This window comes from Ruegeria sp. BC3 (assembly GCF_056539265.1).
Genome location: NZ_JBQFUP010000001.1, coordinates 680,697 through 789,304, shown reverse-complemented (window position 1 = coordinate 789,304; position 108,608 = coordinate 680,697). Strand labels below are relative to the sequence as shown.

At 59.7% G+C, this 108,608-nt stretch carries 118 protein-coding genes and 1 tRNA gene (1 of these 119 only partly in view); 59 read left to right on the top strand and 60 right to left on the bottom strand.

Annotation, left to right across the window (positions count from 1 at the left end; translation table 11 throughout):
- The 4 genes in view from ACR0MV_RS03905 to ACR0MV_RS03890 are tightly spaced (at most 38 nt apart) and all read left to right on the top strand, a layout consistent with a single transcriptional unit that may run on beyond the window.
- Positions 1–2,341: the 3' portion of a bifunctional [glutamine synthetase] adenylyltransferase/[glutamine synthetase]-adenylyl-L-tyrosine phosphorylase gene (locus ACR0MV_RS03905; RefSeq protein WP_480701043.1), read on the top strand. The gene continues 449 nt to the left of window position 1, outside the view; 2,341 of the gene's 2,790 nt are visible here — the last part of the coding sequence; its start codon lies beyond the left edge, outside the window; the stop codon is at positions 2,339–2,341.
- Positions 2,328–2,600, top strand: coding sequence for a hypothetical protein (locus tag ACR0MV_RS03900; protein ID WP_170468483.1), 273 nt, complete (start codon positions 2,328–2,330; stop codon positions 2,598–2,600). The genes ACR0MV_RS03905 and ACR0MV_RS03900 overlap by 14 nt, the downstream gene beginning before the upstream one ends.
- 38 nt (positions 2,601–2,638) lie before the next feature.
- Positions 2,639–3,841, top strand: a complete 1,203-nt coding sequence (locus ACR0MV_RS03895; RefSeq protein ID WP_480701042.1) for an RSP_2647 family RNA methyltransferase — start codon at positions 2,639–2,641, stop codon at positions 3,839–3,841.
- Positions 3,838–4,380: an RSP_2648 family PIN domain-containing protein gene (locus ACR0MV_RS03890; protein WP_480701041.1), complete on the top strand. Its 543-nt coding sequence runs from the start codon at positions 3,838–3,840 to the stop codon at positions 4,378–4,380. Before ACR0MV_RS03895 ends, ACR0MV_RS03890 begins: the two co-directional genes overlap by 4 nt.
- A 107-nt stretch (positions 4,381–4,487) precedes the next feature.
- Here the strand turns inward: ACR0MV_RS03890 and ACR0MV_RS03885 are convergent, their stop codons facing one another.
- Entirely contained in the window at positions 4,488–5,177 is a 690-nt protein-coding gene (locus ACR0MV_RS03885) for a M48 family metallopeptidase (RefSeq protein ID WP_480701040.1), read from the bottom strand.
- A 214-nt stretch (positions 5,178–5,391) separates the two neighbouring features.
- Between ACR0MV_RS03885 and trhA the strand changes: the two genes are divergently transcribed.
- On the top strand, positions 5,392–6,060 hold the full coding sequence (trhA, locus tag ACR0MV_RS03880; RefSeq protein WP_170468475.1) for a PAQR family membrane homeostasis protein TrhA: 669 nt from the start codon (positions 5,392–5,394) through the stop codon (positions 6,058–6,060).
- A 3-nt stretch (positions 6,061–6,063) separates the two neighbouring features.
- On the opposite strand, the gene ACR0MV_RS03875 is transcribed toward trhA, so the two are convergent.
- The 5 genes from ACR0MV_RS03875 to ACR0MV_RS03855 form a co-directional block, all read right to left on the bottom strand.
- Positions 6,064–7,248 (bottom strand): vWA domain-containing protein, encoded by a 1,185-nt coding sequence (locus ACR0MV_RS03875; RefSeq protein ID WP_480701039.1) that lies wholly within the window; start codon positions 7,246–7,248, stop codon positions 6,064–6,066.
- Positions 7,249–7,251: 3 nt separating this feature from the next.
- On the bottom strand, positions 7,252–7,422 hold the full coding sequence (locus tag ACR0MV_RS03870) for a hypothetical protein (RefSeq protein WP_475202600.1): 171 nt from the start codon (positions 7,420–7,422) through the stop codon (positions 7,252–7,254).
- Positions 7,423–7,425: 3 nt separating this feature from the next.
- Positions 7,426–8,796: a DUF2927 domain-containing protein gene (locus ACR0MV_RS03865; RefSeq protein ID WP_480701038.1), complete on the bottom strand. Its 1,371-nt coding sequence runs from the start codon at positions 8,794–8,796 to the stop codon at positions 7,426–7,428.
- Positions 8,793–9,242: an N-acetyltransferase family protein gene (locus tag ACR0MV_RS03860; RefSeq protein ID WP_480701037.1), complete on the bottom strand. Its 450-nt coding sequence runs from the start codon at positions 9,240–9,242 to the stop codon at positions 8,793–8,795. The genes ACR0MV_RS03865 and ACR0MV_RS03860 overlap by 4 nt, the downstream gene beginning before the upstream one ends.
- 115 nt (positions 9,243–9,357) lie before the next feature.
- A complete protein-coding gene (locus ACR0MV_RS03855) occupies positions 9,358–10,203 on the bottom strand; it encodes an AAA family ATPase (RefSeq protein WP_170788747.1) in 846 nt (281 codons plus the stop codon).
- 372 nt (positions 10,204–10,575) lie between these two features.
- On the opposite strand from ACR0MV_RS03855, the gene dksA reads away from it, so the two are divergent.
- Positions 10,576–10,998 (top strand): RNA polymerase-binding protein DksA, encoded by a 423-nt coding sequence (gene dksA / locus ACR0MV_RS03850; RefSeq protein ID WP_170382828.1) that lies wholly within the window; start codon positions 10,576–10,578, stop codon positions 10,996–10,998.
- 70 nt (positions 10,999–11,068) lie between these two features.
- Positions 11,069–12,220, top strand: coding sequence for an FAD-dependent monooxygenase (locus tag ACR0MV_RS03845; RefSeq protein ID WP_480701036.1), 1,152 nt, complete (start codon positions 11,069–11,071; stop codon positions 12,218–12,220).
- A gap of 4 nt (positions 12,221–12,224) precedes the next feature.
- Here the strand turns inward: ACR0MV_RS03845 and xth are convergent, their stop codons facing one another.
- Complete coding sequence (gene xth / locus ACR0MV_RS03840) at positions 12,225–13,004, bottom strand: exodeoxyribonuclease III (protein WP_170468463.1); 780 nt, start codon at positions 13,002–13,004, stop codon at positions 12,225–12,227.
- A gap of 281 nt (positions 13,005–13,285) precedes the next feature.
- The gene (locus tag ACR0MV_RS03835) at positions 13,286–13,609 is read right to left on the bottom strand and encodes a HesB/IscA family protein (RefSeq protein ID WP_170468461.1); all 324 of its coding nucleotides are present in this window, start codon (positions 13,607–13,609) and stop codon (positions 13,286–13,288) included.
- Between the two features lie 76 nt (positions 13,610–13,685).
- Between ACR0MV_RS03835 and ACR0MV_RS03830 the strand changes: the two genes are divergently transcribed.
- Entirely contained in the window at positions 13,686–14,828 is a 1,143-nt protein-coding gene (locus tag ACR0MV_RS03830; protein WP_480701035.1) for a deoxyguanosinetriphosphate triphosphohydrolase, read from the top strand.
- Here ACR0MV_RS03830 and ACR0MV_RS03825 read toward each other — a convergent pair whose 3' ends face one another.
- Entirely contained in the window at positions 14,829–15,380 is a 552-nt protein-coding gene (locus tag ACR0MV_RS03825) for a putative pterin-binding protein (protein ID WP_170427788.1), read from the bottom strand.
- A gap of 130 nt (positions 15,381–15,510) precedes the next feature.
- Here ACR0MV_RS03825 and argS point away from each other — a divergent pair, with 130 nt between their 5' ends.
- From argS to ACR0MV_RS03795, 6 genes are all read left to right on the top strand, one after another.
- Positions 15,511–17,256 (top strand): arginine--tRNA ligase, encoded by a 1,746-nt coding sequence (argS, locus tag ACR0MV_RS03820; RefSeq protein ID WP_480701034.1) that lies wholly within the window; start codon positions 15,511–15,513, stop codon positions 17,254–17,256.
- Between the two features lie 88 nt (positions 17,257–17,344).
- On the top strand, positions 17,345–18,409 hold the full coding sequence (locus ACR0MV_RS03815; RefSeq protein WP_480701033.1) for an SPOR domain-containing protein: 1,065 nt from the start codon (positions 17,345–17,347) through the stop codon (positions 18,407–18,409).
- Positions 18,406–19,413 carry a beta-N-acetylhexosaminidase gene (nagZ, locus tag ACR0MV_RS03810; protein ID WP_480701032.1) on the top strand — a complete coding sequence of 336 codons (1,008 nt, stop codon included), beginning with the start codon at positions 18,406–18,408 and terminating at the stop codon, positions 19,411–19,413. Before ACR0MV_RS03815 ends, nagZ begins: the two co-directional genes overlap by 4 nt.
- Positions 19,403–20,197, top strand: a complete 795-nt coding sequence (locus ACR0MV_RS03805; RefSeq protein WP_170427778.1) for a segregation and condensation protein A — start codon at positions 19,403–19,405, stop codon at positions 20,195–20,197. Before nagZ ends, ACR0MV_RS03805 begins: the two co-directional genes overlap by 11 nt.
- The gene (gene scpB / locus ACR0MV_RS03800) at positions 20,190–20,846 is read left to right on the top strand and encodes an SMC-Scp complex subunit ScpB (protein ID WP_480701031.1); all 657 of its coding nucleotides are present in this window, start codon (positions 20,190–20,192) and stop codon (positions 20,844–20,846) included. Before ACR0MV_RS03805 ends, scpB begins: the two co-directional genes overlap by 8 nt.
- A 63-nt stretch (positions 20,847–20,909) precedes the next feature.
- The gene (locus tag ACR0MV_RS03795) at positions 20,910–21,134 is read left to right on the top strand and encodes a hypothetical protein (RefSeq protein ID WP_170427774.1); all 225 of its coding nucleotides are present in this window, start codon (positions 20,910–20,912) and stop codon (positions 21,132–21,134) included.
- Here the strand turns inward: ACR0MV_RS03795 and ACR0MV_RS03790 are convergent.
- The 8 genes from ACR0MV_RS03790 to ACR0MV_RS03755 all read right to left on the bottom strand — a co-directional run bounded on the left by ACR0MV_RS03790 (position 21,131) and on the right by ACR0MV_RS03755 (position 26,529).
- The gene (locus tag ACR0MV_RS03790) at positions 21,131–22,210 is read right to left on the bottom strand and encodes a 2'-deoxycytidine 5'-triphosphate deaminase (RefSeq protein WP_480701030.1); all 1,080 of its coding nucleotides are present in this window, start codon (positions 22,208–22,210) and stop codon (positions 21,131–21,133) included. The genes ACR0MV_RS03795 and ACR0MV_RS03790 overlap by 4 nt on opposite strands.
- A 61-nt stretch (positions 22,211–22,271) precedes the next feature.
- Positions 22,272–22,348 (bottom strand) — tRNA-Pro (locus ACR0MV_RS03785).
- 61 nt (positions 22,349–22,409) lie between these two features.
- Complete coding sequence (locus ACR0MV_RS03780) at positions 22,410–23,057, bottom strand: MerR family transcriptional regulator (RefSeq protein WP_480701029.1); 648 nt, start codon at positions 23,055–23,057, stop codon at positions 22,410–22,412.
- An 18-nt stretch (positions 23,058–23,075) separates the two neighbouring features.
- A complete protein-coding gene (gene ihfA / locus ACR0MV_RS03775; protein WP_008755922.1) occupies positions 23,076–23,378 on the bottom strand; it encodes an integration host factor subunit alpha in 303 nt (100 codons plus the stop codon).
- Between the two features lie 96 nt (positions 23,379–23,474).
- Positions 23,475–24,446, bottom strand: a complete 972-nt coding sequence (locus ACR0MV_RS03770; protein WP_475202621.1) for a beta-ketoacyl-ACP synthase III — start codon at positions 24,444–24,446, stop codon at positions 23,475–23,477.
- 21 nt (positions 24,447–24,467) lie between these two features.
- A complete protein-coding gene (gene plsX / locus ACR0MV_RS03765) occupies positions 24,468–25,556 on the bottom strand; it encodes a phosphate acyltransferase PlsX (protein ID WP_170427763.1) in 1,089 nt (362 codons plus the stop codon).
- A 24-nt stretch (positions 25,557–25,580) separates the two neighbouring features.
- Positions 25,581–25,787, bottom strand: a complete 207-nt coding sequence (gene rpmF / locus ACR0MV_RS03760; RefSeq protein ID WP_008756996.1) for a 50S ribosomal protein L32 — start codon at positions 25,785–25,787, stop codon at positions 25,581–25,583.
- 205 nt (positions 25,788–25,992) lie between these two features.
- Positions 25,993–26,529 carry a YceD family protein gene (locus ACR0MV_RS03755; protein WP_480701028.1) on the bottom strand — a complete coding sequence of 179 codons (537 nt, stop codon included), beginning with the start codon at positions 26,527–26,529 and terminating at the stop codon, positions 25,993–25,995.
- A gap of 84 nt (positions 26,530–26,613) precedes the next feature.
- Here ACR0MV_RS03755 and ACR0MV_RS03750 point away from each other — a divergent pair, with 84 nt between their 5' ends.
- The 3 genes from ACR0MV_RS03750 (at position 26,614) to ACR0MV_RS03740 (ending at position 29,771) form a co-directional block, all read left to right on the top strand.
- Positions 26,614–27,090, top strand: coding sequence for an outer membrane protein assembly factor BamE (locus tag ACR0MV_RS03750; RefSeq protein WP_170468436.1), 477 nt, complete (start codon positions 26,614–26,616; stop codon positions 27,088–27,090).
- A gap of 96 nt (positions 27,091–27,186) precedes the next feature.
- Positions 27,187–27,921: a GNAT family N-acetyltransferase gene (locus tag ACR0MV_RS03745; protein ID WP_480701027.1), complete on the top strand. Its 735-nt coding sequence runs from the start codon at positions 27,187–27,189 to the stop codon at positions 27,919–27,921.
- 41 nt (positions 27,922–27,962) lie between these two features.
- The gene (locus ACR0MV_RS03740) at positions 27,963–29,771 is read left to right on the top strand and encodes an ABC-F family ATP-binding cassette domain-containing protein (protein ID WP_480701026.1); all 1,809 of its coding nucleotides are present in this window, start codon (positions 27,963–27,965) and stop codon (positions 29,769–29,771) included.
- Here ACR0MV_RS03740 and ACR0MV_RS03735 read toward each other — a convergent pair.
- Positions 29,768–30,313, bottom strand: coding sequence for a sugar O-acetyltransferase (locus tag ACR0MV_RS03735; protein WP_480701025.1), 546 nt, complete (start codon positions 30,311–30,313; stop codon positions 29,768–29,770). The two genes, ACR0MV_RS03740 and ACR0MV_RS03735, sit on opposite strands and share 4 nt — an antisense overlap.
- Before the next feature lie 9 nt (positions 30,314–30,322).
- A complete protein-coding gene (locus ACR0MV_RS03730; RefSeq protein ID WP_480701024.1) occupies positions 30,323–31,078 on the bottom strand; it encodes a 3-hydroxyacyl-CoA dehydrogenase in 756 nt (251 codons plus the stop codon).
- A 241-nt stretch (positions 31,079–31,319) separates the two neighbouring features.
- Here ACR0MV_RS03730 and ACR0MV_RS03725 point away from each other — a divergent pair, with 241 nt between their 5' ends.
- Positions 31,320–32,642 (top strand): hypothetical protein, encoded by a 1,323-nt coding sequence (locus tag ACR0MV_RS03725; protein WP_480701023.1) that lies wholly within the window; start codon positions 31,320–31,322, stop codon positions 32,640–32,642.
- 80 nt (positions 32,643–32,722) lie between these two features.
- Here ACR0MV_RS03725 and tyrS read toward each other — a convergent pair whose 3' ends face one another.
- Both tyrS and ACR0MV_RS03715 read right to left on the bottom strand, forming a co-directional pair.
- Entirely contained in the window at positions 32,723–33,976 is a 1,254-nt protein-coding gene (gene tyrS / locus ACR0MV_RS03720) for a tyrosine--tRNA ligase (RefSeq protein ID WP_480701022.1), read from the bottom strand.
- A gap of 89 nt (positions 33,977–34,065) precedes the next feature.
- Positions 34,066–35,331, bottom strand: coding sequence for an MFS transporter (locus ACR0MV_RS03715; RefSeq protein ID WP_480701021.1), 1,266 nt, complete (start codon positions 35,329–35,331; stop codon positions 34,066–34,068).
- Between the two features lie 209 nt (positions 35,332–35,540).
- Here ACR0MV_RS03715 and ACR0MV_RS03710 point away from each other — a divergent pair, with 209 nt between their 5' ends.
- A complete protein-coding gene (locus ACR0MV_RS03710) occupies positions 35,541–36,614 on the top strand; it encodes an anhydro-N-acetylmuramic acid kinase (protein WP_480701240.1) in 1,074 nt (357 codons plus the stop codon).
- Between the two features lie 55 nt (positions 36,615–36,669).
- Here the strand turns inward: ACR0MV_RS03710 and ACR0MV_RS03705 are convergent, their stop codons facing one another.
- From ACR0MV_RS03705 to ACR0MV_RS03695, 3 genes are all read right to left on the bottom strand, one after another.
- A complete protein-coding gene (locus ACR0MV_RS03705) occupies positions 36,670–38,214 on the bottom strand; it encodes an amidohydrolase family protein (RefSeq protein WP_480701020.1) in 1,545 nt (514 codons plus the stop codon).
- Positions 38,215–38,330: 116 nt separating this feature from the next.
- Positions 38,331–39,233, bottom strand: coding sequence for a fatty acid desaturase (locus ACR0MV_RS03700; protein WP_480701019.1), 903 nt, complete (start codon positions 39,231–39,233; stop codon positions 38,331–38,333).
- 3 nt (positions 39,234–39,236) lie between these two features.
- Positions 39,237–39,656, bottom strand: a complete 420-nt coding sequence (locus tag ACR0MV_RS03695) for a cupin domain-containing protein (protein WP_480701018.1) — start codon at positions 39,654–39,656, stop codon at positions 39,237–39,239.
- An 85-nt stretch (positions 39,657–39,741) separates the two neighbouring features.
- Between ACR0MV_RS03695 and ACR0MV_RS03690 the strand changes: the two genes are divergently transcribed.
- On the top strand, positions 39,742–41,160 hold the full coding sequence (locus ACR0MV_RS03690) for a protein adenylyltransferase SelO (protein WP_170425597.1): 1,419 nt from the start codon (positions 39,742–39,744) through the stop codon (positions 41,158–41,160).
- Between the two features lie 4 nt (positions 41,161–41,164).
- On the opposite strand, the gene ACR0MV_RS03685 is transcribed toward ACR0MV_RS03690, so the two are convergent.
- Positions 41,165–42,136 carry a cation efflux transmembrane domain-containing protein gene (locus ACR0MV_RS03685; protein ID WP_480701017.1) on the bottom strand — a complete coding sequence of 324 codons (972 nt, stop codon included), beginning with the start codon at positions 42,134–42,136 and terminating at the stop codon, positions 41,165–41,167.
- 82 nt (positions 42,137–42,218) lie between these two features.
- Positions 42,219–43,106, bottom strand: a complete 888-nt coding sequence (locus tag ACR0MV_RS03680; protein ID WP_480701016.1) for a DMT family transporter — start codon at positions 43,104–43,106, stop codon at positions 42,219–42,221.
- Between the two features lie 210 nt (positions 43,107–43,316).
- On the opposite strand from ACR0MV_RS03680, the gene ACR0MV_RS03675 reads away from it, so the two are divergent.
- The 6 genes from ACR0MV_RS03675 to ACR0MV_RS03650 all read left to right on the top strand — a co-directional run bounded on the left by ACR0MV_RS03675 (position 43,317) and on the right by ACR0MV_RS03650 (position 47,853).
- Positions 43,317–44,021, top strand: coding sequence for an endonuclease/exonuclease/phosphatase family protein (locus ACR0MV_RS03675; protein WP_170424296.1), 705 nt, complete (start codon positions 43,317–43,319; stop codon positions 44,019–44,021).
- Positions 44,022–44,092: 71 nt separating this feature from the next.
- Positions 44,093–44,506, top strand: coding sequence for a Fur family transcriptional regulator (locus ACR0MV_RS03670; RefSeq protein WP_170424298.1), 414 nt, complete (start codon positions 44,093–44,095; stop codon positions 44,504–44,506).
- Between the two features lie 135 nt (positions 44,507–44,641).
- Positions 44,642–45,523, top strand: coding sequence for a DMT family transporter (locus ACR0MV_RS03665; protein ID WP_480701015.1), 882 nt, complete (start codon positions 44,642–44,644; stop codon positions 45,521–45,523).
- 144 nt (positions 45,524–45,667) lie between these two features.
- Positions 45,668–46,945 (top strand): phosphopyruvate hydratase, encoded by a 1,278-nt coding sequence (gene eno, locus ACR0MV_RS03660; protein ID WP_170463307.1) that lies wholly within the window; start codon positions 45,668–45,670, stop codon positions 46,943–46,945.
- 48 nt (positions 46,946–46,993) lie between these two features.
- Positions 46,994–47,506: a GNAT family N-acetyltransferase gene (locus ACR0MV_RS03655; RefSeq protein ID WP_480701014.1), complete on the top strand. Its 513-nt coding sequence runs from the start codon at positions 46,994–46,996 to the stop codon at positions 47,504–47,506.
- 179 nt (positions 47,507–47,685) lie between these two features.
- On the top strand, positions 47,686–47,853 hold the full coding sequence (locus ACR0MV_RS03650; RefSeq protein WP_170424306.1) for a hypothetical protein: 168 nt from the start codon (positions 47,686–47,688) through the stop codon (positions 47,851–47,853).
- Positions 47,854–47,901: 48 nt separating this feature from the next.
- On the opposite strand, the gene ACR0MV_RS03645 is transcribed toward ACR0MV_RS03650, so the two are convergent.
- From ACR0MV_RS03645 to mazG, 3 genes are all read right to left on the bottom strand, one after another.
- Entirely contained in the window at positions 47,902–48,351 is a 450-nt protein-coding gene (locus ACR0MV_RS03645) for a GNAT family N-acetyltransferase (protein WP_480701013.1), read from the bottom strand.
- Positions 48,348–49,289, bottom strand: a complete 942-nt coding sequence (locus ACR0MV_RS03640; protein WP_480701011.1) for a nucleoside hydrolase — start codon at positions 49,287–49,289, stop codon at positions 48,348–48,350. The genes ACR0MV_RS03645 and ACR0MV_RS03640 overlap by 4 nt, the downstream gene beginning before the upstream one ends.
- A gap of 63 nt (positions 49,290–49,352) precedes the next feature.
- On the bottom strand, positions 49,353–50,210 hold the full coding sequence (gene mazG, locus ACR0MV_RS03635; RefSeq protein ID WP_480701237.1) for a nucleoside triphosphate pyrophosphohydrolase: 858 nt from the start codon (positions 50,208–50,210) through the stop codon (positions 49,353–49,355).
- A 66-nt stretch (positions 50,211–50,276) separates the two neighbouring features.
- On the opposite strand from mazG, the gene ACR0MV_RS03630 reads away from it, so the two are divergent.
- The 4 genes from ACR0MV_RS03630 to ACR0MV_RS03615 all read left to right on the top strand — a co-directional run bounded on the left by ACR0MV_RS03630 (position 50,277) and on the right by ACR0MV_RS03615 (position 53,903).
- Positions 50,277–51,440, top strand: a complete 1,164-nt coding sequence (locus ACR0MV_RS03630; RefSeq protein WP_480701010.1) for a M20 aminoacylase family protein — start codon at positions 50,277–50,279, stop codon at positions 51,438–51,440.
- Positions 51,441–51,452: 12 nt separating this feature from the next.
- On the top strand, positions 51,453–52,418 hold the full coding sequence (gene speB / locus ACR0MV_RS03625; protein WP_480701009.1) for an agmatinase: 966 nt from the start codon (positions 51,453–51,455) through the stop codon (positions 52,416–52,418).
- 63 nt (positions 52,419–52,481) lie between these two features.
- Complete coding sequence (speB, locus tag ACR0MV_RS03620) at positions 52,482–53,429, top strand: agmatinase (RefSeq protein ID WP_480701008.1); 948 nt, start codon at positions 52,482–52,484, stop codon at positions 53,427–53,429.
- A 66-nt stretch (positions 53,430–53,495) separates the two neighbouring features.
- The gene (locus ACR0MV_RS03615) at positions 53,496–53,903 is read left to right on the top strand and encodes a DUF1499 domain-containing protein (protein WP_480701007.1); all 408 of its coding nucleotides are present in this window, start codon (positions 53,496–53,498) and stop codon (positions 53,901–53,903) included.
- On the opposite strand, the gene ACR0MV_RS03610 is transcribed toward ACR0MV_RS03615, so the two are convergent.
- Positions 53,844–54,131 (bottom strand): hypothetical protein, encoded by a 288-nt coding sequence (locus ACR0MV_RS03610; RefSeq protein WP_480701006.1) that lies wholly within the window; start codon positions 54,129–54,131, stop codon positions 53,844–53,846. The two genes, ACR0MV_RS03615 and ACR0MV_RS03610, sit on opposite strands and share 60 nt — an antisense overlap.
- 63 nt (positions 54,132–54,194) lie before the next feature.
- Here ACR0MV_RS03610 and prfA point away from each other — a divergent pair, with 63 nt between their 5' ends.
- The 3 genes from prfA to ACR0MV_RS03595 all read left to right on the top strand — a co-directional run bounded on the left by prfA (position 54,195) and on the right by ACR0MV_RS03595 (position 56,914).
- Entirely contained in the window at positions 54,195–55,250 is a 1,056-nt protein-coding gene (prfA, locus tag ACR0MV_RS03605) for a peptide chain release factor 1 (protein ID WP_480701236.1), read from the top strand.
- Entirely contained in the window at positions 55,247–56,092 is an 846-nt protein-coding gene (gene prmC, locus ACR0MV_RS03600) for a peptide chain release factor N(5)-glutamine methyltransferase (RefSeq protein ID WP_480701005.1), read from the top strand. The genes prfA and prmC overlap by 4 nt, the downstream gene beginning before the upstream one ends.
- 240 nt (positions 56,093–56,332) lie before the next feature.
- The gene (locus ACR0MV_RS03595; RefSeq protein WP_170424323.1) at positions 56,333–56,914 is read left to right on the top strand and encodes a DUF4167 domain-containing protein; all 582 of its coding nucleotides are present in this window, start codon (positions 56,333–56,335) and stop codon (positions 56,912–56,914) included.
- A gap of 62 nt (positions 56,915–56,976) precedes the next feature.
- Here the strand turns inward: ACR0MV_RS03595 and rsmA are convergent, their stop codons facing one another.
- The 5 genes from rsmA to lptG form a co-directional block, all read right to left on the bottom strand.
- The gene (gene rsmA, locus ACR0MV_RS03590; protein WP_480701004.1) at positions 56,977–57,819 is read right to left on the bottom strand and encodes a 16S rRNA (adenine(1518)-N(6)/adenine(1519)-N(6))-dimethyltransferase RsmA; all 843 of its coding nucleotides are present in this window, start codon (positions 57,817–57,819) and stop codon (positions 56,977–56,979) included.
- Positions 57,820–57,903: 84 nt separating this feature from the next.
- Positions 57,904–58,869 (bottom strand): 4-hydroxythreonine-4-phosphate dehydrogenase PdxA, encoded by a 966-nt coding sequence (pdxA, locus tag ACR0MV_RS03585; protein ID WP_480701003.1) that lies wholly within the window; start codon positions 58,867–58,869, stop codon positions 57,904–57,906.
- Positions 58,866–60,119: a peptidylprolyl isomerase gene (locus tag ACR0MV_RS03580; protein ID WP_480701002.1), complete on the bottom strand. Its 1,254-nt coding sequence runs from the start codon at positions 60,117–60,119 to the stop codon at positions 58,866–58,868. The genes pdxA and ACR0MV_RS03580 overlap by 4 nt, the downstream gene beginning before the upstream one ends.
- Entirely contained in the window at positions 60,110–62,272 is a 2,163-nt protein-coding gene (locus tag ACR0MV_RS03575) for an LPS-assembly protein LptD (protein ID WP_480701001.1), read from the bottom strand. The genes ACR0MV_RS03580 and ACR0MV_RS03575 overlap by 10 nt, the downstream gene beginning before the upstream one ends.
- Positions 62,272–63,372 carry an LPS export ABC transporter permease LptG gene (gene lptG, locus ACR0MV_RS03570; protein ID WP_480701000.1) on the bottom strand — a complete coding sequence of 367 codons (1,101 nt, stop codon included), beginning with the start codon at positions 63,370–63,372 and terminating at the stop codon, positions 62,272–62,274. Before lptG ends, ACR0MV_RS03575 begins: the two co-directional genes overlap by 1 nt.
- 240 nt (positions 63,373–63,612) lie before the next feature.
- On the opposite strand from lptG, the gene ACR0MV_RS03565 reads away from it, so the two are divergent.
- The 3 genes from ACR0MV_RS03565 to ACR0MV_RS03555 are packed head-to-tail and all read left to right on the top strand — an operon-like array spanning position 63,613 to position 66,626.
- Positions 63,613–65,079, top strand: coding sequence for a leucyl aminopeptidase (locus ACR0MV_RS03565; protein ID WP_480700999.1), 1,467 nt, complete (start codon positions 63,613–63,615; stop codon positions 65,077–65,079).
- A 4-nt stretch (positions 65,080–65,083) separates the two neighbouring features.
- Entirely contained in the window at positions 65,084–65,542 is a 459-nt protein-coding gene (locus ACR0MV_RS03560; protein ID WP_480700998.1) for a DNA polymerase III subunit chi, read from the top strand.
- 37 nt (positions 65,543–65,579) lie between these two features.
- Positions 65,580–66,626 (top strand): aldo/keto reductase, encoded by a 1,047-nt coding sequence (locus tag ACR0MV_RS03555; protein ID WP_480700996.1) that lies wholly within the window; start codon positions 65,580–65,582, stop codon positions 66,624–66,626.
- A gap of 71 nt (positions 66,627–66,697) precedes the next feature.
- On the opposite strand, the gene ACR0MV_RS03550 is transcribed toward ACR0MV_RS03555, so the two are convergent.
- Complete coding sequence (locus ACR0MV_RS03550) at positions 66,698–67,684, bottom strand: GlxA family transcriptional regulator (RefSeq protein ID WP_480700995.1); 987 nt, start codon at positions 67,682–67,684, stop codon at positions 66,698–66,700.
- A 132-nt stretch (positions 67,685–67,816) separates the two neighbouring features.
- On the opposite strand from ACR0MV_RS03550, the gene bcoG reads away from it, so the two are divergent.
- The 3 genes from bcoG to ACR0MV_RS03535 all read left to right on the top strand — a co-directional run bounded on the left by bcoG (position 67,817) and on the right by ACR0MV_RS03535 (position 71,037).
- Positions 67,817–68,734: a 3-dehydrocarnitine:acetyl-CoA trimethylamine transferase BcoG gene (gene bcoG / locus ACR0MV_RS03545; RefSeq protein WP_480700994.1), complete on the top strand. Its 918-nt coding sequence runs from the start codon at positions 67,817–67,819 to the stop codon at positions 68,732–68,734.
- Between the two features lie 81 nt (positions 68,735–68,815).
- Positions 68,816–70,279 (top strand): carnitine 3-dehydrogenase, encoded by a 1,464-nt coding sequence (locus ACR0MV_RS03540; protein ID WP_480700993.1) that lies wholly within the window; start codon positions 68,816–68,818, stop codon positions 70,277–70,279.
- Positions 70,276–71,037, top strand: a complete 762-nt coding sequence (locus ACR0MV_RS03535; protein ID WP_480700992.1) for an SDR family oxidoreductase — start codon at positions 70,276–70,278, stop codon at positions 71,035–71,037. The genes ACR0MV_RS03540 and ACR0MV_RS03535 overlap by 4 nt, the downstream gene beginning before the upstream one ends.
- Here the strand turns inward: ACR0MV_RS03535 and ACR0MV_RS03530 are convergent.
- Complete coding sequence (locus tag ACR0MV_RS03530; RefSeq protein ID WP_170424350.1) at positions 71,034–71,216, bottom strand: hypothetical protein; 183 nt, start codon at positions 71,214–71,216, stop codon at positions 71,034–71,036. The genes ACR0MV_RS03535 and ACR0MV_RS03530 overlap by 4 nt on opposite strands.
- Positions 71,217–71,310: 94 nt before the next feature.
- Entirely contained in the window at positions 71,311–72,174 is an 864-nt protein-coding gene (locus ACR0MV_RS03525; protein WP_480700991.1) for a helix-turn-helix domain-containing protein, read from the bottom strand.
- Positions 72,175–72,281: 107 nt separating this feature from the next.
- Here ACR0MV_RS03525 and ACR0MV_RS03520 point away from each other — a divergent pair, with 107 nt between their 5' ends.
- The 3 genes from ACR0MV_RS03520 to ACR0MV_RS03510 are packed head-to-tail and all read left to right on the top strand — an operon-like array spanning position 72,282 to position 74,286.
- Positions 72,282–72,485, top strand: coding sequence for a DUF2061 domain-containing protein (locus ACR0MV_RS03520; RefSeq protein WP_480700990.1), 204 nt, complete (start codon positions 72,282–72,284; stop codon positions 72,483–72,485).
- The gene (locus ACR0MV_RS03515; RefSeq protein ID WP_480700989.1) at positions 72,478–73,362 is read left to right on the top strand and encodes a fatty acid desaturase; all 885 of its coding nucleotides are present in this window, start codon (positions 72,478–72,480) and stop codon (positions 73,360–73,362) included. Before ACR0MV_RS03520 ends, ACR0MV_RS03515 begins: the two co-directional genes overlap by 8 nt.
- A gap of 21 nt (positions 73,363–73,383) precedes the next feature.
- Positions 73,384–74,286, top strand: coding sequence for an EamA family transporter (locus tag ACR0MV_RS03510; RefSeq protein WP_480700988.1), 903 nt, complete (start codon positions 73,384–73,386; stop codon positions 74,284–74,286).
- Here ACR0MV_RS03510 and ACR0MV_RS03505 read toward each other — a convergent pair.
- From ACR0MV_RS03505 to ACR0MV_RS03495, 3 genes are all read right to left on the bottom strand, one after another.
- Complete coding sequence (locus ACR0MV_RS03505; protein ID WP_480700987.1) at positions 74,283–75,641, bottom strand: DEAD/DEAH box helicase; 1,359 nt, start codon at positions 75,639–75,641, stop codon at positions 74,283–74,285. The two genes, ACR0MV_RS03510 and ACR0MV_RS03505, sit on opposite strands and share 4 nt — an antisense overlap.
- 184 nt (positions 75,642–75,825) lie before the next feature.
- Positions 75,826–76,731 (bottom strand): glycosyltransferase family 2 protein, encoded by a 906-nt coding sequence (locus ACR0MV_RS03500; protein WP_480700986.1) that lies wholly within the window; start codon positions 76,729–76,731, stop codon positions 75,826–75,828.
- Between the two features lie 165 nt (positions 76,732–76,896).
- Entirely contained in the window at positions 76,897–78,504 is a 1,608-nt protein-coding gene (locus ACR0MV_RS03495; protein ID WP_480700985.1) for a peptide chain release factor 3, read from the bottom strand.
- 108 nt (positions 78,505–78,612) lie between these two features.
- Between ACR0MV_RS03495 and ACR0MV_RS03490 the strand changes: the two genes are divergently transcribed.
- The 8 genes from ACR0MV_RS03490 (at position 78,613) to ACR0MV_RS03455 (ending at position 86,039) form a co-directional block, all read left to right on the top strand.
- Positions 78,613–78,975 (top strand): SnoaL-like domain-containing protein, encoded by a 363-nt coding sequence (locus ACR0MV_RS03490; RefSeq protein WP_480700984.1) that lies wholly within the window; start codon positions 78,613–78,615, stop codon positions 78,973–78,975.
- Positions 78,976–79,044: 69 nt separating this feature from the next.
- Positions 79,045–79,824, top strand: a complete 780-nt coding sequence (locus ACR0MV_RS03485; RefSeq protein WP_480700983.1) for an SDR family oxidoreductase — start codon at positions 79,045–79,047, stop codon at positions 79,822–79,824.
- Positions 79,825–79,826: 2 nt separating this feature from the next.
- Positions 79,827–80,939 (top strand): hypothetical protein, encoded by a 1,113-nt coding sequence (locus ACR0MV_RS03480; protein WP_480700982.1) that lies wholly within the window; start codon positions 79,827–79,829, stop codon positions 80,937–80,939.
- Between the two features lie 105 nt (positions 80,940–81,044).
- The gene (locus ACR0MV_RS03475) at positions 81,045–82,091 is read left to right on the top strand and encodes a methyltransferase domain-containing protein (protein WP_480700981.1); all 1,047 of its coding nucleotides are present in this window, start codon (positions 81,045–81,047) and stop codon (positions 82,089–82,091) included.
- A gap of 80 nt (positions 82,092–82,171) precedes the next feature.
- Complete coding sequence (locus ACR0MV_RS03470) at positions 82,172–83,257, top strand: ABC transporter ATP-binding protein (protein ID WP_170463363.1); 1,086 nt, start codon at positions 82,172–82,174, stop codon at positions 83,255–83,257.
- A gap of 120 nt (positions 83,258–83,377) precedes the next feature.
- Entirely contained in the window at positions 83,378–84,160 is a 783-nt protein-coding gene (gene surE / locus ACR0MV_RS03465; RefSeq protein ID WP_170424376.1) for a 5'/3'-nucleotidase SurE, read from the top strand.
- Positions 84,157–84,807 carry a protein-L-isoaspartate(D-aspartate) O-methyltransferase gene (locus tag ACR0MV_RS03460; protein WP_170424378.1) on the top strand — a complete coding sequence of 217 codons (651 nt, stop codon included), beginning with the start codon at positions 84,157–84,159 and terminating at the stop codon, positions 84,805–84,807. Before surE ends, ACR0MV_RS03460 begins: the two co-directional genes overlap by 4 nt.
- A gap of 62 nt (positions 84,808–84,869) precedes the next feature.
- The gene (locus ACR0MV_RS03455) at positions 84,870–86,039 is read left to right on the top strand and encodes a peptidoglycan DD-metalloendopeptidase family protein (protein WP_480700980.1); all 1,170 of its coding nucleotides are present in this window, start codon (positions 84,870–84,872) and stop codon (positions 86,037–86,039) included.
- Positions 86,040–86,050: 11 nt separating this feature from the next.
- Here ACR0MV_RS03455 and ACR0MV_RS03450 read toward each other — a convergent pair whose 3' ends face one another.
- Both ACR0MV_RS03450 and ACR0MV_RS03445 read right to left on the bottom strand, forming a co-directional pair.
- On the bottom strand, positions 86,051–86,722 hold the full coding sequence (locus ACR0MV_RS03450; protein ID WP_480700979.1) for a helix-turn-helix transcriptional regulator: 672 nt from the start codon (positions 86,720–86,722) through the stop codon (positions 86,051–86,053).
- A 15-nt stretch (positions 86,723–86,737) separates the two neighbouring features.
- Positions 86,738–87,046, bottom strand: a complete 309-nt coding sequence (locus tag ACR0MV_RS03445) for a hypothetical protein (RefSeq protein ID WP_170424384.1) — start codon at positions 87,044–87,046, stop codon at positions 86,738–86,740.
- Positions 87,047–87,262: 216 nt separating this feature from the next.
- Here ACR0MV_RS03445 and ACR0MV_RS03440 point away from each other — a divergent pair, with 216 nt between their 5' ends.
- The 4 genes from ACR0MV_RS03440 (at position 87,263) to ACR0MV_RS03425 (ending at position 89,771) form a co-directional block, all read left to right on the top strand.
- Positions 87,263–87,478 carry a twin-arginine translocase TatA/TatE family subunit gene (locus ACR0MV_RS03440; protein WP_170348913.1) on the top strand — a complete coding sequence of 72 codons (216 nt, stop codon included), beginning with the start codon at positions 87,263–87,265 and terminating at the stop codon, positions 87,476–87,478.
- Between the two features lie 6 nt (positions 87,479–87,484).
- A complete protein-coding gene (tatB, locus tag ACR0MV_RS03435; protein WP_480700978.1) occupies positions 87,485–87,943 on the top strand; it encodes a Sec-independent protein translocase protein TatB in 459 nt (152 codons plus the stop codon).
- On the top strand, positions 87,940–88,815 hold the full coding sequence (gene tatC / locus ACR0MV_RS03430; protein ID WP_170424388.1) for a twin-arginine translocase subunit TatC: 876 nt from the start codon (positions 87,940–87,942) through the stop codon (positions 88,813–88,815). The genes tatB and tatC overlap by 4 nt, the downstream gene beginning before the upstream one ends.
- Before the next feature lie 113 nt (positions 88,816–88,928).
- Positions 88,929–89,771: an ATP-binding protein gene (locus ACR0MV_RS03425; RefSeq protein ID WP_170424390.1), complete on the top strand. Its 843-nt coding sequence runs from the start codon at positions 88,929–88,931 to the stop codon at positions 89,769–89,771.
- Positions 89,772–89,831: 60 nt separating this feature from the next.
- On the opposite strand, the gene ACR0MV_RS03420 is transcribed toward ACR0MV_RS03425, so the two are convergent.
- The 3 genes from ACR0MV_RS03420 to purF all read right to left on the bottom strand — a co-directional run bounded on the left by ACR0MV_RS03420 (position 89,832) and on the right by purF (position 92,559).
- Entirely contained in the window at positions 89,832–90,476 is a 645-nt protein-coding gene (locus ACR0MV_RS03420; RefSeq protein WP_480700977.1) for an SDR family NAD(P)-dependent oxidoreductase, read from the bottom strand.
- Between the two features lie 41 nt (positions 90,477–90,517).
- The gene (locus tag ACR0MV_RS03415) at positions 90,518–90,766 is read right to left on the bottom strand and encodes a hypothetical protein (RefSeq protein WP_170424394.1); all 249 of its coding nucleotides are present in this window, start codon (positions 90,764–90,766) and stop codon (positions 90,518–90,520) included.
- 269 nt (positions 90,767–91,035) lie between these two features.
- Positions 91,036–92,559, bottom strand: a complete 1,524-nt coding sequence (purF, locus tag ACR0MV_RS03410) for an amidophosphoribosyltransferase (protein WP_480700976.1) — start codon at positions 92,557–92,559, stop codon at positions 91,036–91,038.
- A 430-nt stretch (positions 92,560–92,989) separates the two neighbouring features.
- Here purF and ACR0MV_RS03405 point away from each other — a divergent pair, with 430 nt between their 5' ends.
- Positions 92,990–93,142 (top strand): hypothetical protein, encoded by a 153-nt coding sequence (locus ACR0MV_RS03405; RefSeq protein ID WP_480700975.1) that lies wholly within the window; start codon positions 92,990–92,992, stop codon positions 93,140–93,142.
- A 50-nt stretch (positions 93,143–93,192) separates the two neighbouring features.
- Here ACR0MV_RS03405 and ACR0MV_RS03400 read toward each other — a convergent pair whose 3' ends face one another.
- The 8 genes from ACR0MV_RS03400 to alr all read right to left on the bottom strand — a co-directional run bounded on the left by ACR0MV_RS03400 (position 93,193) and on the right by alr (position 99,661).
- Complete coding sequence (locus ACR0MV_RS03400; RefSeq protein WP_170424399.1) at positions 93,193–93,792, bottom strand: CvpA family protein; 600 nt, start codon at positions 93,790–93,792, stop codon at positions 93,193–93,195.
- A 40-nt stretch (positions 93,793–93,832) separates the two neighbouring features.
- Positions 93,833–95,194 (bottom strand): DNA repair protein RadA, encoded by a 1,362-nt coding sequence (gene radA, locus ACR0MV_RS03395; protein ID WP_475202742.1) that lies wholly within the window; start codon positions 95,192–95,194, stop codon positions 93,833–93,835.
- A 121-nt stretch (positions 95,195–95,315) separates the two neighbouring features.
- Positions 95,316–96,098 carry a DNA repair protein gene (locus tag ACR0MV_RS03390; protein ID WP_480700974.1) on the bottom strand — a complete coding sequence of 261 codons (783 nt, stop codon included), beginning with the start codon at positions 96,096–96,098 and terminating at the stop codon, positions 95,316–95,318.
- 147 nt (positions 96,099–96,245) lie between these two features.
- Positions 96,246–96,698 (bottom strand): paraquat-inducible protein A, encoded by a 453-nt coding sequence (locus tag ACR0MV_RS03385; protein WP_475202745.1) that lies wholly within the window; start codon positions 96,696–96,698, stop codon positions 96,246–96,248.
- A gap of 20 nt (positions 96,699–96,718) precedes the next feature.
- Entirely contained in the window at positions 96,719–97,081 is a 363-nt protein-coding gene (locus ACR0MV_RS03380; RefSeq protein ID WP_475202748.1) for a hypothetical protein, read from the bottom strand.
- A gap of 23 nt (positions 97,082–97,104) precedes the next feature.
- Positions 97,105–97,851: an ABC transporter ATP-binding protein gene (locus ACR0MV_RS03375; protein WP_480700973.1), complete on the bottom strand. Its 747-nt coding sequence runs from the start codon at positions 97,849–97,851 to the stop codon at positions 97,105–97,107.
- The gene (locus ACR0MV_RS03370; protein ID WP_170424411.1) at positions 97,848–98,630 is read right to left on the bottom strand and encodes an MlaE family ABC transporter permease; all 783 of its coding nucleotides are present in this window, start codon (positions 98,628–98,630) and stop codon (positions 97,848–97,850) included. The genes ACR0MV_RS03375 and ACR0MV_RS03370 overlap by 4 nt, the downstream gene beginning before the upstream one ends.
- On the bottom strand, positions 98,627–99,661 hold the full coding sequence (gene alr, locus ACR0MV_RS03365) for an alanine racemase (RefSeq protein ID WP_480700972.1): 1,035 nt from the start codon (positions 99,659–99,661) through the stop codon (positions 98,627–98,629). Before alr ends, ACR0MV_RS03370 begins: the two co-directional genes overlap by 4 nt.
- Before the next feature lie 10 nt (positions 99,662–99,671).
- Between alr and ACR0MV_RS03360 the strand changes: the two genes are divergently transcribed.
- Positions 99,672–99,818 carry a hypothetical protein gene (locus ACR0MV_RS03360; RefSeq protein WP_170424415.1) on the top strand — a complete coding sequence of 49 codons (147 nt, stop codon included), beginning with the start codon at positions 99,672–99,674 and terminating at the stop codon, positions 99,816–99,818.
- 26 nt (positions 99,819–99,844) lie between these two features.
- Positions 99,845–100,384: a GNAT family N-acetyltransferase gene (locus ACR0MV_RS03355; RefSeq protein WP_170424417.1), complete on the top strand. Its 540-nt coding sequence runs from the start codon at positions 99,845–99,847 to the stop codon at positions 100,382–100,384.
- Between the two features lie 3 nt (positions 100,385–100,387).
- On the opposite strand, the gene ACR0MV_RS03350 is transcribed toward ACR0MV_RS03355, so the two are convergent.
- The 6 genes from ACR0MV_RS03350 to ACR0MV_RS03325 all read right to left on the bottom strand — a co-directional run bounded on the left by ACR0MV_RS03350 (position 100,388) and on the right by ACR0MV_RS03325 (position 106,375).
- Positions 100,388–101,878, bottom strand: coding sequence for a replicative DNA helicase (locus tag ACR0MV_RS03350; RefSeq protein WP_170373871.1), 1,491 nt, complete (start codon positions 101,876–101,878; stop codon positions 100,388–100,390).
- A gap of 236 nt (positions 101,879–102,114) precedes the next feature.
- Positions 102,115–102,795, bottom strand: a complete 681-nt coding sequence (locus tag ACR0MV_RS03345; RefSeq protein WP_480700971.1) for an orotate phosphoribosyltransferase — start codon at positions 102,793–102,795, stop codon at positions 102,115–102,117.
- 142 nt (positions 102,796–102,937) lie between these two features.
- A complete protein-coding gene (locus ACR0MV_RS03340; RefSeq protein WP_480700970.1) occupies positions 102,938–104,119 on the bottom strand; it encodes an ammonium transporter in 1,182 nt (393 codons plus the stop codon).
- A 152-nt stretch (positions 104,120–104,271) separates the two neighbouring features.
- Entirely contained in the window at positions 104,272–104,754 is a 483-nt protein-coding gene (locus ACR0MV_RS03335) for a CinA family protein (protein WP_480700969.1), read from the bottom strand.
- Entirely contained in the window at positions 104,751–105,248 is a 498-nt protein-coding gene (locus ACR0MV_RS03330) for a phosphatidylglycerophosphatase A family protein (protein WP_170424426.1), read from the bottom strand. The genes ACR0MV_RS03335 and ACR0MV_RS03330 overlap by 4 nt, the downstream gene beginning before the upstream one ends.
- A complete protein-coding gene (locus ACR0MV_RS03325) occupies positions 105,245–106,375 on the bottom strand; it encodes a bifunctional 2-C-methyl-D-erythritol 4-phosphate cytidylyltransferase/2-C-methyl-D-erythritol 2,4-cyclodiphosphate synthase (RefSeq protein ID WP_480700968.1) in 1,131 nt (376 codons plus the stop codon). The genes ACR0MV_RS03330 and ACR0MV_RS03325 overlap by 4 nt, the downstream gene beginning before the upstream one ends.
- Positions 106,376–106,560: 185 nt before the next feature.
- Between ACR0MV_RS03325 and dusB the strand changes: the two genes are divergently transcribed.
- Both dusB and ACR0MV_RS03315 read left to right on the top strand, forming a co-directional pair.
- Positions 106,561–107,544: a tRNA dihydrouridine synthase DusB gene (dusB, locus tag ACR0MV_RS03320; RefSeq protein ID WP_480700967.1), complete on the top strand. Its 984-nt coding sequence runs from the start codon at positions 106,561–106,563 to the stop codon at positions 107,542–107,544.
- Complete coding sequence (locus ACR0MV_RS03315; RefSeq protein ID WP_170424432.1) at positions 107,541–108,608, top strand: two-component system sensor histidine kinase NtrB; 1,068 nt, start codon at positions 107,541–107,543, stop codon at positions 108,606–108,608. Before dusB ends, ACR0MV_RS03315 begins: the two co-directional genes overlap by 4 nt.

Below are 108,608 nucleotides of genomic sequence, written 5' to 3'. Positions count from 1 at the left end.
CGAGACGGCCGCCGGGATGATCATCCTGGCCATGGGCAAAATGGGCGCGCATGAGCTGAACTACAGCTCGGATATCGACCTGATTGTCTTGTTCGATGAGACGCGCTTTGATCCGGATGATTTTTACGATGCGCGGCACGGCATGGTGCGGGCGACACGCAATTTCTGCGCCACGCTCAGCGACAAGACGGCGGACGGGTACGTGTTCCGCACCGATCTGCGCTTGCGTCCTGATCCGGCGGTGACGCCTGTGTGCATGGCGGCAGAGGCGGCCGAGCGGTACTATGAAAGCCTGGGCCGCACCTGGGAACGTGCTGCCTATATCAAAGCGCGTCCCTGCGCCGGCGATCTGGCCGCCGGGCAGCGTTTTCTGGATACGTTGCGCCCCTTTGTCTGGCGGCGGCATCTGGATTTCGCGGCCATCCAGGACGCCCACGACATGCGCCTGCGTATTCGCGAGAACAAGGGAACCGGCGGGGCGCTAACCATTCCGGGCCACGACATGAAACTGGGGCAGGGCGGTATTCGTGAGATCGAGTTCTTTACCCAGACCCGTCAATTGATTGCAGGCGGCCGCGACTCCGATCTGCGTGTGCGTGGCACGGTGCCGGGATTGGCGGCGCTGGCGGAAAAGGGGTGGGTGCCGGAGGACGTCGCCGAAAAGCTGACGGATCATTACCGCGCCCATCGCGAGGTCGAGCACCGCATACAGATGGTTCATGACGCCCAGACCCACAAGGTGCCGCAATCGCCAGATGGGATTGAACGCGTCGCCTGCCTGATGGGCATCGACGCGACCCAATTGACCGACGACCTGACCCGCCGCCTGACAGAAGTTCACGAACTGACCGAGGGCTTTTTCGCCCCCGGTGCATCGGCTCCGGCGGGGGTTCCAGCAGTGGAATTCGACCAGAAGGTTATGGCCCGCTGGACGACATACCCCGCTTTGCGCTCGCAGCGTGGCGCGCGGATTTTCGAACGCCTCAAGCCGGAATTGCTGTCGCGCCTTGCCAAAACCGCCCAACCGGATGAGGCGCTGCGCGCGTTGGATGGCTTTCTGTCGGGCTTGCCCGCAGGCGTGCAGCTGTTTTCTTTGTTCGAGGCCAACCCCCATCTGATCGACCTGCTGATCGACATCGTCGGCACGTCTCATGCTCTGGCCGCGCATCTGTCGCGCAATGCCTCGGTTTTCGACGCGGTTATCGGCGGTAGCTTCTTCTCGGATTGGCCGGGGCAAGCCGCATTGCAGGCGGATCTGGATGAGGCGCTGTCGCAGGAAACCGACTACGAAAGCCAGTTGGACCTGGCCCGCCGCTGGTGCAAAGAATGGCATTTCCGCATCGGGGTCCACCACCTGCGCGGCCTGATCAACGGTGAGCAGGCCGGGCAGCAATATGCGGAACTGGCCAGCGCGGTGATTGCCGCCATCCTGCCGCGTGTGTCTGACCAGTTCGCCCTGAAACACGGTCCTGCGCCCGGGCGCGGGGCCACTGTGCTGGGCATGGGGTCACTTGGAGCCGGGCGGATCAACTCGCAATCCGATCTGGATATGATCGTGATCTACGACCCATTGGATCAGGAGATGTCGGACGGACCGCGCCCTCTGGCCACGCGCACTTACTACGCGCGCTTCACGCAGGCGCTGATCACGGCATTGTCCGCACCCATGTCGCAAGGGCGGCTCTACGAGGTCGATATGCGCCTGCGCCCCTCTGGCAATCAGGGGCCCGTAGCAACCAGTTGGGCCAGCTTTACCAACTATCAGCAAAACGAGGCCTGGGTGTGGGAGCATCTTGCCCTGACGCGGGCCCGCGTGGTTGCGGGCGAAGCCAGTCTGGCCGCTGATATTGAGGCATTCCGTGCCGATTTTCTGTCTCAGCCACGGGACCATCACAAAGTGCTGCGCGAAGTTGCTGAGATGCGGGCGCGTCTTGCAGCCGCCAAGTCTCCGGCCGGGATTTGGGACGCCAAGAACGGTGCGGGGCGAATGATGGATATCGAATTGATGGCGGAAACCGGGGCTCTGCTATCTGGTGGTCCGCAGCGCGACGTGCATTCCGGTCTGGCCGGTGCCGTCGCTGCCGGGTTGCTGGACGTCGCGCAGGCACAAACTCTTAAGGAGTGTTATGACCTATGCTGGTCCGTGCAATGCGCCGCGCGCCTGTTGTCCGGGAAGGTTATCGAAGCCGACAAGATCGGCGAGGGTGGATCGGCCTTCCTGTGTCGTGCAACAGGCTTTGAACAGGTCGGACAACTGCAGGGCGCGTTGCAGGAAAGTTACGACACTGCTGCCCAGATCATCGGCAGCGTGATCAAGGGGGAAGACGATGGCGCAGAGTAAAGACCCAAACGATCACAAGGGGTTGATCCGCGAAGCTTACCGGATCGAGGGGATCACTCTGCCCGAGTGCCGCAGTATCTTTCTGGATTGGGCGCTGAGCCTGCCGCCCGAACGGGATCAGGCGCAGGCATTGATTGACTTGCACGCCGCTTATTCTCAGCAAGAGGCAGATCATCCGATGACCCAAGTACTGGCTGAAGGGCTGCAATCCGCCAAAGCACCCAAACGCCGGGGCGGTTGGCGCTCGCGCGATCGCTAGGGCTTTTCCCTCGGGGCGTTCGCGACTATGAGGGCGTCATGACCCAATCTGCCGAACGCCCCCGTATCCGCCTGAAACCCAAAGCCAATGCGCGCGGCCTGCGCCATGGGTTTCCCTGGGTTTATGCCAACGACATCGTCACCGACCGGCGGACCCGCAAAATCCCGGCAGGTGCATTGGCGGTGCTGGAAGACGAGAAACGTGCGCCGATCGCTTTGGTTGCCGTGAACCCTGACTCCAAGATCATGTGCCGCGTGCTGGACCGTGATCTGGACGCGGAACTGGATACGGCTTGGTTCGAAACCCGCCTGCGCCGTGCGCTTGAGATGCGCGAGCGTCTGTTCGACGCGCCATACTACCGCCTGATCCACGCTGAGGCGGACGGCTTTCCGGGCGTCATCATCGACCGGTTCGGTGATGCCTGCGTGATCCAGCCCAACGCCGCCTGGGCCGAGGCATATCTGGACGCCCTAACGGACGCGCTGGTCGCTGTGACCGGCGTTACTACCGTGCTAAAAAACGCCTCAGGCCGGACCCGTGGGCTTGAGGGGCTGGATGACGAGAATGTCACTCTGCGCGGCACAGTACCGGACGCACCGCTGCCGGTGCCGATGAATGGTGCAACCTACATGGCCGACCTGACAGGCGGTCAGAAAACCGGTCTGTTCTACGACCAACGCCCCAACCACGCCTTTGCTGCTCGGCTGGTCCAACCGGACGCGCAGGTGCTGGACGTCTTCAGCCATGTGGGCGGTTTCGGGCTGGCCATGCTGGCGGGCGGTGCAGGGCAAGCGCTGTCGGTCGACGGCTCGGCCGCGGCCTTGGCGCTCGCTGCAGAGGGCGCAAAGGCATCGGGTTTCGCGGACAAGTTCCAAACCCGCCAAGGCGATGCGTTCGACGTTCTGACCCAGCTTGGCGCAGAGGGCGCACAATTCGACGTGGTCATCTGCGACCCGCCAGCCTTTGCGCCCTCAAAACAAGCGCTGGACGCGGGCTTGCGCGCCTATGAACGGATCGCGCGTCTCGCCGCGCCGCTGGTCAAACCGGGCGGCTATTTGGGCCTGTGCTCCTGTTCTCACGCGGCAGATCTAGGTCGATTCCGTGATGCTTCTTCGCGCGGGATAGGGCGCGCCGGACGACAGGCGCAACTGATCCATACCGGGTTTGCCGGGCCGGACCATCCGCAGTTGCCGCAACTGGCAGAAAGCGGATACCTTAAAGCCGTGTTCTACCGGCTGTGAAGGCGGTTCTAGACACATGCGTCATCTACCCCACGGTGATGCGAGAGATGCTGCTGGGCGCTGCCAAGCTGGGCCATTTCACGCCCATTTGGTCCGCGCGCATCCTCGAAGAATGGGCCCGTGCCGCGCGCAAACTATGCCCGGAGGGCGAAGCGCAGGCCCGTGCCGAAATCGCACTGGCACAAGCCAACTGGCCGAAAGCACAGCAGCCAGCAGCCGAAAATCTGGAACAACGCCTCTGGTTGCCGGACAGCGCAGATATCCATGTTCTGGCAACAGCGGTCTCGTCGTCTGCTGATATGATCGTCACAGTAAATGCCAAGGACTTTCCCAAGAACATTCTGGCCGAGGAAGGGCTGGACCGTCGCGACCCCGACAGCCTGCTGCACGGCTTCTGGCAGTCCGACCCCGAAGGTATGGCAGACACCGCAAACCGCGTGTTGGCTGAGGCCAATCGCCTGTCAGGCGATCAATGGACCCTGCGCGCCCTAATGAAAAAAGCCCGCCTCCCAAGGCTCGGCAAAGCCCTCACCACCTGAGTGCTGACCCAACTTCATCTGGCTAAAAATATCTCGGGGAGCCGCCATTGGAAGCGCCATTGGTCCGAGCGCCAATGGCGGCGGGGCTGGCCCCCCGCTGCACAGACCTAACCGTCCGTACCCCAACGCTCCTCAAGCGCCTCAAGCGCCGCAATTCGTTCGTCGGTTTTGGGATGGCTCATCAGCCATGCGGGGACAACGCCAGCGCGCTGCTCGGTCAGGTCTTCAAGCTTGTGAAACAGAGACTTCTGAGGCCCGATCCCGATACCAGCTTTTGTCAACAGCGCCGCTGCGTATTCATCCGCCTCGTACTCATCACCGCGTGACAGACGCGAAGCCAAAAGATGTGTCAGCATATTCGCGATCCACGCGCCGATGAAAGGAATGAAGCGGTTCATCAGCATCATCAATGCTGTCCGCAACGCGTTCTGACCCGAAAAATCGATCATCCTGCGCCGCGCATGCCCCAGCGCCACATGCCCCAATTCGTGGGCGATCACGCTGGCCATTTCCTCGGCCGAGACCTCGCCACTGCGAAACTTGCGATAAAAGCCCCGCGTGATGAAAATCCGCCCATCCGGGGCTGCCAGGCCGTTCACCGGGTCGATCTCATAGATATAGACGGGCACACGATCGATCCCGAGCGCCGCCGCCAAACGGTCGGTCATCCGCTTCAGGGCAGGGTCGGCCAGTTCGGTGGATTTTTCGTCCAACTCCCGATGAGTGCGCCAGACAGAGATCCGGTACATCACGACAGCATAGGCGATTGCCAGCAGAATGGGGGTCAGGCGAAGCATGATCCAAATATGGTTCCGGGCAGGGGGATAGGCAACCGTTTCACAGGCAATTGTCCTGCAAAAGGGTAAGTCGAAAATCGCCGGCAACTGCTCGGATCTTCAATCAGTCGTTCACACAGGAACGACCAGCTGCAACGATCACTATGTCGTCACAGTATGAAACACACAGGTTTCCAACCTTGCCGGGGATGGGGTCGGGCAATAGCTTTGTATTATGTGGTCTTTCGCCGATATCCGTCCGGCCTACAGCCGCGCTGAGCGCATCAGTGATGGTGTGGTGCATGTGATCGGGATTGCCGCTGCCATCGTCGCCGTTCCTTGCCTGATCGCGCTGACGGCCCAACACCGCACAGAGCCGTGGGTGGTTTTGGGAGCCTCGGTTTATGGGTTCACGCTGCTTTTGATGCTGTCCTTTTCGGCTCTGTACAACATGGTGGAGTCCGAGAGGTGGGGATACCTGCTGCAGCGGCTGGACCATTCTGGGATTTACGTAAAGATTGCAGGCACCTATACGCCGTTCATTATGTTATCGGGCGCCCCGGCAACAGGCCTTTTGATCGGGCTTTGGTCTTCCGCAACGCTTGGTTCAGTGCTGAAGATGATCGACCCGCATCGGTTCCGCTGGATAGGTTTGGCACTATACGTATTGATGGGCTGGGCCGCCGTTTGGGCCGGGCATTCGCTGCTGGCTGACCTTTCGCAACCCGTCGTGGTGCTGATGATCACGGGTGGCATCGTCTATACTGCTGGAATTGCGTTCTACCTGTCGGACTGGCTTCCGTTTCACAACACCATCTGGCATGTCTTCGTTTTGACCGGCAGTGTGTTGTTTTTCCTAGCGGTCTCGTTCCGCATTGCCTGGGCGCCAGTCCTGCAAATCTAAGCTTTAGCGCGTCAGTTCGCGCATGCCCTGTTCCAACCCGGCCAGAGTCATCGGGACCATTCGGTCCTCGAAAATCTCGCGGATCATGCTGATGGAATGGGTGTATTCCCAGTATTTCTCAGGCACCGGGTTGATCCACAGGTTCGACGTCCACTGTTCGCGCGCGCGCTGCAGCCAGACTTGTCCGGACTCCTGATTCCAGTGCTCATTCGCTCCGCCGGGATAGCCGATTTCGTAGGGGCTCATCGAGGCATCGCCGACGAAGATACACTTGTAGTCGGGCCCATAGGTGCGCAGCACCTCATGTGTTGGGGTCTGCTGATCCCAGCGGCGGACGTTGTCGCGCCAGACGCCTTCATAAAGGCAGTTGTGGAAATAGTAGTATTCCAGATGCTTGAACTCGGTGCGTGCGGCTGAGAATAGTTCTTCAACGACCTTGATATGCGGGTCCATCGAACCGCCCACATCCAGAAATAGTAGCACTTTGACCGCGTTGTGACGCTCTGGTCGTGTTTTGACATCCAGATAGCCGTGTTCGGCGGTGGCGCGAATGGTGCCGTCCAGATCAAGCTCATCCGCCGCGCCCTCGCGCGCCCAGCGGCGTAGGCGCTTCAAAGCGACCTTGATGTTGCGCGTCCCAAGCTCAACCGTGTCGTCCAAGTTCTTGAATTCGCGCTTGTCCCAGACTTTGACCGCCCGTTGGTGGCGGCTTTCTTTCTGGCCAATCCGAACGCCTTCGGGGTTGTACCCATAGGCCCCGAACGGAGACGTCCCGGCCGTACCGATCCATTTGTTTCCGCCCTGATGGCGACCTTCCTGATCCTTGAGCCGCTCGCGCAGCGTTTCCATCAGTTTTTCAAAGCCGCCCATCGCCTCGATCTCGGCTTTTTCTTCGTCAGACAGGTGTTTCTCGGCCATCTTGGCCAGCCACTCAGCGGGGATGTCCACGGCTTCGAGCACCTGATCGAAACTGATTTCTTCCAAACCTTTGAAACTGGCGGCAAATGCCTGATCGAACTTGTCGATGTTGCGTTCGTCCTTAACCATCGACACGCGGGCGAGGTAGTAGAAGGCTTCGACATCATAGGTGGCCAGGCCCTTTTTCATCCCCTCCAGAAAGGTCAGGTACTCGCGCAGTGAGACAGGAATTCCAGCTTTGCGGAGGTTTTCGAAAAAGGGCAGAAACATCGCTTATACCACCAGTCGAACAAGGATGAGCGACAGAACGAGACCAACAAGCGCAAAGGCGATGCCGTAGCCTGCCGCGTATTGGGCCATATCCGCGCCGCTGCCATTGCGTTTGCGTGCGGTAAGCGCCCCGAGGATTGCGCCCAGAATTGCCATTCCCAATACTACGACCATGCGTTACCCGCCTCTGTTGTTGGTGGTCGGAGCTTCGGCAACTTCCTGCATCAGCGACCGTACCACGACGTCCGAGCCAAAGCCGTATCGCGCCCATGCCAGACTGTCCAGCCTGACGGAACGTGCCTGTTTCGGACGTCCGGCCTGATTTAGCGCTTCGGATTTCAACAGCAACAGCGTCGCCAGTTGCGAGGCATTTTCGGCCCGTGTCATGACCGCAATTGCTCGGTCCAGCTCGGGCAGGATTTCAGGCCCTTTTCCCTGCGCCAGAGCAAAGGCCGCCGTTTGCGTCGTCACATAGGCCTGATGGATGTCCGTACCCGGCGTAGCGCGCAGATACTGCATGGCGATCTGATATTGCTGCAGCGCTTCTTGCGGGTCGTCGAATTGCGCCATACGGCCAAGGATATAGTGCGGATAGGCGCGGCGGTGGTCTGGCCAGCCCTGTTCTTTCCCGATCTGCGCCGCCCGTTGCGCGGCTTTCATTCGGGTGCGTGCGCTGGATCTTGAACCCAGTGATTTCTGGACCGTGTTGATCCATTCGCGCGGCGTGGCCGAGACCTCTTGCGCGGGCAGCGCATCTCCGCGCGGGTTCAACCTGCTGAGAATGGTGGGCAGCGTGGCCTGCACTTGTTCGCGGGTCATGCCGCTGCGCAGTTCCGGTGCATAAGCCGTGCGCAGGATCAGCATGTCGAAGCCGGTGAGAATGGTGTGAATATTGTCGTCGTTGAACACCGAGTCCGGCAAGCGGTAGAGGTCGTTCAGCGGCCCAAGCGCTTGTGCCAGTTCTTCGTGCAGACAGTCGCGCTTTTCCTGTGGGCTGGCATCATAGGGGATGAAAATACCCAGACGTTCGCGACTGCGCAGCGCGGTCCAGCTGCTTTTGCGTTTGCGACGATCCTTTCGGTATTCCTCAAAACTCGAGGCGTTGGGCACCACGAAACAGGCAGCTTGCGGCAGGATGCGCTGGATCTGCTCCTGGCTAACGGCCTGGATCGTGATGTTGGCCTGTTGGTCTGCGGGGATCTGTTTGATGTCGATGCCTGCTTCGCGTTGCAGGCGACCCAAAAGGAGCGTCAGATCGCGCTGCATCGACGGCGTAGGTGTCCCGGTCAAGCGCACGGTGATCGGTGTTTCGAACCGCGTAAAGACGGGCAGGGTGGTCCCGCCCTCAAGCGCGAAGTGCAACGAAATGAAATCCGCCGCGATGTTCTTGTTTGATCGGGCCGGAGCCACGGGGCGCGTGGCCGAGAACGCCTTGGCCGGAGGCAACTGCGCTTCGATCACACGCACGCGGGTCTGCGGCTCGGGCGTCTGAACCGAGGTGCACCCGGCCACTGCCAAGCCAAACAGAAGCGCGGCCCAGCGGATCATGGGCGCTGATACCGGATGAAGGGTGTTTGCTTGCCAATGCGGTCGTACAGCTTACGCGCCGTGTGGTTGGAATCCTGCGTCAGCCAATAGACCGAGGGCGCACCCTGCCGGTCACCCTCGTCGTACACCGCCTGGATCAGAGCCCGACCGACACCTGTGCCGCGCGCTTCGGGCCGGGCGTACAGGTCCTGCAGGTAACAGACGCTTTCTTCTTTCCAGGCATGACGGTGAAACAAGTAGTGAGTCAGCCCCACCAACTGGCCATCCGCCTGGGCCACGAAACACGAGAAATCGTTGGGATCATCCCCCAGCAACCGCGCGAAGGTGTTGTCATAGGTCTGATCGGGCACCGTAGTTTCGTAGAAAGCTAGGTAATCGCGCCACATTTCGGCCCATTGGGCGCGGTCTGAGGGCAGCAGTGCTCGGATCGTGAGGGTGTCAGGCAAACGGTGGCTCCTTAATCGTCGGGTTGGAATGCCCGACAACGCCGGACGGCCCTGCCGCCAATGCTGACACCCGGCACCCCGCAAGGCAAGCAGGGATCACCGAGTGTTCATTATCTCAGCGTTTGCTGCGTGCCATAAAAGCCAGACGCTCGAACAGGTGAACGTCCTGTTCGTTCTTCAGCAGCGCGCCATGCAGTTTGGGCAGGGCGTTTGCACCGTCGCGCTTGAGGTCTTCGGCCGTCAGGTCTTCGGCCAGCAACAGCTTGAGCCAGTCCAGCACTTCCGAGGTCGAGGGCTTTTTCTTCAAGCCCTGCGTTTCTCGGATTTCGTAGAACTGAGTCAGAGCCGTCGTCAACAACGCGTCCTTGATGCCCGGGTGGTGGACCTCGACGATCCGGCGCATGGTCGTCTCGTCCGGGAAACGGATGTAGTGGAAGAAACAGCGCCGCAGGAACGCGTCGGGCAGTTCTTTTTCGTTGTTCGAGGTGATGATGACGATGGGCCGGTTCTTGGCCTTGATGGTCTCGCCGGTTTCGTAGACGTGGAACTCCATCTTATCGAGCTCTTGCAACAGGTCGTTTGGAAACTCGATATCCGCTTTGTCGATCTCGTCGATCAGCAGAACAACTTTTTCGTCAGCATCAAACGCCTGCCAAAGCTTGCCCTTGCGGATATAGTTCGACACGTCGTGCACACGCTCGTCGCCCAGCTGGCTGTCGCGCAAGCGGCTGACGGCGTCATATTCATACAGGCCCTGCTGTGCGCGGGTGGTGGACTTCACGTTCCACTCGATCATCTTCAGCCCAAGCGCGCCCGCAACCTGTTTGGCCAACTCGGTCTTACCGGTTCCGGGTTCGCCCTTGACCAAAAGCGGCCGCTCCAACGTAACGGCAGCGTTTACCGCGATGGTCAGGTCATCGGTTGCAACATACTCGGCTGTACCTTGGAAACGTGCGGTCATGGGCCCCTCATTCAATATCGCGCGGCATCTGTTCTTGGGGTTATAGCGGGGCGAAAAATTTGACAAGGCAGGTCGCTGCGTCGTGTCCGGCAAAATTGATCAGCGACTCCAAGGCCTTTGGTTGATTCGCGGGTAGGAATCGAGTCCTGCACATTCATGATCGCCGTAAAAAAGCCCGTTAAATTCCACAGAAAAACAAGGTTTTCTTGTTGTAAGTCTCATATTTAGACAATTCAGCATGACGCTGCGTGGGGCGACGTTTGCATAGTGACATTCCCCGCGTCGTCGGATAAACGCAGCGCAGAAGGGGATTGCCGCATGTCAGGTGAAGGTAAGGTGACCGGCGTTGCAGGCCACACCGAGGGAGCAAAAATGAAGCAGGAAGTATTTCTGCCCGAGGATTATCGTCCAGCCGAAGACGAACCATTTATGAACGACAAGCAGCTGGAGTATTTTCGTCGCAAGCTGCTGGACTGGAAGAATGAACTTTTGGCGGGCAGCCGCGACACGATCGAAGGGCTGCAAGACAACACCCGTAACATTCCGGACGTCGCAGACCGCGCAAGCGAGGAAACAGATCGCGCGCTGGAACTGCGCACCCGCGACCGGCAGCGCAAGCTGGTCGCCAAGATCGACTCGGCCCTGCGCCGGATCGATGAAGGCGAATACGGGTACTGTGAGATGACGGGTGATCCGATCTCGCTGAAACGTCTGGATGCGCGCCCGATCGCGACCATGACGCTGGAGGCGCAAGAGCGTCACGAGCGCCGCGAGAAGGTCCACCGCGACGATTGATCGCTGAAAAAACACAATTTCTTAAACGCCGGGGCCTTTCGCTCCGGCGTTTTTGCGTTAAGCCGGGGGGATGAAAATCAGCGGTCTGAAATTCGGCGTCGTCGGTGGCGGTATAGGCGGCATTGCGGCGGCATTGGCGCTGCAGCGGCGCGGTGCCCAGGTCACGGTTTTCGAACAGGCCAAGGCGTTGACCGAAGTTGGCGCGGGTTTGCAGATCAGCGCCAACGGTATGGTCGTTCTGCGCGCTCTGAATGTCGTGGGTGAGATGCCCGAGACCGCCGTTGCGTCGGGTGGGACGATGATCCGGGATTACCGCTCTGGGCGTCTGGTCAGTGCTCTTCCGCCGCCTTCTGCAGGGACGACATATTATTATCACCGTGCTGATCTGTTGGATGCGTTGCATCAGGCAGCGTTGCGCGCCGGTGTTGAGTTTCTCCTTGGCGCTCGGGTCGAGCAGGTACGCAAACATCCCTCGGACGCAGAGGTTGCCTTGGACGATGGTACGCTACATCGCTTCGATTGTGCTATTGCCGCTGATGGCGGGCGTAGTGCGATCCGTACTGATCTGAATGGGCCCGAAACTCCCGCCTTCACCCATCAAGTGGCTTGGCGTGCAACCATTCCCTGGAGCGAGCACGACGAAACTGTGCGGGCTGCCCTGACGATGGGACCGGGTCGGCATGTGGTCACTTATCCGCTGCGCGACCAGTCATTGATGAACGTCGTAGCGATCGAAGAACGGTCCGACTGGACCGAGGAAGGTTGGCGCTTGCGCGGAGACCCGGAGGATTTGCGCGAAAGGTTTGCTGATTTCGGTGGCGATGTCCGTGAGATCCTTAAGCAGGTCCAAAAGCCCCATATTTGGGCACTATTTCTGCGTCCCGTTGCGCAAACATGGCAAAACGGTCGGATCGCTTTGCTCGGCGATGCGGCGCACCCAACCTTGCCCTTCATGGCTCAAGGTGCCTGCCTGGCGCTGGAAGATGCTTACGTTTTGGCGCGTGCATTTGACGACCAATCTGGCATTCAGCAAGCGCTGGAGATTTATGAAACGCACCGCCGCTCACGGGCAAGAAAAGTGGTCGCAACTGCCGGGGCAAATGCCCGCAATTTCCACCTGCGTGGCCCGATGCGGTTGGCGGCGCAAGCGGCGCTGATGGCGATTGGTCCGCGATTGTCGCGAAAATACGAGTGGATCTACAGCTACGACGCAACCGCCTGAGCGGTCACAGGTCCAGATCGACCCAGACCGGGACATGGTCTGACGGTTTTTCGTGCCCTCGTATCTCGGCATCGATGCGGCAATCGCGCATCAGATCAGCGGCCTGCGGTGTTAGCAGGAAATGGTCGATGCGAATGCCGTCATTTTTGTTCCAAGCCCCGGCCTGATAATCCCAAAAGGAATAGTGTTCGGGGCCTTGGGTGACGGCTCGAAAAGCTTCGGTAAAGCCAAGGTTCAGGATCTTGCGGAACGCAGCCCGGCTTTCCGGACGAAACAGGGCGTCCTCGCGCCACGCATCGGGGCGCTTGGCGTCTTCGACTTGCGGGATGATGTTGTAATCCCCTGCCATAAGAGCGGGTTCTTCACTGGCCAGCAGATCGCGGGCTCGATCGTATAGACGCTCCATCCATGCCAGCTTGTACTCATATTTCGGGCCGGGCACAGGATTGCCGTTGGGAAGGTACAAGCCGCAAATGCGAAGCGCCCGCTTGCCGATTACGGTGGCTTCGATCCAGCGCGCCTGCTCGTCCTCGTCGTCACCAGGCAGACCGCGGGACACGTCCTCCAACGGAAGCTTCGAAAGGATCGCGACCCCGTTAAAGCTTTTCTGACCATGGGTTTCGACATTGTATCCGCGGTCTTCAAACAGTTCGCGCGGGAAGTTTTCGTCGACCGATTTGATCTCTTGCAGCAGCACAACGTCGGGCTGCGCGTCGTCCAGCCATCGCGGCAGAGCCTCGGCCCGCGCTTTGACACCGTTGATATTGAACGTAGCGATTTTCATGCGCGATCCTCCGAAACCTTGTTGCAACCTATCGCGCAGATCCAGCCCAGCGGCAAGGCGGATAGCCGGGTTGCGAGGCTCTGCCTCGCGCTCCGGGATATTTTTGGCCAGATGAAGAAACGGATCGTTAACCAATGGCAGCGAAAACAGTTGAGCGGTACAGGCGGGGACGCCGATGACCGCGCCAGGTGAAGCTCTCCGGCGTCACGGTCGGAGAGCAGATCCCTGCTTCATCTGGCTGAAAATATCCTGGGGGTGTGGGGGCAAAGCCCCCGCCGGCGCTACATCGAAAACGAGGTACCGCACCCGCAAGAGGAGGTGGCGTTGGGGTTATCGATCACAAACCGCGCACCGATCAGTTCTTGGGTAAAATCGATCACGGCATTTTCAAGAAACGGCAAGGACACCGAGTCGACGATGACTTTTTGGCCTTTGCCTTCCAGCACAAGGTCATCTTCTTTTGGCTCGTCCAGCGCGATTTCGTATTGAAAACCGGAACATCCGCCGCCTTCGACGGCGACGCGTAACGCTTGACCCTGCTTCGCCGCGCCGATCTCGGCCAGGCGTTCAAAGGCGCGTTCTGTGACTGTCGGAGGCAGATTCATGCCGGACTCCAAAGGTTTATTTCCCGATCAGGCTACAATATATGAAAGCTTAGGACAGGCGACAAGGACAAGACCTTTGGAAAGAGCGGGTTTTGCCTCGGACCCCAATCGCGCGAGGGGGCGGTTGGTGCCAGAGGAGGAGAGCAGTTTCAGGTCATGCTTTCAGCGTGATCGGGACAGGATCATTCATGCCAGTGCCTTTCGGCGGCTCAAACACAAGACGCAAGTCTTTGTCGAACATGAGGGCGACAGTTACCGAACGCGTCTGACACACTCTATCGAAGTGGCGCAGGTTGCGCGTACGATTGCGGGGGCTTTGGGTCTGAACCCGGAACTGACCGAGGCCGTCGCTTTGGCTCATGATCTGGGGCACACCCCGTTTGGACATACGGGCGAAGATGCGTTGCACGCGCTGATGCAGCCCTATGGCGGGTTCGATCACAATGCTCAGGCCATTCGGATCGTGACTAAACTAGAGCGCCACTATGCCGAGTTTGATGGTTGCAACCTGACCTGGGAATGCCTGGAAGGTATCGCCAAGCATAACGGCCCTGTTCTGGGGGATCTGCCGTGGGCTTTGGCCGAGTGCAATGAGGGTTTCGATCTCGAACTGCACACACATGCTAGTGCCGAAGCGCAGGTTGCAGCGTTGTCGGATGACATTGCGTACAACAATCACGACCTGTTGGATGGGCTGCGTGCGGGTCTGTTTTCTGATGATGAAATCCGACAATTGCCGATCGTTGACGATTGCTACGCCGACGTGGACCGCAAATACTCGGGGCTGGATTCGTATCGCCGTAGGCACGAGGCACTGCGGCGAGTCTTTGGCGTCATGGTTTCTGACGTGATCGACACTTCGCGCGAATTGATCGCCAAATCGGGTGCGCAAAGCGTCGAGGATATTCGCAATCTGGGCTATCCGGTGGTTCAGTTCTCGGACGGCTTATGGTCTCAACTCAAAGAGATCCGTGCCTTTCTGTTTGCCCGGATGTACCGGGCACCCAGCGTCATGGAGGTGCGTGCGACGGTCAGTGCGGTCGTAGAAGAGCTGTTTCCGATCTATTTGAGTGACCCCAAGCAGATGCCGGCCCATTGGCATAGTGATATTGAAGCTGCTCCGGACGAGACCGCGCTGGCTCGGATCGTGTCCGACTATATCGCGGGAATGACGGACCGGTTTGCCTTGCAGGATCACGCAAGGCTCACCGGTTCCTGACTACTCGATCCCAATATAGGCCAGCGCCCACACCTGCTGTCCGGCCTGTTCCGAGGCTAGGTCTTCGTCATCGGTCGGCGGGAAGACAATCATGGTCGGGCCGTAGCCGCCGATGCCCATTGGCGCCCCGTCCGCATGGGTTGCGACGATGGGCTGATGGGCTGCGATGCTGTCCCAAGTGATTTCGGACTGATAACCGTCCATCGCCATCGGTTTGGCGGTTTTTCCTTCAACCCCGGCCATGATCATCAGGTCCGACAGGCGCGGTCCGGAAAAGGCAATGTCGCGCTGATTGTCTTCGGGGCCGTAGGGAATGGTGATCTCGACCTGTTCCAACCCGTCCAGCATGGTGGCATCGAAACCGGCGGCCCCGTTGTGCTGAACCTCAAGGAACCCCAACAGGCCGCCGTCGTTTTCGCCGCGGGCGGGCAGGTTGGTTTCCGTGACTGCTCCGCCAAGTGTCAAAAGCACATGTCCTTGGGGCGCGGGCATCTCCGCCCAGAGCGGTGTGGCTGAAGTCAGGACAAAGGCAAGGGGCAGGGCAAGGCGCATAGGGGCTCTCCGGTTGGAATTTACGCCGAGCTTAGCCGGGTTTATCGCTTATCCAAGCCTAAACTGATGGCTTCCATTGACCTTGCCGTGATGCGTGGTAAACCGCCGGGCAAGCAAAAGGACATCCGAAATGAACCTGTTTTCCGAGATCCGCGGCCTCGTTCTGGACGCGCTGGCACAGATGCAGTCCGAAGGCGCTCTGCCCGAGGGGCTGAGCTTTGACAACGTGGCGGTCGAACCGCCGCGCGATGCCGCACATGGCGACATGGCGACCAACGCGGCGATGGTGCTGGCGAAACCGGCCAAGATGAAGCCGCGCGACATTGCCGATGTTCTGGCCGGGAAGCTGGCGGCGGATGACCGGATCACCAGTGCCGAAGTGGCTGGACCGGGCTTTTTGAACCTGCGGCTGGCACCATCCGTATGGCAGAGCGTTCTTGCTGCAGTGCTGGAGCAGGGCACCGACTATGGCCGCTCGACCATGGGGCATGGCCAGAAGGTGAACGTTGAGTATGTCTCCGCGAACCCCACAGGTCCTTTGCATGTGGGCCATACGCGGGGCGCGGTGTTCGGGGATGCCTTGGCGAGCTTGCTGGCGTATTCGGGTCATGATGTGACACGCGAATACTACATCAACGATGGCGGCGCGCAGGTCGACGTGCTGGCGCGGTCCGCGTACGAACGGTACCGCGAAGCCAATGGCCTGAGCCCCGAGATTGCCGAAGGTCTGTACCCCGGTGATTACCTGATCCCGATCGGTGAGGCGCTGAAAGAGAAATATGGCGACAGCCTGATCGACAAGCCAGAGAGCGAGTGGCTGGAAGAGTTGCGCAACTTTGCCACCGACGCTATGATGGACCTGATCCGTGCCGACCTGAAGGCGCTGGGCGTTGAGATGGACGTCTTCTTCTCGGAGAAATCGCTTTATGGCACAGGTCGGATTGAGGCTGCGCTGGAGTCTCTGACCGAAAAGGGCCTGATCTATGAAGGCGTGCTGGAACCGCCAAAGGGCAAAAAGCCCGAGGATTGGGAACCGCGCGAGCAGACACTGTTCAAGTCGACCGAGCATGGCGATGATGTCGACCGCCCGGTCAAGAAATCGGACGGCAGCTGGACCTATTTCGCCCCGGATATCGCCTATCACTATGACAAGGTGACCCGTGGCTTTGATGCGCTGATCGACGTGTTCGGTGCCGACCATGGTGGCTATGTCAAACGGATGAAGGCGGCTGTGTCGGCGCTGTCCGACGGCAAGGTGCCGCTGGATATCAAGCTGACTCAGTTGGTGAAGCTGTGGAAGAATGGCGAGCCGTTCAAGATGTCCAAACGGGCCGGGAACTTTGTCACCCTGCGCGATGTAGTCGATCAGGTTGGTCCCGATGTGACCCGTTTCGTTATGCTGACCCGCAAGAACGACGCGCCGCTGGATTTCGATTTCGACAAAGTGTTGGAACAGAGCCGCGAGAACCCCGTTTTCTACGTGCAATACGCCCATGCCCGCGTGATGAGCGTTCTGCGTCGGGCGGCTGAGGCGAATATCGCCACAGATGACGCCACCCTGAAAGGGGCTGACCTGGGCAAGATCAACCACGCCTCGGAACTGACGGTTGCGAAGAAGCTGGCTGAATGGCCGCGTCTGGTCGAGATTGCCGCGCGCACCAATGAGCCGCACCGCGTGGCCTTCTACCTGTATGAACTTGCTGGCGATTTCCACGCGCTGTGGAACAAGGGCAATGATGAGCTGTCGCTGCGTTTCATCCAGGATGGCGATGTTGTCACAAGCCAGTCGAAAATCGCATTGGCACGGGCTGTTTCTGTTGTGATTTCAGCGGGCTTGGGTATTCTTGGCGTTACCCCGGCGCAGGAGATGCGGTAACAAACACCGCCCGAACCGCCGGTACGAGGTAGGCAAGAAATGACCCGCGCGCCTTATTTTCTGGCGCGATACGGGCGGTGAGGCGGACATGGCGAATTACGATTACTCGGGGCAAATGCGCCCCGAGGAGATGCATTACACGAATCAACCGCATCCTCAGGATGGGGATGAGTTTTCCGATGACATGCACGGGTATGAACAGGCACCTCGCGGGGCCGGGTTGGGCCGTATTGTCAATGTCATGGGCGCAGTTGCGTCTCTGGCACTGGTCGCCGGGATCGGTGTTTGGGGCTATAAGCTGGTGATGCGTGATGTCAGCGGAGTTCCCGTTGTGCGTGCTATCGAAGGGCCCATGCGTATTCAGCCAGAGAACCCCGGCGGCACACCTGCCGACCACCAGGGTCTGGCCGTCAATGCCGTTGCAGCGGTTGGTACAGCAGAAGCTCCGGCGGATCGCCTGATCCTTGCGCCGCGCCCGGTATCCCTGACAGAAGAAGATACGCCGATCGAGCCGTTGAAACCCACGCAGGCTGTGCACGTGGTCGAGGAAGAGATCTCGGATCAGGAAGCGGCGCAGCTGCGTCAGAACACCGTGGACGCTTTGGTTGCTGAACTGGCGGGTGAGGCCGCGAAGCCCGAAGTGCCGACAGAGCAGGGCGTGCAGTTGGCCTCGTTGGCCTTGCCCGAGGAAGAACCCGCTATTGATCCCGCCGATCTGGCTGCTCAGTTGCCGGATCCAGAACTGGCCGCCTTGCCGGGTGTGCGTCGGTCTCTGCGTCCGATCACACGACCCGCACGAACCACGCCCAGTGGGATCTCTGCCAACAGTAACACCGAAGCCGCGATCAACGCCGCTGTGAAAGCGGCCGTTGGACTGGACGTTGACCCAAATTCTCTGTCCAAGGGGACACGCTTGGCGCAGTTGGGGGCTTATGAAAGCTCGGACATTGCGCTTGCGGAATGGGATCGTCTGAATGGCCGGTTTGGCGAATATATGGATGGTAAACAGCGCGTTATCCAGAAAACCTCAAGCGGTGGGCGCACCTTTTATCGTCTGCGTGTTCTCGGGTTCGAAGACTTGAGTGACTCGCGCCAGTTCTGTGCAGCGCTTGTGGCGCAGGGGGCGGACTGTATTCCGGTGAGCGTGCGGTGACATTCGGCGCTGCGATTACCGATGCCGAAGGCCTGCGCCTGACGTCCGAAGAAAAGCGATTGTTCCGCCAAATGAACCCGTTCGGGTTCATTTTGTTTGCGCGCAACATCGATGGCGCCGATCAGGTGCGTGCCCTGTGCGACGACTTCCGCGAGGCGGTTGGGCGCAATTGCCCGATCACAATCGACCAGGAAGGTGGCCGTGTGCAGCGTCTGCGCGCCCCTTTGGCCCGCGAATGGATGCCGCCGCTAGACCATGCCGAGCGCGCCGGGGATCAGGCAGAACGCGCGATGTACTTGCGCTATCGTCTGATCGCGCAGGAACTGTTCGAACTGGGCATCGACAGCAACTGCGCCCCGATGGTCGATCTGGCGCGGGACGAGACGCATCCGTTTCTGAAGAACCGTTGCTATGGTGCTGACCCCAAACTCGTTTCCGGGATTGGTCGGGCGGTGGCCAAGGGACATCTGGACGGCGGTGTACTGCCCGTTTTGAAACATATGCCAGGTCACGGGCTGTCCACGCTGGACAGCCACCACGACCTGCCACATGTGGACCTGACCCAGGACCAGCTTGAGCATGCAGACTTCGCCCCGTTCCGGGCGCTGAACGATCTGCCGATGGGGATGACCGCGCATCTGGTCTATGACCGGGTCGACCCACAGCCCGCTACAATTTCACCGACAATGATCAGCTTGATCCGCGACAAAATCGGGTTTGGCGGTCTGATAATGACCGACGATATCTCGATGAAGGCGCTCAGCGGTGCACCAGAGGAGATCGCCCAGCAGGCGTTGAATGCAGGCTGCGACGTGGTTTTGCACTGCAACGGGTCTTTTGATGCGCGTGCCAAGGTGCTGGATGCCGCCGGAGAGATGTCCGAGCAGGCGCAGAAACGCGCAGAAAAGGCGCTGGCGATGCGACAAAAGCCTGTGGAACTTGACATCCAAGCCGCCGAGGCGGAACTATCTGCCCTTATGGGCGGGCAGGTATATGAACGATAATCTATTCAGCGAAGACCCGGTCTCGGTCGCGGATCGTCTTGCGGCCGAAGCGTTGATCGTTGACGTCGACGGGTTTGAAGGCCCTCTGGACGTTTTGCTGACCCTGTCGCGGACGCAAAAGGTCGACCTGCGGAAAATCTCGGTTCTGGCGTTGGCGCAGCAATACCTGGCCTTTGTTGAAAAGGCGCGGGCGTTGCGGATCGAACTGGCCGCCGACTATCTGGTGATGGCCGCCTGGCTTGCCTTTCTGAAATCGCGCTTGCTGTTGCCGCCCGACCCGGATGACGAAGGTCCATCGGGTGAGGAACTAGCCGCACACCTCGCATTCCAGTTGGAGCGCCTGCAGGCCATGCGCGACTCTGCCGCGCGTTTGATGGCGCGTGATCAGCTGGGGCGTGATTTCTTCAAACGCGGGCAGGGCGAAGACGTCACCCGCATCCGCACCGTAACCTACTCCGCCACGTTGCTGGACTTGATGCAAGGCTATGCCCGGATCCGGACCCGCGACGAGTTTCGGCCGTTTGTCATGGACCGAGACGCCGTGTTCACGATGGAGCAGGCCCTTGAACGGATGCGCCCGCTGATCGGGTTCGCAGGCACCTGGACGGATATGGAGACGTATTTGCCCGACGGCTGGGATGCTGACCCGGTGCGGCGGCGCTCGGCCACGGCGGCGACCTTTGCGGCCTCGCTGGAGCTGGTGAAAGAAGGACACATGGAGATCAAGCAAAGCGACACCTTTGCCCCGATCCATCTGCGCAAGAGGACTGACACACGTGACTGACGACACGCAAGACGAAGGCACCGGCACCCTGTTCGAAGCGCCCCCGTTGGCCGAACAGGAACGCATGGTCGAGGCCGTTCTGTTCGCCAGCGCCGAACCGGTCACGATCGCCGATCTTGAGGCGCGGATGCCTCATGGCAGCGATGCGGCGCAAGCGGTTGAAATGCTTCAGAAACGCTATGAAGGGCGCGGAGTGCGCGTCGTTCGCGTGGGGGACGCGTGGGCCTTTCGTACCGCCCCGGATCTGGGGTTCCTCATGCAGAAGGAAACGGTTGAGACCCGCAAACTGAGCCGTGCAGCGATCGAAACGCTGGCCATCGTCGCCTATCACCAGCCCTGCACGCGGGCTGAGATCGAAGAGATCCGCGGCGTCTCGGTCTCGCGCGGGACGATTGACCAACTGCTCGAGATGGAGTGGATCAGGCTGGGCCGTCGCCGCATGACGCCCGGTCGCCCAGTCACCTTTGTGGTGACGCCACAGTTCTTGGACCATTTCGGGCTTGAAAACGCCCGCGATCTGCCGGGCCTTAAGGAGCTTCGCGCCGCCGGATTGCTTGAGAACCGGCCACCACCGGGTACCATCCCGCTGGGCGAGGGGCGTGATGACGAAGAAGATGAAGATCAGACCGAGCTTTTCGAGGAAGAGTGATCACGCGGCCCTTTTGTTGCCGCAGGAATCGCCTATGTTGAGGCCCAATTGAGGAGTTGAGCAATGAACGCCAATCGGATCATCGACATGATTGTTCGCCAGGTAATGCGCCGCCTTGTCACCAAAGGTGTCGACAAGGGGTTTGACATGGCAAGTCGGATGGGCAGCAAGTCGGATCAACAGTCAGATGGCAAGCCAACTGGGCAAAACAACGCGCCGCTGCCATCACAGAACATGAAACAGGCGCAGCAGATCACTCGGCAGATGCGCCGGTTTATGAAGTTTTAACCTACAGCCTTGAAATGCTTGGACAGTTTCAAACCCTGTCCCTGATAGTTCGATGCAATGCCCGCGCCATATAGCTGCGTGGGCATCTCGGCCATCTTCTCGTAGACCAACCGCCCGACGACCTGTCCGTGTTCAAGCACGAAGGGGGCTTCGTGGCAGCGGACTTCCAGAACACCCCGTGATCCTGCGCCGCCGGCTGCGGCATGCCCAAAACCGGGATCGAAGAACCCCGCATAGTGCACCCGAAACTCGCCCACCATCGCCAGATATGGGGCCATTTCCGCTGCATACATGGGCGGGATATGAACCGCTTCGCGGCTGACGAGAATGTAGAACGCTCCGGGGTCCAGAATGATGCGGCCATCGGAGGTGCGCACTTCTTCCCAGTATTCCTGCGGGTCATACTCTCCTATCCGGTCCAGATCGATCACACCGGTATGAGGTTTCGCGCGATAACCCACCAGATCGGTGTCAGGCAGTTGCAGATCGACCGAAAAACCCAGCCCGTCCTGAATAACGGCCGGTCCATCGACCAGCGGAGATTCGTTATGCAGCGCGGTCAGTTCCGCGTCGCTGAGCACGGCCTGACCTTGACGAAAGCGGATCTGATTCAAGCGCATGCCCGGGCGCACCAGTACTGAGAAGGAGCGGGGGCAAATCTCGGCATAAAGAGGCCCGGTATAGCCAGCTGGCACGCGGTCGAATTCGGTGCCGCCATCGGTGACCGTGCGGGTCAGCAAGTCCAGCCGCCCGGTTGAGCTTTTGGCGTTGGCGACCGCGCTTGTGTCGGCGGGCAGGGCCAGTGATTCCATCAGTGGCACCAGATAGACGCAGCCCTTTTCCAGAACGGCGCCGTCGGTAATGTCGATGCGGTGCATCTCAAATTCGGCCAGTCGATCTGCAACCGAGCGGCCTTCACCGGCAAGGAATGAGGCGCGTACGCGGTAAGCGACTGTTCCCAAACGTAAATCGAGGCTGGCTGGTTGAACCTGCGCCGGGATGATCTCGGGGCTCGCGGACAGCTCTCCACGCCCGATCATTGCCTCGATCTGCTGGTTTGGGCATACACCTGTCATTCCGATCCCCCCTGATGCCAGAGCGGGATCTGGCCTGTTTGCCATAAACGTCGGTGTGATTTGGTCGGGCTAGCAGGACTCGAACCTGCGACCTTCCGTCCCCCAGACGGACGCGCTACCAGGCTGCGCCATAGCCCGACGTTGAGGTGTTCATAAACACTTTCCCGGCAGGGGCAAGAGGAAATCATCGCCTTTTTTCTTATCCTGCCGACCGGTTCTCAATTCGGTTGATAACAGCGCGCAAGTCTTTGGCGATGGGTGCGATCTTACGCAGCAGATCGTCATCAAACTCGGTCCGTTCCCAAGCCTGCGTGGCGATTCCGCCTAGCAGGGGGGCTTCGTCCAGGTACTCTGGTTCGGGCTGCGCGGGCTCTGCCGCCTGAGGTGGGGGCGAGTCGGCTTCCGGGGATGGTTCAGCTTTGACAGGTTGTGGGGCAGGCTCTGCCGTTTCTGCTGCCGGTGTCGGGTCGCCAAGATCAAGATCGATCTGGCCACTGGTCGCAGCGGGCTTGGCGGCGAAGGGAACGACAACGCTGTCCTCGGCTTTGGTGCCTTCGAGCGGGGCGGGTTCGTCCAGGCTGGGCGACAAGCCCGAGACATAGGATACACCCTGTTCGCGCAAGATTCGCTGCACGCCTTTGATGGTAATCCCATCCTCGTGCAGCAGCTTTTTGATGCCCCCTAGCAGGCGCATATCGTTCGGCCGGTAGTACCGCCGCCCACCAGCGCGCTTCACGGGTTTTACTTGCGTAAACCGGCTTTCCCAGAATCGCAGAACATGAGCCTGCACGCCCAGCCAGTCCGCAACTTCACTGATTGTGCGAAAGGCGTCGGGGGACTTGCTCATGACCGTCTCGTCCCGAACTTACTTGCGATTCCCTGCGGCGACGCGATCCTTCATCAGGTGCGACGGGCGGAACGTCAGAACCCGGCGGGGCTGAATTGGTACCTCTTCGCCGGTTTTGGGGTTGCGGCCGATGCGGGCGGTTTTGTCCCGAACACTGAAGGTGCCGAAAGACGAAATCTTGACCTGTTCGCCACGGACCAAGGCGTCAGACATGTGGTTCAACACGCTTTCCACAAGCTGGGCACTTTCGTTGCGTGAAAGGCCAACCTCGCGGAAAACAGCCTCGCTTAGATCCATTCGCGTCAGTGTTTTATCGCCCATACCAATTCCCCTGTTGCTATCAAAGCATATGGTGACGGGAAATTCGCTGTCAATATCAATGAATTGCGAGCGGCTGTGTAAGCCGTTTTGCGCCGGTTACCAGCGCAGAACCACAGCGCCCCAGGCCAGACCGCCGCCGATGGCTTCGGTCACGATCAGGTCTCCGGGCTTGATTTGGCCGCGTTCCTTGCCGACGGACAGGGCCAGGGGAATCGACGCAGCCGAAGTATTGCCGTGATCCTGTACGGTTACGACGACATTCTCCATCGGCAGACCCATCTTTTTGGCGGTGCCCTGGATGATACGGATATTGGCCTGATGCGGCACGATCCAGTCGACGTCGGCACTGCTCAGCCCCGCGCGGCCCAATGCGGTTTCGGCGGTTTTCGCAAGCTTTTCAACGGCATGGCGGAAGACTTGATTGCCCTGCATGCGCAGGTGGCCAGTCGACTGTGTCGACACGCCACCATCGACGTACAGCAGGTCCTTGTAGCGCCCGTCCGAGTTCAGGTCGGTCGCCAGAATGCCACGATCCTGAGCGGAGCCTTCACCCTCTTGCAGTTCCAGCACGAGCGCACCGGCACCGTCGCCAAACAGCACACAGGTTGACCGGTCCGACCAGTCCATAATTCGCGAGAATGTCTCGGCACCGATGACCAGAACACGCTTGGCCTGTCCCGACAGGATCAGGGCGTTGGCGTTGGTCAGCGCAAAGACAAAACCGGCGCAAACGGCCTGAACGTCAAATGCGAATCCGTTCGTCATGCCCAGCCGCGACTGCACCATCGTTGCCGCCGAAGGGAAAGTCAGATCGGCGGTTGAGGTTGCCAGAACGATGGCGTCGATGTCTTCTGCCTTCAGACCGGCATCTGCCAGCGCGGCTTCGGCCGCTTTGGTCGCGAGATCCGAAGTTGTCTCTTCATCGGCAGCAAAGTGGCGGCGTTCGATACCCGAGCGGGTTCTGATCCACTCATCCGTCGTATCGAGCGTCTTTTCAAATTCGGAATTCGGAACGATGCGCTCTGGCAAATAGTGTCCGACACCTACAACAACTGAACGGCCTGCCATTTGGGTTACTGCCTTTTATTGTTATTCGCCCGCCTTTGGCGGTACGTGGGCGGCATCTTGTGCAAGCTGGGCTGTTGATGCAACCCGTGCCGCCAATTTTTCAGCAAATCCGGACTGGGCCAGGGTAAAGGCCAGTTTGACGGCTGCCGATACGCCGGTGGCATCTGCGCCACCATGTGACTTGACCACGGTTCCGTTGAGGCCAAGGAATACCCCGCCGTTCACACGGCGTGGATCGATCCGTTTCTTCAAACGGTTCAGCGAGGTGATCGCCAGAACCGATGCAAGCCGGGAAAGGGGGGAATACTTGAACGCCTCACGCAGCAGATCGCCGATCAGGCTGGCGGTGCCTTCGCCTGTTTTGATCGCGACGTTTCCGGTAAAACCATCGGTAACAATGACATCGGCCTTGTCGCCGGGGATATCACTGCCTTCCACGAAGCCCACGAAATCGAAATTGGCCTGCTCCGCGAACTCGGCGATCATGGTGTGAGCTTCTTTGAGCTCGGCCCGGCCTTTGTGTTCTTCGGTGCCGACATTCAGCAACCCGATCCGGGGCCTATCCAGCGCCATGCCGTTGCGGGCATACGACGCGCCCATCAGCGCATATTGCAGCAAATCCTTGGCATCGGCGCGGACGTCCGCGCCCACATCCAGCATCACATTGAAGCCTTGCGGGTTGCGTGACGGCCACAGAATCGCGATCGCCGGACGGTTTACGCCCGGCAGTTTGCGCAGTCGTATCATCGACAGCGCCATCAACGCGCCTGTATTGCCGCACGAAACCGCTCCGTGCGCCTCACCTTGGCGCACCGATTCCAGCGTTGACCACATCGAGGTCTGCTTGCCGCTGCGGACAACCTGGCTTGGTTTATCCTCCATCGTGACCACGTCGGGGCAATCACGAAAAACGACGCGCCCCTGCAGGACACGCCGTTTGGCGACTAGTTTACGCAAAACCTGCTCGGGGCCGTGCAAGACGAATGCAATGTCGGGGTTCTTGTTTGCCGATTTGGCAATGCCCGCAACAACAGTCGCGGGCCCCGAGTCTCCGCCCATAGCGTCAACCGAGATGGTAATCCGTCCGGTCTGCGTGGGCTGTTCCGTCATGCCTTAGCCTACGAGTTAAGAGGCTTAGGCCGCGTCTTCGTCCAGGTCGATTTCGTCGGCCTGAGCGACGACTTCACGGTCATCATAGTGGCCGCAGGACGCGCAAACGTGGTGCGGGCGCTTCAGCTCACCGCAGTTCGGGCATTCGTTCGGGTTTGCAGCAACCAGAGCGTCATGTGCGCGGCGGTTGTTGCGGCGCGACTTGGAAACTTTGTTCTGTTGGACAGCCATGGTCTCAACCTTTGTCTATTAAGGGCCGGCAGATTCGCTGCTGGCCGGGTTTCATTCTTCGTTTTCTCGTGGTTTGACGCGCGTTTAGGCGACGAGCCCCGCAATGTCCAACCCAAATTCCGATGAGCGCGCGAAAATACTGCGATTCTCGACATGTTCAAGCGATTTTTCTGGAGGCCTGCTATGACAGGAAATCAGGCCTCTGTCACTCGTCTTTTTTCAACGCGTCGCGCAAATCCGCCAGCCCCGCAAACGGTTTCGCGTCTTCGTCCGTCATCGCCTGTTTGCCCGGCTCAGTAAAATCGGCCTGTTCCATCGCGGCACCGTCCTTGCGCGGATATTGCGGCAGGGCAAGAGAGAGCGCCTCGATCATGACGGATGCAGGGTCGATTTCAGCACCCAGCGGCTCGGTCTCATCGCCTTCGGGGATTTCGAACTCGGGCTCGTCCGGGTCGGACCAGTCGGCCATGTAGACGCGCGACACAGGCACGTCGATGCGCGTTGTCACCGGCTCAAGCGTCACGACGCAGGGCTGAATTACGGTGGCACCGAGTTTTCCGTTGAGAATCCAGTCGCGCTTACCTTGTGCCCTTACGTCACCCACAAAGCTGACCTTGCGCAGGCCCAAAAGCCCCAAATCGGCGCGGATAGCGTCCAGCCCTTGCGTGTCGGGGCGCAATTCAAATGGTGTCGGGGCGTTTTGGGGCAGGTCGGCCACCCGCAGAGATGTGTTGTTGCTCATTCGTGAGCCTTTCCTGTGTTGAACCGGGGCTGCGGTTTATGTAATCGGATAGGGTCCGCAAGGTCCCAAGGCAAGAGGATGTAAATGTTGAAGGTTGTGAACAGGTTGAAACCAGCGTCCAGAACGCTTGTCTTTGCGGCCTGTTTGGTTGCGGTCGGCGCTTGTACGCCCGTCTTCAAGAATCACGGATATATCCCTCCTTCTGATCAACTGGCCGAGATCAAAGTGGGCGTCGACAGCCGCGAAAGCGTCCTGGAAACTATCGGCGCGCCCAGCTCAACCGGTCTGGTGCGGGATTCGGGCTTTTACTATGTCCGCTCGCGCGTGCGCCATTACGGACCGAAACGCCCCGAGGTCGTTTCCCGTGAACTGGTCGCCATCAGCTTTGACCAACGCGGCGTCGTACGCAACATCGAGCGCTTCGGGCTTGAGGACGGCTATGTGGTTGTTCTGGACCGCCGCGTGACCGAATCCGCTGTGACCAACAGAAACTTCCTCAGTCAGCTGCTGGGTAACATCGGCAACTTTAACCCGGCCAATATTCCGGGGGCGACCCAGTAAACACGCCGCATCTTGTTCTGGTCACAGTACGGTCATACGTTCTGTGGTAGAAACGCAGCAACAGGAAACAGGTCAGCAACCGCGGAGGATGCGACCATGGCACTATTGCTTGGTAAGGGCAGGTATCGGGCGCGATTGGCGCAGTCCCCCGAGGACGTGGAGGCGGCGCAGGATTTGCGCACGTTGGCGTTTGGCACGGGTCAGCCCGACAAGGATGATTTCGATCCGGTCTGCGCCCATATCCTGATTGAGGATGCCCGCGCGAACCACCAGCTTGTCTGTTGTTTCAGGATGTTGACCATCGAACATGGGTCCGAGATTGACCGTAGTTACTCGGCCCGGTTCTACGATCTTGCAGCGTTGCGGGGTTTCGAGGGGCGCATGGTCGAGATGGGTCGGTTCTGCATTCATCCCGACTGGACAGACCCCGACATATTGCGGGTCGCTTGGGGGGCAATGACCACTTACGTTGACGAGAACAACATCGAAATGCTGTTTGGCTGTTCGTCCTTTGCCGGGACTGAAACGGCCGAATATCTGGACGCCTTTGCCATGCTCAAACATCGGCATCTGGCGCCAAAACGCTGGCTGCCGCGGGTCAAGGCCCGGAATGTATTCCGGTTCGCCGCGCGCTTGCGCCGAAAACCGGACGCTAAAAAGGCGATGCTTCGGATGCCGCCATTGCTGCGTACCTACCTGATGATGGGAGGATGGGTCAGCGATCATGCGGTGGTGGACCGGCACATGAACACGTTGCACGTCTTCACCGGTCTGGAGATTGGTGCGATTCCCCCGGCCCGCAAACGTCTGTTACGGGCGGTCGCGGGCTAAACGCCGTTGACGCTCTGGGCCTGCCGGTTTAGCTGGCGGGCATGGCGAGAATTCCTTTGTTACAGATGTCCGGCATTTCCCTGACTTTCGGGGGTGATCCGGTTTTTTCCGAGCTTGATCTGGTTGTTCAGCCGGGAGACCGGGTGGCGCTGGTGGGGCGCAACGGGTCCGGTAAATCCACCCTGATGAAAGTGATGGCCGGTTTGGTCGAACCCGATAAGGGCGAGATCGTGATCCCGCCGGGAAAATCCGTTGGCTACATGGAACAAGACCCCACTATGCAGGGGTTCGCCACGCTGGGCGATTATGCCTCCAGCGGGTTGGAGCCCGGTGAATTGTACAAAGTCGAACGCGCGGGTGAGGGGCTCAAGTTCGATCCCTCGCGCGCGGTTGAAACCGCCTCAGGCGGGGAACGGCGGCGGGCGGCGCTGGCCAAGCTGATGGCCGAAGCGCCCGACCTGATGCTGTTGGACGAGCCGACCAACCATTTGGATATCGAAGCCATTGCCTGGCTTGAGCGCGAGTTGGGATCAACCCGCGCGGCCTATGTGCTGATTTCGCACGACCGCGCCTTCCTGCGCGCTTTGACTCGCGCGACGCTGTGGATCGACCGTGGCATGGTACGGCGGCAGGAACAGGGGTTCGAGGCGTTTGAAGCGTGGCGCGACAAGATCTGGGAAGAAGAGGATCAGCAGCGCCACAAGCTGAACCGTCTGATCAAGTCCGAAGCCAAGTGGGCCGTCGAAGGCATCAGCGCCCGCCGCAAGCGGAACCAGGGCCGGGTCCGGGCGCTGCAGGCTTTGCGGGCCGAGAAGGCGGCGCAGATCAAACGTCAGGGCTCGGCTGCGATGACATTGGAGGCAGGGCCAAAGTCGGGCCGAAAAGTGATCGAAGCCAAGGGCCTGGCCAAGTCTTTTGGCGCGCAGCAAATTGTTCGAAATTTCGATCTGTTGGTGCAACGCGGTGATCGCGTGGCCTTTGTTGGCCCGAATGGCGTGGGTAAGACGACGCTGCTTAAGATGCTGCTGGGCCAGGAACAGCCGGATGAGGGCTCGGTAACGCTGGGCACCAACCTTGAGATCGCGGTGTTTGACCAAACCCGTGCACAGTTGGACCCGGAAATGACCCTGTGGGACAGCCTGACCGGAGATCCCGAAATGCGGGTTTCAGGCAAGGCCGATCAGGTGATGGTGGGTGGTCAACCCAAACACGTGGTTGGTTATCTCAAGGAATTTCTGTTTGACGATGCGCAGGCAAGAGCGGCCGTTAAGTCCCTGTCGGGCGGAGAAAAAGCGCGTTTGCTTTTGGCCAAGCTGATGGCCAAGTCTTCGAACCTGCTGGTTCTGGACGAACCGACCAACGATCTGGATGTCGAAACGCTGGACCTGCTGCAAGAGCTATTGGACGACTATGACGGTACGGTTCTGCTGGTCAGCCACGACCGGGATTTTCTGGACCGGGTTGCCACCACAACTATCGCGATAGAGGGCAACGGCCGCGCAACCGTCTACGCGGGCGGATGGTCTGACTACATTGCGCAGCGCGGTGATTTGGCCGAAAAGAAGGTTGATAAAGCAAAGACTCCCAAGCCAAAGCAAAAGCAAGAGGCGCAGCCGAAATCTGGTCTGTCTTTCTCGGAAAAGCACCGGCTTGAGAAGCTGCCTGCCGAGATCGCCCGCCTTGAGGCAGAGATCGGTAAGCTTGAGGAACTGATGTCCGACCCCGAGCTTTTCACGCGAGAGCCCGTCAAGTTCCAAAAAGCGACCGAGGCTCTGGTCGAGCGACAGGAGAAACTGGCCGCGGCCGAGGATGAGTGGCTAACGTTGGAAGAAAAGGCCGAGGGCGCTTAGGCCATCGGCCGGGCCGGATTACCGACGACGGTTTCCCCGGCAGCGACATCCTTGGTCACGACGCTTCCTGCGCCGATGATCGCGTTGTCGCCGATGGTGATGCCGGGCATCAGGATAGCGGCCCCGCCGACCCAGACGTTTCGGCCTATGGTCACCGGCAGACCAACCTCAAGACCCTGCGCGCGTTCGATCGGATCTTTGGCGTGCTGGGCACAGTATATTTGTACATGAGGGCCGAACATTGTGTCATCTCCGACCTGAACCGAGGCCGTGTCCAGAACCACGCACCCTGCATTGAAATAGACACGTGCACCAAGGTGGATGTTCAGCCCGTAGGCGCAATGAAACGGGGCCTCAAGATAACAGTCCGGTCCGGTTGCAGCGAATAAACCCTTCAGTTCCAATGCCATCGCACCGCGGGCATCTGGCGGGCAGGTGTTGTGCGCATGCACTGCGCGGCGCGCCCTTGCCCGCAGGGCTTCCAGTTCAGGGTCCAGGCAGCAATACCACTGCCCGGACTGCATTTTTTCCCACTCGGTCATGGGACAGGCTTATCGCATGCGCAGCGCTCCGTCGATGCGGATGACCTCTCCGTTCAGATACCCCATCTCGACAATGAACCCGGCCAGCCGCCCGTATTCGCGCGGATCGCCGAGGCGGGCAGGGTTGGGGACATCGGCCGCCAGTTGCTGCTGCACCTCTTCGGGCAGACCGGCCAGCATCGGGGTCATGAAAATCCCCGGTGCGATAGTCATCACCCGAACCCCGGTCGAGGCCAGATCGCGTGCCATCGGCAGTGTCATTCCGACTACACCACCTTTTGAGGCCGCATAGGCGGCCTGGCCCTTTTGCCCATCAAATGCAGCGATGGAGGCAGTGTTGATGATCACGCCGCGCGCGCCGTCTGGTTCGGGATCGTTCTTGGTCATTTCAGCAGCAGCCAAGCGCGAGACGTTGAACGTGCCCACCAAATTGATGTCGATTGTGCGCTGAAACGCATCCAGAGGGTGGGGGCCATCCTTGCCGACCGTCTTGATCCCATAAGCAATCCCGGCGCAGTTCACCGCGGCCGTGATGCGGCCCATCTTGCTCATCGCGTGCTCGACTGCCTGTGCGACCGAGGCTTCGTCTGTCACATCCGTTTCCGCAAAATGCCCGCCGATCTCTGCGGCCACTTTTGGGCCGCGCTCAGCGTCGCGATCCAGGATTGTCACTTGCGCACCTTGCTCTGCGAAATAGCGGGCGGTTGCCTCGCCCAGACCTGACGCGCCGCCAGTTATGATTGCCGCGGATGTCGATAGTTGCATCACGGATACCTCTCCAAAATTTTGACACTTTTCTGCCACTTTTGATGTGGCGGTCTTAATAGATGTTGTATATTTGGACTGTCGGACCGTCACAACTGGTGTTGTGTCCGAGTTTAATGAGTGGTGGTGAGCCAAAGTTAACGCATCTTCAGCGGGTATTTATCCGCACTTCATTTGCGGCTCCCACTTGGTAACCGAAGACCCTGACGCACTTGGGTGTTAAGGCGCAAGGAGCTAAATGATGCGAATTAAACTGAAATCTAGCGTTTCGGCTTTGGTGGCCTCTCCGTTTGTCGGGGCGCTTCTGGTAACCACAGCACAATCTGCATCCGGGGTTTGCGACGCACGGACAGCACGGATCGCAGCAAACGCGGGGGACTATCAGACGCTGTGTGAATGCACACAGGTGACACCGAGTTTCCTGAACCGATTGCAAAGGCATTCCGATTTCGATTCGATACTGGCTGCAACTGGGCAACAGTGCCCCGGTTTGGCCGCATTGTTGACGGATTTTTCGACTGGAACGATCGCGGCGGTGACCACGAATGGCGAAGATCGTGATTCCAGCCCGTCATCTGGGAGCGGCTCCAACTCCAGCGGTGAGAATGGTTCGGGCGGCGAATCTTCTGGAGGAGGTAGCTCCTCTGGCGGCGGGTCTGGTGGTGGGTCTGGCGGCGGAGCACCAGGCGGTCCCGGCGGAGCACCAGGTGGTCCGGGCGGCGGAGACGGCGGCGGTAACGGTGGCGGAGACGGCGGCGGCAATGGCGGCGGAGACGGCGGCGGAGACGGTGGCGGAGACGGCGGCGGCAATGGCGGCGGAGACGGCGGCGGTAACGGTGGCGGAGACGGCGGCGGAGACGGTGGCGGAGACGGCGGCGGCAATGGCGGCGGAGACGGTGGCGGAGACGGCGGCGGCAATGGCGGCGGAGACGGCGGCGGCAGCGGTGGCGGAAACGGCGGCGGCAACGGCGGTGGCAACGGCGGCGGCAACGGCGGTGGCAACGGCGGCGGCAACGGCGGTGGAAACGGCGGCGGCAACGGCGGTGGAAACGGCGGCGGTAATGGCGGCGGTAATGGCGGCGGCAACGGCGGCGGCAACGGCGGTGGCAACGGCGGCGGCAACGGCGGTGGAAACGGCGGCGGCAACGGCGGCGGTAATGGCGGCGGTAATGGCGGCGGCAACGGCGGCGGAAATGGTCCCGGCAATGGAAACGGGAACGCTGGCAACCCCGGCAACGGTGGCGGAAACAACGGCGGATCGGGCCCCGGAACCGGTAATGGCGGCAGCAACAATGGCCAGGGCAATGGCTCAGGCAGCGGAGGCGGCGGCCAAGGCAACGGCGGCAGCAATGGTGGCGGCCACGGCGGCGGCCAGGGCAACGGCGGTAGCAATGGTGGTCCCGGTAATGGAAACGGGAACGCGGGCAACTCCGGCAACGGCGGCGGCAACAATGGCGGTTCGGGCCCCGGCACCGGCAATGGCGGCAGCAACAATGGCCAGGGCAATGGCGGCGGCGGCTTTGGAAATGGCGGCAGCAACGGCGGCGGGAAAGAAGAGCGTTAAGCCGGGCCTACCAGCTCTGGATCCCAACAAAAAAGGCCACCCTGTCGGGGTGGCCTTTTTCTATCCGTAATGCGCTCGTATCAGCCCAGCTGGACCAACGCGTGACGTTTTTTGCCCGCGCTCAGCTTGATCGGTGACGACAGCGCACCTGCGTCGATCATCAGGCCCGCATCTGTTAGCGGTGCGTCGTCCAGCTTGGCGCCGTTCTCGGCGATCAGGCGTTTGGCCTCTTTGCCCGACTTTGCCAGACCCGATTTCACGATGACCTGCACGATGGACATACCGTCGCCCAGCTCCTCCGCGCTCAGGGTCAGGGTCGGAAGATCGCCTCCGACGCCGCCTTTCTCGAATACTTCGCGGGCGGTTGCCTCGGCGTTTGCCGCGGCCTCGGCCCCGTGCAGCAGGGTGGTGACTTCATTCGCAAGGCGGATTTTGGCCTCGTTGATCTCGGAACCCTCAAGCGCGCCAAGGCGGTCGCATTCATCGACGGGCAGTTCGGTGTAGAGTTTCAGGAACCGCCCGACATCCGCGTCAGTCGTGTTGCGCCAGAATTGCCAGAACTCATAGGGTAAGCGCATCTCGGCGTTCAACCACACCGCACCGTCCTGAGATTTACCCATCTTCTTGCCATCGCTGGTGGTCAGCAGAGGCGAGGTCAGGCCGTAGATCTCATGATCCAGCACGCGACGTGTGAGGTCGATACCATTGACGATATTGCCCCACTGGTCCGATCCGCCCATCTGTAGCACACAGCCGTAGCGGCGGTTCAGTTCCAGGAAGTCATAGGCCTGCAGGATCATGTAGTTGAATTCGAGGAAGCTCAGCGATTGTTCGCGATCCAAACGCGATTTCACGGACTCAAAGCTCAGCATGCGGTTGACCGAGAAATGCCGCCCGATGTCTCGCAGAAAATCGAGGTAATTCAGGTCGTCCAGCCACTCGGCGTTGTTCAGCATCAGCGCCTTGTTTTCGACGTCGCTGTCATAGTCGATGTAGGCCGAGAACACCTTTTTGATGCCGGCGATGTTTTCGTTGATCTGTTCGGGGCCCAGCAGGGGGCGTTCATCGGCGCGGAACGACGGGTCGCCCACCTTGGTGGTGCCGCCGCCCATCAGGGTGATCGGCTGGTGACCTGTCTTTTGAAACCAGCGCAGCATCATGATCTGAATCAGGCTGCCCACGTGCAACGACTTGGCCGTCGCGTCAAAGCCGATATAGGCCGGTTTGCACCCACTGATCAGCGCTTCGTCAAGGCCCTGATAATCGGTGCAGTCGGCAAGGAAGCCGCGCTCGATCATCGTGGCGATGAAATCCGATTTGGGGTGGTAGGTCATATCGTGCCTCGGGTTAATGTTGCGGGGCACTGTATAGGGCCGTGCAAAGCCAAGGAAAAGGTGCTTTTGCTATTTAAAACGTGCGGGTTTCAGCTTTTGACCGGCGGCAGGCGGAAGGCATAGAACATGGCGATCAGGTTCAGCACCACCAGTGCAAAGATCGGCGTGACCGGGTCGTGCAAATGCGCAACCGCCCCAAGGATCGCCGCAAATACCATTCCGACCAGACCCGCACTGACGTCTCCCAAGGCGACAAGGTAGGGGCGCTCTTGCTCGGCGCTCATCTGAATAAGGTACAGGTAGCGCCCGTAGATGACTCCGTTCCCTCCCAGCGACAGAAGCATAATGACCAGTGCATAGGCCCAGACATTCTGGGCGTAGCCGAGGAAGTTGAAACCCAATGCCATCGCGGCTGACACGGCGGCGATCATGCAGCCCAGCCACATGACCGGTTTGACCGAGATACGATTGCTGAGCCATCCCCACAGGATCGAACCGATGACCATCCCCAGGCTGGCCCCGATGACGAAATAGCTGAGCGAGTGCTTTGTCCCCATGTGCAGCGTTGCGGCATGGATCGTGTAGAAGGGCATCGCCAGCTCGACCGAGACAAAGATCAGACGGGCCGTCAGGAACTTGCGATACCAGTGATAGGCCATCCCGGTCTTGAATCCAGTTGCCAATTCGGCCAGCGGCTTAGGCTTTTGGGCGGGCTCAATGCGGTGGGCCTGTTCTTCCTCAAGCAGTTGCACGCCAGCAAAAGCAACGCCAGCGGCGAACATGGCGATCACACCGCACCACAGGACGACGATGTGGCGCTGCATTGGTTGATCGCCAGCCAGCAGGTCGCGGGTGACCAGCACTACGATAATGGCGAGAACGCCGGAAATGGTGGCTTGCGCGAACACCATCCGGTTCCGTTTCTCAGCAGGCACCGAGATGCCGTAGATCTGACTGGTGCCAAGGCTGGTGATCCCCTGGCACAGCCCCAGCACAACTGCGGTGGTCAGGAAAAGCAACACGATCATAAGGCCGGGCAGTTTGGTTGAAAACAGCGCCACGGCGGCCAGCACCGCGGCAGTCAACAGGTTCGGAGCGTAAACCGCCAGCTTTGCGCGCGTGGCGCGGTTGATGAAGGGCGAGACAAAGATTTCGGCGATCAGGCGCGACCCGGTCACAAAGGGCAGCAACATGCCCGCAAAAAAGGTTGGTGCGCCCAAAGCCAGATAGAGAAATGGCAAAACAAGGTTGGGGTTGATCAACTGTCCCCCGATCGTCGCTAACGCCCCGGACCAGAAGATCAGGAAATAGTTCCTGCCTTCCGAGGGTTGTTTTTGCGAGTATGTATCCGCCATGTGCACCAAAATCCGATTTGTGTTCCTTATACCAAACTACAGGGAAAAAGCGCGTGTCTAGTGCGATCTGCCTTGCCTTGGCTTTTGATCAGGGGGCAGGTTAAACCGCGACACCGCTCAACTATGACGGTGTTCAAGTACCAAGCGCAGGAGAGATAAGCGTGGGCCGGGCCAACAAGCAATCAGGCGCGATCAGGGTTTTGGGCGCAATGTCCGGCACCTCGATGGATGGGGTGGATGCCGCAGTCGTGGAAACAGACGGGCACCGGATCCTCGGCTTTGGACCCAGCGGTTACCGGCCATATTCAGAAGACGAGCGCGCGGTGTTGCGCGCCGCGTTGGGCCAATGGCATGGGCCGGACGTAGACGCCGCGGCCGAGCTTGTGACCGTGGCTCATGCCGAGGCGCTGTCCGAGTTTGACGAGGTCGATCTGATCGGAGTGCACGGCCAGACACTGGCGCACGAGCCCCGCGGGCGCGGAACGTTGCAAGTGGGCGATGGCAAAGGGCTGGCGCAAGCTCTGGGCGTCCCGGTTGTCTGGGATTTCCGCAGCGATGATGTCGCGATGGGGGGCGAGGGCGCTCCGCTGGCGCCGTTCTTTCACTTTGCCTGTGCTAAATGGATCGGAGCAACTCAGCCGCTGTGTTTCCTGAACCTGGGCGGGGTGGGCAATCTGACCTATGTGGACCCCAGCTTTGACGGCCCCGAAGCACCCGGCGCGTTGCTGGCCTTTGATACCGGCCCCGCAAATGCGCCCATTGATGATCTGATGCAGGCGCGTTTGGGCCTGCCCATGGATCGAGACGGCGCGGTCGCGCGTGGGGGAACGGTCGAGATGGGCGCGCTCGAGCTGTTCCTGGCCGAGCCGTACTTTTCCCGGATGCCGCCAAAATCGCTGGATCGGAACGACTTTGCCGAGATGATAAAGCTGGTGCAGGAACTCAGCGATGCGGATGCTGTGGCCACGCTAACGGGTATGTGCGCCGCAGGTGTGGTGCAGGGGATGGAGTACTGCCCCAAACGCCCGACACGCTTGCTGGTCACCGGAGGCGGGCGGCACAACCCGGTGCTGATGGAAATGCTGCGCGTGTCTCTGGACTGCCCGGTCGAACCGGTCGAGGCTGTGGGTCTGGACGGCGATATGCTCGAAGCGCAGGCCTTCGCTTACCTCGCCGCCCGCGTCGCGCGCAGGCTGCCGACGTCATGTCCGGGCACCACCGGAGTGAAGGCTCTGGTCGGGGGTGGGGTTGTTAGTTCGGTTGCGAGTGGAGCGGTGGGCTGAAAGGTGTTTGACTGCAGTCCGCTATGCGGACAAACCAGCCGCTTGAAGTTGTAGGTTATTTGTTCTTTATTGCCTTTCCTGGAAGTAACTCTGTGTCGATCTCTCCATCACTGATGAGCACTGTTCCGTTGACGAGGAGATACTCTACACCCACCGAAGCTTCTGCTGGTTTGTCGATGGTGGCTCGATCACTGATCGTGTCTGGGTCGAATACGGTGATGTCTGCGTCCATACCTACTTGCAGACGCCCTTTGCGTTCCATTGAAGGTACGAGACCGTCAACGAGTTGCGCAGGGATTAGCGAAACTTTCGCGATAGCTTGAGGCCAATCCAGAAGTTGATCTTCTCGCACCCAAACTCTCAAAAACTTGGCGAACGTGCCAGCGCTCCGGGGATTTGATTGCGCATTCCCGGGTACGGGCCAAGTGCTCCCAATAACCGGGGTCCCATCCGGGAGAGTGTACGGTATGGAGTCCGATGCGATGGCGATCCATGGTTTTGCTGTTACCTGCTTCAGGATTTCAGCGTCACCGGCTTTCTTTTCATCCAAATATTCCATAATTATGAATTGACCTGGATCTTCCTCTTGCTCCTTGCGGATATCAGCTTCGTCTTCGATCCAACGCTGTTTGGCCACTAATCGAACGGAGTCAAAATCGATGCCCATCCGGTTGCGGAAATCGTCGCCCTCCTGCAATAGCACCGCTGAGGCAATAGGCATTGTCGCGATCCCGTATGGATAAACTTCGGTAGTCACATCGACACCCAACTCCCTCGCCGATGCCACCATTTCGGCGGCCGTAAGTGTGTCGTGGAGATTTGTTGAATGCAGGTGGCAAATGTTGGTTCGCGCACCAGTGGTTGCAGCTAGACCGAGGACCATGTTGAGACCTTCGAGAGAGCTCAATGGATCAACTTGCGACCAGTTCCTCATGTGTGTACTGATTGGAACGTTGTTTTCGGCTGCGGTCTCCCAAACACGTTGAAGTTCCTTGCCACCGACACCGGGAACGTACCCAGAGTTGACACCAATCCCGAGTGCGCCTTCATCAATACCCTGTTGCAGCAAGGAGAGGACATCTTCCAGTTCTTCGTCGGTGGAGACGTCCGTGGTCCAGCGTGGATACGCGAACGCATTCTGATACCAAGTTGCCGTAGGTTCAACGGGCGGCATTTCGTCTATCATCGTAGCAATGCGAGCAAAGGTCCAAGACGCCGTTGCTCCGAAGTTGGTGGCCCGCCCCTCCGCTTCAGTGGCATCATACCATTGGCCGATCGGTAGCACTCCAGATTCCAACTCTAGTGCCGTCGTTACTCCGTCCAGCGCCTGAAGTCGGTTGGCTGGAAGATCAACTACTGAGTGCGAGTGAAGATCGATGAAGCCTGGGGCCACTATCAGACCAGTTGCGTCAATCACCGTCGACGCTTCGAGCGGTTCCTCTGAAATCTCTGTGATTTCGTTACCAACAATTCCGACACTTCGAACAGCGTCCAAACCAGTTTCTGGGTCAATGACACGTCCGTTGTTAATCGCCACATCCAATTGCTGCGCGCTTAACAGTGTTGGAAATACTACAAGCAGTGCGGATAGAAATTTCATCGAAGGAACCTCACTAGAAAACCCAGCTCCGTGGGAAAGTAGCATGAACAATCACCATTGCGACTTTTGAAACATCAATGTCCCCTTTGGGCTCAAAGCAGCCGTTCCGTAACCAACTATCTGAACGATTGATGCTTCACGCTGCGTACATATTCGCCTGTAAACTCTGAGTAACTGTCCGAAGTGGATTTCAGATGTTCCCTTGTCCAGACGTGCAATGCCGGCAACTGATGAAACGGAACTTTCGGAAAGGCATGGTGTTCGGCGTGGTAGGGCATGTTCCATGCCACGAACCGGACGATCCGATTGGTAAACGTGGTGCGAGAATTCTCGAGCATATTGGCAACCGACGGACAGAGGCCGTGCTCGGCCAGAAGATAGAGCCGCAGAAAAGGTTGGCCGATCAGAACTGGTAAAATCCACAACCACAACAGAAGCGAGGAGGCGAACAGGCTTAGTGCAGCGACCAGATAGAGGGCCAACAGCAAGCGTGCCTCGATCCGCATGGCTTTATGTTGACGCGCTGGCAGGTATGGGGCGTCGATCCGGCCGATGGCATTTTGGAACAGGACGCGGGTCATTCCGGACCAGTAGGGCCAGCCGGACAGGTAGATCAGCAGGCTCCGCCGATCTTGCGGGCGCGGCTTTCCACCCAGTTCGGGATCTTTTTCGGGGTGGTTCGTCCATTTGTGGTGAGCCAGATGAAAGTATCGGAACCACGTGAAGGGCAGGGCGATCGGAATAGAAACCAGATGCCCGATGACGTCATTCAGCCAGCCGGTTTTGAAAGGCGTCTTGTGCGTGCACTCATGGCTGAGCGTAAACAGAAACACCAGCAGAATGCCCTGAGGCAGGATCAGCAGCGGCCACAGCGGCATCTGCAACGCGATGCCGGTGCTGATCACACCCAGCAGCGCCAGATAGCCCGCCAGATGGCGCAACCCCGCGCGGTCCGAGCGCTGTTGCAGCCGATCCTTAGCGTCGGGCGGCAGGGAAGCTATGAGGGCGCGGTGATCCATGCCTTAGCCGCGAGGGATGTCGAAGCGGGGCTGGGCCAGCTCGAACCCTTCGAATTGAAACCCCGGTGAGACAGTGCAACTGACCAGAGTGAAATCTCCGGTACTGCGCGCGGCCTGCCAGTGGTTTTCGGGTACGATCAGTTGCGGAGCACCTTTCGACAGGTCCGGGGTCAGTAGGTGATCGGTGGCTGGACCCTCGTCCGTTTCGCTGAGAGACAGGATCAAAGGCGCGCCTGCGTGGTACAGCCAGATCTCGGTTGCGTCCACGCGGTGCCAGTGGCTGCTTTCGCCTGCGGCCAGCAGGAAATAGATGCAGGTGCCGGTTGCACGGCCCTCGTTCTCGGCACGCCAGGTTTCGCGGAACCAGCCGCCCTCGGGGTGTCGCTGCAGGTTCAGGTGGTCGATGATGTCTTGTGCGGTCATGGGGCCTCTCGATTTTCGGGCCGATTATGCACGCGATCCGGCGATCCGCTATGGTATTCGTGCGCGCAAGGAATATGTTTGCCGCATGACCCTGACGATCCCCTTCGACAACAGCTACGCCCGCCTTCCCAACAGCTTTTACGCGCGACAGGCGCCGATCCCCGTGCGTGCGCCGCGCCTGATCGCGTTTAATGCGGAATTGGCCAAGATTCTGAACGTCACGCCGGGTGATGTCGAAGAAATGGCCGAAGCCTTTGCTGGGAATACGCTGCCAGATGGGGCCGAGCCGATTGCGCAGCTTTACTCAGGCCATCAATTCGGCAGCTATAACCCGCAGTTGGGTGATGGCCGCGCTGTTCTGCTGGGCGAGACCGTTGGGGCGGATGGCATCCGCCGCGACATTCAGCTGAAAGGCTCGGGTCCCACACCATTCAGCCGCCGCGGAGATGGGCGCGCCTGGTTGGGTCCTGTGCTTCGCGAATACGTAGTGTCCGAAGCGATGCACGCGCTGGGCATACCCACGACCCGAGCCCTGGCAGCGGTCGAGACCGGAGAGATCGTGCTGCGCGAAGGACCGATGCCCGGCGCGGTTCTGACCCGCGTGGCCCAGAGCCATCTGCGCGTGGGTACGTTTCAGGTATTTGCCGGGCGCGGACAATTGGATAGCCTGCGCCAGCTAACGGATTACGCCATCGCGCGCCACTACCCGGATGCCGAAGGCCCCATGGGTCTACTGCGCGCTGTGGTCGAGGCGCAATCGCGGCTTATCGCGGCTTGGATGAGTGTGGGCTTTATCCATGGGGTGATGAACACCGACAATTGTTCGATCGCCGGTGAGACCATCGACTATGGTCCGTGCGCCTTCATGGACAGCTATCATCCAAACACCGTTTACAGTTCAATCGACCGGATGGGGCGCTATGCCTATTCCAACCAGCCTGACATCGCGGTTTGGAATCTGGCACAACTGGCGACGGCCTTGATCCAGCAGATGGAGGACAAGGACGCTGCCGTAGAAGAAGCGACCGAGATCGTACACGCCATGCCCGCGCTGCTGCAGGAGAACTGGTTGAAACGGTTCCGTGCCAAGATCGGGCTGGTGACCGAGGAAGAAGGCGATCTCGAGCTGATCTCGGACCTGCTGACACGGATGGCGCACAATCAGGCCGATTTCACCAATACGTTCCGGGCGCTGGGCGGAGAGGCCGCGAGGGGTCAGTTCACAGATCCCGCTGCCTTTGACACATGGTCCGACGGTTGGGCTGGACGTTTGGCGCGTGAACAGGATCCGTCGGCCGTTATGGCAGGTTCAAACCCCGCCTACATCCCGCGCAATCATCGGGTCGAGCAGATGATCCAGGCCGCTGTTCAGGGGGATTATGAGCCATTTCACCGATTGATTGCTGTGCTATCTCGACCCTACGAAGATCAGCCGGATGCGGACGACCTCAAACGACCTCCGACCGATAGCGAAGTGGTCCACGCCACGTTTTGCGGGACCTGACCGGTTAAGCCCCGTCGCGGTAGGGATTGATCTCGTCCGGCCATCGCCGGGCGTATTGCGAGATCATCAGATACACGTCCGCCCCGTCGATAGCCTGCCGCGCATCTGCGATCATACGCAGGTTCAGCGTGTCGACCTGATCGGCGGTGATCGCGCGCAGCGGGTCATAGTAGACCGTTATCAGAACGGTGCGGCCTTGTTTGGTCACGGACATATCCCGCAACGCGCCACCATCCTCGGTGATCGCAGGACGCAAGGCGCGACGGGCGGCGGCCAGAAGGTCCGGGCTGGCGGTGGCATAGGCCAGCTCTCCCAATCCCCCTCGGAAGTCGCGCAGATAAGACCCGATGGCCAGCAAGCACAGGAACAGCACGATGATCGAGTCGCCTATGGGCGCAATAGCCGCGAGTGCTCCGTCCCGAAACAGGTAGATGGCGCCAAGGCCGATCCCTGCGGCGGCGGTGAATAGCCCGTCGAACAGCGATGCTTTGGCCTCCAGCCGTAGGATCGCGCTGGTTTTACCGGTCTTGCGCCAAGTGAAAAAGTGAAACGCCCACAAAAGAAGGCAGGTCAGACCGATCGTGGCAAAGTAGAGGAACATCGGGCCGAAAATCAGCGGCTCAGGCGTCATGCCATTGTAGTAGCTATAGATGTTCTTGCCCGCGTTGGTGATGGCAAACAGCACCAGACCCAGCAGCGAGAGCGCGCGAAACGTGGAAAAGATCGCTTCATCCGCTGCATAGCCGAAGGGCCGACGCTTGTCGGGGCCTGCGTCGATCCGCAAACTGATCTGACGGCCCAGCAAAGCCGACCCAAACCCCACCAGCGAGAACAAACCATCCATCATGATCGCGTTTGAGTTGGATAGAACCCCGGCCAGAATACCCGCCGCACCCATGAAGAGGTTGCCGACCATCGCGACGATAAGGGCGCGTCCTTCCAGCTGTTTTCTGCGGTCTGCGGTTGGCATCGACATCGGTAACGTCCTGATATGGCATCAAACACCCGAACAGATACCTGTTTGCGGGGCCTAGTCCAATATGTGCAGAGCGCTTTCGTTAGTCCCGCAGGATCTCGAGGACCGCGGCTGAGACGATCAGCACCGCTCCGAGTAGTTCGCGCAGACCAAAGGGTTCGCCCGCAAACGCGGCGGCCGAGGCCAGGCCCACGACCACTTCGCTCATCAGCAAAAGGCCGACGCGGGCAGGGGACAGCTTGGTGGCGGGCCAGATCGTCATAAAGACCATTGGCAGGGTGTAGAATGCTGACAGCAGAACGAACTGCAGGGTCCAGACCAGATCGGCCTTGGCAATGACCGGCAACGCGGGTTCAGGCAGGACCGTGAGGCTGAGCAGAGACAGGATCAGCGCGCCCGCGACAAAGGCAAAGACCTGACCTGAGGCTGAGATCGTGCTGGTCCGGTACAGCCCCAGTGTCCCCAGCGCCCAGCATATCCCCGAGGCCAGCGCCAACCAGTCGCCTATGTTCTGCGGAAGGGGGATACCGCCAGATCCTCCCAGCACGACGAACAAGCCACCGACGCCGCAGACAAGACCCGCAAGGCGACCAACGCTCAGGCGTTCGCCCAAGAACACGCGCCCCAGAATCGTGCCCCAGATTGGTGTGAGGTAGAACAGGAGGATCGACCGAACCACGTCCGTATAGACAAGGCTGATGGAGTAAAGGCTGAAAGCCGCACCGGTGAACATCCCGCTGAACACAAGATCGCGCCATTGCAGGGCCAGTGTTCCACGCTCTTTCCAGATGAAGGGAACCAGCGCCAAAAGCGCGACGCTGTACATCGCGATCCCCGGCCAGGGTCCGGTCAGTCCAAGATCATAGAAAAAGCGCACGGGGATCCAGTAAAGACCCCACATCATTCCACCGATCACCAGAACGATACTGGCCCAAGTACGGTTGTTCGAGACTGTGTCGCTGGAAACCATTGGTGCTCCGGGTGTGAGACCGCGTACTGCCGGGATAGAGTATCGGTGGCCCGAGGATCAAGCATCGCGTTCATAAACGCATCGCTTGCCTGAATCTTGTGCAGCGACGCCTTGGTTCAATCCGCAGCAGGACGCGCATGCGGCACACTGGGGGGTTGCGCCCGGCCACAAGCGTGGCACTTTGGCGATCAGTGATTTGATCGGAACCCTATGTCGCCTACGTCAACCCTGCGGATTGCAAGCTATAACATCCAGAAATGCGTTGGGCTGGACTTTCGCCGTCAGCCACAGCGTATCCTGCAGGTGATCGAAAGCATGCAGGCCGATATCGTCGTGCTGCAAGAGGCCGACAAGAGGTTGCCGCCACGTCCCGCTGCCCTGCCGCATTTCATGCTGGATGAGGCAGGCTGGGAAATTGTTGATTTGGGTGGTGCGGGAAGTCTGGGCTGGCATGGCAATGCCGTGATCTGGCGCGGCGACAGGATTGACGTGCGTCAGACCGGACATCACGATCTGCCGGGGTTCGAACCGCGCGGTGCTGTTCGGGTCGAGTTTGACACCCAGATCGGCCCGCTGCGTGTGATGGGCATGCATCTGGGTCTTCTGCCCGCCTCCCGGCGACAGCAGATCCATCAGCTGCGCCGGTGTGACGAAGAACTGGACGACATGCCCACTGTATGGGCCGGGGATTTCAACGAATGGTCGCGCCAGCCGGTGCTGGACCACCTCGCCCCCGATATGCGCTTTTTGCCGCCGGTGCCAAGTTTTCCCGCCGCTCAGCCGTTGGGCGCGTTGGACCGGATCGCGCTGGGCGAAGGCCTTGAGGCGGTGGTGCATGGCGTCCATAGCGCGCGACCTGCGCATATCGCATCCGATCACTTGCCGATATGGGCTGACCTGCGGCGGGTGGCCTGAGCGCAATTCCTCTGTGGCGCCAGCGAAGCAGACGTATTAAGACAGAGGCCCGAACTACTTTGAGGGTCACTATGTCCGACACAATCATCGCCCGTTGTGAAGCCAAAGGTCTGCGCATGACGGGGCAGCGCCGCACGATCGCTCAGGTGTTGCAGCAGAGCGATGACCACCCGGACGTGGAAGAGCTCTATGCCCGCGCCTCAGAAGTGGATGCGGGCATCTCGATCGCGACGGTTTACCGGACCGTGAAGCTGTTCGAAGAGGCCGGGATTCTTGAGCGTCTGGAGTTCGGCGACGGCCGCGCGCGATATGAAGACGCCGAACGTGACCATCACGACCATCTGATCGACATGCAGTCGGGCGAGGTGATCGAGTTCGTGGACCCCGAGATCGAAGCCCTGCAGGAAAAAATCGCGGCCAAGCTGGGGTATCGGCTGAAAGGGCATCGGTTGGAATTGTACGGCGTTCCGCTGGAACAGGACTGATCCATCACGAAACGCGATTGATGGCCGCACGGCAATTCATGAAACATGTCGCAATATCGCTTGCGACGTCGCGGATGATACGGTTTCTGTGAGGCAACGGCCTGGATTTATCGGCCCAACCCTACGGACACGCGCATGAATAACGTACACGGCATTTTGCTGATCGTCGGCTCGATGGCAGCCTTCTCGCTTGAGGATATGTTCATCAAGCACCTGTCGGCCAGTGTCTCGACCGGTCAGATCATGATCATCCTTGGCGTGGTCTGCGGCCTTGTGTTTGCGGGCATGTCGTTGGTCACCCGTAAACGCATCTTTGATCCGCTGGCGTGGAAACCCTTGCCGCTGTTGCGGGCCGGGGCCGAGGCGTTTGGTGCCGTGACCTTTGTCACCGCGCTGTCTCTGGTCGATCTGTCCACCGTTGCGGCGGTCTTTCAGGCAATGCCATTGGCTGTAACCATGGGCGCCGCTCTGTTCCTGGGCGAAACCGTTGGTTGGCGGCGGTGGAGCGCTATCGGGTTCGGTTTCATTGGCGTTCTGATGATTATCCGGCCGGGTTTGGCCGGGTTCCAGCCCGAGTCCCTGTTTGTTGTGGCCACCGTGATTGCGATTGCTGCCCGCGACTTGATCACGCGTAAACTGGATGCACGTGTCGCCTCATCCGTCGTCGCTCTGCAAGCCTACCTGGCCATTGCATTGGCCGGTGCGGCCCTGATGGTGTTCTCTGGCCAGCCTGTGGTTCCACTGCAATCCGCGCATGTGGGGCCGTATCTAGGCGCGATCGGTTTTGGCGTGCTGGCCTACTACGCCATCGTGACGGCCATGCGGATCGGCGAAGCCTCGGCCCTGACGCCGTTCCGGTATACCCGTCTGGTGTTCTCGATGGCGGCTGGCATGATGATGTTCGGCGAACGTCCTGACATGATGACAATTGCGGGTGCGACACTGATTATCGGATCGGGTATGTACACCTTCTTGCGCGAACGCCGCCTGGCCCGGGCGGTGGCGGTTGCGGCCTGACGGATCGTCGCACGTTTGCGCAAACAGAAGGCTGTTAGCCCTAAAGGTCGTTGAATATACCTGTTAGCGGTAACATCACCGGTTTACTTTTGGTCGCGTGATGCTATGAGGCATGCAATGAATTCAGCCATAGGGACGGGCCTCATGAGCACTATCATCGACATTCACGCACGCGAAATCCTGGACAGCCGGGGTAACCCAACGGTCGAAGTGGACGTGATCCTGGAAGACGGCACCATGGGCCGCGCCGCAGTTCCTTCGGGCGCGTCGACCGGTGCCTATGAGGCGGTGGAAAAGCGCGACGGAGACAAGTCGCGTTACATGGGCAAAGGTGTGCTGGAGGCCGTGGCGGCCGTGAACGGTGAAATCGCCGAGGAACTGGTCGGTTATGACGCGACCGAACAGGTCGCTATCGACGGCGCAATGATCGAACTGGACGGAACCGAGAACAAGGGCCGTCTGGGCGCAAACGCCATCCTGGGTGTCTCTCTGGCAACGGCCAAAGCTGCCGCGGATTTCACCACGCAGCCCTTGTATCGTTACGTGGGCGGCACCTCGGCCCGTGTTTTGCCAGTTCCGATGATGAACATCATCAACGGCGGTGAGCACGCGGACAACCCGATCGACATTCAGGAATTCATGATCATGCCGACCTCGGCCGCGAATATCCGCGAAGCCGTGCGCATGGGGTCCGAAGTCTTCCACACGCTGAAGCGCGAGCTGTCGGCCGCCGGTCTGGCGACTGGTGTTGGCGACGAAGGCGGCTTTGCCCCGAATATCGCCAGCACCCGCGAGGCGTTGGATTTCATTCTGCAGTCCATCGAAAAGGCAGGCTACAAGCCGGGCGAAGAAATCCACCTCGCGCTGGATTGCGCCGCGACCGAATACTACAAGGACGGCAAATACGTCCTGTCGGGCGAGAACATCTCGCTGACCTCCGAGGAAAACGCCGAATACCTGGCCGCTCTGGTCAAAGACTACCCGATCATCTCGATCGAGGACGGCATGTCCGAGGATGACTGGGACGGCTGGAAAGCCCTGACCGACATGATCGGCGACAAGGTGCAGCTGGTGGGCGACGATCTGTTCGTGACCAACCCGGCGCGTCTGGCCGAAGGGATTGAGCGCGGCTGCGCCAACTCGATGCTGGTCAAGGTGAACCAGATCGGGTCGCTGACCGAGACCCTGCGCGCCGTCGATATGGCCCACCGTGCCCGTTACACCAACGTGATGTCCCACCGCTCGGGCGAGACCGAGGACGCCACCATAGCCGATCTGGCGGTTGCGACCAATTGCGGTCAGATCAAAACCGGCTCGCTGGCGCGGTCGGACCGGTTGGCCAAGTACAACCAACTGATCCGCATCGAAGAGTCGCTGGGTGAGGTCGCGGAATACGCAGGGGCCTCGATCCTTCGCAACTGATGGCAACAATGCTAAATTGATCCTCAAGTGTTTTCTGAGGGTCAGGTTTTGTTGGACATTATTGAAGCCAAGACGCCGAACCACTTTGATGAGGTTCGGCGTTTGTGTTGGGAATACCGAGATTTTCTGATGACGCTGGACGAGAAGTCTGTGCGCGTTGCAAAAACCGTCTATCCAGAAAATGTCTACGCCAGACTGATGGATGAAATCGAAGTCGAGCACGCCGTGCCCAGCGGCGGCGTGAGGCTGGCACTGAAGAACGGACAAGCCGTTGGGTGCGGTATGTTTCGGACAATCGAGCCAGGCGTCGCCGAAATCAAAAGGGTCTTTGTGAGTGATGCCGCCAGAGGGACGGGGGCGGGGTTCGCCATTATGACATCCCTAATCGAACAATGCCGCAAGCAGGGTTTCGATTTCATTCGCATGGACACCGGAAAACCGTTGGAAGCGGCAATACGCTTGTACCTTTCGATGGGGTTCAAACTACGCGACGCGTATTTTGAAATTCCGGAGATTGCCAAAGACACACTGGTGTTTTTTGAGATGCCTCTGCACAGGTAAACTGCAAAAAACCCATAGAACACCCCAAAAAAAAATTGTGCTGTTCGGCTTTGATTTTTCTCAAGAAATCAATTTTGGCCGCAAATAATTAGCATAAATTCGATTATGTGTGAACTTTTCCCTATTTGCCGGACCCCGCTGTCTCGTATCCTGACTGCATTACAGAAAAGGAGAACGCCATGACTGGTTCGAAATTCCTTCTCGTAGCTTCAGTGATCAGCACTGTTTTTCTGGCGGCCTGTGCGGGGCCGGGCACCTATCCGATTACCGGCGCGCCGGTTTCTGCAAGTGACCCGGTTCTGGAAATGCAATCGCCAACTTACATGTATCGCGGCGAAGCCCGTTAGGGCTTCCACGGGGGGAAGGGCGGCGACGCCCTTGAATACCGATCTGTTTCAGAGCTTACGGCTCATCAGCACATAGCGATCGCGCGGTTTGAACCCGGTGCGCAGGTACAGTTTCTGCGCGGTTTCGTTGGTGCGATCAACTTCGAGGTGAAGGGCTGTCAAGCCAGCCTCGGCCAGCGCTTTGGGCAGATCCAAAAGAACTTCGGTGGCAATGCCACGGCCGCGGACGGCGGGGCGGATGTAAATCTCGTCGACAAACGCGTCCATGCCGCCGAACTCGACCGACCAGCCGAAGGTCAGGATGACATAGCCCAGGGGCGCGCGCCCCGGGCCGATCAGGTAGACACACCCATGGGGGATCCCATCAAGCAAAGGGGCCAGCGCGTTGCGGGTCTGATCCATGTCCTGCGCGATCTGCGCTTCGATGTGAAACGCGGTCACGAGGCCCATCAAACGGTCCAGATCCTCGGGGCGGGCCAGGCGTAGGGCGGCGCTCATAGTCGGGCCAGCCGTTCTGTGAGCAGGTCAAAGAACCCTTGGGCGTCAACATCCCCGATGAACATGGCATTTGGCGCGCGGTCAGTGACCCGCCACCAGTCGGCCACGGTCATGCCAAGCGTCAATTCTGACTGGGTTTCGATCTCAACATTGATGTGGCGGCCCGAGAACAGATCGGGTCGGATCAGGTATGCGGTGACGCAGGGGTCGTGCAGCGGCGCGCCTTCCGAGCCGTATTTCTCTTTGTCGAAGCGTTCGAAGAAGTCGGTCATTTCCGCCACAGCATGTCCAACTTTGCTGTCCAGCGCCCGGAACGCATCATTGCGGTGCGGTGTGACCAGCGCGTCATGAGTTACGTCCAAGGGCATCACAACAATATGCGCCCCGGATTTAAACACGATATCAGCGGCTTCTGGGTCGACGTAGATGTTGAACTCAGCGGCCGGGGTGATGTTCCCAACCTCAAAATAGGCCCCGCCCATCAGAACGATTTCCTGAACCCGGTCGACGATATCGGGTGCTTTGCGGAACGCTGTCGCAATGTTGGTCAGCGGCCCCAGCGGGCAGAGCGTCACCGTGCCGGATTCGTGGGCGCGCAGGGTTTCAATGATGAAGTCGACGGCATGTCCCTCGGCCAGTGGCATTTCGGGATCGGGCAGTACGGGGCCGTCCAGCCCGGTTTTGCCGTGTACATGCTCAGCCGTGACCAGCGGTCGATTCAACGGGCGGTCGCATCCGGCGTAAACTGGGATATGCGTGTGACCGGCCAGTTCGCAAACGATCCGCGCGTTCTTGGCGGTCAGTTCCAGCGGCACGTTGCCAGCAACGGCGGTAATGCCAAGAACATCAATTTCTTCGGGGCTGGCCAGGGCCAAAAGGATGGCGACGGCGTCGTCCTGTCCGGGATCGGTGTCGATGATTATTTTGCGCGGTGCCATGCTTTGCCTCCGGGGTCTTGAAGCGCGGACACTCGCAAGTGTCACTGCACTTGTCCAGCGGTTTCAGGCCCCGGTTGCGGCATCCACAGGCGGGAGTTTGCCATTGGCGCGATGCTCATCTGTTTTCACCTCGTCCCACAAGGCATCCATCTCGGCCAGATCGCTTTGCGCAGGCGTTTTTCCACGGGCAGCCAGACGTGCTTCGACCTGTTCAAAACGGCGCGTGAACTTGGCATTGGTGCGGCGCAGAGCGGCCTCGGGTTCGATACCCAGATGGCGGCCAAGGTTGACCATCACAAACAGCAGATCGCCGAATTCATCCTCAAGCGCGTCGGCGTCCATGTTGTCGCGCGCTTCTTCCAATTCGGCGGCCTCTTCGGTGATCTTGGCCAGTACATGGCTGGCATCCGGCCAGTCGAATCCCACACGGGCGGCGCGTTTCTGTAGTTTGTGCGCGCGCAACAGGGCGGGCAGGTTTGCGGCCACACCGTCCAGCGCGCCTTTCTGTTCCTTGCCGGCGCGTTCTGCTGCTTTGATCGTTTCCCAATCCAGCGTTTGCTGTTCGGCAGACTTGTCGCGGGATTCGTCGCCAAAAACATGCGGATGACGGGCAACCATCTTGTCCGACATGGTGCGGACGATGTCCTGAAAGGTGAAATATCCAGCCTCTTCAGCCATTTGCGCGTGGAAGACCGATTGGAACAGCAGGTCACCCAGTTCTCCCTTCAGCTCATCATAGGCTTCGCGCTCGATGGCGTCGGCAACCTCATAGGCCTCTTCAATCGTATAGGGCGCGATGGTCAAAAAATCCTGTTCGATGTCCCACGGACAACCGGTTTCAGGATCGCGCAGGCGGCGCATGATTTCCAACAGGCGCTCGATACCAGCGTCGCTGTCATGGATCAGAGGATTTTCGGCCATTGCGAACCCTTTCGTTCCGGTGTCAGATGCATCCATTCCGCAGTCCCGATCAGGAGTCCACCCCAGATGCCCGTCGTCAACCGAATTGCCGATTACTCAGCCGATATGGCCGCATGGCGCCAGCACCTGCATACAATCCCCGAGTTGGAGTTCGAATGTCATGAGACGGCGGCCTTTGTGGCGGACCGCCTGCGCGAGTTCGGAGTTGACGAGCTGCATGAAGGCATTGCCAAGACCGGCATCGTCGCCATCATCAACGGGCAGGGTGAGGGGCCAACGATCGGCCTGCGCGCGGACATGGATGCTTTACCCATCCCCGAAGAGACGGGGGTCGCGTACGCCTCGACCAAACCCGGCAAGATGCACGCTTGTGGCCATGACGGGCACACGACGATGTTGCTGGGTGCGGCGCGTTACCTTGCTGAAACACGGAACTTTCGCGGCCGAGTCGCTTTGATCTTTCAACCTGCCGAGGAAGAAGGCGGTGGCGCTGGCATCATGGTCGATGAGGGGATCATGGATCGGTTCGACATCTCTCAGGTCTACGCATTGCACAACGCGCCGGGTCTGCCCGAAGGGTCATTCCACACAACGCCGGGCCCGATCATGGCGGCGGTAGACACGTTCGAGGTTCATATTCAAGGCGTCGGCGGCCACGGAGCTATGCCGCATGAGACCCGCGATCCGGTGATGGCGGCCTGTGGTATCGCACAGGCGATCCAGACCATCGTCAGCCGCAACAACTATGCGCTGGATGATCTGGTCGTTTCGGTCACTCAAATCCACACCGGAACCGTGAACAACGTGATCCCGGACACCGCTTACATCAACGGCACGGTACGAACCTTTGACCCAACGGTCCAGAAGATGGTGATGGAGCGAATGGAGCAGATCGTGCAAGGGCAGGCGCAATCCTATGGCGTTGAGGCGCGGCTGGAATACGAGGTTAACTACCCCGCCACCATCAATGACGCGACCAAGACAGAGTTCGCAGCGGAGGTTGCCCGCGATATTGCCGGAGAAACGCAGGTCATTGCCAATATCGACGCGATGATGGGGGCCGAGGACTTTTCGTTCATGCTGCAATCCCGTCCCGGTGCCTATCTGTTTGTAGGGCAGGGTGACAGCGCCGGGCTTCACCATCCAAAATACAACTTCAACGACGAGATCGCGCCGGTCGGAGCGTCCTTTTTTGCGCGGATCGTCGAAAAAGCGCAGCCGCTGGGCTGACGAGGGGAAAGAATGGCACTGGAAGACGCAAAGAACCAGGTGGACGAGGCGTTCACCAACCCTGATCTCAAGGGTTTATCTTACGAAAATACCTTTGGCGGTGCGACATCGTTCCTCCGCCGCCTCTACACCAAAGACCTGAGCGGCGTGGATATTGCCGTGACCGGCGTGCCGTTTGACCAGGCGGTAACCAACCGCCCTGGCACCCGTCTGGGACCGCGCGCAATCCGCGAGGCCAGTGCGCTGCAATCCCCGGACGCGCCTTATGGCTGGCCCTTTGATGCGCTGAGCGAGTTGGCGATCGTGGATTATGGCGACATGGCCTACGACTATGCCAATATCCCGGCCTTTCCTGACACGCTGAGCGATCATATCCGCACGATTCTGGCCGCGGACGTGGCATCGGTGACGCTGGGCGGCGACCACTACATCAGCTTCCCGATCCTCAAGGCCTATGCCGAGAAATACGGGCCAATGTCGCTGCTGCAATTCGATGCGCATACCGATACCTGGGCCGACGACGATATGTCCCGTGTCGATCACGGGACCATGTTCTACAAGGCGGTGAAGTCGGGAATCGTCGACCCAAAACGCTCGGTTCAGGTGGGTATTCGGACCACCAATGAGGACACTCTGGGCGTCAACATCATTGACGCGCGCGAGGTCTACGAGTCCGGCCCTGCCGCCGTGGCTCAAAAGATCAAGGGTATCCTTGGTGACAGCCCCGTGTATCTGAGTTTCGACATTGACGGTTTGGACCCGGCCTTCGCGCCCGGCACCGGCACGCCTGTTTGGGGAGGTTTAACCTCGATTCAGACCCAGATCATCCTGCGCGACATCGCGGGCATCAACATCAAGGGCGGGGACGTGGTCGAGGTATCGCCGCCCTATGACACCTCCGGCGCAACGGCCATCGCAGGCGCGCATGTGGCGACGCAGATCATTTGCCTTTTGGGGTGGAACAAGTTGCTACCTTAACCTTTGGTTAGCCATCTTTCCGGTATCACGTTAACCAAAAGACCGGACGGGAGACATACGGGCATGACTGATTTTAACCAACCGATCAGCGGCAATGATCTGGCGCGGTTTTCCGGGCCGAATACGTTCATGCGATTGCCGCATGCGGAGTCTCTGGCCGGTCTGGATGTGGCAGTTCTGGGGATTCCGGTGGACATCGGCACCTCTTGGCGGTCGGGAACACGGTTCGGCCCCAAGCAGATCCGCAGCGAAAGCGCGATGATCCGGCCCTATAACATGGCCAATTCCGCAGCCCCCTTCGACAGCCTTCAGATCGCAGATATCGGAGACTTGGCGATCAACACCTTCTCACTGGCAGACAGCCTGAAGATCATAAAGGAAAGCTATGACGCCATTCTTGATCAGGCAGTGATCCCTGTGGCTATGGGCGGCGATCATTCGATCACCCTGCCTATTCTGCGGGCCATTGCGGGCAAACACGGGCCGGTCGCGCTGGTGCATGTAGATGCGCATGCGGACGTCAATGACGAGATGTTTGGAGAGCGTGAAACCCACGGCACGGTCTTTCGCCGCGCCTACGAAGAGGGGCTGATCGTCCCGGAAAAGACGTTTCAGATCGGCATTCGCGGCTCGGGCTATGCGGCGAGCGATTTCTCTGAGGCCCGCGATTGGGGCTTTCGCCAGTTTCCCGCATGGGAACTGTGGCAGCAGAACCTGACCGAGATCGGCTCGCAGATCCGCAAGACGATCGGCGACCACCCGGTCTATGTCACCTACGACATAGACAGCCTCGACCCGGCCTATGCCCCCGGCACCGGCACGCCCGAGATCGGAGGGCTGACGACCCCGCAAGCCTTACAACTTATACACGCGCTGGCGGGGGTGAATTTGGTGGGCTGCGATCTGGTCGAGGTCTCTCCGCCCTATGACCCCTCTGGGAACACCGCGCTAACGGCAGCGAACTTGTTGTTCGAACTGTTGTGCATCCTGCCGGGTGTGACGTCGCGGTAGGCAGGTTCAAGGCGGCTTGCTCCACCGGTCGGCCGGGATATTCTTTCCCAAAGGGACTAGATTGGGATGAAGATGATAGCGCTTTGGCTTGGTATTGGTGCGGTTATTCTGCTGGGGGCGTATATCCGCCTCGCTCCTTCGGACCCGGCGAAATGGCATGTTGCTCCGGTCGGTGAGCAGAACCGCGACCTCGAAGGAGGGGCCGTTCGCGTGGTCGAGACCGGGCCGGACGGCCTGGCAAAACTGGACGCAATTGCGCGCGCCACGCCGCGCACGTCAGTTCTGGCCGGTTCGGTCGATGAGGGGATGATCACGTATATCACGCGAACCAAAGTAATTGGCTTTCCCGACTACACCACTGCCCAGCAGGATGGCGACACCCTGCGCATCTACGCGCGCCTTCGCTTTGGGCGCTCAGATTTTGGGGTAAACCAGGCTCGTGTTGAGGGGTGGCTTGCTCTGCTGCAGCCCTGAGGACAAGCAGCCCTCCTGAACCTCGCGCCACATAGGTACATTCAGCGACATCTGGCATTGGGCCATGAACATGCGGCCATCGACTTGCAGGCAGATCATCTCGCCCAGTTCGACACGTGCGCCCGATTTGTCGGTGCAATAGCAGTCCTGAACCTTGCCTCCGGGGCCTACTACATCGGCCATTACGGGTGTTGTGAACAGGGTCAGAACAAGGATCAATCGTCTCATGCGCGGCAGCTTAGCACAGGGACGGCCCTTGACCAAAGGCCCGGATTGATAGACACCGCCGGGATGATCCCCGAAGAACGTCTTGAACAGATAACTCAGCGATTCCAGTACCTCGAAGCGGCCATGGCAGATGGCGCCTTGGGCGGGGACATCGCTGCGCTGGCCAAAGAGTACTCCGACCTCAAGCCGGTGGTCGATCAGATCATGGCGTGGCGGCAGCTGGTGGCTGATCTGGCCGAAGCCGAGGCGATGCTGGCCGATCCCGACATGAAGGAACTGGCCGAAGAAGAAATCCCTTCGCTGCAGACCCGCATCCCCGATGCTGAACATGCCTTGCAGCTTGCCTTGCTGCCCAAGGATGCGGCAGATGCGCGCCCGGCGATATTGGAAATCCGCCCCGGAACCGGTGGGGACGAGGCTGCGCTGTTCGCGGGTGATCTACTGCGCATGTACCAGCGCTATGCCGAGGCCCGCGGATGGCGGTTTGAGATCATCGAGGAGCAGTCCTCGGATCTGGGCGGGATCAAAGAGGTCGTGGCCCATATCAAGGGCGAAAACGTGTTTGCCCGGATGAAGTACGAATCCGGCGTGCACCGGGTGCAGCGCGTGCCCGAAACCGAAAGCGGTGGGCGGATTCACACCTCGGCCGCGACGGTTGCGGTTCTGCCCGAGGCCGAGGATGTAGACATCCAGATCGACGCGAATGACATCCGTATCGACACGATGCGCAGCTCGGGCGCAGGCGGTCAGCACGTGAATACCACCGACTCGGCGGTTCGGATCACGCACCTACCTACGGGTTTGGTGGTCACGAGTTCCGAGAAATCCCAGCACCGCAACCGAGAAATCGCGATGCAGGTGCTCAAGACGCGTCTCTACGATATGGAGCGTCAGCGGATCGACAGTGAACGGTCCGCCGACCGGGCCAGTCAGGTGGGGTCTGGGGATCGGTCTGAACGGATCAGGACCTATAATTTCCCGCAAGGACGTATGACGGATCACCGCATCAACCTGACACTCTACAAATTGGATCAGGTGATGCAGGGCGATCTGGATGAGGTGATCGATGCGCTAACCGCAGACGATCAGGCGCGGCTTTTGGCCGAGATGGCGCAATGATCGGCGCACTGACAGCAGCGCAGGCGATGGTTGCCGCCACAGCGCGTCTGCGGGCCGCTGGCGTTGACGATCCGGCACGAGACGCGCGGGTACTGCTGGCCCATGCGGCGCGGATCGAGGCCAGCCGCGTGACCCTGATCGCACCCGAGGAGCTGTCCCCCGAGATCGCGGAACGCTATGATCAACTGATCGCACTGCGTGCTGTCCGCGTGCCGGTGTCACATCTGCTGGGCGAGCGCGAGTTCTACGGCCGCCGGTTCCGTGTGAGCCGCGATGTGTTGGACCCGCGTCCCGAAACCGAAACGCTGATCGAAGCCGCGCTGAGTGAGCCGTTCGACCATGTTCTGGATCTGGGCCTTGGATCCGGCTGTATCCTGATTACACTGCTTGCCGAACGGACCAGTGCGTCAGGCGTGGGCGTCGATCTGAGCGAGGCCGCTTGTTTGCAGACCAGTGCCAATGCAGTGCAGCATCACGTGCAGGGCCGCGTCGAGATTTTGCAATCAAACTGGTTTGAAAGCGTTGAGGGTCAGTTCGACCTGATCGTCTCAAATCCGCCCTATATCTCTCTGTCCGAAATGGACGCACTTTCGCCCGAAGTGCGTGAGCACGAGCCGCGCATGGCGTTGACGGACGAGGGCGACGGTCTGGGCGCATATCGCCACATCGCGGCAGGTGCGCCGGACTATTTGCTGCCCGGAGGGCGCTTGTTGGTGGAAATCGGCCCAACCCAGGGACGCAGTGTCGCAGCCTTGTTCGAGTCGGCGGGTCTGACGGCCACTCGGATTATTCCCGATCTGGATGGTCGGGATCGTGTGGTTTTTGCCAGAATGCCCCAGTAGCGTGGCAACCTGACGCCGAAAAGCGCCGAATGATGTAAAAAAGCTGCGAAATTTTGGACAACCCCCTTGTCTGCACGCGCAGGACGTGTTTACTCAGGATCAGTCGGAGAGGTTGACGCTGTTTCAGCGGGCCCCTGACGCCAAGCCCAAAAAAGTCGACATCGCGTGACGGCTAAAGCCTTTGAGCAGTGCAGGACGCGAACAGATCGGCATCGAATGACAAGGCTGACGTAAAGTAAGATGAGATCTTCCAAATCCCGCTCGCGGGCCAAGAACAACCGCAATCGCCCTTCTGGGGGTAACGTCGTTAACCGGGTTTTTGACAGCTCGGGTCCAGAAGGCAAGGTGCGCGGTACGCCCCAGCAGATCATCGACAAGTATAACCAGTTGGCGCGTGACGCCCAACTGTCCAACGACCGTGTGGCCGCCGAGAACTTTCAGCAGCACGCTGAACACTATCTGCGCCTGCTGAGCGAAGCGCAGCGCGAAATGGAAGCGCGTCGTGAAGAGCAGGAGCGTCAGAACCGCGAGCGTCAGGCCGAGCGTGACCGTGAACGCGCAGAGCGTCAGGAACGCGAAGCGGCTGCCCGTCAGTCAGACCCGGCTGAAGCACCGCAGCCCGACGTGATGGATTTCGCGCCCGAGGCTTCCGCGCCTGAATCCGGACTGGTCGAAACCCCGGAAAGCCAGGGAGAAGCCCCTCCGGCAGAGGCACCGGCGAAAAAAGAAAAAGCGCCGCGCCGCCCGCGCGCGCGCAAGCCCAAAGCGGCGGCTGAGGATACCCCGGCAGGCGACGGCGACGCGCCAGAAGCCGCCGAATAATCCCGGTATCAGAAGTTAGCCAAAAAGCCCCGGATCTTGGTCCGGGGCTTTTGCATTTGGGATCAGTTTTTCTGGACTTCGCGCGCCAGTGCGCAGAACGCCTCGAGCGGGATTTGCTCGGCGCGTTCGGTCGGCTTGATGCCGGCAGCAAGCAAGCGGTCCTCGATATCCGGGGCCACGCCTTTCAACGAAGCGCGCAGCATTTTGCGCCGTTGGTTGAACGCGGCGGCGACGACGCGCGACAGCGTGGCAGCATCAGCTGGATAGCGCGGTTCCGGCAGGACGGTCAGGTGCACAACCGCACTGGAAACCTTGGGCGGTGGCGTGAACGCACCGGGCGGCAGAGACATCGCAATACGCGCCTCGGCTCGCCACTGAGCAAGAATGGCCAGCCGGCCATAAGCCTTGCTGCCCGGTTGCGCGACAATGCGCTCTGCGACCTCGCGCTGGAACATCAGGGTCAGGCTCTGCCAAAAGGGCGGCCATTCGGGCGGGGTCAGCCAGCGGACCAGCAACTCGGTGCCCACGTTGTAAGGCAGATTGGCGGCAATGCGGATCGGCGAGGTCAGATGTGCTAGCGGGTCGATTTCCAACGCGTCGCCGTTGATCACTTCGAGTCTTCCGGGATAGGCCGCAGCGATGTCGTTCAGAGCCGCAATACAGCGGGTGTCTTTTTCAACGGCAACGACCTTACGCGCGCCCTCGGACAGAAGGCCTCGGGTCAAACCGCCCGGGCCCGGACCGATCTCGAGCACGTCGCATTCGGTCAGGTCGCCTGCCTGCCGCGCGATCTTGGCGGTCAGGTTGAGGTCCAGTAGAAAGTTCTGCCCCAGCGACTTGCGCGCTGAAAGCTGGTGGGTCGCGATGACCTCACGCAAGGGGGGGAGGGTGTCGATTGCGCTCATGATCCGTTTACCGTGGCGCGTGTTGGTTGGTCAGCGCCAGAGATTTTTTGCCTCCGGCGGAGATATTTTCAGCCAGGTGAAGGGTCAAGAGGCCTGCGCCATCCGTTGGGCGAGTTTCAGCGCCTCGATCAGGCTGGTGGGGGTGGCGATGCCTTGACCGGCGATGTCCAGTGCTGTGCCGTGATCTGGCGAGGTGCGTATGAACGGCAGGCCCAGAGTCACGTTCACACCCCGGTCGAAATCCAGTGTTTTGATGGGGATCAGCGCCTGGTCGTGATACATCGCGATCGCTGCATCGTAACGGTCGCGAGCGGCGGCGTGGAACATCGTATCTGCCGGGTGCGGGCCGGTCACCACGCACGAATCGTTGGGCAATTCCGCAATCAGAGGCGCGATCCAGTCGAGTTCTTCGTGCCCCATCTTCCCGCCTTCGCCCGCATGCGGGTTCAGCCCGGCAACAGCGATGCGAGGGCAGGCGATGCCAAATTGGTTACGCAGACCCTCGGCGGTGATTGCGATGGTCTCACGCAGCAGGTCGGGGGTCAGTTCGGACGGCACCCGCGAAAGCGGGATGTGAATCGTGGCGGGAACGACGCGCAGTTGATCGCTGGCCAACATCATAACGACGCGTTTTTTCCCCGCCAACGCGGCCAGAAACTCCGTATGGCCGGGATAGGCGAACCCGGCACCGTCGATGAGGGCTTTTTTGTGGATAGGCGCGGTGCACAGTGCTGATGCAGCGCCGGACTGCACCAAGGCGACTCCGGTCTCGATAGCATCAATCACGCTGGGCGCATTGGCCGGGTCAGGCTGGCCCGGTGTGTTCGGGGCCGGGAAATCCAACTGCAGAATGGGCAGGGCGGTCGCGCAGATCTCCCTGGCCTCTGCTGGGGTGCTGATCCGTTGAACAGGGGTGTCCGTGGGCAGGTGCGTAGCATCCCCGATGTAGAAAAAGGGACAGGCTTCGCGCAGTTCCGACCACGCTTTGGCAGCGATCTCGGGGCCAATTCCCGCCGGATCGCCGCAGCTGAGCGCGATGGGCGCGCTCATTGCTCGATGATCGTGGCGTCAGCGCGCATCTGTTCGATCAGGCTGTCTGCGAAGGCTTGCAGGCGCTGCTGCGTCAGGGCGTTGGCCACATCCACGCGCGACGTCTCCTCGCCACGGTCCAGCGTGCGCGTGCACAGCATCAGGAACTTCAGCGTCTGGCCGTTGTTGCCGGTCAGCGTTGTCGAGACTTCGTTCAGGTCGAGTTTGGACAGCTCAATCGCGACATCGCGCGGGATCTCAGAAGGGCTGACCTCGGCGCGCTGCAGAACTCCGGCTGGTTGATCCTTGGCGATGCCGTAAAGGTCATCACAGGTGTCGACCTCTTCGCGCAGTTTGGCAGCACGCGCCAGGGTTTCGGCGCTGCGGCCACCGGCCATGTTATAGATGGCGTAGTCGATTTTGGAATACCGCGGCGCGCTAGCTGCGGTTTCCCGTATTCCGCGCATTTGGAACAAAGCGATGGCATTAGGTAGTGACAGCGGCTGAGTGATATCGCCGTTTTTCAGCCCCAGAATCACGGGCTGCAGTGCCGGGGGAAGGTCGGTCAGGTTCAGCCACTCCAATCGCCCGCCATCATTGCGGGTGCCAGCAGCTGAATACTGCGTTGCGGCTGCGGAAAACGCATCAAACCCTTCCAAAAGGGCGATTTCCTCGGCCAGCAACTCGGCTTGCGCAACGGTCTGCTGTGTCACCGGGATGATGATTTCGGACAAGAGGACCTGAAGCCCGCCGCTGCCCCCTTGGCCCAGGGCCCGGTTGATCTCATCTTCGCTGGGTCGGGCCTGCGAGAGAAAGCGCGCGCTTACAAAGTCGCGCCATGACAACTGATCGGCAACGAAATCCCGCACGGTTTCAGGTGAGACCCCGGCATCAGCCAGCAGATTCAGGAACTCGTCGGTCGAAAGACGACCGCGGGCGGCGAATTCGTCAATACCCAGTTGAATATCTTCAGGAGCGGCCTCGATTCCAGCCTCGCGCATGGCTTGCTTGCGCAGCCGTTCGTCGATCAATGCTTCGCGGACTTCGGCCTCGGTCGCACCGGGTGCGCCCAGTGCTGACAGGAATTGTTGACGTTGCTCAAGCTCATACCAGGTGACGATGTCCTGATTGACTTTGATCGCAGGCGAAAACAGGCTTTGCGCCTGCACCTGTGCACCGGAAAGCGTCACCAGAACGGCAGCCAGCGCCGGCGCAACCGGTTTAAGCCAACCGGAACGGATGAATCGGGAGAAACCTGAAATCAACTGCATCTTCTCTTGTACTGTTGGCCGCCACCCTCGACGGAGTAACCTGTCAGGGCAACGGTAAACCCGAATTCTGTCGAAGGCTCAATACTTGATGATGAGGTAAATCGTCTACTGACAGTCATGTTAACCCGCACACACTCGTTCTGGTAGGTAATCCCCAGCCCATAGCGGATCGGTTCGGATTCGCTAAAGTCATATCGTGCCAGCGCCGTCGTCAGCCAGTTCTGATCCACTCGGTAACGCCCGTCGAGCCAGATTTCGGAAATCTCGTCATCCACGTTTTCCGCCGGGTCGGGCTCTTGCCAGACGTAGCTGCCGACGACATCAGCATTTTCCCCGACCCAGGCAGCGCGCACCTCGGCCTTGGCGAAACTGAAATCACCGTTCAGCAAACCCCGGCCTGCCAGAGACCAGCCATTAGCCGTCTGTAGCTGACCCGCCAGCAGTATGTCGGACGAGGTGCCCTGAAGGCCCGACGTCAGGTTGAAGTTGGGGTCTGCGGTCGAACGAAAGACCTGACCGACAGTGGCCAGCGCCCGCCATCCATTAGGGGCCTGACGCGACCAGTTCAGCCCGAAAACAGCTGTCGTGCCATCTTCGCGCCGGTCTGGCGCAGGAAAGCGGGACAGGGACAGCAGGTTGCCCTGGTCGAATTCCTGAAAAGTGCTTTCGTCATTGGGCACGTCCTGGTCAGTCACACGTGTCCAGCCAATCTGCGCGATGGGTTCAAGAACCTGTACTGCGCCGGATGTCTCACGCTTGCTCATGGGATACCGCAACGTCAGTGCCGCGCGCGGCGTGGCCCGTGTCACGCGATCAGGGAACTGACTGTCGTCTCGGATGTTGAACGTATCAACCGACGCTCCAAGCTGCGCATCAGCGCGCAGACCCGAGGTAAAGGTCCAGCTGCGCAGCCATTGCGCATCAAATGTACCGCGCGCCACGTCGCGGCCCACGATGTCCTCATCGCTGGTGCGCTTGTGGGTGTGGGTGACAAAGCCCAGTCGCACTTCGCCTCCGACAGAGGTCGGGAAGTAGCGTTTTTGGAAGTAGAGGTCGAAGATACGGGACGGGATCTCTTCCTCATTCTCGCTGTCGCGCAAGGACTTGTAATGGATAAAGCTGGTGCGGAAGGCGGTATCGCGCTTGATCCGCTCTAACGCGACCTCGCTGCGCAGACGGTCAAAGTCGGGCAGGCCGTAGTCGGCCAGATAGGCGTTGTCCGAGGTTGTTTTCAGATCGAACAAAAAGCGGAAATCGTTGTTCAGGTTAAAGAAACCGTTGGCGAACAAATAGCCGCGATCCTCGCCCTGTTGCAGATCATCACGGGTAAACGCGCCGTTGAACTCGATCCGACCGCGCTTGAATGCCTGTCGGTAACGATAACCCAACGTGCGGGTTTTCGACGACAGATAGGGGGTCAGGGTCAGGTCTCTGTGGTCGCCCATCTTGATGAAGTACGGCACCTGTAACCCGGTACCCAGCTGCGATGTTGTGCGCAGCGACGGGACGAGAAAACCGGTGGCCCGTTCAAGCGTCGGGTCTGGTAGGCGCAGGTAGGGCAGGTAGAAGACCGGCACATCCAGAAGGCGGAATTGCGCGCCTTCGAAATACAGCTGGCGCTCCAGTTGATCATGCGTGACCTTGCGCGCCCTTATCTGCCAGATCGGCGGTTTGCCATTGGCGCAGACATGGCACGACGTGGCCGAGACTTTGCTGAACTGCGTATAGCGCCCACCGGCCCGCGCAGCCTGGACCGAGGCGATCTGCACCTGTTGGTCAAACACCATGCGCGCGCCGACCAGCAGGCCGTTCAGGATGCCGTCATCCAACTCGGCCGAATCCGCGAGCAAGGTCGTGGCACCGCCCTGGTCTATGCGAACGGGGCCTTCCAATGACAGGTTGCCGGTCTCGCGGTCGTATGTGATGCGCGAAGCGGTGACTTTAGTGTCGCCCTGAAACGCCTCGACATTGCCCTCGGCGACAAGATAACGTTCGGGCGTGATAAAGATGCGGTCGGCCACCAGAAGGGCCGGTTGATCCTCTTGCGCGGTGCTCTGGGGCGCGTTTGTGGCGGTCGGGGACTGGGCCAAAGTGCTTGCAGGCATTGCCAGCGCAACAGCGCCGGACAGCAGCAAGCCGGTTAAAATCCGCATCAGCCGTCCTCCGCGTGCAGCAATAGGCCAAGGGATAGAAGAATGGCTGCAAAGGGCGGGGCCCAAGCCGCGACTAGAATAGGCAATTGACCGTTTTCCCCCAGTATTTGGGCAAAGTTTCGAATGAAGTAGATGCCAAAGCCCAGCAATACGGCGGTCAGAACGGCGATCCCGGTGCCGCCGAAACGCACATGGCGCATGGTGAAAGCGGCACCGATCAGAACCATCGATATCAAAAACAGAGGACGGGCCAACTGCACCTGCAGCCAGACCTCGTACTGCTTGGTGGAAAACCCGGCTTCGCGCAGATCGCGGATCAGTTCCGGCAGATCATAGATGGATACAGAGTCCTGCTCGCCCAGCGTGTCCAGAATCCGTTGACGCGTTAGCGAGGTTGGAATTTCAAGCCGCGCATGTTCCTTGGCATGGGTTTCGGGATTCACGCCGTCTTCCAGCGACCAGATCTTGGCATTGCTCAGCACCCAGATTCCACCCTCGAGGTCTGCCTGATCGGCTGTGATCTGTTGGGTCGGTGTGCCGTCCGGGGCAAAGGTGATGATCGTAACCTCGTTCAGCGTGAAGGTGTCCCCGTTCGAGGTATCGCGCGCATGGATCACCGATTGCCCATTGGCCGAGCCCTGACGCAGCCACAACCCTTCGGCACTGATCGACAGGGTGGACCCGCCATCATTCTTGTAGCTTTCAGCCAGGCGCTTGTATTCTTCGGACGTCGCCGCGGCGATTGGGTTCAAAAGGCCGACTGCCATCGCGCCGATGATTAACGCAATGACCACCGGGGCCAAAAGGGCGCGTATACCTGACCGGCCCGTGGCACGGGTCACCACCAGCTCGGAACTGCGGGCCAGCCCGATGAACAACGCGATTGTGGACAGAATGATCAGCAGCGGCAGCATCTCGCTGATCGCGGCGGGGGTGTTCAGCAATGTCAGCTGCAGCAATTGGCCAAACGACAGGTTTACCTCGTCAAAGCGGCGGACCTGCTCGATCAGGTCGATCAGAATCATCAGCGTCAGAAAGATGCTGCCGATAACCAGAAAGCTTTGAATGAAACGGCGGGCGAAGTAGCGGTCGAGGATCACGCGGGACCCTCCGCAATGCAGGCATTCAACCGGTTCAGCGCCGGATACAGACCAGAATCACCGCAGCACACCCATGTGCGTGACGGCCTATGCCTGCCCTGTCTTGCCAAGATCTTCTCCCCCGAGCCTGTCGGATTTTTTCCGGGACTGTAATGCAATTGCTGATCGGGGAAAACTGCTATCTGGTCAAGCCGCGCGGCGCGGGCTAGGTCTTGGGGAACTGATTTTGAGGAGTTTGCAATGAGCAGTCTTATACCGATCCGTTTTCAGGCTTTCGACGTGGACGCAATGGCGCAGGCCGAAGGGCGCGTTGTCGTCATCATGACACCCGAGGCCAAGATGGGTCCAGCTGTGCGTCGCGCCAACCGATTGACCCGCGGCGCGGTGGCCCGTCTGATCGAAAGCGACCGGTTCGAAAAGGTCAAAGCGGGCGATGTGGTCTCACTGGCCTGGCCCAGCGGAATGGCGGCCGAGGCGCTGGACATTCTGATCCTGGACCGTCGCCCCGATCCGGCCGAGGCCCGCAAGGCAGGGGCCAAACTGGCCAAGCTGGCGGACAACCAGCCCGTTTTGGTGATGGCTGGAAATCAGGCCAAAACCGAAGATCTGGCAATGGGTCTGGCGCTGCGCAGCTATGACTTTGACGCGCACAAGTCCAAAGAGGCGGATCAGCCCGCAGGGTTCACCATCAGCCACCAGAAAGCGGATGAGGTTGAGGCCGCCTTTGCGCCGCTTTACGCGGTGGCCGACGGTGTGCGCATGACGCGCGACCTGACCAACGAACCCGCCAACGTCCTGACCACGACCGAATTCGCTGACCGTCTGGACGAGATGAAAGAGCTGGGGCTTGAGGTCGACGTACTGGAAGAAGACAAGCTTGCCGAGTTGGGCATGCGCACGCTGCTGAGCGTCGGGCAGGGCTCAGTCAGCCCCTCGAAGGTTGTGGTAATGCAGTGGAACGGTGGCGACAAGGACGATGCGCCGCTGGCTCTGGTCGGAAAGGGCGTGGTGTTTGACACCGGTGGTATCTCGCTGAAGCCGGCGGGTGGCATGGAAGACATGACCATGGACATGGGCGGCGCGGGCGTCGTCGCGGGCACTATGCGCGCGTTGGCCAAGCGCAAGGCTAAGGCCAATGTCGTTGGGCTGGTGGGTCTGGTCGAGAATATGCCTTCAGGCAACGCGACTCGCCCAGGCGATGTGGTCAAATCGATGAAAGGCGATACGGTCGAGATCATCAACACCGATGCCGAGGGCCGTTTGGTTCTGTGCGACGTGATGTGGTACGCGCAGGAACGGTTCCAACCTGTAGGCATGGTCGATTTGGCCACCCTGACCGGCGCGATCATCATCGGACTGGGGCATGAGAATGCCGGTGTGTTTTCGAACAACGACACGTTCTGCAACGCCTTCCTGAAGGCCGCCGGGGCCGAGGATGAAGGTGCATGGCGGATGCCTCTGGGTGAAGCCTACGACAAACAGCTCAAATCGCGGATCGCTGATATGAAGAACGTCGGTGGCCGTCCGGCGGGCTCGATCACCGCGGCGCAGTTCCTGCAGCGCTTTGTGAAGGAAGAGACACCGTGGATTCACCTGGACATCGCAGGCGTGGCCTCGGTCTCGTCCGAGACGTCCTATGCGCCCAAAGGCGCGACCGGCTGGGGCGTGCGCGCACTCAGCCGTTTTGTGCAGGACAATTTCGAGTAAGCACATGGGCGCAGTCTATTTCTACCACCTGACCCGCCAGCCGTTGGAATACACCTTGCCGGTGTTGCTGGATAAGGCACGGCAGGCCGGGTGGAAGATTGCCGTGCGGGGCACTGACCCTGCGCGGATGGACTGGCTGGATGAAAAACTGTGGCTGGGGCGGGAAGAGGATTTCCTGCCCCATGGCCGCGCGGGTGGTCCACATGATGCAGCACAACCTATCCTGTTGACGACCGAAATGCAGGCCGCGAATGACCCGACCTGCGTCATGGCCGTGAACGGCGCGCAGGTTGAGCCGGATGAGGTCACCGCCTTAGACAGGGTTTGCATCCTGTTTGACGGCAATGACGAACAAGCTGTGCAGCATGCGCGCGGGCAGTGGAAAGCGCTGACCGGCGCGGGGTGTTCGGCTCAATACTGGTCCGAAGAGTCCGGTCGGTGGGAGAAGAAGGCCGAGGCTTAAACGCTAGGTCTCACAAGTAATTTCAGGAGAGTGACAGATGGACATGAAGCCTTTGGGCCGCACCGGTATCGAGGTCAGCGACCTGTGCCTTGGCACGATGACATTCGGTACTCAGACATCCGAAGCGGACGCGCATCGGCAGATGGACATGGCGCTGGCCGCCGGGATCAATTTTGTGGATGCGGCCGAGATGTATCCGGTCAACCCGGTGTCGAAAGAGACGGTGGGGCGGACAGAAGAGATCCTTGGAAACTGGAATGCCGCCAATCCCGCGCGACGGGGTGAGTACATTCTGGCCACCAAGCACTCTGGCGCGGGGTTCATGCACGCACGGGACGGGGCTGCGATTTCGGCGCAAACAATCCCCGAGGCGATCGAAGGCTCGCTGCGCCGGCTGCAGACGGAATGCATTGATCTCTACCAGTTTCACTGGCCCAACCGCGGCAGTTACATGTTCCGGCAGAACTGGAACTACGCACCGTCCGGGCACAACACCAATGAGGTGTTGGAGAACATGCAGGAATGCCTTGAGGCGTTGCAGCAGCAGGTGGACAAGGGCAACATCCGTGCTTTTGGTCTGTCGAACGAAAGCGCCTGGGGCACCGCGCAATGGCTGCGCCTGTCCGAGCAGATGGGCACCCCGCGCGTGGCATCCGTTCAGAACGAGTATTCCTTGCTGTGCCGTCACTTTGACACGGACATGGCCGAACTGAGCGTGCATGAGGATGTGGGCCTGATGGCGTTCTCTCCGCTGGGGGCCGGGTTCCTGACGGGCAAGTATCAAGGCGGGGCAGTGCCCAAGGGATCGCGTATGGATCTGGTGCCGACGATGGGTGGACGTAAGTACGAGCGCGTGTTCGGGGCGGTCGATGCCTATCTGGAGGTTGCGCAACGGCATGGTCTGGACCCGGTTCATATGGCGCTGGCGTGGTGCCGGACGCGGCCCTTTATGATGTCCGCCATTTTCGGGGCCACCACAGTGACGCAGTTGGAACACATCCTTGCCGGAAAAGATTTGCGGTTGTCAGATGAGGTTCTGACCGAGATTGGTCAGGCGCATCGCTCGCATCCCATGCCATTCTAGGGGGCGCTGCCCCCGCCGCCCGTATCGGGCGGCTCCCCCGAGGTATTTGGGGCCAGATGAAGCAGATCCCGTCAGTGGTGGGTCGGTTGCGTACGATCCTGGCGCAGGTCGCGGGCCGACAGGCCGTGCGCCGTGCGGAAGGCCCTGGCAAAGCTGGATTGCGAGGCAAAGCCGGTGGCCAGCGCGACGTCCATCAAGGGCATGTCAGTATCGGTAACCAGACGACGCGCCTCGGCCAGGCGCAGTTGCAGGTAGTGATCCTGCGGCGTGGTGTTCAGGCGCAGGCGGAACTGCTGCTGTAGAGTCCGAGGGCTGGTGCCAAGCGTTTCGGCGATGTCGGCCAGCGGAAGGGGGTCTTCCAACGAAGACTCCATCAGGGAATTTGCTTTGGCTGTCAGTGCGGTGTGGCGATGTGGAACGCCAGTACGGCTCTGTGGTTTGGTCGGGCTGGGCGCCCCGTCGTAGAGGAACAGGCCCGAGACGCGGGCGGCAAAGCCCGCGCCGTGGCGCGCAGCGATGATGTGCAGCATCATCTCGACCGCGGGGATCGCGCCGCCTGAGGTCAGGCGGTTTTCGGATACGGTAAATCGGTCGGGGCGCACGTCGACCTCGGGGAAGCGGGTGGCGAAATTATCCAGATCTTCCCAGTGCGTGGTGGCAGCGTGGCCGTTCAGCAGCCCGGCCTCGGCAAGCAGCCAGGGACCGCCATCAATCCCGGCCATGGTGGCACCGGTGCCCGCGATGCGGCGCAGGCCGGCCAGCAGGCTGGGCGTGGCGTGGCGGGCCAGTTGAAATCCGGCGACGACAATCATCAGGTCGCAGCCTTGCAACCGGGCCAGAGGTATGCCGGGAACCATCAGCGCGCTGGTCAGCATCGCGGGCTCGGCAGTGGCTGTCACATAATCCCAGTCAAATGCCGGGCGATCCGCTAGCCGGTTTGCCGCGCGCATTGGGTCAACGGCGGATGCGAAGCTAAGCGTGTTGCATTCGTCCAGAACCAGCACGGCCGTTTTCAGGGCGCGATGTTCAGGCTGCAATATGTTTTTTGCGGATTTCATCAAGTTCGATTCGCATTCTGGCAAGTGTTTTCCCAAGGCTGCGTCAGAGTTAGGGGTGAACGCAAATCGGAATCCGGGGAGAAGCCTGAGGATAAGTCAGGGCGAAACCGGGTATAACTTGGGGAAAACACCATGCCATTGGAAATGAACCGCGACGTCTTCATCACCTGTGCCGTTACGGGCTCGGGCGGAACGCAGGATCGCAGCCCACATGTGCCGCGCTCACCGAAGCAGATTGCAGAAAGCGCGATCGCTGCCGCCAAGGCCGGTGCCGCCATCGTTCACTGCCATGTGCGCGACCCTGAAACAGGTGCGCCCAGCCGTCGCCTGGACCTGTATCGCGAGGTGACCGAGCGCATTCGCGAGGCCGAGGTGGACGTGGTTCTGAACCTGACCGCCGGGATGGGCGGCGACATGGTGTTTGGCCCGACCGAGTCGCCTCTGCCTCTGCGCGAGGACGGGACCGACATGATTGGCGCGGCGGCACGCGTTGAGCATGTGGCCGAGTGTCTGCCCGAGATTTGTACTCTGGACTGCGGCACCATGAACTTTGCCGAGGCCGATTACGTCATGACCAACACGCCCGGCATGCTGCAGGCGATGGGCCGCATGATGACGCATCTGGGCGTAAAACCCGAGATTGAGGCGTTTGACACCGGCCATCTGTGGTACGCCAAGCAGTTGGTGAAGGATGGTGTTCTGGACAACCCGGCTCTGGTTCAGCTGTGCATGGGCGTGCCGTGGGGTGCACCCGATGATCTGAACACCTTCATGGCGATGGTGAATAACGTTCCGGACGACTGGACCTTCAGCGCGTTTTCGCTGGGCCGGAACCAGATGGCTTACGCGGCAGCAGCCGTTTTGGCGGGCGGCAATGTGCGCGTCGGGCTGGAAGATAACCTGTGGTTGGACAAAGGCGTGCTGGCCGAAAACTGGCAGTTGGTCGAACGGGCCGGGACCATCATTGAAAACATGGGCGCGCGTGTGATCGGTGCACAGGAAGTGCGTGAGAAGCTGGGGCTGACCAAGCGGGCTCCGATGGCGAAGTGATCCCAGGCGGGGTTGGGGCCAAGTCCCAACCCCCTAGGCTCTTCGGCGAATGAAGACTGCGAAATTTACAGGCGGTAGACTATGAAAACAGCGGCGATTATTGGCGGCGGTGTGATCGGCGGCGGATGGGCCGCTCGGTTCCTGCTGAATGGCTGGGACGTCCGGGTGTTCGACCCGGATCCCGAGGCTGAGCGAAAGATAGGTGAGGTTTTGGACAACGCGCGCCGGTCTTTGCCGGGGCTCAGCGATGTGCCTTTGCCGCCTGAGGGGGCTTTGACATTCCACGACGACATGGCGGATGCCGTTCAGGGCGCAAGCTGGATTCAGGAAAGCGTGCCAGAGCGTTTGGACCTGAAGCTTAAGGTTTACAAAGGGTTGCAAGAAGCTTGTGATCCAGGCGCAATCATCGGCTCATCAACCAGCGGGTTCAAGCCGTCGGAACTGCAGGATGGCGCTGTGCGCCCGGAACAGATCGTGGTGACGCACCCGTTCAACCCGGTGTACCTGTTGCCGTTGATCGAGTTGGTGCCAACCGACAAGAACCCCGCTGAAATGATCGAGCGGGCGCAAGAACTGTTGAAATCGGTTGGTTTCTTCCCTCTGCACGTCAAAAAAGAGATCGACGCGCATATTGCTGACCGGTTCCTCGAGGCCGTTTGGCGCGAGGCGCTGTGGCTGGTCAAGGACGGTATCGCCACGACGGAAGAAATCGACGAAGCAATCCGCATGGGGTTCGGCATCCGCTGGGCGCAGATGGGCCTGTTCGAGACCTATCGTGTGGCGGGTGGTGAGGCCGGGATGCGGCATTTCATGGCGCAGTTTGGCCCGGCGTTGAAATGGCCCTGGACCAAGCTGATGGATGTGCCGGAATTCACGGATGAACTGGTCGATATGATCGCGGATCAGTCGGATGCGCAGTCGGGGATGCACTCGATCCGTGAACTGGAGCGGATTCGCGATAACAACCTTGTCGGGATGATGCGGGCGTTGAAAGCGCAAAACTGGGGTGCGGGCGCTGTCCTCAATCAACATGATGCTGCGCTGAAGCCCGGTGCCTTGCCGACAATCGAACAAGCAGACCTGAGCCAGCCGATCCTGACACTTGCGCGGGCCGTTCCGCTGGATTGGACCGACTATAACGGCCACATGAACGAGGCGCGGTATCTGGAAGCCTTTGCTGCAGCCACCGACCGGTTCATGGAAATCATCGGTTGCGACGCGGAGTATATCTCATCGGGTGGCAGCTACTTCACTGCTGAAAACCACATCCGGTATATCGACGAAGTGCATGCGGGTGCGAAGATCGAAGTGCGGACTCAGATGCTGCTGGGGCACGGCAAAAAGCTGCACGTGTTCCACTCGATGTATGAGGCGGACAAGCTGCTGGCCACGGGCGAGAGCTTTTTGCTGCATGTCAGCCTGGAAACACGTCGTCCTAGTGCCCCATCGGCCGAGATCGAAGCGGCCATGGCTCGTATCGCCGAAGCACAGGCTGGCTTGCCATACCCCGAGGGTGCCGGGGCCGCGATCCGCAAACCGGCATGAGCGGGCGTGTTCTGATCACAGCTGGCGCTTCGGGCGTTGGCCGTGCCATGGCCGAGGCGTTTGATGCCGTAGGGGCACAGGTTTGGGTGGCGGATGTCGATCATCAGGCCCTTGCGGATTGCCCCGGCCACTGGCGGCGATCTGAGGTGAATGTCGCGGATGAGGCAGAGGTTGCTGCCTTATTTGGTGAGATTGAGGCCGAATGGGGCGGGGTGGACACGCTTTGCGCCAATGCCGGGATCGCGGGTCCAACGGCTCTGGTCGAAGATGTTGCACTTGAGGACTGGCGTTTGTGTCTTGCGGTGAACCTTGAGGGGGCATTTCTGTGTGCCAAATACGCCTCTCCGCTGATGAAGCGTCAAGGCAGCGGGGCGGTGGTCATCACGTCGTCAACTGCTGGGCAATATGGCTATCCCAACCGCGCGCCATATGCGGCGGCAAAATGGGGTATGATCGGTCTGGCCAAGACCCTGGCGATGGAGTTGGGCCCGCATGGTGTGCGCTGCAACGCCATCTGTCCGGGCGCGGTTGAAGGCCCCCGGATGGAGGGTGTGCTGCACCGCGAGGCGCAAGCCAAGGGGATGACCCGGGATGAGGTCTATGCGGGTTACGCCTCGGGCACCTCGATGGGGCGCTTCGTCGAAGGTCGTGACATCGCGAATATGGCGGTGTTTCTGGCTTCAGACGCAGCCCGATTGGTGTCGGGGCAGGTGATTGCCGTCGACGGTCATACGGTCAACCCGGACCCTAAGGTTTAACCCTGATTGGGACCGCGTATCTGGCGGATCGACTGGCGGACCGCCTGCCAATCGCGGGCTTGGTCCATGTTCCCGGCGGCTTCGCATTCGCGCATTTTCTGCGCGGCTTCCGCCTCGGCCTGATCTCCGTGCGCCGAATAAAGCGCGCGGGCGTATTGAGCGGTTTTCAGTGCGTCCATTCCTGTCCTCCTCCGTCTGGGATCGGATTGCCTGAAGGTTCGCGCCAAACGACAGTAGCACAGGATGAACCAGCTTGCATCTTTAGGATTAGGTTCAGGTGGGAATCGCCGACCGCAGATGCCTAAGATGGTCGGGGAAATCCCGGGCGGTCACATCCGCTTCGCGCACCAACGTGTCGAAATGACGGGTAAATGTCTCGATCCGGTCGCGGTCGCGAAAGGCCATGTAGTGGCTGCCTGCGTAGAACACGCACAGCAGAGGACCAAAGATAGTGACTGGTGCTGAGTAAAGACGTTTGGCGTCGAACAGATAGATGCGCATTCGGGGATAAAGCTGCTCACATAGCGCCAGCAAGTGGTCAATCTGGTTCAGGCGGATCTTGGGGCAAAGGCCCTCGTAGTAGCCAGTTGCGCGGGCAAAGCTGTCCAACTCGAACAGGGGCATGGCGATTTCATAGTCTGATTGCGCGCTGCGCATCCATGTCAGGCGATCGGCCGAGGCACCGATGGCTTGATCTGCCGTGCGGCCCAGATGCGGGGCGTATTCCCATTCCAACACGGCGCGTGTTTTCAACATGTCGGGCAGGGTGGCCGGGACATAACGAATCTTGTAACCGGCGGCCTCTTTGTGCCACTCGAAAATACGTTCATCGACCAGCGCGCGCGGGGCCTTGGTCATTGTCAATGAACTGGCCAGCAACTCGGCCGCGCTTTCGGGCCGATCCGACAGGCTAAGCAACCAATCCGCCGACACCCCAAGCGCTGCGGCGCAGCTGCCGACCACATGGGCATTGGGCAGGCGTGCGCCTTCACCGGTCAACAATTGGGAAACGGTCGAGCGGTCCACGCCGATATTCCGTGCAAGGGCGCTTTGGCTGACGTGCTGTTCTTCCATGGCGCGGGCAAGGCGCAGTCGGAACTGCGCGGCACGGTCTCGTTTGTCTATTTTATCCTGCATATGGTGATAAATATCACAGATGATGAGTTTTGTTAATCATATTCAGAATTTTCAACCTACGCCGCGATCCGTAATTCTTAAACCATAACAACAATATGGGTGACGGAATGGAAACGCGACGAAGATCGGTCGTGAAGGCAGTGCTATGGAATGCGATGGGCTTGGCCGTAATGACGGTGGTGGGTCTGGTCGCGACGGGCTCGGCAGCTGTAGGTGGGACACTGGCGCTTGTGAACACCGCAATCGGCCTGACCATGTACGTGATTTACGAACGTATCTGGGCCGGGATCTCGTGGGGTCGCAATGTCTGAGCGTCCGGGACCCGAGTGGGGCACTTTCGCCCTGATCCTCACGTGTTATGCGGCATGGCTCATGGTGATTTTCGCATTGCCGATCTGGCTGGCAATCCCGGCCATGGGGCTGGTTGCAGCGCTGCATTCGTCGCTGACGCATGAGGCGCTGCACGGCCACCCGTTTCGCGCCCGTTGGCTGAATGAGGCGCTGATGGCGCTGCCGCTGACGTTGTTCATCCCCTACAACCGGTTCCGCGACCTGCATTTGGCTCATCATCGCGATGCGACCTTGACCGACCCCTATGACGACCCCGAGTCGAACTATCTGGACCCCAAGGTCTGGAACGCTCTGACCGGCTGGCAGAGGAAGCTGCTACGGGCGAATAACACGCTGCTTGGGCGAATGGTTCTGGGGCCAGCGATAGGTCAGTACACGTTCCTACGCGATGAGCTGCGCGGAGCCATGCGTGGGGAAGGGACCATACTGCGGGCCTGGGCGCTCCATCTGGTTGGGGTGGCCGTCGTTCTGTGGATCGTCTCTCTGTCCCCGATGCCGATTTGGGCTTTTGTTCTGTCGGCATACATTGGGCTGGGGCTGGTCAAGATTCGCACCTTTCTGGAACACCGGGCGCATGAAAACTCCAGCGCCCGTACGGTGATCATTGAAGATCGGGGAGTTTTGGCGTTTCTGTTTTTGAACAATAACCTACACGTCGTTCATCACATGAACCCAGGCGCCCCATGGTACCGGTTGCCAGCGCTGTATCGCGCGGGAAAGGACCGCTATCTGGCCAGCAACGAGGCCTATGTCTACCGCTCTTACGGGCAGGTTTTCCGCTCGTACTTTTGGCGCGCGAAAGATCCGGTGGCGCATCCGCTCTGGCCAAAGGGTTGATTTGCCGACACAAGAGAGTCCATGAGTTTGTGGGTTCCCGTCACCATCGCCGCCGCGACGTTTCAGACCGTGCGGTTCATGCTGCAAAAATCACTCAGCACTGTGAAACTCTCGGCGGCGGGGGCGACATTTGCGCGCTTTGCCTATTCCATGCCTTTGGCGGTGCTGGGATTAATCGTGGCGATGCAGATCACGGGTTTCAGCCTGCCGCCTTTGACCGGGTGGTTCTGGTTGTTTGCGGCGATCGGTGGGACGTCGCAAATTCTGGCGACCATTTGTGTGGTGGCCTTGTTCAAACAGCGCAACTTCGCGGTTGGTATCACGTTCAAAAAAACTGAGGTCATCCAAACAGCCATCGTCGGTTTTCTGGTGTTGGGCGACAAAGTGTCTGCGGGAGCCTTGTTTGCCATTGTTCTCGGTTTGATGGCGGTTCTCTTGCTATCAAAAAATCCCGGTGGTGATGGGGCTTGGTGGGCGAACCTCACCAACCGGGCATCGCGCCTTGGGTTGGGGTCAGGCGTTCTGTTTGCCTTCTCATCCGTCAGCTATCGCGGTGCATCTTTGGAACTGGGTGATATAGATGCCTGGTATCGGGCGTTGATCACGCTGGCCGTTGTGGTCTCGTTCCAGTTCCTCAGTATGGGTCTGTGGCTGCTGTGGCGCGATAGGGCAGAACTGCGGGCGGTGTGGGAGACGCGCAAGACCGGCGTTTTTGTCGGAATCACAAGCCTTTGCGGGTCGTTTTGCTGGTTCTTTGCGTTCACGCTTCAAAACGCAGCCTACGTCAAAGCGCTGGGGCAGGTAGAGCTGATCCTCAGCCTGTTTGCCTCGATCCTGTTTTTCAGGGAAAGTATAGCCCGGCGTGAGATCGCCGGGATGGCATTGCTTGGTGTATCGATACTGGCGCTGGTGCTGGCGATTTAGCCAGCGCGACGCTCATCAAAGCTGAGGGCGATGAAGCTGGGCAGGTGATCGCCCATTCCGACAACCGCTGGTCCGCCGTCGTCTCGACGCCCACGACCTTTGGAGTCCTTGTCCTTTTTGCGGTCGCCGCGTTTGTTGTCGGTTTTCTTGCCTTCGGAAGATTTGGCTTTCTTCTCGGGCTTCGGCGTTTCGTCCTTGGGCTCTTCCTTGATCGGGTTTTCGATCCGCGGAATGTCCTTCTGGATCAGTTTTTCGATCGCATCCAGCGCCTTTTCATCACGCTTCGAACAGATCGTGATGGCTTTGCCTTCGCGCCCGGCGCGGCCTGTACGGCCAATGCGGTGCACGTAGTCCTCAGCATGGCCGGGGACGTCGAAATTGAACACGTGGCTTACCGACGGGATGTCCAGGCCACGGGCGGCCACATCAGACGCGACAAGCAACCGTAGGGAGCCGTCCCGGAACCCGTCCAGCGTTTTCATACGCTGCGACTGGTCCAGATCGCCGTGGATGGCGGCTGCGTTATAGCCATATTTCTTCAGCGACTTCGCGCAGATATCCACGTCTGTCTTGCGGTTGCAGAAGATGATCGCGTTTGTGCACTTATCACCTTCGGCATCGATCAGCGCGCGCAGGGTCTTGCGCTTGGCGCTGGCCTCGCGATCACGGCGACCGCTTTTGAACATGACCACGCCCTGTTCAATGGTCTCGGACGCGGTGGCCTGACGGGCGACCTCGATCCGGGCCGGGGCCGACAGGAAAGTGTCGGTGATCCGCTCAATCTCGGACGCCATTGTGGCCGAGAAGAAAAGCGTCTGGCGCGTGAAGGGTGTCAGCGAGAAGATGCGCTCGATATCGGGGATGAACCCCATATCCAGCATCCGGTCGGCCTCATCCACCACCATGATCTGAACGCCGGTCAGCAAAAGCTTGCCACGTTCGAAATGGTCCAGCAGACGGCCCGGGGTAGCGATCAGTACATCCACACCACGGTCGATCAGCGCTTCTTGTTCCTTGAAGCTGACACCGCCGATCAACAGCGCCTTGGTCAGTTTCAGGTGCTTGGTATAGGTGTCGAAGTTTTCCGCGACTTGCGCGGCCAATTCCCGCGTGGGGCACAGCACCAGCGAACGCGGCATCCGCGCACGTGCGCGACCACGGGCCAGCAGAGTGATCATTGGCAGCGTGAAGCTAGCGGTTTTGCCGGTACCCGTCTGTGCGATCCCCAGCACATCGCGCCCTTCAAGCGCGGGGGGGATGGCACCCTCCTGAATCGGAGTGGGCGTTTCGTATCCGGCTTCCTCAATGGCTTTGAGGACCTTCGGGTTCAGGTTCAGTTCGTTAAATTTTGTCATGTATGTCCGGTTTTTGCGGACACTAGACCTGGCCCGCGCGTCAATGGAGTGCCGGGCCCGGATGGCCATGCGCTGTCAGGCACATTTCGGCTTTGCGCGGACATAACAAAATCATGAGGCAGGGTCAAATGAAGAGCCTTTAACCTAACGTCGCCAAAGGTCGCTGCTGATTTTTCGCAACAATTCAGCAGCTTCCGGGAAAGTGTTTCGCGATCTTGGTGTCCAGATCCAAGGGCCTGTGGCGGATCAGACCGTATTCTTGCAACCGCGCACGGACGTCGGGGTCGGCACCGCTGATCTCATCATAAAAAGCGCGCAGGCCGTCCGGGCCTTGTTCTTCTTCGATCCAGCTGAACAGTTCATTTTTGTTCAGCCCGCCCAATTCGCGTGGGACGTTGGGGGACATGCCTGGCTGATACGATCCACGGTCCATTCTAAACGCATAGTGGGCCATCCAATGATCCCAGTCCGGAGCATGTCGGTGGCACAGCTCCAACCCCGGCAGTTCGAACTTGCAGGGCAAAAGCTCTTTGTTTTGGAAAAGGTTATGGATGCGGAAGTTTAGCTTTTCCATGCCGGTGCGAACAAACAGCTTGCCCTGAACATGGCTGAGGAACCCACCCAGAACAAATTCACCATAGTTGGGGTATAGTGACTGCACCAGCGCCGAGCGGTCTGGCCCACTTGGGATATGGGCCTTGTACAAATCCTCGCCGCCAGCCATGGCCTCCATCGGTCGCACACGGACGGCTGGTTTTTCTTCAGGAACCGATTGAAGCTGCTCTTTGATGGGCTTGTCGGACCACAGAAATTCATCGACATCGATATGCGCCAGCCAGTCCAGATCGGTGTTGCGATAGGCGAATGTCGCGTGCAGCGTCTGGCGCACCTGATGCCGCTCGGGTCGGTTTCGACTGCGTTTTTCCCAGAAGGCGTCGTCGCAGATTCGCGCCCTGATCTTTGGATGCCTGCGCAGCGCTCGATGCGCCTGCCGGTTGGGTTCGTCCAAGTAGATGTACAGATAGTCCGCACCCAGATCGAGGTGATGGGCGGCGAAACCAAGGATGTCCCTGGTCGGGCCGCGGAGCATGGACACGATCCCCCAAGTGGTCATGACCCACCTGTACCATCGGCGCGTTGCCGACGGGTTTTCTCAGCACAAACGCCTGGCAAGCAGCGCGATAGCATCAGGACTGTGTCAGTCATGCGCCCAAGCTTGCACAAGGTATGTTCCCTGTGCAATCAGCTAGTTGCGTCACGCCATCATCTCTTTTGTGGCCGTCAGGCTCAGCTCGGGATAGTCACGCACAACGCGGTCGATGTCCCACTGCAGGCGCGTCAGATAGACGATGTCGCCGTCATGGTCATGCGCGATGTGCTGCTTGTTGGCGTTCACGAACTTGTCGACCTCGGCCTTGTCACCGGTGACCCAACGGGCCGAGGTGAACTGAGACGCCTCGAAGCGTACGGGCAGGCCGTACTCCATCTCAATCCGGCTGGCGAGCACTTCGAACTGTAGCGCGCCGACGACGCCGACGATAAAGCCCGACCCGATCGAGGGTTTGAACACCTTGGCCGCGCCTTCCTCGGCGAATTGCATCAGCGCCTTTTCCAGATGTTTGGCTTTCAGCGGATCACCCGCACGGACGGTTTGCAGCAGTTCCGGCGCGAAGGAGGGGATGCCAGTCACGCGTAGCGCCTCGCCCTCGGTCAGCGTATCACCGATGCGCAGCTGGCCGTGGTTGGGGATGCCGATGATGTCACCCGCCCAGGCCTCTTCGGCCAATTCCCGGTCAGAGGCGAGGAACAATACGGGGTTCGAAATCGCCATCGGCTTTTTCGACCGCACATGGGTCAGCTTCATGCCGCGCTTGAAATGCCCCGAGGCCATGCGTACGAATGCCACGCGGTCGCGGTGCTTGGGGTCCATATTGGCCTGCACCTTGAAGACAAAGCCTGCGACCTTTTTCTCGTCCGGTGAAATCTGACGCGGTTCAGCGGATTGAATCTGCGGTTGCGGACCATACGCTCCGATGCCTTCCATCAGTTCCTTCACACCGAACGAGTTGATCGCCGAGCCGAACCAGATCGGGGTCATGTGACCTTCCAGCACCGCCTGTGGGTCAAGGGCAGGCAGAAGTTCGCGCGCCATCTCGACCTCTTCCAGCAGCCTGTCCAGCAGATGCTCGGGTACGTGTTCGGCGAGCTTGGGGTCATCAAGACCGTTAATTTCGATGCTTTCGGCCACCTTGTTGCGGTCGGCGCGGTCCATCAGTTCCAACCGGTCACGCAGCATGTCATAGCAGCCGATGAAATCGCGCCCGACACCGATAGGCCACGCGGCGGGCGTGACGTCGATGGCCAGCATTTCCTGAATTTCGTCGATGATCTCGAACGTATCGCGGCTTTCGCGGTCCATCTTGTTACAGAAGGTCAGGATCGGCAGATCGCGCAGGCGGCAGACCTCGAACAGTTTCTGCGTCTGGCTTTCCACACCTTTCGCGCCGTCGATGACCATCACGGCCGCGTCAACAGCGGTTAGCGTGCGATAGGTATCTTCGGAGAAATCCGAGTGACCGGGCGTGTCCACCAGATTGAACCGGAAGTCCCCATAATCGAACGACATCGCCGATGCCGAAACCGAGATACCGCGATCTTTCTCCATCTGCATGAAGTCCGAGCGTGTCCGCCGGGCCTCGCCCTTGGCGCGCACCTGACCGGCCATCTGAATCGCGCCCCCGTACAACAGGAACTTTTCAGTCAGCGTCGTCTTGCCCGCATCCGGGTGCGAGATGATTGCGAATGTCCGGCGCCGAGCGATCTCGGGCGGCAAAACGGGTTGGTTTGAGGCGGTATCAAGCATGAACGCGCGTATATGCGGGGAATCCTGCCGAAGCAAGACAAAGGGCTGTTCAGAATCGTCTGCATGTGGCAATGAGAACATATAGTGAACAAATAATGGAGAAGCCCAATGGATTTGAAGCAAATTGCAGAAGAATTAGTCGCCGGATGCCGGGAAGGTCGCGCCAAGGAAAACTTGGACAAGCTTTATGCCACAGACGCCGTTTCAGTTGAAGCAGCCGATGCCATGGGCATGGGGCGCGAAGCCGCGGGCCGTGATGCGATCCGGGGCAAGCATGAGTGGTGGGAAGGCGCGCATGATGTGACCGGCGCGTCGGTGAGCGATCCGTTCCTGCACGGCGACGACCGCTTTGCCGTGATCTTCGAAGTAAGCGGAACCGTAAAGGAAAGCGGTGACAGCTTCGATATGCGCGAGGTGGCAGTTTACCACGTCGCGGATGGCAAGATCGTGCGTGAAGAGTTCTTTTACTGATCCCCAATCGGCTTCTGGTCTTCCCTGAAAGGCTGGTGCTAGATGTGCGGCAAAGACAGGGAGGATCGGATGGATCTGGGAATCAAAGGAAAACGCGCGCTGGTTTGTGCCAGCAGCAAGGGCCTTGGGCTGGGCTGTGCCGAGGCTTTGGCCGCAGCGGGTGTCGATCTGGTAATGAATGCGCGTGGGGCCGAGGCTTTGGAAGCGTCCGCCGAAAGCATCCGCGCGGCGCATGGTGTTCAGGTTCAGACCATTGCCTGCGATGTGACCTCGGCCGAGGGGCAGGCGCAGGTGATCGAAGCGGCGCAGGGTGTTGATATTCTTGTGACAAACGCGGGTGGTCCGCCTCCGGGCTTGTGGTCGGATTGGGATCGGGACGATTTCATCAAGGCGTTGGATTCCAACATGCTGACGCCGATTGCGTTCATGAAGGCGCTGCTGCCGAGTATGATGGACAAAGGCTGGGGCCGGGTGGTCAACATCACGTCGCAGTCCGTGCGGGCTCCGATCCCGGCTTTGGGCCTGTCAAACGCGGCGCGCACTGGTCTGACTGGCTATGTGGCCGGGACGGCGCGTCAGGTCGCACCCAAGGGGGTGACGATCAACAACCTGCTGCCGGGTATTCATGCCACAGATCGGGCCAATTCGTTGGATGGCGGAGTTGCGGCGCAGAAAGGGATCTCGATTGACGAGGCCCGGACGCAACGCGAGGCGACGATTCCGGCGCGCCGTTACGGTACTCGGCAAGAATTCGGAGCGGCCTGCGCCTTCCTGTGCTCTCAACATGCCGGGTTCATCGTCGGGCAAAACATCCTGCTGGATGGCGGCGCGACCAATCTGACGATATAACAATGGCTCAGAACTTTTCGGCTAAGGATCAGCTGTTTAACGAAGAAAAGACCCGCTATCTGGCGGGGCTCTTTGCCGGTGCTGACGCGTCCTTTGACGCCGATGCGTTTCACGCGCAGGTCATGTCACGCCTGCTGGACCTTGAGCTGAAAGAACGGATGGTCTGGATCGCCGAGTGCCTGCAACAGGCCATTCCCGGTGATCTGCCCGAGGTCGCACCAATGTTGCTGCGCGCCTTGCCACCGCCTTTGGATCCCAGCAAGACAGATGACGATTTTGGTGATTTCATCTTTGCGCCTTTGGGCGACTGGGTTGTTGCTGTGGGTCTAGATCATCCAGAGCTGGCGTTGGATGTGCTGGAAGAGATTACTCAAAGGTTTTCAATGGAATGGGCCATCCGCCCGTTCCTGAATGCCTACCAGGAGCAAGTGCTGTCCCGGATGGATGCGTGGTGCGCCCATGACAGTTACCATGTGCGCCGTCTGGTCAGTGAGGGCACCCGCCCACGATTGCCATGGGGGCAGGCGGTGGGGTTGGACCTAAAAGATCCGCTGCCATTGCTGGACCGGCTTCATGCCGATGGTACCCGGTATGTCACGCGGTCCGTCGCGAACCACCTGAACGATATCACCAAGAAAGACCCCGATCTGGTGCTGGACCGATTGCAGGTTTGGGCCGAAGACGCGCAACAGGACCGCGCCGAGTTGGAGTGGATGACCACTCATACCTTACGTGGGCTTGTGAAATCCGGTCATCCGCGCGCGATGAAAATGCTGGGGTTCGACCCGGACGCGGACATCCGCGCGGATATCGAGATCATCGATGAAGCACGGATTGGCGGGGCGCTGGAGTTCGATGTGGCGCTGAGCGGGACAGGAAACCAGCCGGTTCTGGTTGATTATATCGTTCATTTTCAGCGTCCTGGTGGAAAAACTTCAGCTAAGGTTCACAAGTTGAAGCAGGCCGTACTGAAGGACGGTGCCTTGACGCTGAGCAAAAAGCATAAGCTCAAGGGCGACGCGACTACGTTCAAACTTGTCCCCGGCGCGCATCGGCTAGAGATACAGGTGAACGGTCAGGTCCGCGCGGGTGTTGACTTCGAACTGCTGGCTTAGTGCCCAGATATCCTCACGCTTTCGTCAGATCGCAATCGCCCGGATTGCACCACACGCGGCGCTGCATTAGCTGCAAAGCAGCAATCAGACAGAAGGGTAGCCGCGATGAAGCATGAATCAGTGCAGAATTACTATGGCGAGGTCCTGCAGGGCAGCGCGGATTTGCAGACCAACGCGTGCTGCACTCCGGATGACATGCCGGATCACCTCAAGAAAACCCTGTCGAAAATCCACGACGATGTGCTGACCCGCTACTATGGCTGCGGCCTGATCGCGCCGCTGGACCTTGAAGGGATGAGCATTCTGGACCTCGGCTGCGGTGCCGGACGGGATGTGTGCGCATTGTCCGAAATGGTGGGCGAAAAAGGCCGCGTCGTGGGCGTGGACATGACGCCCGAGCAATTGGACGTCGCGCGCGCGCATCAGGACTTTCACGCGCAGGCGTTTGGGCATGCGGCGTCGAATGTGGAATTCCACCACGGCTATATCGAAAAGCTGGATGAGCTGGATCTTGAGCCTGGGTCTTTCGACATCATCGTGTCGAACTGCGTGATCAACCTGGCCACCGACAAAGACGCCGTCCTGCGTGGCGCGCATCGGCTGCTGAAAGACGGTGGCGAGATGTATTTCTCGGACGTCTATGCAGACCGTCGCGTGCCGCAGGAAATGGCTGAAGATGAAGTTCTGTACGGTGAGTGCCTGTCGGGTGCGCTGTACTGGAACGACTTCCTGTCGATGTCCCGCAAGGCCGGTTTTGGCGATCCGCGCCGCGTCACGCACCGTCCGTTGACCATCGAGAATCCGGTTCTGGAAGAGCGCGTCGCGCCCTTGAAATTCCTGTCGGCCACTTACCGACTGTTCAAACTGCCCGAACTGGAGCCCGCGTGCGAGGATTATGGTCAGGCCGTGATCTACAAGGGCACCATCCCGAACGCGCCGCACTTGTTCGAACTGGATGACCACCACGCGATTGAGGCGGGCAAAGTGTTTCCCGTCTGTGGCAACACCTGGATGATGCTGAAAGACACGCGGTTTGCGCGACATTTTGAATTCATCGGCGATTTCTCAACCCATTATGGAATCTTCGAAGGCTGCGGCGGCGAAAGCCCGTTTGAAGCCACCGGCGATGCCGCATCGGGCGGGTGCTGCTGATCTCTTGCGCCTGAGGGGCGGGGTTGTTATCCCCGCCTAAGCCCGATGGAATTGATCGGGAAAGGCAACGGGGTCCATCGGTGACAGAAAACGCAACTCCTCCTCGGCTGGAAATCCGAAACCTGATCGCCCGGTATGAGGGGCGGGTCGTGGTGGACAATGTCTCGCTGACGGTGCAGGCGGGGCAGGTGACCTGTCTTTTGGGCCCGTCGGGCTGCGGCAAGTCCACGACGCTGCGTATGATCGCCGGTGTCGAGATGCAGGAATCCGGTGAAATCTATGTCGATGGCAAGCTGATCTGCGATACGGTATTTCGGGTTCCGCCCGAGCGGCGTGAGATCGGCCTGATGTTTCAGGACTTTGCCCTGTTTCCGCATCTCAGCGTGTCCGACAACGTGGCCTTTGGCCTGAAGGGGCACAGGGACGAAAAGCGAGCCCGCGTCGAAGAGTTGCTGACCAAGGTCGATCTGATGCGTTTTATCGACGAATACCCGCATCATCTGTCAGGTGGCGAACAGCAAAGGGTGGCTCTGGCACGTGCCTTGGCGCCGCGTCCGCGGATCATGCTGATGGACGAGCCGTTCTCAGGCCTCGACAACCGCCTGCGCGATGGTATCCGGGATGAGACGCTGGCGATCCTCAAAGAAGAGGACGCGGCCGTTGTTCTGGTCACGCATGAGCCCGAAGAGGCGATGCGCATGGCCGACGAGATTGCCCTGATGCGCCGCGGAAAAATCGTTCAGCAAGGCGCGCCCTACAATGTTTACACCCGACCGGCGGACAAAGCTGCGGTCGCTTTCTTTAGTGATGTCAATGTATTGCCCGCCAAAGTGAATGGAGCTTTGGCGGAAACGCCCTTTGGGCAGTTTCTGGCACCGGGTGTACCCGACAATACCGATGTCGAGATTGTATTCCGGCCCCAACACGTGCGCCTGGATTTTGACCGCAATGGCAAGGGGCCATTGCCTACGCCGACCGACGGCGTTGCCGCGCGAGGAGTGGTCGAACGGGCACGGTTTCTGGGTAATGAAAGCCTTGTCGAGTTTCGAATGGACTATGACGGCTCGATCCTCAAAGCCACTGTTCCAAATGTCTTTGTCCCCAGTCCGGGGCGGGTGATGTGGCTGACAATCCGCCGCGACAAGTGTTTCGTATTCCCGGTTTAGGGTCTGGTGTGACAGTTTAGCGCCAAGTGGTGCGCGAAAGCCTCAGATTGCGGGTGCGCTTTGCTTGCCGCCACGCGGGGGCATCATTATCAAGGTCAAAACGCTGGGATGGATGGGGCGATGCGTATTCTTCTGACCAATGATGACGGGATCAATGCTCCGGGGCTGATCGCGCTTGAGGCAATTGCCGCCGATCTGGCAGGCCCTGATGGCGAAATCTGGGTTGTGGCCCCGGCCTTCGAGCAATCCGGGGTTGGTCACTGCATCAGCTATACCCACCCGATGATGGTCGCCAAGCTGGGCGAGCGCCGCTATGCCGCCGAGGGGTCTCCGGCGGATTGCGTGCTGGCAGGATTGCACGACGTCATGAAAGATACGCCGCCCGATCTGGTTTTGTCGGGTGTGAACCGAGGCAACAATTCAGCGGAAAACACGCTTTATTCCGGTACGATCGGTGGCGCGATGGAAGCCGCCCTGCAAGGCGTTCCGGCCATTGCGCTGTCGCAATACTTTGGCCCGCGTAATCTGGGGCTGGACGATCCATTCGAAACCGCAACGCGGTTCGGGGCCGACCTTGTGCGTCGCATTCTGGACGCAACACCATCTGAGCAGGGCGATTACCGGTTGTTTTACAACGTGAATTTCCCGCCCGTGCCTGCAGATGAGGTCAAGGGCACGCGTATTGCTGCTCAGGGTTATCGGCGCGATACGCGGTTCTCGGTCGAGCCGCACAGTTCCCCCTCGGGGCGTCGATTCCTGTGGATCAAGGGGGGGTATCAGCATAACCCGACTGCGCCCGGTACCGACGCGGCGGTCAATCTGGATGGCTACATTTCGGTCACGCCGATGCGCGCGGATTTGACGGCGCATGATATGCTGGATCAACTGAAGACGATCGAATGACCGGACCTGATCCAGAAACCACCATGCAGTTCCTCTTTGCCCTGCGCTCTCGCGGGGTGACGGATGCGCGCGTTCTGGCCGCGATGGAGCAGGTCGACCGTGGCCGTTTCGTCAAAGGTCTGTTCGCCGAGCGCGCCTACGAGGACACGCCGCTGCCAATTGCCTGCGGACAGACGATCAGCCAGCCCTCTGTTGTGGGGCTGATGACGCAGGCGCTGGATGTGCGGCCTCGGGATACAGTGCTGGAGGTTGGTACGGGCTCGGGCTATCAGGCTGCGATCCTGTCAAAGCTCGCGCGCCGGGTTTACACCGTGGAACGCCATAAGCGGCTGGTGCGCGAAACCTCGGACCTATTCCGCGAGTTGGGACTGACCAATGTGACTGCAATGCTGTCGGATGGATCCTTCGGGCTGCAGGAACAAGCGCCCTTTGATCGTATCATTGTGACCGCCGCTGCCGAGGACCCGCCCGGGCCGCTCTTGGCGCAGCTTAAAATCGGCGGTATCATGGTGTTGCCGGTGGGACAGTCGGATGCGGTTCAGACCCTGATCCGGGTCAGACGCACCGAAACCGGTCTGGACTATGACGAATTGTTGCCCGTCCGTTTTGTGCCCCTGCTAGAGGGGCTTGGCAAAGACGAGGCGTGAAGTAATATTTGCGATAAGCGCTGGAACCCCGGACAACAGGGGCAGGCGATGAGGACAGAAAAATGAGAGCAGTTTCCAAATCAGCAATCGCGGCAGGTGTGGCCTCTTTGGCGGTCCTTGCGGGATGCGAAGGCCCCATAGACTATGACCTGCGCGGCAATGTGGGTGGGTTTTCCACGGCGGATGCGGCGCAGGCGGCCACCGCTAACAGGCCTGCACCTGATGCGCGCGGCGTGATCACTTATCCCAACTATCAGGTGGTCGTCGCCCGGCGCGGCGACACGGTCGGAGATGTGGCCGCTCGGGTCGGCCTGCCAGCTGAAGAAGTCGCGCGGTTCAATGGGTTGCAAGCCGCAGATCAACTGCGCGACGGCGAAGTTGTTGCTTTGCCCCGAACGGTCAGCGCCGCCAACTCGGTCGATATTGCATCGATTGCAGGGGCCGCGATTGATGAGGCCCCGGCAGATGGCACAGTTCGCACGGCGACCTTGCAGCCGGCGCAATCGGCTGCAACGCCCGCTCCGGCACCTGCGCCAGCGGCGTCCGGGCCAGAGCCTATTCGTCACAAGGTCAAGCGTGGCGAAACCGCTTATACGATCGCGCGGCTTTATGATGTGCCGGTCGATGCGCTGGCCGAGTGGAACGGGCTGGGGTCTGACTTCACCGTGCGTGAAGGTCAGTTCCTGCTGATCCCGGTCAAGAACCAGCCCGCACCGCGACAAGCTGCGGCGGCGACGGTTCCCGCGACCACGATCACGCAGCCGGGGCAGGGGTCTCCCACGCCAACACCTCCAAGCGCGACGCAACCCTTGCCGGATGAGGTGATCGCACCGGCGGAACCTGCGCCGGACGTCACGGCTGAGGCTCCGACAAACCAAAGCAATTCCGCCTTGGGCATGCCTGTCACCGGAACGATCATTCGAACCTATGAAAAAGGAAAGAACGAAGGGATCGATATTGCGTCCTCTCCGGGTACCCGTGTGAACGCAGCGGCTGCGGGCACGGTGGCGGCCATTACGGCGGACGCGGATCAGGTGCCGATCATCGTGGTGAAGCACAACAGCGACCTGCTGACTGTTTACGCGAACGTTGAAGGTATCACCGTGAAAAAGGGTGACCGGGTCAAGCGCGGCCAAAAGATCGCGTCCTTGCGCGGCGGGGACAATGCCTATGTCCACTTTGAGGTGCGCAAGGGGTTCGAATCCGTCGATCCCGAACCCTATCTGAGGTGACCGTGAAACCGTCAGGCGTGCGGGTCGTAATCGCTCAAACGCTTGCCGGGTTCATCCGCAAAAACCTCGGGCAGGGGTGAGACGCTTTCGATAAGGTCGATCCGAAATACACGGAAGCCCTCACGCAGTTCGCACCATGCGGTCAGGGTCCAAACGCGCCCCCAGTATTCCATGTGCAGGGGGCGTATCACCCGTTCGGTCAGAACTCCGTCAATTCGACGATAGGACAATCGCAGCTTTTGCCGCGATTTGATGGCGGCGCGGATCGGAGCCATATGCGCCAACCCACGTGCCGCATCGGCAAACGGATAAACAGCGAATTTCCAACCGTCGGCCTCGGCCACGACCTGTGTGGGTAGAACAGCGTCGATCTTGTCGGCCAGCGACTCGGCTGCGGCTTTGAGGTCTGGGTCGGCAGCTTCGGCGACGATGGCCATCCCGAGGTTCAGGGCTTCGAGTTCGGCCGGGGTCAGGTTCAGCGGGGGCAGGGTGATCTGCTCGCGCACCATGTAACCAACGCCGCGCTCGCCCTCGACCGGGACTCCCGAAGCGACCAGAGTGTCCATGTCGCGATAGATCGTACGAACCGACACCTCAAGTCGGTCCGCGATGTCCTGCGCGCGGTGCAGTTTGCCGTCGCGCAGGATCTGGATGATATCGAACAGCCGATCAGTGCGGCGCATGGGGTCTCCTGTGGGTCATGACGCCCCAATGGTCCAATGGATCGCATCATGGCGCATGTTCACCGTGTCGGGCGCGATTGCGGCCATCACCGCAGGGGCGAAGTCCTGCTGGGGAAAGGCGGCCGCGGCGGCCTGGGCGCAGTCCATGTCGGCCCATATGACCGTGTCGGTCCACTGTCCGTCCTCACCCGCGCTGAGACGGCGGAAGACAAAGCCCTCGGCGTTCCGAACAAAGGACTCTGTGCGCTTCATGATGGTCACGAACTCCTCCTTGGTTACATCGGTTGCCAGTTTGAAGGTTACGGTTTCTGCGATTTGTGTCACGTGGTGCTCCTGTTAGCTGAGACAGGTGCGTTCTAGGCCTTTGCAACTGACATAAACCTGTCAGTTGTGTTTTGCCAGCCCCCAAAATTCTTGTGATCTGTTCAAATTTGCTGCGAGAAACGGCGCGACACGCTTTTGCGTTGGCGCGCGCGGGCGTAAACACACTGGCAGATGACATTCACGGCGCGGGTGCGCCGACTTCAAAGGAGATAAGACATGCTCAACAATATCGGCCTTCCCGGTCTTCTGCTGATTGCCGTTGTGGTGCTGGTGCTGTTTGGCCGCGGTAAAATCAGCTCGTTGATGGGCGAAGTGGGCAAGGGCATCACCTCGTTCAAGAAGGGCGTCAAAGAAGGCGCGGACGAACTGGAGCAGGACGCAGCCGAAGTGGCGAAAGACGTCACGCCTGAGACCGACAAAGACAAGGCCTAAGCGCAGATGTTTGATCTGGGCTGGACCGAGCTTCTGGTCATCGGCATCGTTGCCCTGATTGTTGTGGGGCCAAAGGACCTGCCGGTGCTGTTCCGAAATGTCGGCCGCTGGGTCGGCAAGGCCCGTGGTATGGCGCGCGAGTTCAGCAGCGCCATGAACGAGGCAGCGGATCAGGCGGGCGTGAACGAGATCAAGCAAGGTCTGAATGCTGCGACCAATCCTGTGAACACCGCCATGGACGGTGTGAAGAAAGCCGCGCAGGAGATGGCCACAAGCATCGACCCGACCAAGTTCGATCCCGATAGCGAGACCGGCAGACTGGCAGCAGAACGCGCGGAGCAGGCCAAGAAGATTCAGGCTACGACCGCCCGTGCTACAGCCGAGCGCAAGGCCAAGGAAGCTGCGGATGCACTGGCCAAAGCCGAAGAGGCTGAGGCCGCGCTGAACACTGAAAGTAAAACATGACCAAGACCGACGAGATCGAAGACAGCTCAGCCCCGCTGATCGAGCATCTGGCGGAACTGCGCACGCGGCTCATACACTGTGTTGTGGCGTTCCTGATCGGGATGATCATTTGCTTCACAGTGGCCACGCCGATCTTCAACTTTCTCACCAAACCCTTGTGTGATGTTCTGGCCGAACGTGGTCAGGATTGCGGGCTGATCTTCATCTCGCCGCAAGAGGGCTTCTTTGTTGCCATCAAGGTCTCGCTACTGGGCGGCTTCATTCTGGCCTTCCCCTATATCGGAATGCAGATGTGGCGGTTCGTGGCACCGGGCCTTTACCGCTCCGAGAAGAACGCGTTCCTGCCGTTCATGGTGGCCTCGCCCTTCATGTTCCTGCTGGGTGCAAGCTTTGCCTTCTATGTCGTGACGCCGCTGGCTTACGACTTTTTCCTGGGGTTCCAACAGTTTGGAGCAGAAGGAGAGGCCGTGACCGAAGGCGCAGCCACCGCTCCGCTGAGCGTCGTGTTCCAGGGGTCGGCGCAGGAGTATCTGAACCTGACGATCAAGTTTATCGTCGCTTTCGGCCTGTGTTTCCAGTTGCCCGTGTTGCTGACCCTGATGGGCAAGGCGGGGTTGGTCACCGCAGAAGGGCTGGGATCGGTCCGCAAGTATGCAGTCGTTGCGATCCTGGTGCTGGCCGCACTGGTGACTCCGCCGGACGTGATCACGCAGATCATCCTGTTTGTCGTGGTCTATGGCCTCTACGAAGTGTCGATCTTCCTGGTCGGCCGTGTTGAGAAAAAGCGCGAAGAGCAATTGCGCGCCGACGGCTACTACGACGATGAAGAAGAGGCAGATGAAGAGATCATTCGGGAAGAAGAGGGCAAGTAACCTCTTCCATCTCTGAACATCAGGCGCGCCCCATCGGGCGCGCCTTTTTCATGCCAAGCTCTTGTTGCGCCAGTCGGAACATGGTTTGAACCTTGAAACACCCGGAGGCACGCATGGACGACCTAGCCCTGAACCGTATCGCTGACGCGCTGGACCGTATGGCTCCGGCCCCTCTGGCCGCGCCGGACTTCCGGGCTGCTCCGGCTTTCGTTTGGCATGTGGAACCTGACCGGCTGGAACCGGTCGCGCAGGTCAATCGCGTCGATCTGGATCTGCTGGTCGGCATCAACCGATCCCGCGATACGTTGCTAGACAACACGCGCCGCTTCGCCGCAGGGTATAAGGCCAACAACGCGCTTTTGTGGGGCGCACGGGGGATGGGCAAGTCCAGCCTCGTCAAAGCCGTCCATGGCACGTTGCAAGCTGACCACCCAGACCTGAAACTGGTAGAACTGCAGCGAGAGGACATGGGCTCGGTGGCGCGTCTGCTGAACCACCTGCGCGCCGCGCCCCACCGGTTCATCCTGTTCTGTGATGACCTGTCGTTCAGTCACGATGACCAGCATTATAAATCGCTCAAGGCAGTGCTGGACGGCGGTATCGAAGGCCGGCCCGAAAATGTCGTGTTCTACGCCACCTCAAACCGCCGCCACCTGATGCCGCGGGACATGATCGAAAACGAACGGTCCAGCGCGATCAACCCGTCCGAAGCGGTCGAGGAAAAAGTCTCTCTGTCCGATCGGTTCGGCCTCTGGCTGGGCTTCCATCCCTGTGATCAGGACGAATACCTGGCCATGATCGACCGGTATTGCGCGGCCTATGGCGTGTCCGTTGAAGCAGATGTTCTGCGCGCCGAAGCCATCGAATGGCAGGCCACACGCGGCGCACGTTCAGGCCGGGTCGCCTGGCAATTCTTCGTGGATCTGGCTGGGCGCAACGGCGTTCATATCGCCTGATCCCAGCTTCATCTGGCCAAAAATACCTCCGCCGGAGGCATGGCCCGTCAGGGCCATCCCTTACAGCAGTGCCAGAATGCGCGCGGCCTCGTCAGCTGGGCTGGTCAAAGCATCCCGATCCTCACCCGGATGGAAACGCGCGCGCACGGCTGTGGGCATGGGCGCAGGTTCCACGATCGAGACACGCGGACCGGTGCGCTCGGTCTCCAATGCCCAGCTGCGCGCCAGTGCCAATTGCGCGGCCTTGGTCGCACCATAGATGCCATAGAACTTCTCACCCGCCTTCGGGTCGTCAAAAAACACTGCGTGACCGCTCTCGCCCAACAGGGGGGCGACGTATGGGATCAGAACAGACGTGGCCGTCGCGTTGATATTCACGGCCTTTGTCCACTCTTTCGGGTCGACGAAATGCGCAGGCGTCAGGGCCGAGGCATGGACCGCAGTATGCATCCATAGATCAACCTTGCCCCAGCGGTCGTGAATTCCGCGGCACAGGGTTGCCATGGCGTTCGGGTCCGTGATGTCCATGGGCGCGAGGGTCGCCGCACCACCTTTGGCTTTGATACGGTCGTCCAGCTCTTCCAGCCCGCCGGTGGTACGGGCGACGGCGACGATGTGACATTCGGGCGCCAATGCTTCGGCCAGGGCAGCACCCAAACCGCGCGAGGCCCCGGTGATGAGGGCAATTTTGGTCTGATCGGTCATAGGGGCGGTTTGAACCCATGCGCGCAGGGCGTCAAGGCAGTTTAGCTGCCGGGGATTGCGATCCGACGCGTCTGGCCGCTTTGTCGCAGCATGATGCCTTCCTCATCGATGGCAATCACTGTGCCGGAAGAGACCCGACTGCCCGGCTTAACTTCTTTGACCCGGCCAGATGACAGGCGCATGAGGGCCCGCATGTTCGCTTTGGGACCAAAGACCCCAAGGACGGAAACGGAATTCTTCTTCAACGCGCCCTTCTGCGTGGCCGCGCTTTTGACGGTGGCGTTCGACATGAAATCCGGCCCGACCCAAACGGTCCGGCCCCTTGTTTTATGAGTGGTTCGGCACTGGGGCTATCAAACCAAATCCCGGAACAAAAGGGGCGGCGGAAGTGGCTTGCTGCACGCCGAAAATCGCGCTGTCGAACCCATTGCGATTGCGGTTCCTTCATCGAAAAGTTGTGCGCGGAAACCGACCGGTGCTTTGCATTCAATGCCAGAAAAAGACCCGCGTCGCAGGTGCGATGCGGGTCTGGAACCAAATCTGATTCGGTTCGGTGCCGTTAGCCAGAGGCCAGTTTGGCCCCGTTCCACGACCCACCCGGCACTTCCATATCCTGCCGCTTTTTGCTGACGCGGCTGCTGTTTTCCAAGCTGTCCAGATAGTCCTTGCTGACACTGCCGGTGATGTAATTGCCGTCAAAGCACGAGCAGTCAAAGGCCCCGATCTCGGGGTTGCCCTCTTTAGCCGACCAGATCAGGTCGTCGAGGTTCTGATAGAACAGAGCATCCGCGCCCAGCTCCTGCCGGATTTCTTCGATCTCTTTGCCATTGGCGATCAGTTCGTGCTTGGTGGGCATATCGATGCCGTAAACGTTCGGGAACTTCACCGGGGGCGAGGCGCTGGCGATGAACACCTTCTTTGCTCCGGCTTCGCGGCACATTTGCACGATTTTCTTGATCGTGTTCCCCCGAACGATCGAGTCGTCAATCAGCAGGACATTGTGATCTTTGAACTCCAGAGGTACCGCATTCAACTTGCGGCGCACGGATTTCTGACGCTCTTCCTGTCCGGGCATGATGAAGGTACGGCCGACATAGCGGTTCTTGACCAGACCCTCGCGGTAGGGAATGCCAGTCGCCTTTGCGACCTCAAGGGCGACGGGGCGGGCGCTGTCGGGGACCGGGATGATGCGGTCGATCTCGAGACCCGCAGCTTCGATCTGCCGGGCCAGAGTCTGCCCCATGCGCATCTGCGTTTTGTAAACCGATACGCCATCCAGCAGCGAGTCCGGACGGGCGAGGTAAACATACTCGAAGATGCAGGGGGTAAGCTGCCCTTCGACCGCCTGGAACGTGTGTATGTTGCCGTCCAGATCGATCAGGATGGCCTCACCGGGTTTCACATCGCGCAGCTTTTCAAAGCCGTTGATGCCGAAGGCCACATCTTCAGAGGCAAAGGCAAAATCGTCACCTTCACCATCCACATCGCGTTTGGCCACCGACAGAGGGCGGATGCCATAGGGGTCACGGAAAGCCAGCATGCCGACACCTGCAACCAGACAGATTACTGAATACGCGCCCTGAACCCGCTCCATGGTCATCTTCACGCCAGCAAAGATGTTGCGGATCGGTTCGGCATTGCCGTTCACCTTGATCGCATCGGCCACTTTGTCGGCCAGCACGTTCAACAGGATTTCCGAATCCGAAGTGGTACGCAGATGGCGGCTGTATTTTGCGGTGACTTTCTCGCGCTGCTCGGCGGTGTTCGTGATGTTGCCGTTATGGACCAGATATATCCCATAGGGGGCATTTACAAAGAACGGCTGCGCTTCGGCCGCGCTGAGCGATCCGGCGGTCGGGTAACGCACATGCCCCATGCCGACCTTGCCCAACAAGGTTTCAGCGTCCTGCGCGTTGAACACATCCTTGACCAGACCGTTGGCCTTTTTCTCGCGAAAGAACTCACCGTTGTAGGTGACGATCCCCGAGGCGTCCTGACCCCGGTGCTGCAACATCAGCAGCCCGTCATAGAGCTCTGCAAAGACATCGTGCGTCCTGCTCGCAATCCCCAAAATGCCACACATATACGGGCTCCAATCTCTACGACGTGTTTATTGTGATGAGCTTTGCAGGTCGGGCTGGCTGAAACTTTGTACCTGTACGAAGTGTCGCCCGACCATCTGGCGGTGCAAGCGCGCCAGAGTCACTAGGACAGGCGCGAAAGAAAACAGATACAGCAAGATCGGCGGCTCCGATTCCATGTCAGTTCGGCTCTCACATAATGCCTAACCGCGCCTGTGTCATCAAAGGATCACATTTGCAATTTGACGCATGCGTTTTTGGCGAATTTGCGTTTGAAAACGTGACATGAGCTATCCGCGTATGATGTCATAACACAAGTGACCAATTTCGCGGTATCAACAACGGTTCGGGTGGGCTTACGCAATGTGGCAACACAAGCAAGGAACAAAGAAGGAAGAACCGGTAAAACGTCGGTGCCATAGGTGCAGGGGCATGGGCCGGGCGCCGTGCCCGATCTGCAATGGGGCAGGTGAGGTCATCAAAAGCCGCGACATTCACGGCAAGCCGATCATGGGCCGGTGTGACGGCTGTTTCGGATTGAAAACGATCCGGTGTACGGTGTGCGGAGGTGAAGGGTTCGTCTGATTGCGATCCGATCCAATGAAAAAAAGCCCGGCTGATGCCGGGCTTTTTTCTTATTCGGTTGTGGTAGGTGCTGTTAGCTCTTCCGACGGGGCAGAGCCTTCGGTGCAGCTTGCCACCAGTTCTTCGTACTGGCGCGTTACCCAACCCAGAGCTGCCTCGGGGTTTTGTTCTTCGATCCGGTCGCTGAACTGTTCGAACACCTTGGCCGAACGGCTTTCGTCGACGATCGTGTAGGACTGACCCGTCATCACCGTGTCGTAGACAAAGAACGCGATCGCCACCAAGAGGATGCCGCGTGCGATGCCGAAGAAAAAGCCCAGAGCCTGATCCAGCCCGCCCAAGGCCGAGCGCTGAACCAGCGACGAAAACAGGGGGGTAAAGATGCTGACGATAATCAAGGCTACTGCGAAAACGGCAGCAAAGCCCGTGATGACCGACAATTCGCAGCTGTCACGCAGGAAATCTCCGACCACCGGGATCTCTTTCACCAGTGGGACCGCTTGCGGCGCGAAGATGAAGGCCAGCACAGCGGCAGCAACCCAGCCCGCGATAGCCAGAACTTCTCGTAAGAAACCGCGTGAGTAGGCCAGGATGCCCGACACGACGATGATCAGGGCAACGACCCCGTCAATAATTGTAAAACCTTCCATGGCCCTCGCCTGTTCTTTTTCTGCCCCTCAAGGCGCGACTTTAACCTGCTCCGAAGGTTTCGCCAACAAACCCAACCAAATCAGAGGGTCGGGTGAGTGTCAGACCTGCCACAGTACCGGTTTTGCCGCCCGCCGGAGCGATTGCCGATGTGAAACCAAGTTTTTGGGCTTCTTTCAACCTGTTTTCGGTCTGCGGAGCCGGTCTAAGTGCCCCGGATAACGAGATTTCTCCGAAAACCACGGTGTCTGCGGGCAAGGCGGTGTCTTCTCGTGCGCTAAGTAACGCAGCGGCAACTGCGAGGTCCGCGGCGGGTTCGCCGATTTTGAGCCCCCCGGCGACGTTCAGATAGACGTCGAGGCCCGCAAAGGGGATGCCGCAGCGTGCCTCGAGCACGGCGAGGATCATGGCCAGCCGTCCACTATCCCAGCCCACAACGGTCCGGCGGGGCTGGGAATGGGGTGAAGGGGCGACGAGGGCTTGTAGCTCCACCAAAACAGGCCGTGTGCCTTCTATCCCCGCAAAAACGGCCGATCCGGGGCTTGGCGTGCCGCGCTCGGACAGAAACAGGGCTGAGGGGTTGGTGACTTGGGCCAGGCCCTTGCCGGTCATCTCGAACACGCCGATTTCGTCCGCCGGGCCGAAACGGTTCTTTACGGCGCGCAGGATGCGGAACTGGTGGCCGCGCTCGCCTTCGAAATAGAGAACGGTATCGACCATATGTTCGACCACGCGCGGGCCGGCGATCTGGCCTTCCTTTGTGACGTGGCCGACCATGATGACCGAGACGCCGTGTCGTTTCGCAAACGTGGTCAATTCATGCGCTGCGGCCCGGACTTGTGAAACAGATCCCGGCGCGCTGTCGACATTGTCGGCCCACATGGTCTGAATCGAGTCGATAATGGCGAGGCCCGGCTTTTCCGCCTCAAGCGTCGTCAGGATGTCGCGCAGGTTGGTTTCTGCGGCCAGCTGCACCGGCGCGTCCTCAAGCCCTAGGCGACGCGCGCGCATGCGGACCTGCGCGCTGGCCTCTTCGCCAGAGACGTAGACCGTTTTGACGCCGGCACGCGCAAATCGCGCTGCGGCCTGCAACAGCAGCGTCGATTTGCCGATCCCCGGATCTCCTCCGACCAACAGGGCCGAGGCCGGAACCAGACCGCCACCCAAAACGCGGTCCAATTCCTCGACCCCGCACAGAGTGCGAGGCGGGGGTGTTTCCTCGGTCGACAGGTCCGTGAGTGCGATGGACTGGCCACGTTTGCCACCGAGGGATTTTTTTGCGGGGCCAGCCGAAAGGGGCACGTCTTGCGTGATGGTGTTCCATTCACCGCAGGAATCACACCGCCCGGACCATCGGGTATGCGTTGCGCCACAGGCCGAGCAGGAGAAAGTCGTCTTTGCCATGGCGCAATTCGTGCCCGAGGATGGGCGGTTCTTCAAGCCCTTGCAGGACTTTCATCTCCGCCGGTGGCGCGTCGCGTCCTCAGGCCCGGCGGGCCATCGTCCGCGACGGGCGCTGACGCGCCTATTCTGCAGCGCGGGGCGGGGACATTGCGACCACACGCGACTTCTTTGGATCGCGCTCGTCGGCGAGCGGCTGCAATTGTGCCGACAATTCCGGTAGCAGTTCGAACAGTTCGTCCCGCAGACGGGTCAGTTGCGATTTCGCGATGGTTTCCTCCATCTCGATATCCTGGGTCCACTGGCGCAATTCATGCTGGATGACCTGCGCTTCTTCGATGCGTTGCTGGAACAGTTCGATCTCTTCCTGCCGCTGTTGCAGGAACATGCGGGCGCGGTTCACACGCGCATCGCCATAGGTTTCGGCCAGCTCGTGGCTCAGATGACTCATCTGCGCCGCCAGTTCGAGGATCTCGGGTTCCAGCGATTGCAGGTCAGGGTGATGGCGCAGAAAGGCCATCCGTTCCTTGACTGCATCGAATTCGGAGGACAGCAGAAACGTGTCGCCGCGATCGGCTGCGTGGGCCAGTTGATAGGCCTGCGCCACGTCGTGCATGTTCAGCGAGAACTTACGGTGAGACGTTTCGAGGGCCATCATCCGGGCATTTGCGGGCAAGTAAAAGGCCAGCATGAGAATCAGTACGGTCAAACTGATCTGAATGTACATGCCTGCATCGACGACAGGACCAGAGCCGAATCCGGCCTGCATGGACAGCCAGGGCAGGACCCCCAAAGCGGACAGAAGACACGCACCGACCGAGAAGAGCGCTGCAGTGCATATGAGGAAAAAAGTCAGTCTTAAAAAGGCATTCTGAAATTGCAATGTAATGTTGTGGAGGGCAGTCATGCTAGACGAACTCCTTTGATAACCGGTACAAACCAGCCCAAAGCGGGGAACATCTAAAACACACAGAATGATCCGCTTAGGACCGAAACTACAAATTTTTACTGCTCGAAATATAAAGATGATACTCAGATGAGTGTTTTCAATCAATTAGTTCTGAGTATTTCGTGATCTGCGTGTCATTTCCGTAATGTGGCCCAACGCGATTGAGGCCAGAATACAGCCCGTGAACAGGTACAATCCCCATGCCGTTTCGATGGTGGCGTAAGAGATTCCCTTGGCCAGCGTGATGTAAAGCGCGATGAGGAAAATGTCGGCCATGGCCAGTTTTCCAAGGATGTTCAGCGCGGGTTGTACGCGGGCATCCAGCAGGTCCCACTGGATCAGGGCGGTGCCGATGGTTTTGATGTAGGGCGCGAAGAGCGCGAAGACCGTGACCACTAGTGCGAGGAAGATGTCCGACTTCCAGAGCGACTGGAGACCGGTGATGACGCTGATCTCGCTGAGGCCGAAGATCGGCAGCAGACCCGCGCGCATCAGCGGGGCGAACCACGCGATGGGGTATAGGATCAGGAGCGAGAGGGTGGCGAGGCGGAGGGTCATAGGCAATCAAATTACCTCGTTCAGCGAACTAGGTTTAGCACAACAACGCAAATGACAAAAATCCACGTTAAAGCCAAAGAAGAAAATGAGAGCGATCTTACGCTTTTTGTTGCTCCGTTGGTCAGGCCGATCAGGCCTATTGAAAGCAGTATTGGGCCAACGAACGTCATACCCATCACTAGAAATGCAACGCCAAAAATTCCAGGCCCGTCTATCGTTTCAACTGCAGAAAGCATGACTGCAAAAAGCCAAACAATGACGCCGATGACAGCCAGCAGATACGCTGCAATCAAACGATGTTGATTTGTGACAAGAGCGATGGCGCTTGCCAGTGTTGCCAATGAGAGAGCGATAGCTGGTATGAAGAAAACGAGTTCCTCCACGCGCGGTAAGCCTCGTGTTGGCGTCACCGCACCGCCTCAATCGGCCCTTCTGCACTCCCACTGATGAACTGCTCGACATAAGGATCGCCCGAGGCATCCATCTGGCCGACCGGACCGGTCCACTGGATCAGGCCTCCATGCAGCATGGCGACGTTGTCGGCGATTGCGCGGACCGAGCTCATGTCGTGGGTGATGGTCATGGCGGTCGCGCCCATCTCGGTCACGATCTCGCGGATCAGGTCGTTGATGACGCCGGACATGATGGGGTCCAACCCGGTGGTGGGTTCGTCGAAAAAGATGATCTCGGGCTCGGCGGCGATGGCGCGGGCCAGGCCCACGCGTTTTTGCATGCCACCGGACAGCTCGGACGGAAAGCGGTCGGCCACGTCGGATTTCAAACCCACGCGCCGCAGCTTCTCAATCGCGATCTCGCGGGCGTATTCGGCGGGACGTTTCAGCGGGCCGCGCAGCAGGCGGAACGAGACGTTCTGCCAAACGGGCAGAGAATCGAACAACGCCGCGCCCTGAAACAGCATCCCGAAACGGGCCAGAAAGGCATCGCGGTCGCCCTTGGTGGCGTCCTTGCCGTCGACATAGATCATGCCGCTTTCGGGCTTGATCAGGCCCAGAATGCACTTCAAAGCCACGGATTTCCCGGTGCCCGAGCCGCCGATGATGACCATCGAGGTGCCCTTGGGGATCTCAAGGCTCATACCCTGCAGAACCTGATTGTCGCCAAAGGCCTTATGCACGTTCTCCATTCTGATCATACCGAGAAGAACACCCCTGTAAGAATGAAGTTGGCAGCCAGGATCATGATCGCGGCGGATTCGACCGACGATTTGGTGGCCCGGCCCACGCCCTGTGCGCCGCGACCCGAGTTCATGCCGTAGTAGCATCCCATGATCGCCGCGATCAGGCCGAAGGCCGCGCCTTTGACCAAAGACGATACGATATCCTTGGTTTCTAGGAAATTAACGGTGTTCTGCAGGTAAGTCGCCGCGTTGAAGCCCAGGTTTTCCGTCGCAACCACGTAACCTCCGGCGATGCCGATGATGTCTCCGATCCCCACCAGCATAGGGACGGTGATCAGGGCCGCCAGAACCCGCGGAACGGTCAGGTACTTCATCGGGTGGGTCGACAGGGTGACCAGCGCGTCAATCTGCTCGGTCACTTTCATGGTCGCAATCTCAGCAGCGATGGACGAGGTCACTCGCGCGGCAATCATCAGGCCAACCAGAACCGGCCCAAGTTCGCGCACCATGCCGATGGCGACGATCTGGGGCACCACGGCCTCGGCATTGAAGCGCGCGCCACCTGCATAGATCTGCAGTGCCAAGGCGCCACCGGTAAAGATGGCGGTCAGACCCACGACTGGCAGAGACAACCAGCCCACATTCATCAGGGCCACGAAAAATTCGCGCGGATAGAACGGCGGGCGAAAGATGTGTGAGATCGCGTCCGCCGCAAAAATCCCGACCTTGCCGAATGTGGCAAGCAGGGACAGGACAGCGCGGCCCAGCCCACCCAGCGCGGCCAAAGGGTTCATTCCACGTAACCTCGGGAATAGCGTGCGCCCAAAGAGGTCAGGATCTCATACCCGATTGTACCTGCTGCTTCGGCCAGATCGTCGACCGTTTGATGGCCGTTCAGAATGCGCAGCCGTTCGGGGTCTTCGGGCAGGTCGGTTACGTCGACCGTGATCAGGTCCATCGAGATGCGTCCGACCACGGGGCAGGGCTTGCCGCCCGAAAAGGCGTCGATGCCACCGCCAATGGCGCGGTGCAGGCCATCGGCGTAGCCGGCAGCGACAGTTGCGATGCGCGAAGGGCGGCGGGCGGTCCAGCTGTTGCCGTATCCCACCGATTCACCAACTTCGACAGGGCGAACCTGAACAACCGGCAAATCGGCCGTCACGACGGGCTTTGCCTCGGAAAATGGCATGCCGCCATAAAGGCCGACGCCGGGTCGGCAAAAGTCAAAGTGGAATTCAGGCCCAAGCAGCGTACCGCCTGTGGCGGCCAGCGATCGGGGAGCATTGGTGCCATCGGTCATCTCACGAAAAGTCTTCAGCTGCTGGCGGTTCATCGGATGATCGGGTTCGTCCGAGCAGGCCAGGTGAGACATCATGACAACGGGGGCCAGCGCCTCGGCCTTTGGGCGAAGTTCGGCCCAATCGGCGGGTTCAAGCCCCAGTCGGTTCATGCCGCTGTCCAACTGTATCCCAAAAGGATGATCGGGCAGGGCTTGCTGGTGGCGCAGGAATTGTTCCGGCGAGTTGATCAGCGGCGTCAGGTCATGATCGCGCAACAGATCGGTGTCACCTTCCATATGGCCCGAGAATACGGCGATCATCGGACCAGGGCCGATGGCCTTGCGCACGGCCACGCCTTCTTCGGCGACGGCGACAAAGAATTTGCGAACGCCTTCTTCAGCCAGCGTCGCGGACACCGGTTCGGCTCCAAGCCCGTAGGCATCGGCCTTGACCACGGCGCCGGTCTCGACTTCGGTTTTTGCGTCGAGCGCCCGCCAGTTGCTGGCCAGCGCCTGAAGATTGATCGTCAAACGTGCGGTACTCATGGAACCGTTCATGACATTGGATCGCGGCAGGTCAAGAGGGGAAGCGACGATTATTGCAAACTTCGGCGCGAACATGGGCAAGTTCCGGCCTGTCTTGCAAGGCATTGGCGAAAAAGAGGTTGTGTCCACCCGCCCGAGTATCAAAGTTGTATTTTGACAGGTGCAGGACGGGTAGGGCGAACGATGATACTTAGCGCAGAAATTTCGCAGTGGTCCGACGCGCTGCCAAAGCTGTTCCAGCAAGCGTTTTCGGACTCGGAAGGCGAAGATGAGGGCAAGGTGATCGGGGCGTTGGTGTCCGATCTGCTATCAAACACGCCGCAGGATGACCTGCGTGCCGCGATTGCCCATGATGGACCTAAGGTATTGGGATGCATCCTGTTTTCCCGTCTGCGCTTTGAACGGGATACGCGTCAGGTTTTTCTGATGTCGCCGGTCGCGGTGCGCACGGATCATCAGAAATCAGGGATTGGGCAGAGACTAATCGGGTTTGGTCTGGACGGGCTGCGCAACGCAAATGTCGACTATGTCGTGACCTACGGCGATCCGGCCTATTACGGCAAATCCGGGTTCCTGCCGATCTCTGAGGATTTTGCTCCGTCCCCGATGCCGCTGAGCCACCCGCATGGGTGGCTGGGGCAAGCCCTGACAGAGGCCGGGGCGACGCCTTTCAAGGGGCCGTCCCATTGTGTCGAAGCCTTCAACAAACCAGAGCTTTGGTAGAGGTTAGTAGCCTTCGATCTCGCCACCCTGCTGCCAGGGTTTGACCAAGTTACCAAAGCGGGTGAACTGCGCCTCGAACGACAGCTCAACCGTGCCGATGGGACCGTGACGCTGCTTGCCGACGATAACTTCGGCCTTGCCGTGCAGCCGTTCCATGGCCTGCTTCCACTCTTCCATCTTCTCCAGCTCGTGATCGCCAGGCTTTTCGCGCTCCTTATAGTATTCCTCGCGGAACACGAACATCACCACGTCGGCGTCCTGTTCGATCGAGCCTGATTCCCGAAGGTCAGACAGTTGAGGGCGCTTGTCGTCTCGGCTTTCGACCTGACGAGAGAGCTGGGACAGCGCAATGACAGGAATATTCAGTTCCTTGGCGATGGCTTTCATACCCATCGAAATCTCGGCGATTTCGTTCACGCGGTTGTCGGACATACCCCGGCAAAGCTGCAGGTAGTCGATGACCAGCAGGTCCAGCCCGTGCGTCCGTTTCAACCGGCGCGCCCGCGCGGCAAGCTGCGAGATCGGCAGGGCCGGGGTGTCGTCAATGAACAAAGGGCAGGCTTCCAGTTCCTTGGCCGCATCCACAAACCTGCGGAACTCGGCCTCGGTCATGTCGCCCTGACGGATCTTGTGCGATGAAATTTCGGACGCTTCGGCCAGAACACGTCCCGCAAGCTGCTCGGCGCTCATTTCGAGAGAGAAGAACCCGACCACGCCGCCATCAATTGCGCCTTCGCTGCCGTCGGGCTTCAAGCCGCGCTTATAGGCCTTGGCTACGTTGAACGCCACGTTGGTCGCCAGCGAGGTTTTCCCCATCGACGGACGACCGGCAAGGATGATCAGGTCGGACGGGTGCAGACCGCCAAGCTGTTTGTCCAAGTCGGCCAGACCGGTGGAAATCCCCGCCATGCCACCACCGCGCTGGTACGCTTCGTTGGTGACGTTGACGGCTTCTGTGACCGCCTTGAGGAAGGATTGAAATCCCTGTTCGGTCTGGCCCTGCTCGGATAACTGATAAAGCTGTTGCTCGGCCTCGACGATTTGTTCTTTGGGTTCGCTGGATACATCAACCCGCGCCGCCTTGTCCGAGATGTCCCGACCCAACCGGATCAGCTCGCGACGGATGGCAAGGTCATAGATCATCTGGGCGTAATCATGCACAGCAAAAGCACTGATCGAGGCACCGGCCAGTTTGACCAGATAAGCCGGACCACCCAGTTCTTTCAGGCCCTCATCCTCGGCCATGAAGGATTTCAGCGTCACGGGCGAAGCCAGCGCATTCTTGGCGATACGATTGGCCGCGACCTCGTAGATGCGGGCATGGACCGGGTCATAGAAATGTTCCGCCCCGATGATCGAGGCGACCCGGTCATACAGGTCATTATTGGTCAGGATCGCACCCAGAAGCTGCTGTTCAGCTTCAATGGAATGCGGCATGGTTTCGGCGTTCTGAATCTGCGCCGCTGCCTGCTCGATGCTGCTTATCTCGTTCATTATGTCCCCGCTGCCCGTGTGGCAGTTCTAATCAACCAGACCCCGCCAGGGCTATCTGTAAATCTCTGAAGATAAGTCGCGTATAACTTGCCTTCAGCGTGGGATAAGTTTGGACAACTCTGCCAAAAATCACCGCGCTACGCAACATTTTGTGCGGCCATCGGGCATTGCCACTAGATGCGAGTGGCGTGGGGGCGATTCTGATTAGAGTTACCCCCAGCTTATTCACAAGCAGATTATGAATATTTGTTGGCTTCCTGCCATCCGCGCGGGTCTTTCAAGAAGGCTTCGACACCCTCAAGTGTTTCCTGATCAAAGGCTTTTTGCGCCTTGGCTTCGGCCAGAACATCCCACCAGGTGCACAGATGGTGCAGCTTCACACCGTGGTCGCCCAGCGTCTTCTCGGTCTCGGGGAAGATGCCATAGTAGAAGATCACCGCCGTATGGCCGCAGGTGGCACCGGTCTCGCGGATCGCATCCACGAAGGAGAGTTTTGAACCGCCATCGGTGGTCAGGTCCTCGACCAGCAGCACACGCTCGCCCTCGCTCATCGCGCCTTCGATCCGGGCGTTGCGGCCATAGCCTTTGGGCTTTTTGCGGACATAGGTCATCGGCAGCGCCATGCGCTCGGCCACCATGGCTGCAAAGGGGATACCGGCGGTCTCGCCGCCTGCGATGTTGTCGAACGCCTCGAACCCGGCATCGCGCATCACGGTCACCGTCAGAAAGTCTATGAGGGTCGAGCGGATACGCGGGTATGAGATCAGCTTGCGGCAGTCGATATAGGTCGGGCTGGGCAGACCGCTGGCCAGCGTGAACGGCTCGCGGGAATTGAAGTGAACGGCCTTGATCTCCAGCAGCATCCGCGCGGTCAGGCGGGCGATTTCGGTGCTATCGGGGAAGGAGCTGGGGATCATAACGGTACCTCTGGGCTAAATGGCATTGCGGGCTGATAGCCTGTCCCTTGACCCAGAGTCGAGAGGGTTGCGCACAAAAGAAAAGCGGACCCTCAACAGGTCCGCTTTGTGCCCTTTCGGGCGATGGGCAGCCAAGGTGGGCTTAGCTGCTCATGTCGTAAGCCCGTTCGCCGTGTACCGACAGATCGAGCCCGTTTGTTTCGGTCTCTGCGTCTACGCGAAGCGGCGTGATCAGCGCAACCACCTTGATCAACACAAATGTGACAACCGCCGTAAACGCACCGACGATAACTAGCCCGCCGATTTGCGCCGCCCACTCACCCAGACCAAAGACTGCGATCATGATGGTGCCAAAGATGCCACCTACGCCGTGCACGGCGAAAACGTCCAGCGTGTCGTCGATCTTCAGAATGTTTCGGATCACGTTGACCGCCTCTTGGCACAGCACACCTGCAACAGCACCGATGATCAGTGCCTGAACCGGATCGACATAGCCGGACGCCGGGGTAATTGAGGCCAGACCGGCAATCGTACCAGTGACCAGACCGACCATCGAGGCTTTGCCGTATTTGATGCGTTCATAAAGAGCCCATGTCAGTGATGCTGTCGCAGCTGAGATATGGGTGACGGTCATTGCCATCGCGGCACCTCCGTCAGCGGCCAGTTGCGAGCCGCCGTTGAAGCCGAACCAACCGACCCACAGCATGGCAGCACCGATCATGACAAAGCCGGGATTGTGCGGCGGCGTCGTGCGATTGCGGCGGGGGCCGAGAACAACAGCAATGATCAGGGCGGCCAGACCTGCGGTTTCGTGGACCACAATGCCACCCGCGAAATCGCGTACGCCAACCTCACCCAGAACACCGCCATCGGTCAGAATGCCGCCGCCCCAGATCCAATGGACGACCGGCGCATAGCACAGCAACATCCACAGGCCCGAGAACGTCAGCACGAACCCAAAGCCCACGCGTTCTACATAGGCGCCAACGATCAGGGCAGGGGTGATGATCGCGAATGTCATCTGGAAGGCAAAGAACAGGATCTCGGGCAGGTTGCCCGACAGGGTGTCGGTGTCGACGCCATTCAGAAAGGCTTTGCCCAAACCGCCCCACAGGCCCGAACCGCCGTCGCCAAATGCGATCGAATAGCCTGCGACCAGCCACAGGATGCTCATCAAGCAGGCGATTGAAAAGCAGTGCATGAATACGCTCAGCACGTTGCGGGCGCGCACGAGGCCGCCGTAGAACAGGGCAAGGCCCGGCAATGTCATGAAAAGGACCAGTGCGGTTGCAACTATGATCCAGGCGGTATCGGCTCCATTCATCAGCCGGTCTCCTCTTAGGCGTCTTCCACTTGCGTGGGGCGTTCAAGCGGAGAGAGGGCGGGGAAAAAAGAGGCAACCGCCGAATAGAGTGCTTATTTTTAGGGCCTTTTGCCAATCGGCGATTAAATGTGCAGCAAAAGGCGCTGCGTGCTTTAATTTTGAGCAGGTTTAAAAAGGCCGCGTGACAGCAGGTCTAACGCGTGGTCGCGTGCGGCCAGACGGACTTTGTCGCGGCCCAACGCGCCGAATTCGACGGTTTCCGTTGCGGTTTTCTGACCAACGGCTGCCAGCCCAAAGCATACGCGGCCTTCGGGTTTGAACTCCGATCCGCCGGGGCCTGCAATGCCGGTTATGGACACTATGAGTTGCGCACCTGAATTTCTCAGCGCGCCGTCTGCCATTTCCTGCGCAACCTCTTCGGAGACGGCTCCATGCGTGTCCAGGGTTTCTGCCCTTACGCCTAGCATCTGTTGCTTGGCCGCGTTCGTGTAGGTGACAAAACCGCGATCCACCACGGCCGAACTGCCAGGAATATCCGTCAGCGCAGCCGCGACCATCCCGCCGGTACAGCTTTCGGCGGTGGCAATCATCACGCCCTGCGCCTTGGCGCGGTCAAGCAGATCGGCGACGTTCATAGCCCTAGGACTCCGTGAGAGATACCGGCCAGGATCAGCACGCCAATCCCGGCGAAAACGCCTGCTATAACGTCATCCAGCATAACCCCCATCGCGTCGCCCTTGCGATCCGCCCAGCCGACGGGTCCGGGTTTGGTGATGTCGAATAGGCGGAACAGCAGGAAGCCCGCGACCCAACCGGGCCACAGCGCCGTAATCTCAATCCCATGCGCCCAAGAGGGGTAGGAGATCGCCCAGAGCGCAATGAACTGCCCGACGACCTCGTCGATCACGATTTCTGAAGGGTCATGGTCTTCCTGCCCTGCGGTCATGACCTTAGTTGCCCATAGGCCGCCGACGAAAACGGCGATCGTGGCTATGACCAACAGGGGAAAACCGCCCAGCGTGTGCAGGATCCAGACCAACGGTAGCGCGGCCAGCGATCCCCAAGTGCCGGGGGCAGGGCGCAGGTACCCCACGCCGCAAACGGTTCCGATCAGGCGCGCGGCGGTCATGATTTCACCAAGCAGGCTGTGGCCAATGATGCGATGCCTTCGCTGCGCCCTGTAAAGCCCAGCCGTTCAGAGGTGGTCGCCTTGACTGAGACCTGATCTACGCGCAGTCCCATGATGCGGGCCATTTCCTCGCGCATGGCGGGCGCATGGGGGCCGATCTTGGGATATTCGCAGACCAGCGTGCAATCGACGTTCGAGATATCGTAGCCCATCATCGCGGCAAGTTCGACAGCGTGCCGCAGAAAGATCTCGCTGGCCGCGCCTTTCCATTGCGGGTCGGACGGGGGGAAGTGCTGGCCGATATCGCCCTGCGCCAACGCGCCATAGATCGCATCGGTGACGGCATGCATGCCAACGTCTGCGTCGGAATGGCCTTGCAGTCCGCGATCATGCGGCACCTTCACCCCGCACAGGATCACGTGATCGCCGTCGCCAAAACGGTGCACGTCATAGCCATTGCCCAATCTTACATCCATATCCGTTCCCAATATCCGTTCCGCCCGGGCAAAATCCTCGGGCCGGGTGATTTTGATGTTGTCCGCGTCGCCAGCCACGATGGCCACGTCCAGACCTGCGGTGCGGGCGACCTCGACGTCATCTGCCGCGCCACCGGGGTGTGCAGCATGGGCAGCGACAATTGCGTCATAGCGAAAGCCTTGCGGGGTCTGCGCAGCAAACAGGCTGCTGCGGTCCTGCGTTCCCGTGACAACCGCTCCGTCCCCAGTCCAAAGCGCATCCGTCACAGCCAGTCCGGGCGCGGCTGCGTCATGCGTGGAAAGCGCTTTCAGAACGTTCTGAATGGTCTCGCCAGTCACGCAGGGGCGGGCGACGTCGTGAATCAGTACCCGTTCGACACCAAGGCCCGCTAGTGCCGCCAAACCGTTCCGCACAGAACCGGCGCGATCATCGCCGCCGGAGGCCAAAAGCAGATCGGTGCCTGAAAACTCATCCCAGGCGGGTTGATCCTCTTCAGACAGCACCAGCACAATATGGTCGACCTGACCGCGAAACTTGTCGAGAGTCCAATCGGCTACACGGTGTCCTGCCAAGGGCCGCCACTGCTTTGGCATCCCCCCTCCGGCGCGCAGTCCGCGTCCTGCGGCGACGATGATGGCAGCGGTGGTCATAGGGGCGAAAACTCCGGTGATTTGAGCGCAGTGTTTAAGCTGCGGTGAATGCAGTGGCAATCACCCGCGTAAAGCTGCCTAAAAATTAAGCACATGATGATTTTGCAGGCTTGCTTCCTGCCGTTTTGTTGTTCATATGCCGCGAATTCGATATCTAAGTCGCAACTGCCCAAGGATTAAGCACGTTGACCCTGCAACTCGCTGACAAAACCCTGAATCCGCCTGTTCTGCTGGCGCCGATGGCTGGAATCACCGACCGGCCGTTCCGTGATCTGGTGATGCGCTTTGGCGCGGGCATGGTCGTTAGCGAAATGGTCGCCAGCCAGGAAATGGTTCAGGCTAAACCTGGTGTGCGCGAGCGAGCAGAACTGTCTGCCGATGTGGAAAACACCGCTGTTCAGTTGGCGGGGCGCGAGGCGCATTGGATGGCCGAGGCCGCGCGTCAGGTCGCTGATCGCGGCGCGCGGGTCATCGACATAAACATGGGATGCCCGGCCAAAAAGGTGACGAACGGTTATTCGGGGTCAGCCTTGCTGAAAACGCCCGATCACGCCCTGACGCTGATCGAAGCGGTGGTCCAGGCCGTCGACGTTCCGGTGACGTTGAAAACCCGTTTGGGTTGGGACGACAATTTGCTGAACGCGCTGGACGTGGCGCGTCGGGCTCAGGATGCCGGTATCCGCATGGTGACCATCCATGGGCGGACGCGGTGCCAGTTCTACAAGGGCCACGCTGATTGGCAGGCGATCCGGGCGGTGAAAGATGCGGTCTCAATCCCTGTGATCGCGAACGGGGACATCATCGACACCGAAGCAGCGCGAAAGGCGTTGGGCCAGTCAAATGCGGATGGCGTCATGGTGGGCCGCGGGGCGCAGGGCAAGCCGTGGGTGTTGGCCCAGATTTGTCACGACTTGTACGGCGCGGATGCCCCGGTCATTCCCGCCAACGGCGACCTGATCGACATGGTGCGTGGCCACTACGAGGCGATGCTGGCGTTCTACGGCACCGATCTTGGCCTGCGCGTCGCCCGCAAGCATCTGGGTTGGTATATGGGTGAGGCGGGCACTCCGGCCACCTTGCGCCGTGCGGTTCTGACCTCGCGCGACACTGCAGAGGTTTTGCGCCTGTTGGGCGATGCACTCAGTGGCGATACGGAGGCAGCGGCATGAACTCGGATCAGAGCATCTGGGCGTCGCTGCCCGTTCCGGCCTTTATCATCGATGCCGATGACCGGATCACGGATGTCAATTCGGCAGGTGAAGGATTCCTGAACGCGTCCCGCAAGGCGGTCATTGGCCACCCTGTCTGGGATCAGATTGCCGTCGATGCGCCTTTGGAAGAGGCATTCCTGCGTGCGCGCCAGCAAGGCACACCGCTGTTCGTGAACGACGTTGACGTCGGCTCGGGAAATCGCGCGCCGTTGCAATGTGCGCTGCAGATCGCTCCGCTGTTGGGGCATCCGGGGTTCATGATCATGACGATGTCGCCACGTGAACTGGCCGGGCGGATGACGCGGGGCAATACCGTCAAGTCTGCGGCGCAGTCCGCAATCGGTATGGCCGAAATGCTGGCACATGAGATTAAGAACCCACTGGCCGGGATCACTGGGGCCGCGCAATTGCTAAGCATGAATATCAACCAGCAAGACCTTGAACTCACGGATTTAATTGTTGCTGAAAGTCGCCGGATCGTGAAGTTGTTGGAACAGGTTGAGCAATTCGGTAACCTGTCTCAGCCCGATTTCAAACCGGTCAACATTCACGACGTTCTGGATCGTGCGCGCCGGTCAGCTTTGCTGGGCTTTGGCGCTCAAATGACGATCATCGAGGACTACGACCCCTCGCTGCCACTGGCTTTTGGAGACCCGGATCAGCTGTTGCAGGTGGTGTTGAACCTGCTCAAGAACGCATCCGAGGCGGCTGGTGACAAGGGCGGGACCATTCGCCTGCGCACCTATTTCGAACATTCCTTCCGCCTGCGTCGCAGTGACGGGTCGGGGCATTCGTTGCCGCTTCAGATCGAAATCATCGACGATGGCCCCGGGCTGCCGGACAAAATCCGCAGCGACATCTTCGACCCCTTCGTTTCCGGCAAGGAAAACGGCACCGGCCTCGGGCTGGCGCTGGTCAGCAAAATCATCTCGGACCACGACGGCTGGATTTCAGCCGAGTCGGTTCCGGGCCACACAGTATTCCGCCTGTCCCTCAGACGCGCGCCGCGCGACGCAAGCTGA

Bases quoted from the DNA above. Each gene is read 5' to 3' on its own strand.
- ACR0MV_RS03900 (WP_170468483.1), top strand. From the start codon at position 2,328: ATGGCGCAGAGTAAAGACCCAAACGATCACAAGGGGTTGATCCGCGAA.
- ACR0MV_RS03895 (WP_480701042.1), top strand. From the start codon at position 2,639: ATGACCCAATCTGCCGAACGCCCCCGTATCCGCCTGAAACCCAAAGCC.
- ACR0MV_RS03885 (WP_480701040.1), bottom strand. From the start codon at position 5,177: ATGCTTCGCCTGACCCCCATTCTGCTGGCAATCGCCTATGCTGTCGTG.
- trhA (WP_170468475.1), top strand. From the start codon at position 5,392: ATGTGGTCTTTCGCCGATATCCGTCCGGCCTACAGCCGCGCTGAGCGC.
- ACR0MV_RS03875 (WP_480701039.1), bottom strand. From the start codon at position 7,248: ATGTTTCTGCCCTTTTTCGAAAACCTCCGCAAAGCTGGAATTCCTGTC.
- ACR0MV_RS03870 (WP_475202600.1), bottom strand. From the start codon at position 7,422: ATGGTCGTAGTATTGGGAATGGCAATTCTGGGCGCAATCCTCGGGGCG.
- ACR0MV_RS03865 (WP_480701038.1), bottom strand. From the start codon at position 8,796: ATGATCCGCTGGGCCGCGCTTCTGTTTGGCTTGGCAGTGGCCGGGTGC.
- ACR0MV_RS03855 (WP_170788747.1), bottom strand. From the start codon at position 10,203: ATGACCGCACGTTTCCAAGGTACAGCCGAGTATGTTGCAACCGATGAC.
- dksA (WP_170382828.1), top strand. From the start codon at position 10,576: ATGAAGCAGGAAGTATTTCTGCCCGAGGATTATCGTCCAGCCGAAGAC.
- ACR0MV_RS03845 (WP_480701036.1), top strand. From the start codon at position 11,069: ATGAAAATCAGCGGTCTGAAATTCGGCGTCGTCGGTGGCGGTATAGGC.
- xth (WP_170468463.1), bottom strand. From the start codon at position 13,004: ATGAAAATCGCTACGTTCAATATCAACGGTGTCAAAGCGCGGGCCGAG.
- ACR0MV_RS03835 (WP_170468461.1), bottom strand. From the start codon at position 13,609: ATGAATCTGCCTCCGACAGTCACAGAACGCGCCTTTGAACGCCTGGCC.
- ACR0MV_RS03825 (WP_170427788.1), bottom strand. From the start codon at position 15,380: ATGCGCCTTGCCCTGCCCCTTGCCTTTGTCCTGACTTCAGCCACACCG.
- argS (WP_480701034.1), top strand. From the start codon at position 15,511: ATGAACCTGTTTTCCGAGATCCGCGGCCTCGTTCTGGACGCGCTGGCA.
- ACR0MV_RS03815 (WP_480701033.1), top strand. From the start codon at position 17,345: ATGGCGAATTACGATTACTCGGGGCAAATGCGCCCCGAGGAGATGCAT.
- ACR0MV_RS03805 (WP_170427778.1), top strand. From the start codon at position 19,403: ATGAACGATAATCTATTCAGCGAAGACCCGGTCTCGGTCGCGGATCGT.
- ACR0MV_RS03795 (WP_170427774.1), top strand. From the start codon at position 20,910: ATGAACGCCAATCGGATCATCGACATGATTGTTCGCCAGGTAATGCGC.
- ACR0MV_RS03790 (WP_480701030.1), bottom strand. From the start codon at position 22,210: ATGACAGGTGTATGCCCAAACCAGCAGATCGAGGCAATGATCGGGCGT.
- ACR0MV_RS03780 (WP_480701029.1), bottom strand. From the start codon at position 23,057: ATGAGCAAGTCCCCCGACGCCTTTCGCACAATCAGTGAAGTTGCGGAC.
- ihfA (WP_008755922.1), bottom strand. From the start codon at position 23,378: ATGGGCGATAAAACACTGACGCGAATGGATCTAAGCGAGGCTGTTTTC.
- ACR0MV_RS03770 (WP_475202621.1), bottom strand. From the start codon at position 24,446: ATGGCAGGCCGTTCAGTTGTTGTAGGTGTCGGACACTATTTGCCAGAG.
- plsX (WP_170427763.1), bottom strand. From the start codon at position 25,556: ATGACGGAACAGCCCACGCAGACCGGACGGATTACCATCTCGGTTGAC.
- rpmF (WP_008756996.1), bottom strand. From the start codon at position 25,787: ATGGCTGTCCAACAGAACAAAGTTTCCAAGTCGCGCCGCAACAACCGC.
- ACR0MV_RS03755 (WP_480701028.1), bottom strand. From the start codon at position 26,529: ATGAGCAACAACACATCTCTGCGGGTGGCCGACCTGCCCCAAAACGCC.
- ACR0MV_RS03750 (WP_170468436.1), top strand. From the start codon at position 26,614: ATGTTGAAGGTTGTGAACAGGTTGAAACCAGCGTCCAGAACGCTTGTC.
- ACR0MV_RS03745 (WP_480701027.1), top strand. From the start codon at position 27,187: ATGGCACTATTGCTTGGTAAGGGCAGGTATCGGGCGCGATTGGCGCAG.
- ACR0MV_RS03740 (WP_480701026.1), top strand. From the start codon at position 27,963: ATGGCGAGAATTCCTTTGTTACAGATGTCCGGCATTTCCCTGACTTTC.
- ACR0MV_RS03735 (WP_480701025.1), bottom strand. From the start codon at position 30,313: ATGACCGAGTGGGAAAAAATGCAGTCCGGGCAGTGGTATTGCTGCCTG.
- ACR0MV_RS03730 (WP_480701024.1), bottom strand. From the start codon at position 31,078: ATGCAACTATCGACATCCGCGGCAATCATAACTGGCGGCGCGTCAGGT.
- ACR0MV_RS03725 (WP_480701023.1), top strand. From the start codon at position 31,320: ATGCGAATTAAACTGAAATCTAGCGTTTCGGCTTTGGTGGCCTCTCCG.
- tyrS (WP_480701022.1), bottom strand. From the start codon at position 33,976: ATGACCTACCACCCCAAATCGGATTTCATCGCCACGATGATCGAGCGC.
- ACR0MV_RS03715 (WP_480701021.1), bottom strand. From the start codon at position 35,331: ATGGCGGATACATACTCGCAAAAACAACCCTCGGAAGGCAGGAACTAT.
- ACR0MV_RS03710 (WP_480701240.1), top strand. From the start codon at position 35,541: ATGTCCGGCACCTCGATGGATGGGGTGGATGCCGCAGTCGTGGAAACA.
- ACR0MV_RS03705 (WP_480701020.1), bottom strand. From the start codon at position 38,214: ATGAAATTTCTATCCGCACTGCTTGTAGTATTTCCAACACTGTTAAGC.
- ACR0MV_RS03700 (WP_480701019.1), bottom strand. From the start codon at position 39,233: ATGGATCACCGCGCCCTCATAGCTTCCCTGCCGCCCGACGCTAAGGAT.
- ACR0MV_RS03695 (WP_480701018.1), bottom strand. From the start codon at position 39,656: ATGACCGCACAAGACATCATCGACCACCTGAACCTGCAGCGACACCCC.
- ACR0MV_RS03690 (WP_170425597.1), top strand. From the start codon at position 39,742: ATGACCCTGACGATCCCCTTCGACAACAGCTACGCCCGCCTTCCCAAC.
- ACR0MV_RS03685 (WP_480701017.1), bottom strand. From the start codon at position 42,136: ATGTCGATGCCAACCGCAGACCGCAGAAAACAGCTGGAAGGACGCGCC.
- ACR0MV_RS03680 (WP_480701016.1), bottom strand. From the start codon at position 43,106: ATGGTTTCCAGCGACACAGTCTCGAACAACCGTACTTGGGCCAGTATC.
- ACR0MV_RS03675 (WP_170424296.1), top strand. From the start codon at position 43,317: ATGTCGCCTACGTCAACCCTGCGGATTGCAAGCTATAACATCCAGAAA.
- ACR0MV_RS03670 (WP_170424298.1), top strand. From the start codon at position 44,093: ATGTCCGACACAATCATCGCCCGTTGTGAAGCCAAAGGTCTGCGCATG.
- ACR0MV_RS03665 (WP_480701015.1), top strand. From the start codon at position 44,642: ATGAATAACGTACACGGCATTTTGCTGATCGTCGGCTCGATGGCAGCC.
- eno (WP_170463307.1), top strand. From the start codon at position 45,668: ATGAGCACTATCATCGACATTCACGCACGCGAAATCCTGGACAGCCGG.
- ACR0MV_RS03650 (WP_170424306.1), top strand. From the start codon at position 47,686: ATGACTGGTTCGAAATTCCTTCTCGTAGCTTCAGTGATCAGCACTGTT.
- ACR0MV_RS03645 (WP_480701013.1), bottom strand. From the start codon at position 48,351: ATGAGCGCCGCCCTACGCCTGGCCCGCCCCGAGGATCTGGACCGTTTG.
- ACR0MV_RS03640 (WP_480701011.1), bottom strand. From the start codon at position 49,289: ATGGCACCGCGCAAAATAATCATCGACACCGATCCCGGACAGGACGAC.
- mazG (WP_480701237.1), bottom strand. From the start codon at position 50,210: ATGGCCGAAAATCCTCTGATCCATGACAGCGACGCTGGTATCGAGCGC.
- ACR0MV_RS03630 (WP_480701010.1), top strand. From the start codon at position 50,277: ATGCCCGTCGTCAACCGAATTGCCGATTACTCAGCCGATATGGCCGCA.
- speB (WP_480701009.1), top strand. From the start codon at position 51,453: ATGGCACTGGAAGACGCAAAGAACCAGGTGGACGAGGCGTTCACCAAC.
- speB (WP_480701008.1), top strand. From the start codon at position 52,482: ATGACTGATTTTAACCAACCGATCAGCGGCAATGATCTGGCGCGGTTT.
- ACR0MV_RS03615 (WP_480701007.1), top strand. From the start codon at position 53,496: ATGAAGATGATAGCGCTTTGGCTTGGTATTGGTGCGGTTATTCTGCTG.
- ACR0MV_RS03610 (WP_480701006.1), bottom strand. From the start codon at position 54,131: ATGAGACGATTGATCCTTGTTCTGACCCTGTTCACAACACCCGTAATG.
- prfA (WP_480701236.1), top strand. From the start codon at position 54,195: ATGATCCCCGAAGAACGTCTTGAACAGATAACTCAGCGATTCCAGTAC.
- prmC (WP_480701005.1), top strand. From the start codon at position 55,247: ATGATCGGCGCACTGACAGCAGCGCAGGCGATGGTTGCCGCCACAGCG.
- ACR0MV_RS03595 (WP_170424323.1), top strand. From the start codon at position 56,333: ATGAGATCTTCCAAATCCCGCTCGCGGGCCAAGAACAACCGCAATCGC.
- rsmA (WP_480701004.1), bottom strand. From the start codon at position 57,819: ATGAGCGCAATCGACACCCTCCCCCCCTTGCGTGAGGTCATCGCGACC.
- pdxA (WP_480701003.1), bottom strand. From the start codon at position 58,869: ATGAGCGCGCCCATCGCGCTCAGCTGCGGCGATCCGGCGGGAATTGGC.
- ACR0MV_RS03580 (WP_480701002.1), bottom strand. From the start codon at position 60,119: ATGCAGTTGATTTCAGGTTTCTCCCGATTCATCCGTTCCGGTTGGCTT.
- ACR0MV_RS03575 (WP_480701001.1), bottom strand. From the start codon at position 62,272: ATGCGGATTTTAACCGGCTTGCTGCTGTCCGGCGCTGTTGCGCTGGCA.
- ACR0MV_RS03565 (WP_480700999.1), top strand. From the start codon at position 63,613: ATGAGCAGTCTTATACCGATCCGTTTTCAGGCTTTCGACGTGGACGCA.
- ACR0MV_RS03560 (WP_480700998.1), top strand. From the start codon at position 65,084: ATGGGCGCAGTCTATTTCTACCACCTGACCCGCCAGCCGTTGGAATAC.
- ACR0MV_RS03555 (WP_480700996.1), top strand. From the start codon at position 65,580: ATGGACATGAAGCCTTTGGGCCGCACCGGTATCGAGGTCAGCGACCTG.
- ACR0MV_RS03550 (WP_480700995.1), bottom strand. From the start codon at position 67,684: ATGAAATCCGCAAAAAACATATTGCAGCCTGAACATCGCGCCCTGAAA.
- bcoG (WP_480700994.1), top strand. From the start codon at position 67,817: ATGCCATTGGAAATGAACCGCGACGTCTTCATCACCTGTGCCGTTACG.
- ACR0MV_RS03540 (WP_480700993.1), top strand. From the start codon at position 68,816: ATGAAAACAGCGGCGATTATTGGCGGCGGTGTGATCGGCGGCGGATGG.
- ACR0MV_RS03535 (WP_480700992.1), top strand. From the start codon at position 70,276: ATGAGCGGGCGTGTTCTGATCACAGCTGGCGCTTCGGGCGTTGGCCGT.
- ACR0MV_RS03530 (WP_170424350.1), bottom strand. From the start codon at position 71,216: ATGGACGCACTGAAAACCGCTCAATACGCCCGCGCGCTTTATTCGGCG.
- ACR0MV_RS03525 (WP_480700991.1), bottom strand. From the start codon at position 72,174: ATGCAGGATAAAATAGACAAACGAGACCGTGCCGCGCAGTTCCGACTG.
- ACR0MV_RS03520 (WP_480700990.1), top strand. From the start codon at position 72,282: ATGGAAACGCGACGAAGATCGGTCGTGAAGGCAGTGCTATGGAATGCG.
- ACR0MV_RS03515 (WP_480700989.1), top strand. From the start codon at position 72,478: ATGTCTGAGCGTCCGGGACCCGAGTGGGGCACTTTCGCCCTGATCCTC.
- ACR0MV_RS03510 (WP_480700988.1), top strand. From the start codon at position 73,384: ATGAGTTTGTGGGTTCCCGTCACCATCGCCGCCGCGACGTTTCAGACC.
- ACR0MV_RS03505 (WP_480700987.1), bottom strand. From the start codon at position 75,641: ATGACAAAATTTAACGAACTGAACCTGAACCCGAAGGTCCTCAAAGCC.
- ACR0MV_RS03500 (WP_480700986.1), bottom strand. From the start codon at position 76,731: ATGCTCCGCGGCCCGACCAGGGACATCCTTGGTTTCGCCGCCCATCAC.
- ACR0MV_RS03495 (WP_480700985.1), bottom strand. From the start codon at position 78,504: ATGCTTGATACCGCCTCAAACCAACCCGTTTTGCCGCCCGAGATCGCT.
- ACR0MV_RS03490 (WP_480700984.1), top strand. From the start codon at position 78,613: ATGGATTTGAAGCAAATTGCAGAAGAATTAGTCGCCGGATGCCGGGAA.
- ACR0MV_RS03485 (WP_480700983.1), top strand. From the start codon at position 79,045: ATGGATCTGGGAATCAAAGGAAAACGCGCGCTGGTTTGTGCCAGCAGC.
- ACR0MV_RS03480 (WP_480700982.1), top strand. From the start codon at position 79,827: ATGGCTCAGAACTTTTCGGCTAAGGATCAGCTGTTTAACGAAGAAAAG.
- ACR0MV_RS03475 (WP_480700981.1), top strand. From the start codon at position 81,045: ATGAAGCATGAATCAGTGCAGAATTACTATGGCGAGGTCCTGCAGGGC.
- surE (WP_170424376.1), top strand. From the start codon at position 83,378: ATGCGTATTCTTCTGACCAATGATGACGGGATCAATGCTCCGGGGCTG.
- ACR0MV_RS03460 (WP_170424378.1), top strand. From the start codon at position 84,157: ATGACCGGACCTGATCCAGAAACCACCATGCAGTTCCTCTTTGCCCTG.
- ACR0MV_RS03455 (WP_480700980.1), top strand. From the start codon at position 84,870: ATGAGAGCAGTTTCCAAATCAGCAATCGCGGCAGGTGTGGCCTCTTTG.
- ACR0MV_RS03450 (WP_480700979.1), bottom strand. From the start codon at position 86,722: ATGCGCCGCACTGATCGGCTGTTCGATATCATCCAGATCCTGCGCGAC.
- ACR0MV_RS03440 (WP_170348913.1), top strand. From the start codon at position 87,263: ATGCTCAACAATATCGGCCTTCCCGGTCTTCTGCTGATTGCCGTTGTG.
- tatB (WP_480700978.1), top strand. From the start codon at position 87,485: ATGTTTGATCTGGGCTGGACCGAGCTTCTGGTCATCGGCATCGTTGCC.
- tatC (WP_170424388.1), top strand. From the start codon at position 87,940: ATGACCAAGACCGACGAGATCGAAGACAGCTCAGCCCCGCTGATCGAG.
- ACR0MV_RS03425 (WP_170424390.1), top strand. From the start codon at position 88,929: ATGGACGACCTAGCCCTGAACCGTATCGCTGACGCGCTGGACCGTATG.
- ACR0MV_RS03420 (WP_480700977.1), bottom strand. From the start codon at position 90,476: ATGACCGATCAGACCAAAATTGCCCTCATCACCGGGGCCTCGCGCGGT.
- ACR0MV_RS03415 (WP_170424394.1), bottom strand. From the start codon at position 90,766: ATGTCGAACGCCACCGTCAAAAGCGCGGCCACGCAGAAGGGCGCGTTG.
- purF (WP_480700976.1), bottom strand. From the start codon at position 92,559: ATGTGTGGCATTTTGGGGATTGCGAGCAGGACGCACGATGTCTTTGCA.
- ACR0MV_RS03405 (WP_480700975.1), top strand. From the start codon at position 92,990: ATGGGCCGGGCGCCGTGCCCGATCTGCAATGGGGCAGGTGAGGTCATC.
- ACR0MV_RS03400 (WP_170424399.1), bottom strand. From the start codon at position 93,792: ATGGAAGGTTTTACAATTATTGACGGGGTCGTTGCCCTGATCATCGTC.
- radA (WP_475202742.1), bottom strand. From the start codon at position 95,194: ATGGCAAAGACGACTTTCTCCTGCTCGGCCTGTGGCGCAACGCATACC.
- ACR0MV_RS03390 (WP_480700974.1), bottom strand. From the start codon at position 96,098: ATGACTGCCCTCCACAACATTACATTGCAATTTCAGAATGCCTTTTTA.
- ACR0MV_RS03385 (WP_475202745.1), bottom strand. From the start codon at position 96,698: ATGACCCTCCGCCTCGCCACCCTCTCGCTCCTGATCCTATACCCCATC.
- ACR0MV_RS03375 (WP_480700973.1), bottom strand. From the start codon at position 97,851: ATGATCAGAATGGAGAACGTGCATAAGGCCTTTGGCGACAATCAGGTT.
- ACR0MV_RS03370 (WP_170424411.1), bottom strand. From the start codon at position 98,630: ATGAACCCTTTGGCCGCGCTGGGTGGGCTGGGCCGCGCTGTCCTGTCC.
- alr (WP_480700972.1), bottom strand. From the start codon at position 99,661: ATGAGTACCGCACGTTTGACGATCAATCTTCAGGCGCTGGCCAGCAAC.
- ACR0MV_RS03360 (WP_170424415.1), top strand. From the start codon at position 99,672: ATGACATTGGATCGCGGCAGGTCAAGAGGGGAAGCGACGATTATTGCA.
- ACR0MV_RS03355 (WP_170424417.1), top strand. From the start codon at position 99,845: ATGATACTTAGCGCAGAAATTTCGCAGTGGTCCGACGCGCTGCCAAAG.
- ACR0MV_RS03350 (WP_170373871.1), bottom strand. From the start codon at position 101,878: ATGAACGAGATAAGCAGCATCGAGCAGGCAGCGGCGCAGATTCAGAAC.
- ACR0MV_RS03345 (WP_480700971.1), bottom strand. From the start codon at position 102,795: ATGATCCCCAGCTCCTTCCCCGATAGCACCGAAATCGCCCGCCTGACC.
- ACR0MV_RS03340 (WP_480700970.1), bottom strand. From the start codon at position 104,119: ATGAATGGAGCCGATACCGCCTGGATCATAGTTGCAACCGCACTGGTC.
- ACR0MV_RS03335 (WP_480700969.1), bottom strand. From the start codon at position 104,754: ATGAACGTCGCCGATCTGCTTGACCGCGCCAAGGCGCAGGGCGTGATG.
- ACR0MV_RS03330 (WP_170424426.1), bottom strand. From the start codon at position 105,248: ATGACCGCCGCGCGCCTGATCGGAACCGTTTGCGGCGTGGGGTACCTG.
- ACR0MV_RS03325 (WP_480700968.1), bottom strand. From the start codon at position 106,375: ATGACCACCGCTGCCATCATCGTCGCCGCAGGACGCGGACTGCGCGCC.
- ACR0MV_RS03315 (WP_170424432.1), top strand. From the start codon at position 107,541: ATGAACTCGGATCAGAGCATCTGGGCGTCGCTGCCCGTTCCGGCCTTT.